Source organism: Candidatus Pantoea multigeneris, from assembly GCF_011752615.1.
Taxonomy (GTDB): domain Bacteria; phylum Pseudomonadota; class Gammaproteobacteria; order Enterobacterales; family Enterobacteriaceae; genus Pantoea; species Pantoea multigeneris.
Genome location: NZ_VWXF01000001.1, coordinates 341,181 through 456,523, shown reverse-complemented (window position 1 = coordinate 456,523; position 115,343 = coordinate 341,181). Strand labels below are relative to the sequence as shown.

Annotated in this window: 92 protein-coding genes and 2 tRNA genes (2 of these 94 cut by a window edge); 64 read left to right on the top strand and 30 right to left on the bottom strand. The window is 53.4% G+C overall.

Annotated features, from left to right (window positions below; genetic code table 11):
* The 9 genes from F3J40_RS02125 to F3J40_RS02085 all read left to right on the top strand — a co-directional run.
* A protein-coding gene (locus F3J40_RS02125; protein ID WP_167012396.1) for an L-serine ammonia-lyase crosses the window boundary here: on the top strand, positions 1 to 1,176 show its 3' portion. Its footprint begins 201 nt before the window's first position; the window shows 1,176 of its 1,377 coding nt (coding positions 202-1,377); the start codon falls outside the window, past its left edge; its stop codon occupies positions 1,174 to 1,176.
* A 34-nt stretch (positions 1,177 to 1,210) separates the two neighbouring features.
* Positions 1,211 to 2,296, top strand: a complete 1,086-nt coding sequence (locus F3J40_RS02120; protein ID WP_202813421.1) for a GlxA family transcriptional regulator — start codon at positions 1,211 to 1,213, stop codon at positions 2,294 to 2,296.
* A gap of 357 nt (positions 2,297 to 2,653) precedes the next feature.
* Positions 2,654 to 3,955 carry a serine hydroxymethyltransferase gene (gene glyA, locus F3J40_RS02115; protein WP_167012395.1) on the top strand — a complete coding sequence of 434 codons (1,302 nt, stop codon included), beginning with the start codon at positions 2,654 to 2,656 and terminating at the stop codon, positions 3,953 to 3,955.
* Positions 3,956 to 3,980: 25 nt separating this feature from the next.
* A complete protein-coding gene (locus F3J40_RS02110) occupies positions 3,981 to 5,231 on the top strand; it encodes a sarcosine oxidase subunit beta family protein (protein ID WP_017348142.1) in 1,251 nt (416 codons plus the stop codon).
* A gap of 64 nt (positions 5,232 to 5,295) precedes the next feature.
* On the top strand, positions 5,296 to 5,664 hold the full coding sequence (locus F3J40_RS02105) for a sarcosine oxidase subunit delta (protein WP_167012394.1): 369 nt from the start codon (positions 5,296 to 5,298) through the stop codon (positions 5,662 to 5,664).
* Positions 5,661 to 8,687 (top strand): sarcosine oxidase subunit alpha family protein, encoded by a 3,027-nt coding sequence (locus F3J40_RS02100; protein ID WP_167012393.1) that lies wholly within the window; start codon positions 5,661 to 5,663, stop codon positions 8,685 to 8,687. Before F3J40_RS02105 ends, F3J40_RS02100 begins: the two co-directional genes overlap by 4 nt.
* 136 nt (positions 8,688 to 8,823) lie before the next feature.
* Complete coding sequence (locus F3J40_RS02095) at positions 8,824 to 9,324, top strand: sarcosine oxidase subunit gamma (protein ID WP_017348145.1); 501 nt, start codon at positions 8,824 to 8,826, stop codon at positions 9,322 to 9,324.
* Positions 9,325 to 9,369: 45 nt separating this feature from the next.
* Positions 9,370 to 10,236 (top strand): formyltetrahydrofolate deformylase, encoded by an 867-nt coding sequence (gene purU / locus F3J40_RS02090; protein WP_167012392.1) that lies wholly within the window; start codon positions 9,370 to 9,372, stop codon positions 10,234 to 10,236.
* Complete coding sequence (locus F3J40_RS02085) at positions 10,205 to 11,227, top strand: GlxA family transcriptional regulator (protein WP_167012391.1); 1,023 nt, start codon at positions 10,205 to 10,207, stop codon at positions 11,225 to 11,227. Before purU ends, F3J40_RS02085 begins: the two co-directional genes overlap by 32 nt.
* Before the next feature lie 107 nt (positions 11,228 to 11,334).
* Here F3J40_RS02085 and F3J40_RS02080 read toward each other — a convergent pair whose 3' ends face one another.
* Positions 11,335 to 11,622, bottom strand: coding sequence for a hypothetical protein (locus F3J40_RS02080; RefSeq protein ID WP_017348148.1), 288 nt, complete (start codon positions 11,620 to 11,622; stop codon positions 11,335 to 11,337).
* A 402-nt stretch (positions 11,623 to 12,024) separates the two neighbouring features.
* On the opposite strand from F3J40_RS02080, the gene F3J40_RS02075 reads away from it, so the two are divergent.
* Entirely contained in the window at positions 12,025 to 12,867 is an 843-nt protein-coding gene (locus F3J40_RS02075) for an MBL fold metallo-hydrolase (protein WP_167012390.1), read from the top strand.
* A gap of 112 nt (positions 12,868 to 12,979) precedes the next feature.
* Here F3J40_RS02075 and F3J40_RS02070 read toward each other — a convergent pair.
* Positions 12,980 to 13,055, bottom strand: a tRNA-Asn gene (locus tag F3J40_RS02070).
* Between the two features lie 343 nt (positions 13,056 to 13,398).
* On the opposite strand from F3J40_RS02070, the gene F3J40_RS02065 reads away from it, so the two are divergent.
* Complete coding sequence (locus tag F3J40_RS02065; protein ID WP_167012389.1) at positions 13,399 to 14,520, top strand: Gfo/Idh/MocA family protein; 1,122 nt, start codon at positions 13,399 to 13,401, stop codon at positions 14,518 to 14,520.
* A 537-nt stretch (positions 14,521 to 15,057) separates the two neighbouring features.
* On the opposite strand, the gene F3J40_RS02060 is transcribed toward F3J40_RS02065, so the two are convergent.
* The 3 genes from F3J40_RS02060 to F3J40_RS02050 form a co-directional block, all read right to left on the bottom strand.
* Complete coding sequence (locus F3J40_RS02060) at positions 15,058 to 15,891, bottom strand: glycosyltransferase family 8 protein (RefSeq protein WP_167012388.1); 834 nt, start codon at positions 15,889 to 15,891, stop codon at positions 15,058 to 15,060.
* Between the two features lie 17 nt (positions 15,892 to 15,908).
* On the bottom strand, positions 15,909 to 17,288 hold the full coding sequence (locus F3J40_RS02055; protein ID WP_167012387.1) for a D-arabinono-1,4-lactone oxidase: 1,380 nt from the start codon (positions 17,286 to 17,288) through the stop codon (positions 15,909 to 15,911).
* A gap of 86 nt (positions 17,289 to 17,374) precedes the next feature.
* On the bottom strand, positions 17,375 to 18,013 hold the full coding sequence (locus F3J40_RS02050; RefSeq protein ID WP_017345905.1) for a TetR/AcrR family transcriptional regulator: 639 nt from the start codon (positions 18,011 to 18,013) through the stop codon (positions 17,375 to 17,377).
* A gap of 168 nt (positions 18,014 to 18,181) precedes the next feature.
* On the opposite strand from F3J40_RS02050, the gene F3J40_RS02045 reads away from it, so the two are divergent.
* The 7 genes from F3J40_RS02045 to F3J40_RS02015 all read left to right on the top strand — a co-directional run bounded on the left by F3J40_RS02045 (position 18,182) and on the right by F3J40_RS02015 (position 30,483).
* Positions 18,182 to 19,456 (top strand): nitrate regulatory protein, encoded by a 1,275-nt coding sequence (locus tag F3J40_RS02045; protein ID WP_167012386.1) that lies wholly within the window; start codon positions 18,182 to 18,184, stop codon positions 19,454 to 19,456.
* A gap of 280 nt (positions 19,457 to 19,736) precedes the next feature.
* The gene (locus tag F3J40_RS02040) at positions 19,737 to 20,996 is read left to right on the top strand and encodes a CmpA/NrtA family ABC transporter substrate-binding protein (RefSeq protein ID WP_167012385.1); all 1,260 of its coding nucleotides are present in this window, start codon (positions 19,737 to 19,739) and stop codon (positions 20,994 to 20,996) included.
* 11 nt (positions 20,997 to 21,007) lie between these two features.
* Entirely contained in the window at positions 21,008 to 21,886 is an 879-nt protein-coding gene (gene ntrB / locus F3J40_RS02035) for a nitrate ABC transporter permease (protein WP_167012384.1), read from the top strand.
* A 10-nt stretch (positions 21,887 to 21,896) separates the two neighbouring features.
* Positions 21,897 to 22,691, top strand: a complete 795-nt coding sequence (locus F3J40_RS02030) for an ABC transporter ATP-binding protein (protein WP_167012919.1) — start codon at positions 21,897 to 21,899, stop codon at positions 22,689 to 22,691.
* 11 nt (positions 22,692 to 22,702) lie between these two features.
* A complete protein-coding gene (gene nirB / locus F3J40_RS02025) occupies positions 22,703 to 25,612 on the top strand; it encodes a nitrite reductase large subunit NirB (protein WP_167012383.1) in 2,910 nt (969 codons plus the stop codon).
* A 15-nt stretch (positions 25,613 to 25,627) separates the two neighbouring features.
* A complete protein-coding gene (gene cobA / locus F3J40_RS02020) occupies positions 25,628 to 26,449 on the top strand; it encodes a uroporphyrinogen-III C-methyltransferase (RefSeq protein WP_167012382.1) in 822 nt (273 codons plus the stop codon).
* Between the two features lie 11 nt (positions 26,450 to 26,460).
* Positions 26,461 to 30,483 (top strand): bifunctional nitrate reductase/sulfite reductase flavoprotein subunit alpha, encoded by a 4,023-nt coding sequence (locus F3J40_RS02015; RefSeq protein WP_205297164.1) that lies wholly within the window; start codon positions 26,461 to 26,463, stop codon positions 30,481 to 30,483.
* Between the two features lie 17 nt (positions 30,484 to 30,500).
* Here the strand turns inward: F3J40_RS02015 and F3J40_RS02010 are convergent, their stop codons facing one another.
* Positions 30,501 to 31,127 carry a response regulator gene (locus F3J40_RS02010; RefSeq protein ID WP_167012381.1) on the bottom strand — a complete coding sequence of 209 codons (627 nt, stop codon included), beginning with the start codon at positions 31,125 to 31,127 and terminating at the stop codon, positions 30,501 to 30,503.
* Between the two features lie 617 nt (positions 31,128 to 31,744).
* Here F3J40_RS02010 and F3J40_RS02005 point away from each other — a divergent pair.
* From F3J40_RS02005 to F3J40_RS01980, 6 genes are all read left to right on the top strand, one after another.
* On the top strand, positions 31,745 to 32,269 hold the full coding sequence (locus F3J40_RS02005) for a fimbrial protein (RefSeq protein WP_240155265.1): 525 nt from the start codon (positions 31,745 to 31,747) through the stop codon (positions 32,267 to 32,269).
* Positions 32,270 to 32,389: 120 nt separating this feature from the next.
* Positions 32,390 to 33,076 (top strand): fimbrial biogenesis chaperone, encoded by a 687-nt coding sequence (locus F3J40_RS02000; RefSeq protein WP_167012380.1) that lies wholly within the window; start codon positions 32,390 to 32,392, stop codon positions 33,074 to 33,076.
* 101 nt (positions 33,077 to 33,177) lie between these two features.
* Entirely contained in the window at positions 33,178 to 35,724 is a 2,547-nt protein-coding gene (locus tag F3J40_RS01995; RefSeq protein WP_167012379.1) for a fimbria/pilus outer membrane usher protein, read from the top strand.
* Positions 35,725 to 35,736: 12 nt separating this feature from the next.
* The gene (locus F3J40_RS25030) at positions 35,737 to 36,681 is read left to right on the top strand and encodes a fimbrial protein (protein ID WP_167012378.1); all 945 of its coding nucleotides are present in this window, start codon (positions 35,737 to 35,739) and stop codon (positions 36,679 to 36,681) included.
* A 106-nt stretch (positions 36,682 to 36,787) separates the two neighbouring features.
* Positions 36,788 to 37,732, top strand: a complete 945-nt coding sequence (locus F3J40_RS01985; protein ID WP_167012377.1) for a fimbrial protein — start codon at positions 36,788 to 36,790, stop codon at positions 37,730 to 37,732.
* A 379-nt stretch (positions 37,733 to 38,111) separates the two neighbouring features.
* On the top strand, positions 38,112 to 38,462 hold the full coding sequence (locus F3J40_RS01980) for a hypothetical protein (RefSeq protein ID WP_167012376.1): 351 nt from the start codon (positions 38,112 to 38,114) through the stop codon (positions 38,460 to 38,462).
* 72 nt (positions 38,463 to 38,534) lie between these two features.
* On the opposite strand, the gene F3J40_RS01975 is transcribed toward F3J40_RS01980, so the two are convergent.
* Positions 38,535 to 39,140 (bottom strand): pentapeptide repeat-containing protein, encoded by a 606-nt coding sequence (locus tag F3J40_RS01975; RefSeq protein WP_167012375.1) that lies wholly within the window; start codon positions 39,138 to 39,140, stop codon positions 38,535 to 38,537.
* A 583-nt stretch (positions 39,141 to 39,723) separates the two neighbouring features.
* Between F3J40_RS01975 and F3J40_RS01970 the strand changes: the two genes are divergently transcribed.
* Entirely contained in the window at positions 39,724 to 41,055 is a 1,332-nt protein-coding gene (locus F3J40_RS01970; protein ID WP_167012373.1) for an MFS transporter, read from the top strand.
* A 109-nt stretch (positions 41,056 to 41,164) separates the two neighbouring features.
* Here F3J40_RS01970 and F3J40_RS01965 read toward each other — a convergent pair whose 3' ends face one another.
* On the bottom strand, positions 41,165 to 42,367 hold the full coding sequence (locus F3J40_RS01965; RefSeq protein ID WP_167012372.1) for an NAD(P)/FAD-dependent oxidoreductase: 1,203 nt from the start codon (positions 42,365 to 42,367) through the stop codon (positions 41,165 to 41,167).
* 335 nt (positions 42,368 to 42,702) lie between these two features.
* Between F3J40_RS01965 and F3J40_RS01960 the strand changes: the two genes are divergently transcribed.
* Positions 42,703 to 43,266 (top strand): RrF2 family transcriptional regulator, encoded by a 564-nt coding sequence (locus tag F3J40_RS01960; protein ID WP_167012370.1) that lies wholly within the window; start codon positions 42,703 to 42,705, stop codon positions 43,264 to 43,266.
* Positions 43,267 to 43,511: 245 nt separating this feature from the next.
* On the opposite strand, the gene F3J40_RS01955 is transcribed toward F3J40_RS01960, so the two are convergent.
* Positions 43,512 to 43,587: transfer RNA gene (locus F3J40_RS01955), tRNA-Asn, on the bottom strand.
* A 505-nt stretch (positions 43,588 to 44,092) separates the two neighbouring features.
* On the opposite strand from F3J40_RS01955, the gene F3J40_RS01950 reads away from it, so the two are divergent.
* From F3J40_RS01950 to nac, 4 genes are all read left to right on the top strand, one after another.
* Positions 44,093 to 45,016: a sugar ABC transporter substrate-binding protein gene (locus tag F3J40_RS01950; RefSeq protein ID WP_167012369.1), complete on the top strand. Its 924-nt coding sequence runs from the start codon at positions 44,093 to 44,095 to the stop codon at positions 45,014 to 45,016.
* A 32-nt stretch (positions 45,017 to 45,048) separates the two neighbouring features.
* Positions 45,049 to 46,533, top strand: coding sequence for a sugar ABC transporter ATP-binding protein (locus F3J40_RS01945; RefSeq protein WP_167012367.1), 1,485 nt, complete (start codon positions 45,049 to 45,051; stop codon positions 46,531 to 46,533).
* Positions 46,534 to 46,552: 19 nt separating this feature from the next.
* Complete coding sequence (locus F3J40_RS01940; RefSeq protein WP_026042516.1) at positions 46,553 to 47,578, top strand: ABC transporter permease; 1,026 nt, start codon at positions 46,553 to 46,555, stop codon at positions 47,576 to 47,578.
* A gap of 426 nt (positions 47,579 to 48,004) precedes the next feature.
* A complete protein-coding gene (nac, locus tag F3J40_RS01935) occupies positions 48,005 to 48,922 on the top strand; it encodes a nitrogen assimilation transcriptional regulator NAC (protein ID WP_017347061.1) in 918 nt (305 codons plus the stop codon).
* Positions 48,923 to 48,980: 58 nt separating this feature from the next.
* Here nac and amyA read toward each other — a convergent pair whose 3' ends face one another.
* From amyA to fliD, 4 genes are all read right to left on the bottom strand, one after another.
* The gene (gene amyA / locus F3J40_RS01930; RefSeq protein ID WP_167012366.1) at positions 48,981 to 50,462 is read right to left on the bottom strand and encodes an alpha-amylase; all 1,482 of its coding nucleotides are present in this window, start codon (positions 50,460 to 50,462) and stop codon (positions 48,981 to 48,983) included.
* A gap of 96 nt (positions 50,463 to 50,558) precedes the next feature.
* Positions 50,559 to 50,879, bottom strand: coding sequence for a flagellar protein FliT (fliT, locus tag F3J40_RS01925; protein WP_167012364.1), 321 nt, complete (start codon positions 50,877 to 50,879; stop codon positions 50,559 to 50,561).
* A complete protein-coding gene (gene fliS, locus F3J40_RS01920) occupies positions 50,879 to 51,286 on the bottom strand; it encodes a flagellar export chaperone FliS (protein WP_167012362.1) in 408 nt (135 codons plus the stop codon). Before fliS ends, fliT begins: the two co-directional genes overlap by 1 nt.
* A 12-nt stretch (positions 51,287 to 51,298) precedes the next feature.
* On the bottom strand, positions 51,299 to 52,726 hold the full coding sequence (gene fliD / locus F3J40_RS01915) for a flagellar filament capping protein FliD (protein WP_167012360.1): 1,428 nt from the start codon (positions 52,724 to 52,726) through the stop codon (positions 51,299 to 51,301).
* A 264-nt stretch (positions 52,727 to 52,990) separates the two neighbouring features.
* On the opposite strand from fliD, the gene F3J40_RS01910 reads away from it, so the two are divergent.
* The 18 genes from F3J40_RS01910 (at position 52,991) to F3J40_RS01825 (ending at position 75,095) form a co-directional block, all read left to right on the top strand.
* Entirely contained in the window at positions 52,991 to 54,280 is a 1,290-nt protein-coding gene (locus tag F3J40_RS01910) for a FliC/FljB family flagellin (RefSeq protein ID WP_167012358.1), read from the top strand.
* Between the two features lie 512 nt (positions 54,281 to 54,792).
* Positions 54,793 to 55,041, top strand: a complete 249-nt coding sequence (locus tag F3J40_RS01905; RefSeq protein ID WP_167012356.1) for a hypothetical protein — start codon at positions 54,793 to 54,795, stop codon at positions 55,039 to 55,041.
* Between the two features lie 33 nt (positions 55,042 to 55,074).
* On the top strand, positions 55,075 to 55,998 hold the full coding sequence (locus tag F3J40_RS01900; protein ID WP_167012354.1) for an ABC transporter ATP-binding protein: 924 nt from the start codon (positions 55,075 to 55,077) through the stop codon (positions 55,996 to 55,998).
* A 2-nt stretch (positions 55,999 to 56,000) separates the two neighbouring features.
* Positions 56,001 to 57,056 (top strand): ABC transporter permease, encoded by a 1,056-nt coding sequence (locus F3J40_RS01895; protein WP_167012352.1) that lies wholly within the window; start codon positions 56,001 to 56,003, stop codon positions 57,054 to 57,056.
* A gap of 21 nt (positions 57,057 to 57,077) precedes the next feature.
* On the top strand, positions 57,078 to 57,986 hold the full coding sequence (locus F3J40_RS01890) for a thiopeptide-type bacteriocin biosynthesis protein (protein ID WP_167012350.1): 909 nt from the start codon (positions 57,078 to 57,080) through the stop codon (positions 57,984 to 57,986).
* Positions 57,973 to 59,334: a YcaO-like family protein gene (locus F3J40_RS01885; protein WP_167012348.1), complete on the top strand. Its 1,362-nt coding sequence runs from the start codon at positions 57,973 to 57,975 to the stop codon at positions 59,332 to 59,334. Before F3J40_RS01890 ends, F3J40_RS01885 begins: the two co-directional genes overlap by 14 nt.
* A 7-nt stretch (positions 59,335 to 59,341) precedes the next feature.
* The gene (locus tag F3J40_RS01880; protein ID WP_167012346.1) at positions 59,342 to 59,968 is read left to right on the top strand and encodes a hypothetical protein; all 627 of its coding nucleotides are present in this window, start codon (positions 59,342 to 59,344) and stop codon (positions 59,966 to 59,968) included.
* Positions 59,961 to 62,435 (top strand): nitroreductase family protein, encoded by a 2,475-nt coding sequence (locus F3J40_RS01875; protein ID WP_167012344.1) that lies wholly within the window; start codon positions 59,961 to 59,963, stop codon positions 62,433 to 62,435. The genes F3J40_RS01880 and F3J40_RS01875 overlap by 8 nt, the downstream gene beginning before the upstream one ends.
* Positions 62,422 to 63,477: a zinc metalloprotease gene (locus F3J40_RS01870; RefSeq protein WP_167012342.1), complete on the top strand. Its 1,056-nt coding sequence runs from the start codon at positions 62,422 to 62,424 to the stop codon at positions 63,475 to 63,477. Before F3J40_RS01875 ends, F3J40_RS01870 begins: the two co-directional genes overlap by 14 nt.
* A complete protein-coding gene (locus tag F3J40_RS01865; protein ID WP_167012340.1) occupies positions 63,474 to 66,050 on the top strand; it encodes a lantibiotic dehydratase in 2,577 nt (858 codons plus the stop codon). The genes F3J40_RS01870 and F3J40_RS01865 overlap by 4 nt, the downstream gene beginning before the upstream one ends.
* Complete coding sequence (locus F3J40_RS01860; protein ID WP_167012338.1) at positions 66,043 to 67,134, top strand: efflux RND transporter periplasmic adaptor subunit; 1,092 nt, start codon at positions 66,043 to 66,045, stop codon at positions 67,132 to 67,134. The genes F3J40_RS01865 and F3J40_RS01860 overlap by 8 nt, the downstream gene beginning before the upstream one ends.
* Positions 67,124 to 67,855, top strand: coding sequence for an ABC transporter ATP-binding protein (locus F3J40_RS01855; RefSeq protein ID WP_167012336.1), 732 nt, complete (start codon positions 67,124 to 67,126; stop codon positions 67,853 to 67,855). The genes F3J40_RS01860 and F3J40_RS01855 overlap by 11 nt, the downstream gene beginning before the upstream one ends.
* Positions 67,848 to 68,996 carry an FtsX-like permease family protein gene (locus tag F3J40_RS01850; RefSeq protein ID WP_167012334.1) on the top strand — a complete coding sequence of 383 codons (1,149 nt, stop codon included), beginning with the start codon at positions 67,848 to 67,850 and terminating at the stop codon, positions 68,994 to 68,996. The genes F3J40_RS01855 and F3J40_RS01850 overlap by 8 nt, the downstream gene beginning before the upstream one ends.
* A 176-nt stretch (positions 68,997 to 69,172) precedes the next feature.
* The gene (locus tag F3J40_RS01845) at positions 69,173 to 70,192 is read left to right on the top strand and encodes an ABC transporter permease family protein (protein ID WP_167012332.1); all 1,020 of its coding nucleotides are present in this window, start codon (positions 69,173 to 69,175) and stop codon (positions 70,190 to 70,192) included.
* Between the two features lie 45 nt (positions 70,193 to 70,237).
* Entirely contained in the window at positions 70,238 to 72,145 is a 1,908-nt protein-coding gene (locus F3J40_RS01840; protein WP_167012330.1) for an alpha/beta hydrolase family protein, read from the top strand.
* Positions 72,135 to 72,932 (top strand): TauD/TfdA family dioxygenase, encoded by a 798-nt coding sequence (locus F3J40_RS01835; protein WP_167012328.1) that lies wholly within the window; start codon positions 72,135 to 72,137, stop codon positions 72,930 to 72,932. The genes F3J40_RS01840 and F3J40_RS01835 overlap by 11 nt, the downstream gene beginning before the upstream one ends.
* The gene (locus F3J40_RS01830) at positions 72,932 to 73,345 is read left to right on the top strand and encodes a hypothetical protein (protein ID WP_167012326.1); all 414 of its coding nucleotides are present in this window, start codon (positions 72,932 to 72,934) and stop codon (positions 73,343 to 73,345) included. Before F3J40_RS01835 ends, F3J40_RS01830 begins: the two co-directional genes overlap by 1 nt.
* Positions 73,338 to 75,095 (top strand): hypothetical protein, encoded by a 1,758-nt coding sequence (locus F3J40_RS01825; protein ID WP_167012324.1) that lies wholly within the window; start codon positions 73,338 to 73,340, stop codon positions 75,093 to 75,095. The genes F3J40_RS01830 and F3J40_RS01825 overlap by 8 nt, the downstream gene beginning before the upstream one ends.
* A gap of 184 nt (positions 75,096 to 75,279) precedes the next feature.
* Here F3J40_RS01825 and F3J40_RS01820 read toward each other — a convergent pair whose 3' ends face one another.
* The 4 genes from F3J40_RS01820 to F3J40_RS01805 all read right to left on the bottom strand — a co-directional run bounded on the left by F3J40_RS01820 (position 75,280) and on the right by F3J40_RS01805 (position 80,072).
* Entirely contained in the window at positions 75,280 to 76,536 is a 1,257-nt protein-coding gene (locus tag F3J40_RS01820; protein WP_167012322.1) for a c-type cytochrome, read from the bottom strand.
* 8 nt (positions 76,537 to 76,544) lie between these two features.
* On the bottom strand, positions 76,545 to 78,314 hold the full coding sequence (locus F3J40_RS01815) for a GMC family oxidoreductase (protein ID WP_167012320.1): 1,770 nt from the start codon (positions 78,312 to 78,314) through the stop codon (positions 76,545 to 76,547).
* A gap of 16 nt (positions 78,315 to 78,330) precedes the next feature.
* A complete protein-coding gene (locus tag F3J40_RS01810; protein WP_167012318.1) occupies positions 78,331 to 79,053 on the bottom strand; it encodes a gluconate 2-dehydrogenase subunit 3 family protein in 723 nt (240 codons plus the stop codon).
* Between the two features lie 125 nt (positions 79,054 to 79,178).
* A complete protein-coding gene (locus tag F3J40_RS01805) occupies positions 79,179 to 80,072 on the bottom strand; it encodes a LysR family transcriptional regulator (RefSeq protein WP_167012316.1) in 894 nt (297 codons plus the stop codon).
* A gap of 700 nt (positions 80,073 to 80,772) precedes the next feature.
* Here F3J40_RS01805 and F3J40_RS01800 point away from each other — a divergent pair.
* Entirely contained in the window at positions 80,773 to 84,270 is a 3,498-nt protein-coding gene (locus F3J40_RS01800) for a glycosyltransferase (protein WP_167012314.1), read from the top strand.
* 34 nt (positions 84,271 to 84,304) lie between these two features.
* Here the strand turns inward: F3J40_RS01800 and F3J40_RS01795 are convergent, their stop codons facing one another.
* From F3J40_RS01795 to rfbA, 8 genes are all read right to left on the bottom strand, one after another.
* Positions 84,305 to 85,144 carry an NAD-dependent epimerase/dehydratase family protein gene (locus F3J40_RS01795; protein ID WP_167012312.1) on the bottom strand — a complete coding sequence of 280 codons (840 nt, stop codon included), beginning with the start codon at positions 85,142 to 85,144 and terminating at the stop codon, positions 84,305 to 84,307.
* Positions 85,141 to 85,686 carry a dTDP-4-dehydrorhamnose 3,5-epimerase gene (gene rfbC, locus F3J40_RS01790; RefSeq protein ID WP_167012310.1) on the bottom strand — a complete coding sequence of 182 codons (546 nt, stop codon included), beginning with the start codon at positions 85,684 to 85,686 and terminating at the stop codon, positions 85,141 to 85,143. The genes F3J40_RS01795 and rfbC (F3J40_RS01790) overlap by 4 nt, the downstream gene beginning before the upstream one ends.
* Positions 85,687 to 85,695: 9 nt before the next feature.
* Positions 85,696 to 86,772: a CDP-glucose 4,6-dehydratase gene (gene rfbG, locus F3J40_RS01785; RefSeq protein ID WP_167012308.1), complete on the bottom strand. Its 1,077-nt coding sequence runs from the start codon at positions 86,770 to 86,772 to the stop codon at positions 85,696 to 85,698.
* Positions 86,757 to 87,527 (bottom strand): glucose-1-phosphate cytidylyltransferase, encoded by a 771-nt coding sequence (gene rfbF / locus F3J40_RS01780; protein ID WP_017347079.1) that lies wholly within the window; start codon positions 87,525 to 87,527, stop codon positions 86,757 to 86,759. The genes rfbG and rfbF overlap by 16 nt, the downstream gene beginning before the upstream one ends.
* 24 nt (positions 87,528 to 87,551) lie before the next feature.
* Positions 87,552 to 87,983: a hypothetical protein gene (locus F3J40_RS24785; RefSeq protein ID WP_240155263.1), complete on the bottom strand. Its 432-nt coding sequence runs from the start codon at positions 87,981 to 87,983 to the stop codon at positions 87,552 to 87,554.
* Positions 87,984 to 87,989: 6 nt separating this feature from the next.
* Positions 87,990 to 88,358 carry a hypothetical protein gene (locus F3J40_RS24780; RefSeq protein ID WP_240155262.1) on the bottom strand — a complete coding sequence of 123 codons (369 nt, stop codon included), beginning with the start codon at positions 88,356 to 88,358 and terminating at the stop codon, positions 87,990 to 87,992.
* A gap of 87 nt (positions 88,359 to 88,445) precedes the next feature.
* A complete protein-coding gene (rfbC, locus tag F3J40_RS01770) occupies positions 88,446 to 89,003 on the bottom strand; it encodes a dTDP-4-dehydrorhamnose 3,5-epimerase (protein ID WP_167012306.1) in 558 nt (185 codons plus the stop codon).
* Positions 89,000 to 89,872 (bottom strand): glucose-1-phosphate thymidylyltransferase RfbA, encoded by an 873-nt coding sequence (gene rfbA / locus F3J40_RS01765; RefSeq protein WP_167012304.1) that lies wholly within the window; start codon positions 89,870 to 89,872, stop codon positions 89,000 to 89,002. The genes rfbC (F3J40_RS01770) and rfbA overlap by 4 nt, the downstream gene beginning before the upstream one ends.
* Before the next feature lie 260 nt (positions 89,873 to 90,132).
* Between rfbA and F3J40_RS01760 the strand changes: the two genes are divergently transcribed.
* The 6 genes from F3J40_RS01760 to tcyN all read left to right on the top strand — a co-directional run bounded on the left by F3J40_RS01760 (position 90,133) and on the right by tcyN (position 94,787).
* On the top strand, positions 90,133 to 90,855 hold the full coding sequence (locus tag F3J40_RS01760) for an RNA polymerase sigma factor FliA (RefSeq protein WP_017347084.1): 723 nt from the start codon (positions 90,133 to 90,135) through the stop codon (positions 90,853 to 90,855).
* A gap of 48 nt (positions 90,856 to 90,903) precedes the next feature.
* Positions 90,904 to 91,431 carry a flagella biosynthesis regulatory protein FliZ gene (fliZ, locus tag F3J40_RS01755; protein ID WP_026042520.1) on the top strand — a complete coding sequence of 176 codons (528 nt, stop codon included), beginning with the start codon at positions 90,904 to 90,906 and terminating at the stop codon, positions 91,429 to 91,431.
* Between the two features lie 106 nt (positions 91,432 to 91,537).
* Positions 91,538 to 92,524: a D-cysteine desulfhydrase gene (locus tag F3J40_RS01750; RefSeq protein WP_167012302.1), complete on the top strand. Its 987-nt coding sequence runs from the start codon at positions 91,538 to 91,540 to the stop codon at positions 92,522 to 92,524.
* A gap of 45 nt (positions 92,525 to 92,569) precedes the next feature.
* Entirely contained in the window at positions 92,570 to 93,370 is an 801-nt protein-coding gene (tcyJ, locus tag F3J40_RS01745) for a cystine ABC transporter substrate-binding protein (RefSeq protein ID WP_167012300.1), read from the top strand.
* On the top strand, positions 93,370 to 94,038 hold the full coding sequence (tcyL, locus tag F3J40_RS01740) for a cystine ABC transporter permease (protein WP_167012298.1): 669 nt from the start codon (positions 93,370 to 93,372) through the stop codon (positions 94,036 to 94,038). The genes tcyJ and tcyL overlap by 1 nt, the downstream gene beginning before the upstream one ends.
* On the top strand, positions 94,035 to 94,787 hold the full coding sequence (gene tcyN / locus F3J40_RS01735) for an L-cystine ABC transporter ATP-binding protein TcyN (RefSeq protein WP_017347089.1): 753 nt from the start codon (positions 94,035 to 94,037) through the stop codon (positions 94,785 to 94,787). Before tcyL ends, tcyN begins: the two co-directional genes overlap by 4 nt.
* A gap of 44 nt (positions 94,788 to 94,831) precedes the next feature.
* Here tcyN and mfd read toward each other — a convergent pair whose 3' ends face one another.
* Entirely contained in the window at positions 94,832 to 98,275 is a 3,444-nt protein-coding gene (gene mfd / locus F3J40_RS01730) for a transcription-repair coupling factor (RefSeq protein ID WP_167012296.1), read from the bottom strand.
* A 94-nt stretch (positions 98,276 to 98,369) separates the two neighbouring features.
* Positions 98,370 to 98,579: a hypothetical protein gene (locus F3J40_RS01725; RefSeq protein ID WP_167012294.1), complete on the bottom strand. Its 210-nt coding sequence runs from the start codon at positions 98,577 to 98,579 to the stop codon at positions 98,370 to 98,372.
* Positions 98,580 to 98,726: 147 nt separating this feature from the next.
* Here F3J40_RS01725 and lolC point away from each other — a divergent pair, with 147 nt between their 5' ends.
* From lolC to cobB, 4 genes are read left to right on the top strand one after another with little or no spacing between them, the layout of a single operon-like run.
* Positions 98,727 to 99,926: a lipoprotein-releasing ABC transporter permease subunit LolC gene (lolC, locus tag F3J40_RS01720; protein ID WP_167012293.1), complete on the top strand. Its 1,200-nt coding sequence runs from the start codon at positions 98,727 to 98,729 to the stop codon at positions 99,924 to 99,926.
* Complete coding sequence (gene lolD / locus F3J40_RS01715) at positions 99,919 to 100,623, top strand: lipoprotein-releasing ABC transporter ATP-binding protein LolD (RefSeq protein WP_017347093.1); 705 nt, start codon at positions 99,919 to 99,921, stop codon at positions 100,621 to 100,623. The genes lolC and lolD overlap by 8 nt, the downstream gene beginning before the upstream one ends.
* Entirely contained in the window at positions 100,623 to 101,867 is a 1,245-nt protein-coding gene (lolE, locus tag F3J40_RS01710; RefSeq protein WP_167012292.1) for a lipoprotein-releasing ABC transporter permease subunit LolE, read from the top strand. The genes lolD and lolE overlap by 1 nt, the downstream gene beginning before the upstream one ends.
* 13 nt (positions 101,868 to 101,880) lie before the next feature.
* Complete coding sequence (cobB, locus tag F3J40_RS01705) at positions 101,881 to 102,723, top strand: Sir2 family NAD+-dependent deacetylase (protein WP_167012291.1); 843 nt, start codon at positions 101,881 to 101,883, stop codon at positions 102,721 to 102,723.
* Here cobB and F3J40_RS01700 read toward each other — a convergent pair.
* Positions 102,711 to 106,451 (bottom strand): membrane-targeted effector domain-containing toxin, encoded by a 3,741-nt coding sequence (locus tag F3J40_RS01700; protein ID WP_167012289.1) that lies wholly within the window; start codon positions 106,449 to 106,451, stop codon positions 102,711 to 102,713. The genes cobB and F3J40_RS01700 overlap by 13 nt on opposite strands.
* A complete protein-coding gene (locus F3J40_RS01695; RefSeq protein WP_167012287.1) occupies positions 106,452 to 110,486 on the bottom strand; it encodes a membrane-targeted effector domain-containing toxin in 4,035 nt (1,344 codons plus the stop codon).
* A 262-nt stretch (positions 110,487 to 110,748) separates the two neighbouring features.
* Between F3J40_RS01695 and pepT the strand changes: the two genes are divergently transcribed.
* Positions 110,749 to 111,981, top strand: coding sequence for a peptidase T (gene pepT, locus F3J40_RS01690; protein ID WP_167012285.1), 1,233 nt, complete (start codon positions 110,749 to 110,751; stop codon positions 111,979 to 111,981).
* Between the two features lie 282 nt (positions 111,982 to 112,263).
* On the opposite strand, the gene F3J40_RS01685 is transcribed toward pepT, so the two are convergent.
* Positions 112,264 to 112,839 carry a hypothetical protein gene (locus tag F3J40_RS01685; RefSeq protein WP_167012283.1) on the bottom strand — a complete coding sequence of 192 codons (576 nt, stop codon included), beginning with the start codon at positions 112,837 to 112,839 and terminating at the stop codon, positions 112,264 to 112,266.
* Positions 112,840 to 113,209: 370 nt separating this feature from the next.
* Here F3J40_RS01685 and phnF point away from each other — a divergent pair, with 370 nt between their 5' ends.
* The 4 genes in view from phnF to F3J40_RS01665 are tightly spaced (each overlapping or abutting the next) and all read left to right on the top strand, a layout consistent with a single transcriptional unit that may run on beyond the window.
* Complete coding sequence (phnF, locus tag F3J40_RS01680) at positions 113,210 to 113,923, top strand: phosphonate metabolism transcriptional regulator PhnF (RefSeq protein WP_167012281.1); 714 nt, start codon at positions 113,210 to 113,212, stop codon at positions 113,921 to 113,923.
* Complete coding sequence (phnG, locus tag F3J40_RS01675; protein ID WP_167012279.1) at positions 113,923 to 114,369, top strand: phosphonate C-P lyase system protein PhnG; 447 nt, start codon at positions 113,923 to 113,925, stop codon at positions 114,367 to 114,369. Before phnF ends, phnG begins: the two co-directional genes overlap by 1 nt.
* Positions 114,369 to 114,944 carry a phosphonate C-P lyase system protein PhnH gene (phnH, locus tag F3J40_RS01670; protein WP_167012277.1) on the top strand — a complete coding sequence of 192 codons (576 nt, stop codon included), beginning with the start codon at positions 114,369 to 114,371 and terminating at the stop codon, positions 114,942 to 114,944. The genes phnG and phnH overlap by 1 nt, the downstream gene beginning before the upstream one ends.
* A protein-coding gene (locus F3J40_RS01665) for a carbon-phosphorus lyase complex subunit (RefSeq protein ID WP_167012275.1) crosses the window boundary here: on the top strand, positions 114,944 to 115,343 show its 5' end (the start). Its footprint extends 677 nt past the window's final position; 400 of the gene's 1,077 nt are visible here — the first part of the coding sequence; its start codon is at positions 114,944 to 114,946; its stop codon lies beyond the right edge, outside the window. Before phnH ends, F3J40_RS01665 begins: the two co-directional genes overlap by 1 nt.

Sequence of the window (115,343 nt, the reverse complement as noted above, 5' to 3'; positions counted from 1 at the left end):
GTGATTGGCTTAATGGGGTATTGGCCGGACCAGGTTGATCCGCAAGAAGCCTCGATGCAGGTGGATGAGGTCATTGCGCGGGAAAAAATCCTGCTGGCGGGCGAGCGGGAAGTCAGCTTTATCTGGCAGCGCGATATGCAGCTGCTCGACAGCTCGCTGCCTTATCACCCCAATGGTATGACCATCGTCGCGCAGCTGACCAGCGGTGAGATCGTCGAACAGACCTACTACTCGGTGGGCGGCGGATTTGTGCTGGACGCGGAGCAGGTCGCCAGCGGCGTGCTGGACAGCGACAACAGCGAGCTGCCGTATGATTTTTCCTCTGGCCGACAGTTGCTGGCGTTGTGCAAGCAGCATCAGCTGAGCATCTCGGACCTGATGTTGGCGAATGAACGCGTCTGGCGCAGTGAGCAGGAGATTGACCAACGCATTGCTTCAGTGTGGCAAGCCATGACCGACTGCATCCAGCGTGGATTATCACAGCCGGGCATTCTGCCAGGAGGACTGAACGTGCGCAGAAGGGCGTTTGCACTGCATCAGCAGCTGGTCACGCTGTCTAAATCTAACCTCATTACCCATACGCTCTCGGCGATGCAGTGGGTCAACTTATACGCCATGGCGGTTAACGAAGAGAATGCTGCCGGTGGCCGCATGGTAACCGCACCGACCAACGGGGCCGCAGGGATTATCCCGGCTGTGCTCTACTACTACATGCAGTTCTCACCGGGGGCGACCGCGCAGGATGTGCGCAAGTTTTTCCTCGCGGCAGCAGCAGTGGGCATTCTGTGTAAAAAGAACGCCTCTATTTCTGGCGCAGAAGTGGGCTGCCAGGGCGAAGTGGGATCTGCCTGTGCCATGGCGGCGGCCGGTCTGACAGAAGTGTTGGGTGGCACGCCGGAACAGGTAGAGAACGCCGCGGAGATCGGTCTGGAGCACAACCTCGGTCTGACTTGCGATCCGGTGGGTGGCCTGGTACAGATCCCGTGCATCGAGCGCAATGCGATTGCCGCAGTGAAAGCGATTAACGCCGCGCAAATGGCGCTGAGTGGCGACGGTGAACACTTTATCTCCCTCGACCGGGTGATCCGCACCATGCGTGACACTGGCGCAGATATGCACGAGAAGTACAAAGAGACCTCACGCGGTGGGCTGGCGGTTAACTATGTTGAATGCTAAGGGCAGTGGAGTAACAGGGGGAGAGTATGCTAGCGTGAGTCCCCCTGAAATAGATGAACGCGCCTGGCGAGAACACGCGATGACACTACCGGAAGCACAGCGCCCTTTATCGGTGGGCTTTGTGTTGCTTAACCGTTTTACCTTATTGCCTTTTGCCGCGTTTGTGGACTGCTTACGCCTGTCTGCGGATGAGGGCGATCGCAGCCGCCCGCTGCGCTGCAACTGGACCTTTATGACCAGCTCCGGTGAAAGTGCGGTTGCCAGCTGTGGTGCCATCATCTCACCTTGTAAAACGCTGCGCGATCCGCAGGCGTTTGATTATATCGTGGTGATTGGTGGGGTGCAGGAGGAGCGGGAAAAGGCCGATCAGCGCGCAGTAGAATATTTGCGCCAGGCGGCACAGCTCAATGTACCAATTATTGGTTTGTGTACCGGGGTGTTTACCCTGATTCATGCCGGGCTGATGGCCGGTAAGCGCTGTTGCGTCAGCTGGTATCACCACGGCGATTTAACCCGCCGCTTCCCGGATGTTACGCCGGTGGCCGATCGGCTGTTTGTCGACGAAGGACATTTAATCACCTGCGCAGGCGGTGTTGCGGCGGCGGATGTGGCGGCCTATTTGATTGAGCGCCATCTGGGTAAAGCCTGGGCGATGAAAAGCCTGCACATCATGCTGATTGATGAAGTACGGCGCGGTGAACATCCGCAGCCGCAGCCGGTGATTTTCGAACGCGTGGAGGATCGTCTGGTACGCCGTGCGATTGATATTATTTCGCAGCATCTGGGAGAAGTGATCTCGGTTGAGGAGTTGGCGAAGCGCATCGGCACTTCTCGGCGTAATATTGAACGCAAGTTCCAGGATGAGTTAGGCGTAGGGCCGCAGCGTTTCTCGCGCAATCTACGGCTGCGCTATGGCCTGTGGCTGTTGCACTATACCGATCGCAGTATCACTGCCATCAGCGAGCGCTGTGGCTTTGCGGACTCAGCGCACTTCTCCCGGCATTTCCGCGAAAACTTTGGCTATGCGCCCTCCAGCGTGCGCAAATCCGGCAGCCCGCTGGCGGAAAATCAGGTCGACCCCTTCTTTTTACATATTGATAGCCACGCCACAAAGTGGTGATAAGCCACTGTTCATTGCTGGCGTAATGGCTATGCTCAGACGGTAGCCAGTTTTTCTTCCCCCTGTTTCCCCTCTGCTGACAGCCCCATCAGGCTGTCTTCTGATAGCCCATCCAGCAATAACCTTTTCTTATCGATTAGCGCAAACAGACAAATAATCTCCCTTTCATTTTTTGACCAATCTCGCATTTTTACTGGTGTTGACGTGAAAATGGCTAAAATCTTGTCGCAAACGTTCAAGTCACAATAGAGGCGGATTGCTATGCTGCAATCACTGTAGACGCAGGAGGTAATCCGGATATCTTCCGGGCTTGCTGAGAGCTGTCGGGTCAACTAATCAATATTGAAGGGTAAACGGATGAGTGAGAACCAATTGCAGCATAATGATCCGCAGCTTAACGCGGCGATTGTCAGCGAAATGAAACGTCAGGAAGCCCACATTGAGCTGATTGCGTCAGAAAACTATGCCAGTAAAGCGGTGATGGCGGCGCAGGGTAGCCAACTGACCAACAAATATGCCGAAGGCTATCCGGGCAAGCGTTACTACGGTGGCTGTGAGCACGTAGACGTGGTGGAAAGCCTGGCCATTCAGCGCGCTTGCGAGCTGTTCGGTGCCGATTTCGCTAACGTACAACCCCACTCGGGTGCGCAGGCAAACACCGCAGTACTGATGGCGCTGGTTCAGCCGGGCGAAACCATTCTCGGGATGGCGCTGGCACACGGTGGCCACCTGACGCATGGCGCGGCACCTAATGTCTCTGGCAAACACTACAATGCGGTGCAATATGGTCTCAACCCGAAAACCGGCGAGATCGACTATGAAGAAGTTGCCCGCCTGGCGCAGGAATACCAGCCGAAGCTGATTATTGCCGGTTTCTCTGCCTATTCACGCATCGTCGACTGGAAACGCTTCCGCGAAATCGCTGACAGCGTAGGCGCATGGTTGATGGTGGACATGGCACACGTTGCTGGTCTGGTTGCGGCAAAAGCCTACCCAAGCCCACTGCCTTATGCGCACGTTGTGACCACAACCACCCACAAAACCTTGCGTGGCCCACGCGGCGGCCTGATCCTCTCCGCGCTGGGTGATGAAGCGCTGTACAAAAAATTAAACGGTGCGGTGTTCCCTGGTCAGCAGGGTGGCCCACTGATGCACGTGATTGCGGCCAAAGCTGTCGCCTTCCGTGAAGCGATGGAGCAGGACTTCGTTTACTACCAGGCGCAGGTGGTGGATAACGCCCGCACCATGGCGAATGTGTTCCTGAAACGTGGCTACGATGTGGTGTCTGGCGGGACCGATAACCACCTGTTCCTGGTGTCTCTGATTAATCAGGGCATTACCGGTAAAGCTGCGGATGCTGCACTGGGCCGTGCTCACATTACCGTGAACAAAAATGCGGTGCCTAACGACCCACAAAGTCCGTTTATCACTTCCGGTCTGCGTATTGGTACGCCAGCCGTCACCACCCGTGGTTTTGGTCAGGTGGAGTGCGAGAAGTTAGCTAACTGGATCTGCGACATTCTGGATGTGCTGGCGAAAAAAGAAGACAGCCAGGCGATTGAAGAGCAGGTACGTGCCCAGGTCGCTGAACTTTGCAGCGAATATCCGGTTTATGGCGATGCCGAGCAGGTAGCCGACCACCAGTTCGCTACGGCGTAAATACAGACACTCGCGGGAGAGCACTATGCAGCGTTATTCAGGATTTGGCCTGATTAAAAATGGCCTGACGTATCATGAGAACTGGCAGAAACTGTGGCACAACCCAACGCCAAAAAAATCCTACGATATTATTATTATCGGCGGTGGCGGACATGGTTTAGGCACGGCGTATTATCTGGCTAAAGAGTTTGGTATTCGCAATGTCGCCGTGATTGAAAAAGGCTGGCTGGGCGGCGGAAATACCGCGCGTAATACCACCATTGTTCGTTCAAACTATTTATGGGATGACTCAGCGAATTTATTTGAGCACTCGCTGAAATTATGGGAAGGGCTGTCGCAGGATCTGAACTATAACGTAATGTTCTCCCAGCGCGGGGTATTAAACCTCGGCCACACCCTCCAGGACATGCGTGATATTCAACGCCGTGTTAATGCCAACCGCCTGAACGGGATCGATGGTGAAGTGCTGGATGCACGTGCGGTGAAAGAGCTGGAACCGATGCTGGATTGTTCCGCCAATGCGCGCTATCCGATTATTGGCGCTTCATGGCAGCCGCGCGGTGGTGTTGCTCGTCATGATGCGGTGGCCTGGGGCTTCGCTCGTGGTGCGGACGCACACGGTGTCGATCTGATTCAACAGACCGAAGTCACAGGCTTGATGATCCGCGACGGTAAAATCTACGGCGTACACACCAACCGTGGTGATATCGAAGCGAAAACCGTGGGTTGTGTGGTTGCGGGTAACTCCAGCGTCATCGCCAACATGGCCGGTTTACAGCTGCCGCTGGAGTCACACCCGTTGCAGGCACTGGTTTCCGAGCCGCTGAAGCCGATTGTGAATACGGTAGTGATGTCGAACCACGTACACGGTTATGTCAGCCAGTCGGATAAAGGCGACCTGGTGATCGGTGCCGGTATTGATGGTTTTGTCGGCTACGGACAGCGCGGCAGTTATCCGGTGATCGAACATACCATTCAGGCCATTGTAGAAATGTTCCCGGCGTTCTCGCGCGTGCGTATGAATCGTCAGTGGGGCGGCATTGTGGATACCACCCCGGATGCCAGCCCGATTATCTCGAAAACCAGCGTTGAAGGGCTGTACTTCAACTGCGGCTGGGGAACCGGGGGCTTTAAAGCCACGCCAGGTTCCGCCCATGTGTTTGCCGCCAGCCTGGCGAAACGTGAAATGCATCCATTGGCAGCGCCGTTCTCCATTGACCGCTTCCATACCGGTGCGCTGGTAGATGAACATGGTGCCGCCGCAGTAGCGCACTAAATAACGCTGTAAACCATATTATGCGAGAGCTAACTCAGATTTTATTCTGAGTGACGGGAGGCCTATGTTTCATATCTATTGTCCTTGCTGCGGTGAATATCGCGAAGAAGAAGAGTTTCACGCTAAAGGACAGGCGCATATTGAGCGCCCTAAATCGCCAGAAAATTGTTCTGACGAAGAGTGGGGGAATTATTTATTCTTCCGCAAAAACCCGCGCGGTATTCATCACGAGCTGTGGGTGCATGCAGCCGGATGTCGCAAATATTTTAATATGACGCGCAATACCCAGACGTACGAAATTCTTGAAACTTATAAAATTGGTGAGCAACCGTCCCACACGCAACACTCTGATGTGGTGGAATTGCCGCGCCAAAAAGAGACGGCTGTAAAGCAGCCTGAGCAGGATAAAGCGCTGGTCGGAGGCAATGTATGAAACAGGTTCATCGTCTGGCACGCGGCGGGCGTATTAATCGTTCACGTCCGATCACGTTTAAATTTAATAACAAAGAGCTGGAAGGTTACGAAGGGGATACTTTAGCGTCAGCATTGCTGGCGAATGGTGTCAACATCGTTAACCGCAGCTTTAAATACTCCCGTCCACGCGGCATTGTCGCCGCAGGTGCAGAAGAGCCGAATGCGGTAGTCCAGCTGGGCGCGGCTGAATCTGAGCAGGTGCCAAACGTGCGTGCCACGCAGCAGGCACTGTATGCCGGGTTGGAAGCGCGCAGCACCAACGGTTGGCCGGGTGTCGAAATCGATTTGATGAGCATGGTAGGCAAAGTCGGTGGTCGCTTTATGCCACCGGGCTTCTACTACAAAACCTTTATGAAACCCGCCTCGATGTGGATGACGTATGAAAAGTACATCCGCAAAGGCGCAGGCCTTGGACGCAGCCCGCTGGAACGCGATGCAGACACCTACGACCATATGAACCGTCACTGTGACGTGCTGGTGATCGGTGCCGGACCTGCCGGACTGGCAGCCGCGCTGGCAGCCGGTAAAAGTGGCGTGCGGGTGATTGTCGCCGATGAACAGGAAGAGATGGGCGGAAGCCTGTTGGACAGCCGTGACACGTTAGGCGGGAAGAACAGCGTTCACTGGGTCGAAGAGACATTGCAGGCGCTGGCCGCCATGCCGAATGTGCTGTTATTACCGCGTACCACCGCAAACGGTTATCACGACCAGAACTTTGTGACCCTGGTGGAACGCCGTACTGAACATCTGGCAGCGACTTCGCCACGAGAAAATGGTGAGAAGCCAGTCAGAACGCGTATGCACCGTGTGCGTGCCGGACGTGTGGTGCTCGCCACGGGTGCCCATGAGCGCCCGCTGGTGTATGCCGGTAACGATATCCCAGGCAACTTCGTGGCTGGCGCTATCTCTAACTACATCCTGCGTTACGGCGTGGTGCCGGGCACCAAACTGGTGCTCTCTACCAGCAACGATCACGCCTATCGTGCCGCATTAGACTGGCATGACAGCGGCGCTAACGTGGTAGCGATTGTCGATGCGCGTACCGCACCAGAAGGCACTTTAGTCCGTGAAGCACGCGCCAAAGGCATTCGGGTGATTACCGGTAGTGCGGTGATTGAATCACAGGGATCGACCCGCGTACGTAAGGTGTTGGTTGACCGCATCAACCTGCACAACTTTACCACTCAAGGCCAGCCGATCACGCTGGAGTGCGATACCGTGGCCTCCTCTGGCGGTTACAGCCCGGTGATCCACCTGGCTTCCCATACCGGTGCTCGTCCGGTGTGGCGTGAAGATATTCTCGGTTTCGTTGCCGGCAAAGTGAAAGGGATGCTGATTGTGGGCGGCGCACGCGGTGCCTATGCGCTGGGCGATGTCTTGAGTGACGGCCTGGAAGCGGGTGAACGTGCGGCCAGTGATATGGGCGGCAATGTCGTGAAAGTGGATCTGCCGGTCAGCAACCAGCGCCATGAAGGCGAAACCCTGGCGCTGTATCAGGTGCCACACCCGAAACCGACATTGCGTGCACCGAAGCAGTTTGTTGATCTGCAAAATGACGTAACGGCGGCCTCTATCGAACTGGCTACGCGTGAAGGCTTTGAGTCAATTGAGCATATCAAGCGTTACACCGTGATGGGCTTTGGTACCGATCAGGGCAAGCTGGGTAACATCAACGGTATGGCGATTGCGGCACGTTGCCTTGGCCGCACGATTGCTGATACCGGTACCACTACATTCCGTCCGAACTATACGCCGGTCGCCTTCGGTGCGATTACCGGTCGTCACGCTGCGGAGCTGTTCGACCCGATACGTTACACCGCGTTGCAGCAGTGGCATCTGGATAACGGGGCGGAATTTGAGGATGTCGGGCAGTGGAAACGTCCGTGGTACTTCCCACGTAACGGTGAAAACATCCACCAGGCGGTGGCGCGTGAGTGCCGCGCGGTGCGCAGCGGTGTAGGGATTCTGGATGCGTCTACCCTAGGTAAGATTGACATTCAGGGACCTGGTGCGCGTGAGTTCCTGGAGCGTGTCTACACCAATAAGTGGGCCAAACTGCCGGTAGGACGCGTGCGCTATGGCTTGATGTGCCGTGATGACGGCATGGTCTTCGATGACGGTACCACCAGTTGCCTGAGTAAGAACCACTTCCTGATGACCACCAGTACCGGCAACGCAGCCCGCGTGCTGGAGTGGCTGGAACTGTGGCAGCAGACGGAATGGCCAGATCTGGAAGTGTACTTTAACTCCGTGACCGACCACTGGGCCACCATGTCGATCTCCGGGCCAAAAGCGCGTCAGTTGTTGGCAGAAGTGTGCGATATCGATCTCGACCGTGAGAAGTTCAAATTCATGGACTGGAAAGAGGGCAAAGTGGCGGGCGTACCGGCACGCGTGTTCCGTATCTCGTTCACCGGTGAACTCGCGTACGAAATTAACGTTCAGGCTAACTATGCCCTGCACGTCTGGAAAGCCCTGTTTGAGCATGGCGCGAAGTATCAGCTGACGCCGTACGGCACGGAAACCATGCACGTTCTGCGTGCAGAAAAGGGCTTTATCATTGCCGGTCAGGATACCGACGGCTCGATGACGCCGGAAGATTTAGGGATGCAGTGGTGTGTGGGCTATGACAAAGCCTTCTCGTGGATTGGTCAACGTGCTCTGACGCGTGAAGACACTAAGCAGAAAGGGCGTAAACAGTTGGTGGGCCTGCTGCCGAAAAATCCACAGGTGATCCCACAAGAAGGGGCACAGATCATCGCGACGGAACAGCGCACGCTGCCGGTCCCGATGCTGGGCCATGTGACATCCAGCTACTACAGCACCACCCTGAATCGCGGTTTTGCGCTGGCAGTGGTGAAAAATGGCCATGAGCGTATGGGTGAAACCATTTTCTTCACCGGTTCAGATGGCGAAATTCATCAGGCAGAAATTGTGAGTACGGTATTTATCGACCCTAAAGGAGAGCGCCAGAATGTCTGATTCAGCTAAAGCAAAAACGTTTGATACTCACCCTGACAACCCTGCTCTGGCTGAATCGCCGTTTGTCCTGTCGTATAAACACGTCGGGCGGCCAGAGTCCCGACTTCCAGCTGGGGTGACGCTTCATGAAAGACCTATGCTTGGTCATCTTGTGCTTCGCGGCGGTGCTATTGCTCTGGATGGGGCTCTCCGGAATGCAATAAACCTGTCGCTGCCGGGCGAACCCTTGACCATGACTCAGGACAGCAGCGGTAACTACAGCGCCCAGTGGCTCTCACCGGATGAGTGGCTGCTGATTGTGCCGCCGGGCGAAGAGTTCGCGGTGGAGAATAAGCTGCGTGAAGCGTTGGGCGATGCGCATTATGCCATCACCAACGTCAGCGGCGGGCAGACCCTGCTGGAACTGACCGGTAAAGATGTGCGCAACCTGCTGATGAAATCCGTGATCTACGATGTGGATGACAAAAGCTTCCCGGTGGGCAAAGGCGTGATTACCGTGTTTGCGAAAACCACGGTCAATATTCGCCGTCCTGCGGCGGACGTGTGGCAACTGGTGGTGCGCCGCAGTTTTGCCGACTACAGCTACCGCTGGTTGCTGGATGCCGGACGCGAGTATCACATCGCTGTAAACGTGTAATCTGTTAAGTGCCGCGCAAGCGGCACCTTTTTCTGGAGTCGTGCTATGGCCCGCAACAATGATACCTGGATTTTAACGGCGCAATGTCCCAGCCAGCTTGGCACAGTCGATGTGGTCACGGGCTTTTTAAAACAACAGCGGTGCTACATTACCGAGCAACACTCATTTGACGACAAACTGGCGAAGCAGTTTTTTATTCGCACCGAGTTTCAGCCGCAGGCCAGCGATTTTAATATCCTGGATTTTCAGGAAGTGTTTACCGCGCGTGCCGCTGAATTTGGCATGACGTTTAATTTGTCAGAAAAAGGCTATCGGATGCCGGTAGTGATCATGGTGTCGAAGACCGATCACTGTCTCAACGATCTGCTGTATCGCTACCGTGCCGGTAAGCTTTCCATCGAGATCAAAGCGGTTGTCTCCAACCACCCGGATCTGGAGCCGCTGGTGCGCTGGCACGATCTGCCGTACTACCACTTCCCGATTACCAAAGAGACCAAAGCGCAGCAGGAAGCACAGGTCTTGCAGGTGATTGAGGAGACCGGGGCTGAGCTGGTGATTCTGGCGCGCTATATGCAGGTGCTCTCAAGCGAGATGGCGCATACCCTGTCCGGCCGGGCGATTAATATTCATCACTCACTGTTACCCGGCTTTAAGGGAGCAAAACCCTATCATCAGGCCTATCAAAAAGGCGTTAAGCTGGTGGGTGCCACGGCACACTATATCAACGACGACTTAGACGAAGGCCCGATTATTACGCAAAAAGTTGAGGTGGTGAGTCATGCCAATTATCCCGACGACCTGGTTGATTTAGGGCGTGATATTGAACGACAAACCTTAGCCCATGCTATTTCCTGCCATGTGGAACGACGGATATTTTTATATGGACAGAAAACGATTGTTTTCTCCCGCTAAACCCCTGCAACCCGACATCAAAGTCGGGTTTATTTTACTGAATCACTTCACGCTTATTTCTGTGGCCGGACTGGTCGAATCTTTGCGCTTTGCAGCCGATGCGTCGTTCTCCAGCCAGCAGATCTTTTGCCAGTGGGAGCTGATGACGTGGAATAACCAGCCCGTTACCGCCAGTTGCGGGATGCGGATGACGCCAACCACGGATCTCGACCTCGACAGGCCGTGGGACTATGTCGTGTTAGCGGGCGGATTGCTGGAAGAGACGCGCAGCCCGCCTGCCGGATTGGTGCAACTGGTTCAGCAGCTTCATGCACGCGGCATTACGCTGATTACGCTGTGCAGTGGCGTGTTTGTCGCCGGTCATGCCGGGTTGCTCAACGGGGTGCGCTGTGCGATTCACTTCACCACCCGCGATGAGTTCAGGCAACGTTTTCCCGAGGCGATCCCGGTGATCGATCAAACCTATATTGCTGACGGCGGGATTATCTCCAGCCCGGGTGGAACCACCATCGATCTGGCGATTGACCTGATACGCCGCCATTGCGGCACGGCACGGGCGGATAAAGTCCGTCAGTATCTGCTCGCACCCGATGAGAAAACGAAAAAGCCCCGGGCGAAAAAAGTGTCTGTAGCGCCCGCGCCACCGGCCTATCAAAATGGCCTGGTGAGTGCCGCGGTGGAGTATATGCAGCAACATCTGGATTCCCCGGCACCGCTCAACGATATCACCGCTTTTCTCGCCGTGAGCCCCCGACAGCTTAATCAGGCCTTTATCAAGCATACCGGCGATACGGCAGTGGTCTACTGGCGTAATCTTCGTCTGGAGCAGGCGCGTAAGCTGATGGCGAACAGCGACCTCTCAGTGACGGAAATTGCCAATGCCTGTGGTTTTGCCGATGCGTCGCATCTGATTGCGTGGTTCAGAAAACAGTATGGAGAAACGCCCGCCAGTTTCCGCCGTCGGCGGCGTGAGACAGAGCGGTTGATGTGAAGCCGGGGAATAAAATAAAGCGTGCAGTGAATAACTGATATATTTTCCGCTGCCCGTGCTGACGGGGAAATAAATCTATATCAGTTATTCCTGCGAGATGCCGGGCATTATTTTCTTAAGAAGCTGTTGTAGCCCATCACACGGTCTGTGGTGCGAGCATCGTCGGTATAAGGGGTAACCTGCACAAAGTGGCAAGGGTTGCGTACCTGGCCATTACTGGCCTGTTTCTGCGGCGTATCTTCACGGCAGTCAATCAGCCCGTCACCGGCGGCACAAAACACAATGTTCTCATCGTCGCACGCATTTCCCGCTGGGGTGTTGGCGTAAAAATAGGGTTCACATAATTTATCCGCCAGCTGCGTAATCACTTTCAGCAATGATGTTGTTGTCGTCATAACGTCTCCTCATCCTGCATTTACGTTTTTCTTTGTTAATCAAAAGTTGCACTCAAAGTGGGGTGGTGTCAATTTTATGACGGTGGGGGTAATAGTATAAAATGGCCTGAAAGTAGCATATTTGCGAAAAGGATATTTATTAAGGTCAGATAAAACAGATAGTTATGTTTTTCCCACTGGGAGTATATGACTTTCTTATTATTAGAGGAGGATCAAAAAACACCGGTTGAGGATCGGTGTATCAATTCATGCGGGAACAGGAAAATGTCTTCACAGCCTGGCAGAGATTGTGAGCATAATTACCGGGTGAGTCAGCGGCGTAGCGATATTTCTGGCTGACAGGGAAATCCGGCGGCGCTTTGTGGCCAGATATTGATGAGCAGGAAGAGCAGAGGATCAATCATGGAAACGCATTTCTCTACCAGGGATCTGGGTAATACCACAGTAACCGCCGTTAGTGATGGTGCAATGCAGGTGGATTTTAGCCTGTTGTCCCCCATAGAGGCGGCCGAGTGTGAGCAAATTCAGCGGCACAAGCAGGTTCTGGAGCCGAGCGGTATTAATATCAATACGTTTTTAGTGCGCCATCAGGGCAAGCATATTCTGATTGATAGCGGTATTGGTGGCATTCGGGGGTTGGGTGGCAAGTTGAATATGCATCTGGCTGCATTGGGTGTCACGTCGGACGATATAGATACCGTGTTGTTAACCCATGCACACCCTGACCATATCGGCGGGTTGTTGACGGCTGAGGGTGAGGCGGTGTTCCAGAATGCTGAATTGGTCGTGAGTAGCAAAGAGTATCACTATCTTAATGACGACAGCCATTTCCGTGCAGCCAGCGAGCGTATTCAGGGCAACTTTACGCTGGCGCGTCGGGTGTTTGACCGCTATCAGCGTCATTTGCGGCTTGTTGATCAGGGAGAGGTGATTGCGGGTATTTTTGCGGTGCCGTTACCGGGCCATACGCCGGGGCATTTGGGCTACCGAATTGAAGGCAGTCAGGATCAGTTATTAATCTGGGGGGATATTGTGCATTTTCCCCATATTCAGTTACTCAAGCCCGAAGTCTCCATCGCTTTTGATTATGATGCTGTCTTAGCTGCAGAAACGCGCCGTCGTCTGCTTGATGAGGTGAGCGCTGATAATCTTTTGATTGGCGGAATGCATTTTGGGCCGGAGGGTTTTGGCCGAGTGGGTCGCTATCAGTCCGGCTACGAGATCATTTACTGCAACGAGGCGTAATCACGGGTTTCGGCACTGGCGGTCAGATCGTTGTCCTTGGTCTGGCCACCGGGAACATGCGTTTGAAAAGCAAAAAACCCGCTCAGGTTTCCCTGAGCGGGTTTTTCTAATTTGGCTCCTCTGACTGGACTCGAACCAGTGACATACGGATTAACAGTCCGCCGTTCTACCGACTGAACTACAGAGGAATCGTGTGAACGGGGCGCATAGTATCGACCCTGCTGGGTGTTGTCAAAACTCTTTTGCAGAAATGGGTTCGATTGCTGGTTTATTCAACACTTGCGTGTTTTGGTGCCATTTCAGTGACTGAAACAGGGTGTTCAATGGGATTGTCCGTACACTATTTCAACCGTTCACTGCTGTGTGAATCGTGATGTGTGTCACCTATTTTATGCAAACCATCATGTTGATTTGTCGTAAACCTCGAATTGATCGCATTAGTGATCACACATATTTCATTTGCCAATTGTGGATGGGGCAAAACGAAATATATATTCCGCAAAAACCTCCCCACACATCAGGATGCACGGTATGAACAAAGTCAGAATCGGTATGATCGGCAGTGGCTATATTGGACGTTGTCATGCGATTGCTTATGCGCAGGCCCCCACGGTTTTTGCCCTGAAAGGTGAGATTGTGCGTGAGATGCTGGCAGAGGTGACGCCAGAGTTGGCAGTAGAGAAAGCGGCGACCTTTGGGTTTACGCGTTCAACCGGGAACTGGCGTGAGTTGGTGAGCGATCCGCAGATTGATGTCGTGGATATTTGCGCGCCGAATTTCCTGCATAAGGAGATGGCGCTGGAGGCTATTCGCCACGGTAAGCACGTCTATTCTGAAAAGCCGTTGTCGTTGAGCGTGGCGGATGCTGAGGAGATGGTTCGTGCAGCACAGGCCGCAGGCGTGAAGACTTTGGTCGGTTTTAACTATATGAAGAACCCGACCAGTCAGTTGGCGAAGGAGATTATCAGCCGCGGTGAGATTGGCGAAGTGGTGCACTTTTACGGTACCCATAATGAAGATTATCTCGCCAACCCCAGTACCCCGCGTGACTGGCACTGCCAGCAGGCGCTGGCGGGCCTTGGCGCATTAGGCGATCTTGCGGCGCATATTGTGAATATGGCGCACTACCTGGTCGGGGATATCGATGAAGTCAGCGGCGATATGCTGACCGTGATTAAGCAGCGTCCCGATGCTAAGAATCCAGGGCAGATGTTACCGGTGGAGAATGAGGATCAGGCCAGTGCGCTGTTGCGGTTTAATAATGGCGCGCATGGGGTGATTGAGACTTCACGTATCGCCTGCGGCAGTAAGATGGGGCTGACTTATGTGGTGACCGGGACCAAAGGTACGCTGCGTTATACCCAGGAGCGCATGGCCGAGCTGGAGCTGTATCTGCATGACGATCCTGCTGGACGGCAGGGCTTTAAGACCATCCTGACTGGCCCGGCACATCCTGACTATGCCAATTTCTGCGTGTCCGCCGGTCATGGTATTGGTTTTAACGATCAGAAGACGGTGGAGATTCGCGATTTAATCAACGGGATTGCCGCAGGCGATCGCATGTGGCCCGATTTTGCCGAAGGGTTGCAGGTGCAGAAGGTGTTAGAGGCGATCGCCATTTCCGCCGTAGAACGCCAGTGGGTTAGGGTTTAAATTCCGTTTCAGTTTGGGGTGGTACGGGTAGTGTTTGTGCGTTTCAGTGGCAGGGTGCGGGTAGTGTTCGTGCGTTTCAGTTGGGTGGTGCGGGTAGTCTTCGTGCGTTCCAGTCGCAGATGGTGGGGAGTGCCGTAAAGACGCCGTGAATCCCTCCCTGGAGGCTCTGCCGCCGCATCCTTGCGGCGGAAGCTTTACTCTACTCCCCACCATCCCCGCCTTTATGTGGATAATGTGCAGAGCTTTTTCCGTGCGTTTCAGTTTGAGGTGGTGCGGTTGGTGTTCGTGCGTTCCAGTCGCAGATGGTGGGGAGTGCCGTAAAGACGCCGTGAATCCTTCCCTGGAGGCTCTGCCGCCGCATCCTTGCGGCGGAAGCTTTACTCTACTCCCCACCATCCCCGCCTTTATGTGGAAGATGTGCAGACCATTGCCCGTGCGATTTGTGGCTGCACAACGCCCATTGATTGCCGAGCGTGCTCCCTCTCCCGCTTGCGGGAGAGGGGTGGGGTGAGGGTAGAAGTGGCCCCTGAAACGCAGCTAAATCTCGCCGTTGTAATGATCCCACCAGCGTTTATCCAGCGCGTAGTAGCGGTCGCGCTCGGCCTCAGGCTGCTGTAAGTCCCGGACCCAGGGCTTGGCGAGAATAAAGTGCAAGTTCTTCACCTCCGGCTCGTGCCAGAGCTTAGGATGCTGGAAGGGTAACGTTTTCAACGCATTATAAATGTAGGGCAGAGGCAGCCAACGGCCAGCAAACGCTTCGTTCAACAGATCCTGCTCGGAAAAGGGGTAGGCGCGTAAATCATCGATCGCCGCAATACGTGCCGAAAGCTGCTTAAACACTTCCGGGTCAGGCTTCAGAACCAAAAAGCCGCCGTTGAGATACAAATCGACATTTTCCGGTGCCGGTTGCCCCCGTTCCTGCCAGGTATAGTGGCAATAATCAGGTTGCCAGCTGGCGGGGTAAGAGGCGATGCGGTTGGGATTACAGCGACAGGCATGGCAGGCGGCCAACAGGTTATCCCCGAGATCCAGGGTAAAAAGCTCATCCATATTCTGCAACACCAACATATCGGCATCGAGAAACACTACGCGCTCGCAATCCGGCAACTGCCAGACGCGCAGTTTGGTCCACACTTCACCAAACTGCGCCGAAGCATAGTGCTCACTCAAACCCGAAGGCGGTTGCAACGGGGCAACCGGATGGATCAGGCAGCCTTCCTCCTGTAACAGTTCACGGTCGGCATGGCTAATGGCGTCAGTCACCATCACCACTAACGGCCACTGCGTTTTGCTCTGACGCAGAGAACGCTGCAAGGCACGAACGCCAATCAGGTAATTCGGTTGTGTTAAAAGCGTAGCCCAGGCGTACACGGTGCTCTCCTTATCCCTTAATCAAACAGAGTGTTCACATAGTGATTGCTAAACCGACGAGCCGGATCGAGGCTGGCACGCAACGCGCGGAAATCATCCCAGTGGGGATAAACCTCACGCCATTGATAACGCGTGGGATCGTAATATTTCCCCCAATGTGGGCGGCCCCCTTCCGCAGCCAACAGCTTTTCTACCTCGGTCAGAAAATGCAGCCCTTCCTGAGAGAGCGAACCATCATCGGCGTAATACACCACAAACCCGAAAAAACAGGTGGCGCGATCGCTGGCCGGGCTTAGCCAGGCAGCAGAAGGGCCCGTGCAGCGCAAAATGATGGGATAATGCATATGTGGGCGGTTCTCGGCGTACCAGCGCTTGATCTTTCTGATAATGGCTGGCGTGCGATCCAGCGGAACACCGATCTCGACATTGATTTGCGGGACCGCAATACCACGGCACAGCAGTTGATACACATCGCCTGTGACGTCAGTAAAATCGCGAAAGCGTGTTACGGTGCGAAACTGTTTACCGCCTTTCCCTTCAACCTGGGTATCTCGGTGCATATGCGCCAGTGTCTGATCGATAGTGCGATTCAGGCGAGTATCTCCCTCATCCGCGTGCTCAATCACTGCCCGGCCCTGGGCATAATATTGCTCGCGCAATGACGCGCTGGCGGGATTAATATTCCAGACGTGCAGCACATCGTCGTCAACAAACCACCAGGCCTTGCTGAACTCATAGGTCTGGTTCCAGCGCAGCAGATCCTGCTCCAGCGTTGCCGCCGGAACGGCGTGCTTCTCACAGGTAAAAATGCGAAACGGCACGGTGCGCAACGTAATCGCCGTCACGACACCCAGCGTCCCCAGGCTTACCTGAACGGCAGCAAACTCAGGGTCTCCACGGTGAAATTCGCGGATGCTGCCATCGGCAAGCACCATACGAATCGCCAGGGCTTCGTCTGCCAGCGAACTTTGCTGCATACCTTGCCCGTGTGTCCCGGTGGCGATAGCACCCGCCAGCGTCTGCACGGCGATCACCCCCGGCGAACAGCCGAGCATACGATCCATGCGGGTGAGGTGATCAAACAGATCTTCCAGCCGGGTGCCTGCGGCCACGGTAATACTCTCCGCATCGTGATGCAGAATGCCCTGCAACGCACTGAGATCCAGCAGCAGATCATCCTCTGCCACATTCAACATGCGTCCCGGGGACAAGCGGCTGCCCACCAGTCGCACACTGCCGGAATGTTGGCGTAACAACTGCTGGACTTCAGCTTCAGATTGCGGGGTTTTTACCTGGAAGTGTTGGGCCAGACGCGCATTTTGCGCCCAGTTCCACAAGCTGCCATCGTCGGGATTGTCGCTATGGCGGAGCGGGTAGAGCAGAGAATCGTGATTCACGGTAGCGCTCCTCAACAAAAGTGTGATGGTCTCAATGTCTAATAAAGCGTAGACCATCACAGCTTGAGAGCGAGCGATACGGTAATCTAGTCGGTTTTTTGCACGTAGCGCAGTGTGGCAATGACCGCTAACTGGCGGTTACGGCGGATATTATCCGCTTCACTGTGGTCCGGGCTAAACAGGGTATTAAAGGTGTAACGGTTTGCTACATGGTGCACACAGATGCTGCTCAACAGCCGGTGAACATCAATGGTTTGCACCTCTTTCACAAACACGCCCTGTTGCTGACCGCGCGCGAGAATATCGTCCAGCAGATCTAACGCACTTTTATTCAAGGCTTTAATGCGGGCAGACTGGCTGATATAGCGGCCGCGCAGCAAGTTTTCGCTACAGACCAGGCGGATAAAATCTGGATGCGTGGCGTGATAGTCAAAGCTGGCTTCTACCAGCCGGGTCAGTGCCTCTTCTGGCGGCAGGGACGCGAGGTTCAGACTGGTTTCGTGTTCACGAATCGACTGATAAACCTGCTCCAGCACCTCAATATACAGCTGCTCTTTATTACCGAAATGATAGACCACCATGCGTTTGGTGGTTTCAGCGTATTCCGCAATTTGTTCGAGCCGCGCACCTTGCATACCGAACTCGGCAAAGGTTTTCAGTGCGCCTGCGATGATACGTTTTTTTAAGCCTTCGGGGTCGTTTTTGCGTTTTGTAGTCTCAGACATAACTCAGTTGAAAGTAATTAAGCCGGCGTCAGGGTAGCACAGCCCAGGTGTAAATTGTTTGTTAATAGGAAAAAAGCAGAACCTTTCGCCCTGTTTCGTACCGTTTACAGTTAGCCTGGCGCAGCGTTTGCATGGGATTACGTCATCATCTCTTCAGGAACGATCGCGATGAACGCTGATTCTGCTACCACAGTGCGATTTCTGCTGGCATCACGCCAGTGTGAACTCAACAGCCTGCGTTACCTGCTGCAAACCGGCGAACTGGTGGGGAAAATCAGCCAGATGGTGCATATGCTGCAACGTGAACGCGGCACCAGTAACCTCTATCTCTGTACTCAGGGCCGCCTGTGTGGCGAGCAACTGGCGCAACGCGCACAGGATGCTCTCACGGCGCAGGTTGCGTTGTTACACCACCTCGACCAACTTGAAACACTCACGGCGACTCTGCCTCAGGCCAGTCGTTTACTCAGCCGAGTCGCGAGTGTGGTCTACGCCCTGAGCCTGTTGCCCGCGCTGCGTCAGCAGGTGCGCCAGCTCACGGCACAGGATGCCATCGCCTTTTTCAATGACACCATTCGCCATCTGCTGGCGCTGGTTTTTGAACTTTCGGATGCCGCCGCAGAGCCCGCTATCTCGCGTGCGCTGATTGCCCAGTTCAGTTTTATGCAGGGCAAAGAGCTGGCGGGGCAGGAGCGTGCCGCGGGCGTGGCCGCCCTGGCCGCCGGGCAGTTTGATGAACATTCACAGCACACGCTGCTGGATTTGATTGAACGCCAGGATCGCTGCTTTGCGACCTTTGCTGAGTTCTGTGATGCGGCCCATCGCCAGCGCTGGCTGGATCTCACGCCGGACAGTGAATTTGAACGGCTGCGGCGTATTGCCTGCACCCGGCGCACCCGTCAGGCCGCAGATGAGGCGGAGAGCTTGCGCTGGTTCAGTGTCGCTACCCAACGCATCGATGGCATGAAACAACTGGAAGATGAGCTACAGACCAGCCTGATGGATCTGTGCCGCGCACGCATTGCGGTCCAGGAACAGGCTAACAATGAACAACGGGCTGATATCTCCAGTCTGATGGGGCAGCAAATCCAGGACGAGGGCGGCTATGCGGTATTTATGCCGCATGCAGGCCATGAACAAGGTGAATGGCTGGCCAATGATGAGGGGGTCACACCGCAGCTCAGCCGCTCTTTACTCAGCCTGGTGCAACAGCAGGCGCGGCGCTTACAGGCGCTGGACCATGAGCTCACTACCCTGCGTGTAACGCTCAACGAACGCAAAGCGATAGACCGGGCGAAAAGCCTGCTGATGCAGCACCGTGCGCTGTCAGAAGAAGAAGCCTATAAAACCCTGCGGCGGATGGCCATGAATCAGAACAAGAAGCTGGTAGAGATTGCCACGGCGATGCTGGCGGTAGCGGACATTTTGCAGGAAAGCCCCTAAGCAAGATATGCACACCAAAGGTGCGTGTATGTGCACTGGCGGTGCAAAGATGTGCTGGCGGGAAACCTCTCAGGGGGAGAAAAACGCCAGAATCACGCGTTTCACAAGGGGAGGTAAACCTGGCACAGCAGTTGCTTCATTAAACTCAACATAACTTACTCAGCCTGGCCAACGGCGGTCAGCGCAGAGTAACCGGATAACGGCGTCCATAAGCGTGCACTTTGCACGGGCTTATGGACGCCGTTTTTTTTTCGTCAGAATTAGCGTGAAGGTGTCGTGGATGAGTGATAACAGCACAATAAAAAACCAGATAAACCGCCGTCAGTTTCTGCTGGGCAGCGCCGCGCTAGGGGGCAGTTACTTACTGCCAGGGCTGATGAACAGCGTGTGGGCGGCAGGCTCCGATGCCCCCGAGAAAAAAGAGGTGCGGGTGGGGTTTATCCCGCTGACCGACTGCGCCTCAGTGGTGATGGCCGCAGTAAAAGGCTTCGATAAAAAGCATGGCATCTCCCTGGTGCCAAGCAAAGAAGCGAGCTGGGCAGCGGTGCGCGACAAACTCCTCTCCGGTGAACTGGACGCTTCACACATCCTTTATGGGCAGCTCTATGGCCTGCAAATGGGCCTCGCCGGACCGCAGAGCAACATGGCTTGCCTGATGACGCTGAACCAGAACGGCCAGGCGATCACCCTGGCGAATGCACTGCACGATGCCGGTGTCAGCGACCTCGCAGGCCTACAGAAAAAAGTCGCCGCCAACCCGGCTGGCACCTACACCTTTGCGCAAACCTTCCCCACGGGCACCCATGCCATGTGGCTCAACTACTGGCTGGCCAGCGCAGGCATTAATCCGCTCACTGACATCCGCAGCGTGGTGGTGCCGCCGCCGCAAATGGTGATGAACATGAAAATCGGCAACATGGTGGGTTACTGCGTGGGTGAGCCGTGGAACCAGCGCGCCATTAGCGACAACATCGGCTTTACCGCCGCCACCAGTCAGCAGATCTGGCCCGATCACCCGGAAAAAGTGCTGGGTACGCGTGAAGCCTGGGTCAACAGCAATCCGAATACCGCGCGGGCACTGACCGCAGCCGTGCTGGAAGCCGCCCGCTGGATCGATGCCTCAGAGGCGAACCGCCGGGAAACCGTGCAGGTGATTGCCGGACGCGCCTGGATCAACACCAAAGAAGAGACCATTGTCGGGCGGATGCTTGGCCAGTACCAAAACGGGATCGGCCAAAGCTGGCAGGACGATCACGCCATGCGCTTCTTCCATGATGGTGAAGTGAGCTTCCCGTGGCTCTCCGATGGCATGTGGTTTATGACGCAGCATAAGCGCTGGGGCTTGTTAAAGCAGGAGCCAGACTACCTTGCCGTGGCGCGTCAGGTTAACCGGATTGATATCTACAAACAGGCGGCGACCCAGGTAGGCAACATTGCGATTCCAGACAGCGAAATGCGCAGCAGCGTGCTGATCGATGGCAAGCGCTGGGATGGCAGCAACCCCGCTGCCTACGCCAACAGTTTCAGTGTTAAGCAATAAGCGAGGTAGCAATGAAAAATCAGGCTCAGATCATTCCGCTGACGGCAGAAAGTCACACCAGCGCCGAGATTGTCGCGCTGCCGAATTCCACGGCTGCACCGCGCGTGCGCCGTTCGTGGTTACGTCCGCTGCTGCAACGGGTTTTTCCCGCTGTACTGGGTATCGCACTGCTGCTGGGTGTCTGGCAGATTGCGGCCATTACCAGTAAAGGTTTTCCCACTCCCTGGTCCACCGCGCAGGCCGCCGTCAGCCTGTTCGCCGATCCGTTCTATATTGCCGGGCCAAACGATCAGGGGATTGGCTGGAACGTGCTGGCCTCGTTACAGCGTGTGGCGATGGGCTTTGGGCTGGCTGCGCTGGTGGGGATCCCAACCGGTTTCCTGATTGGCCGTTTTACCTTTGTGGCTCACATGCTTAACCCGATCATCTCGCTGCTACGCCCGGTCAGTCCGCTGGCGTGGTTACCGATTGGTTTACTGCTATTTCAACGTGCAGAACCGGCTTCCAGCTGGACCATCTTTATCTGTTCGATCTGGCCGATGATCCTCAACACCGCCGAAGGGGTGCGCCATATCCCACAGGACTACCTGAACGTGGCCCGTGTGTTGCGCCTGTCGGAATTTACCGTGATGCGCAAAATCCTGTTGCCTGCGGTACTGCCCAACATTTTGACCGGCATGCGTCTGTCGATTGGCATCGCCTGGCTGGTGATTGTGGCGGCCGAAATGCTGACCGGCGGCATGGGCATTGGCTTCTGGATCTGGAATGAGTGGAACAACCTCAATGTGGAACACATTCTCGTTGCCATCCTGGTGATTGGTGCCGTTGGCCTGTTACTCGAGCAGGGGCTGATGTGGATCGCCCGTCGTTTCAGCTATGACAACCGTTAAGGAGAGGATGATGCGTAATCAACCCGTTATTCGTGTGCAGCAGGTGAGCCAGCGTTTTAACACCGCCAGCGGTGAGTTCCTGGCCCTCGACAACGTCAGTTTTGATATCCACCAGGGGGAAACCCTGAGCCTGATTGGCCACTCCGGCTGTGGCAAATCGACGCTGCTCAACCTGATCGCCGGTCTGACCCTGCCGAGCAGCGGTGGGCTGCTGTGCAATAACCGCGAAATTGCCGGACCCGGTCCAGAACGCGCGGTGGTGTTTCAGAACCATTCTCTGCTGCCGTGGCTATCAACCTATGAAAACGTGGCGCTCGCGGTGCGGCAGGTGTTTCGTGGCGAGATGAACAAAAGCGAAATGCACGAGTGGATCATGCACAACCTGGAACTGGTACAGATGGCGCACGCCCACAACAAACGTCCTGGGGAGATCTCAGGCGGCATGAAACAGCGTGTCGGCATTGCCCGGGCGCTGGCCATGAAACCGGAAGTCCTGCTGATGGATGAGCCCTTTGGTGCGCTGGATGCTTTAACCCGTACCCATTTACAGGATGCGGTGATGGCAATTCAGCAGCGCCTCAACACCACCATTGTGTTGATCACCCACGATGTGGATGAGGCCGTGCTGCTCTCTGACCGGGTCTTGATGATGACCAATGGCCCGGCGGCCACCGTAGGCGAAATCATGCGGGTTGACTTACCGCGCCCACGTTCGCGCGTTGCGCTGGCGGATGACAGCCATTACCAGCAGTGTCGTCAGCAGGTGCTGCAGTTTCTGTATGAAAAACAGCCGAAAGCCGCATAAGGAGAGCCGAAATGCAAAAGCCCGTATTAGTGATGGTCGGACACGGCATGGTCGGCCACTATTTTCTCGAGCAGTTGGTAGAACGCCAGCTTCATCTGCACTACCAGGTGGTGGTGTTTGGTGAAGAGCGCCTGCCAGCTTATGACCGCGTACACCTGTCAGAGTACTTTGCTGGCCGCAGCGCGGAGTCGCTGTCGCTGGTGAAGCCCGATTTCTTCGCCAACAGTGGTATCACGCTGCGGACCTCTAGCCGTATCTGCGCGGTGGATGCTGAGCGTCAGTGCGTGATTGATGAGCACGGTGAAGAGACACACTATCAGCAGCTAGTGCTGGCGACCGGGTCTTATCCGTTTGTTCCCCCGATGCCCGGTCACGATCGTCCCGGCTGCCTGGTCTATCGCACCCTTGACGATCTGGATGCGATTGCGGCACAGGCCAAAACTGCGCGCAGCGGCGTCGTGATTGGCGGAGGCTTGCTGGGGTTAGAAGCGGCGAATGCACTGCGCCAGCTGGGGCTGGAAACTCACGTGGTGGAATTTGCCCCGCGCCTGATGGCGGTACAGCTGGATGAGGGCGGGGCGGAGATGCTGCGCCACAAAATCGAAGCGCTGGGCGTTCAGGTACACACCAGCAAAGAGACACGCGAAATTGTTGATGGAGAACAGGCGCAGCATCGTCTGTGCTTTGCGGATGGCTCCCATCTGGAAACCGATCTGCTGCTGTTCTCGGCGGGGATTCGCCCACGCGATAACCTCGCGGAGAGCGCCGGTCTGATCCGTGGCCCGCGCGGTGGCATCGAAATTAACGATCGCTGCCAGACGTCCGACGCTACCATTTTTGCCATTGGCGAATGTGCGCTGTGGGACGGGAAAATTTTTGGCCTGGTCGCACCGGGCTATCAAATGGCACGTTGCGTGGCCGATCACCTGCTCGACAAAGAGAACCTGTTTACCGGTGCCGATATGAGCACCAAACTCAAGCTGTTAGGCGTTGAAGTGGCCTCTATTGGCGATGCACATGGCCGCACGCCGGGCAGTCAGAGCTATCAATGGCGTGATGGACCCAATGAGATCTATAAAAAAATCGTGGTCTCAGCCGATGGCAAACTGCTGTTGGGCGCGGTGTTGATTGGTGACAGCAGTGACTACAGCACGCTGTTACAGATGATGCTCAACAGCATGCCGCTGCCCGCCCAGCCTGAAATGCTGATTCTGCCCCAACCTTCGGGCAGTGAACCCAAAGGGCTGGGCGTCGCAGCACTGCCGGCCAGCGCGCAGATCTGCTCGTGCCATAACGTCAGTAAAGCCGATATCTCCACGGCGGTGGTGGCGGGGTGCAGCGAAATGGGTAGCCTGAAAGCCTGCACCAAAGCCGGTACCGGCTGCGGTGGCTGTGTCCCGTTACTTAAACAGGTGCTGGAGCATGAGTTGACCCAGCTTGGGGTGGAGGTGAAAAAGGATGTGTGCGAGCACTTCGCCTTCTCACGCCAGGAGATCTACCATCTGATCCGCGTGCATCAGATCCGCAGCTTTAGCGCGCTGATCGCCCGTTTTGGCAAGGGTTCCGGTTGTGAAGTGTGTAAGCCGCTGGTGGGATCGCTGCTGGCATCCTGCTGGAATGATTACCTGCTGGAGCCACAGCACTTGCCGTTGCAGGACACCAACGATCGCTTCTTCGCTAACATGCAAAAAGACGGGACTTACTCGGTGGTACCGCGCATTCCTGCGGGTGAAATCACCCCTGAGGGGTTGATTGCCATTGGGCAGGTGGCTCAACGCTACCAGCTTTATACCAAAATCACCGGCGGACAGCGGGTCGATCTGTTTGGCGCACGGCAAGAACAACTCCCGGCGATCTGGCGTGAGCTGGTGGATGCCGGTTTCGAAACCGGGCATGCCTATGGCAAGTCGTTACGCACGGTGAAATCCTGCGTCGGTTCTACCTGGTGCCGCTACGGCGTGCAGGACTCCACCGGCCTGGCGCTGGCGCTGGAACAGCGCTACAAGGGGCTGCGTTCACCACACAAAATCAAAATGGCGGTGTCGGGTTGTACCCGCGAATGTGCCGAAGCGCAGAGTAAAGACATTGGGGTGATCGCCACGGATAAAGGCTGGAATCTCTATGTATGCGGCAACGGGGGCATGAAACCGCGCCATGCCGATCTGTTTGCCAGCGATCTCGATCGCGAGACCTTAATTGCCACCATTGATCGGCTGCTGATGTTCTACATTCGCACCGCCGATCGCCTGCAACGTACCAGCACCTGGCTGGATAATCTGGAAGGCGGCATCGACTACCTGCGTGAGGTGATCCTGCAAGACAGCCTCAACCTCGGCGCGGAGCTGGAAAGTGAAATGGCCCATGTGGTCGGCAGCTACCAGTGTGAGTGGCAGACCACGTTGGCCAGCCCAGAGCGACTGGCGCTGTTCCGCCCCTTCCTGAATGACGCAACGCCAGACGAAGCGGTGGTGATGGTGCCACAGCGCGGCCAGATCCGCCCGGCGCAGCCAGAGGAAAAAACCGTCTCCACGGCGCAAGTGATGGCAGAGGGTGAGTGGGTGCGGATTGCAGCACTGACTGACATTCCTGCCAACGTGGGGATGGCGGCACGCCTCGGCCAGCAGCAGATTGCGCTGTTCCATCTCCCCGACAGTGAGGCCCGGATCTACGCGCTGGATAATCTTGAGCCTGGCACCGGGGCCAATGTGTTATCACGCGGTTTGCTCGGTGATATTGCCGGTGAACCGGTGGTGTTCTCGCCACTGTATAAAAAGCGCTTCCGCCTGAGCGACGGGATTAGCCCGGATGACAACACCTTACGCGTCCGTGCCTGGCCGGTGAAGATCGAACAGGGTGACATTTGGGTTAACACTCTGGCGCTGGCACATCCGTTGGCCGTGCAGTTGGCAGAAGCGTTCTAAGGGGAGGAGTAGACGATGACGCTTGAGACGATGATCAAACAGGGTGAGCCGCTGCGGGCCGGTGAGGTCTGGCTGGTTGGCGCAGGCCCTGGTGACGTGGAGTTACTGACGCTAAAAGCGTTGCGCGCTATCCAGCAGGCGGATGTGGTGGTGTATGACCGGCTGGTTTCCAGTGCGATCATGGCATTAGTCCCGCCCACCGCACTGTGCATTGACGTGGGTAAGACGCGCGGTTGTCATCGTCTGGCACAGCCACAGATCAATCAGCTGCTGGTTGAGCTGGCGCAGTCCGGGCAGCGGGTGGTGCGGTTAAAAGGCGGCGATCCGTTTATCTTCGGACGCGGGGGAGAAGAACAGGCGTTTGCCCAGCAGGCGGGCATCATCTGCCACGTGGTGCCGGGCATCACGGCGGCCATCGGCTGTGCCGCCGCCGTCGGTTTGCCGCTGACCCATCGCGCCTGTGCGCAGTCGGTGCGTTTTATCACCGGCCACGGGCGTGAGGGAGAACCGCAACTCGACTGGCCAACGCTGGTGGATAGCCAGCAAACCCTGGTGTTCTACATGGGGCTGAGCCACAGCAGCGGGCTGTGTCAGCGCTTAATGGAACACGGCATGGCGGCCACTACCCCCGTGGCAATCATCGAACGCGGTACGCAGCCCGATCAGCGTTTGCTCACGGCGACGCTGGCGAGTTTGCCTGCGCTGCTGGCGCACTACCAGCCGCAATCTCCCAGCTTATTGATTGTGGGAGAAGTGGTGCGTTTTTGCCGCCATCCAGCACTGCGTATCGAAACTCCCCCTTTAGCCACGCAACTTGCGGACTCTGCCGCAGCCTGACGGGGGTACTGATGAAGCAGGTGAAAAGCGTTTGCCCTTACTGCGGTGTGGGCTGTGGCATTATGATGCAGGTAGAAGCTAACCGCGTGATTAAAATCAGCGGTGATAAGCAGCATCCGAGTAATTTTGGCCGTCTGTGTACCAAAGGCAACAGTTGCCACCAGCCGCTGGCGGACTCTGGGCGGCTGGAGCAGGCGTTTATGCGCAGCGACCGCAGCCAGGAGCCGGTACAGGTTGGCATTGAGGAGGCCATCGACACCAGTGCGATGCGGTTGCGCGCCATTATTGATGAACATGGCCCGGATGCTGTGGCGTTATATGTGTCTGGACAGATGTCGCTGGAGGCGCAATACCTCGCCAACAAACTCGCCAAAGGCTTTATCGGTACCAACAATATCGAGTCCAACTCGCGTCTCTGCATGGCCAGTGCCGGCAGTGGCTATAAGCAGTCTTTGGGTTCTGATGGTCCCCCTGGCTCGTATCAGGACTTTGATCACGCCTCGCTGTTTTTCGTCATTGGTTCCAATATGGCCGACTGCCACCCGATTCTGTTCTTACGCATGATGGATCGGGTGAAAGCCGGGGCGAAGCTGATTGTGGTTGATCCACGCCGCACCGCAACGGCAGAAAAAGCGTCGCTGTTTTTGCAGATCCGCCCTGGCAGCGATCTGGCCTTGCTCAATGGGCTGCTGGCGCTGCTGGTAAAAAACAACGCGCTGGATCATGACTTCATCAGGCGTTTCACCGAAGGCTGGCAGGCGATGCCCGAATTTCTGGCGGATTACCCCCCCGAGCAGGTTGCCGAACGCACCGGCCTGGCGGTAGCGGATATCCAGCAGGCGGCAACGTGGATCGGTGAGGCGTCGGAGTGGATGAGCTGCTGGACTATGGGCCTGAATCAGAGCACTCACGGCACCTGGAATACCAACGCACTGTGTAACTTGCACCTCGCGACGGGTGCAATTTGCCGGCGTGGCAGCGGACCCTTTTCGCTGACGGGGCAGCCGAATGCCATGGGCGGCCGCGAGATGGGATATATGGGAATGGGGCTTCCCGGCCAGCGCTCGGTGCTGGTGGCAGAGGACCGCCAGTTTGTTGAACAGCAGTGGGGAGTCCCTGCCGGTACGCTGCGCACCGATCTGGTGGGCGGAACGGTAGAGATGTTTCGTCAGATGGCGGCAGGCAGCATCAAAGCGTGCTGGGTAATCTGTACCAATCCGGTTGCCAGCGCCCCTAATCGTCAAACGGTGATTGATGCCTTACAGCAGGCCGAGCTGGTGATCACCCAGGACGCCTTCCTTGATACCGAAACCAATCGCTATGCCGATATTCTGTTACCGGCTGCGCTGTGGGCAGAAGCAGAAGGGGTGATGATTAACTCCGAACGCAATATCACCCTGATGCCACAGGCGATTACCCCACCCGGAGAAGCACTGGCGGACTGGCAGATCATTGCCCGCGTCGCCTGTGCGCTTGGCTATAGCGCGGACTTTAGCTACGCCTCGGCGGAGGCGGTGTTCGACGAGATCCGCGCGTTCGCCAATCCCCACACCGGCTACGATATACGCGGCGTGAGTTATGCACGCCTGCGTACCACGCCCGTCCAGTGGCCCAGCCCGCCCGGGGACAGGGATGACCGCCATCCCTTACGTTACCGTCAGGGGGATAACGACATTCGCTTTGCGACAGCCAGCGGTAAAGCGCAGTTTTTTGCCCGCCCCGATATGCCACCCGCCGAACTGCCGGACGATACGTTCCCGCTGGTACTCAATACGGGCCGGGTACAACATCAGTGGCATACCCTGACCAAGACCGGCAAAGTGGCGACCCTGAACAAGCTCAATCCCGGCCCGTTTGTGGAGATCAACCCGCAGGATGCACAGCGGCTGAACATCCAACCTCAGGATCAACTGGAGATTCGCTCACGACGCGGCAGTGCAAGACTGCCCGCGGTGATCACCGACCGGGTATTGCCAGGTAACTGTTTCGCCCCCTTTCACTGGAATGATGTGTTTGGTGAGCAGTTGGCGGTGAATGCCGTGACCAGTGATGCGGTTGATCCCGTTTCCCAACAACCAGAATTCAAGTTTTCTGCGGTGTCCGTGACCCGCATGACCCCTTCGCCAGTGAACCCCACCGCGCAGCGCGCTCAGGAGCCTTTAATGAAACCGATTGATGCATTTGCGGCTTTACTGGGCCTTGAGACCACGCCCGTGATGCAGTTGGAAGCGGATGAGAAGCACTATATGCAAGGGTTTCTTGCCGGATTAGGCAGTGAACATGTGCAGCAGGCGCTGGGGGTGCCGGTGTTACCTGCCAGCGCGCCGCTTTCTCATGATAAACGTCTGCGGGTGGACGGGATGCTAGCCGGGCTGTTTGCTCGCATTCCGCTGTCCGATTCTGTCGCGTTGCCGGTAGCGAGCGTACCGGTTACCGATCCGGTGCTGATCCTTTGGGCTTCTTCAACCGGTAATGCCGAAGGGCTGGCGGCACAGTGTGCGCAGCAGCTTAAGCAAGCGGGACAGACAGTCAAACTGGCGGCAATGGCGGACGTGACACCTGCCGATCTCACGGCGACCAAACGCCTTCTGCTCATTGCCAGTACCTTTGGCGATGGTGATGCACCCGATGCCGCCACGCCGTTCTGGCAGGCACTACAGCAGGACAATGCACCACGAATGGAAGGGGTTTCCTATGCGGTGCTGGCGCTGGGGGATGCGAACTACAATCGCTTCTGCGGCTTTGGCAAACAGCTAGATGCTCGCTTTGCTGCACTGGGTGCGCAGGCATTAGCGGCGCGGGTAGATTGCGATGCCGACTATCAAGCCAGCGCAGCGGCCTGGCTAGAGATGATCGCTGCCCGTCTTAAGGGCGAGGGTGCATCTGTAGAGGAGAAGGGGGTGGAAAAGCGGGTTGCCGAGGTGGGTTTCAGTCGCAACAACCCACTGGCGACGCATATCGTGATTAACCGTGTGCTGAATCAGCCCGGTTCGGCCAAAGAGACCCGGCAAATCGCCTTTGATTTACAGGGGCATGATTTTCCCTATCAGGCGGGAGATGCGCTCGGCGTATGGCCACGAAACTGCCCACAGCAGGTTGCTGCGCTCTTACAACGGCTGCCTGAATCCGCCGATCACCCGGTGATGTTGAAGGAGGGTGATGAGCTGCCGCTCAGTGTGGTGCTGGAACGCCACGTTGAGATTGGTCGTATTACGCCTGAACTCTTGCAAATGGTCGCTGAACGCAGCGGTGATGCAGAGTTGGCACAGCGGCTACGCCCGGAATCGCGCGATGCGCTCCAGCAATGGCTGTGGGGACGTAATGTCTGTGATGTTTTGCAGCAGTTCTCTTTGCCGATCGCCGCACAAGATTTAGTCAATGTGCTGCGCCGTATGCAGCCCCGGCTTTATTCGATCTCATCCAGCCCATTGGTCACTCCGCATCAGGTGCATATCACCCTCTCAACCGTGCGCTACGATAAGCAGCGCGGTGGGCTATGTTCAACCTATCTTGCTGATCGGGCGGGTGAGGAGGCGGTGGCGATATTCGTACACAAGTCAGCGCACTTCCACCCGCCAGCCAACCCGGATGCCCCGCTGATTATGGTGGGGCCTGGCACCGGCATTGCGCCGTTCCGCGCTTTCCTCCAGCAGCGCCAGGCCAGCGGTGCCAGCGGACGCAACTGGTTAATTTTCGGTGAACAGTGCGCCGCCACTGATTTTTATTATCAGGAAGAGCTGGAGACGTTCCAGAGCGAGGGCTATTTGCAGCGTTTGGATACCGCCTTCTCCCGTGACCAGAAAGAGAAAGTCTACGTTCAGCAGCGCATGAAGGAGCAGGGGGCTGAACTGTGGCGCTGGTTGCAGGACGGGGCCTATTTTTGTGTCTGTGGGGACGCCAGCCGTATGGCTAAAGATGTGGACGCGGCCCTGCGTCAGATTGCCCAGCAGCATGGCGGTATGAGCACCGCTGCCGCCGCTGAGTGGGTGACTCGCCTGGCGCAAGAGAAGCGCTATCTGCGGGATGTGTATTAATGAATGTTAATATTTTTTTAGCCCAAATTATTGCGTTGGGTGAAGTTATACAGCTCGACCATGCTTTCTAATTCAAGCTTTTGCATTAACCGCCGTTTATAGGTACTGACAGTTTTATCACTGATTTTCATCCTGACGCTTATATCGACCACTTTAATCCCTCGCGCCAGGCAGTGCAGCACTTGCAATTCTTTAGTGGAAAGTAAAGCTATTCTGTCTTTGTCATTCAGGGGGATGGGAAGAGCCATGTCCCGACGGGCACGTTTTAAGGGAAAGTATCCATACCCTCCCTTGATGGCACTTATGGCGTTATGCAACTCAGTCAGATTGTTTCGCTTGCTGATAAAACCATCCGCACCCACACTGGCACATCGTCGGACATAATGCTCATCGTCCTTACCTGTCAGGACCAGAATCCCTCCGGTATAACCATTGCCACGCAGGCGATGTATCACTTCGATACCGTTGAGCGAAGGAATATCGATATCAACAATGATCAATTCGGGCACCAGTTGCCAGGTCAGATGAACGGCCTCAAGGCCATCTTCGGTTTCTCCAATAACGGTCAACTGGACCTGTTCCAGTAAGATTTTGATAGCCATCCTGGTTACCGGGTAATCATCCACAATTAATACTTTTTTCACTCTGGCCTCCATTGATGAGGTAAAACTGAATCATTATTTTATATTCTGGTTATTAATTTTAATAAAACTACATGGTTTATTAAAGTTAATGTTCTTGTCATATTTCCCTTACGTAATAAACATCCAGAACCTACAGAAAAATCATCTTCCTATGATATCTTTTTTATTCGTTAATCAGCACAATGGGTCCGTCGTATGATTCATGGTGATTTATGGTAATTTAAGGTTCACAGGGATGGATGTAGGATGGGTCTTTTTATTGGATGGAAATTATTAGCCGAAATGATGAGTGGTACTAATCCTATCCATATCGCCTAAACCTATAAATATTTCGGTTTTCATCACCAATCGCTATAAGCGTCATGGAATGAGTTCTATTAGCAGTGCGTGAAATCTTTCACTAAAAGACATTTTTTGATTTGTTAGGTTTTGATTTTTATTTTTTATTAAGAAGTAAAAATAAAGCCCAATGTTTTTTCGGCGGGTTTTTGTTTGGTTGTTGTTAGCTTTTATTACAAGGTTGACTGAGCCGGAAATATCGTCAGGGATACCCCTCTACCATTATGAAAAGGTGGGGTTCTGGCGACCTTTAACTACCACAGGATCTAAGTGAAAATATGACGATGAAAAAAACACTCATTGCAATGGCTATTCTGGGAAGCACTGCATTCATTTCTTCTGTGCAGGCAGCAGACGGTACTATAAATTTCACCGGTAATATAACTGAGGACGCTTGTACCATTACGGCAAGCACCGTCAAGCAAACCATAGCACTGGGAACGATTTCTAATAAAGCGTTTTCTGCCACTGGCTCCTCTAGCCCAACCAGGTTTGGTATCACTTTGAGCGCCTGTCCTGCTTCCATGACGACCGCAAAGGTCAAATTCGGTGGTAATGGGGACAAAGATGAACCCAAGCTGTTGGCGATCACTACTGGCCAAGATGCTGCGACGGGCGTCGCCATCGGCTTCTACGAAGAAAGCGGTAAATTTCTTCCGATTAATGCTGAATCTGCTTCCAAAGCCTTGTCAGACAGTGCCGACACGACTTTTAATTTTGTTACTAAATATGTCGCCACCACAAAAACGATGACCGCTGGTGAGGCGAATGCCGTCGCCAACTTCACTATCGTATACAACTAATTTTTCCTAAGCGTTGATGCTATCCAGGCTGCGGTAATACGTAGATATCGCTGCTTTTTAATTCCGGCGTCATTATGGCGCCGTCGTTCAGCCTCGCCGGAAATACAGGAGGAAAATGGCATGTTTCCATGGAGTAAAATTTTCTGTCTCAGCACGTTACTACTCAGTATGACTCAATCGGCCTGGGCCGGGGTCGTGGTAGGGGGAACCCGGGTTATTTATGACAGTGCTAAACGGGAAGCGTCGATCTCAGTCAGTAACCCGGAAAAAATAAACCCCTTCCTGATTCAGTCCTGGGTGGAAAACGAACAGGAGAGCGATACGCGAAAGACACCTTTTATTATTACGCCTCCGCTGTTTCGTCTTGATCCAGGCCAGGAAAATGTGCTGCGTATTGTACACACCGGTAGCCCGCTGCCGAGCGATAAAGAATCGCTGTACTGGCTGAATATCAAGTCTATTCCGTCGACCACGAAGACAGATCAAAATCAACTACAAATTTCTGTGAAAACGCAGATCAAACTGATTTATCGTCCTTCGGCCCTGAATAGCAAGGCTGCGGAAGCTTACAAACAGCTAACCTTTACCCGTCAAGGTAATCAACTGCAGGTGACAAACCCCACGCCTTATTACATCGCGTTTTTTAGCGTAAAAGTAGGGGATATGGAAGTGAAGGATGCTGGCACGGTCGAACCGATGAGTTCGTTAAGCTGGGCGCTACCTGCTGGTGCCGGAAGTTCCGTTAGTTGGTCAGCCATCAATGATTACGGCGGCATTACCAGTATCGCCAGGCAGGTTTCGTTTTAGCGCATCCCGCAACCCTTCGTTGACACTCATTATAAGGTCATTATCCAGGATAGTGCCTGATTCAAGTTACCAGATCATTTTCTGGCGGAGAATTTTTTGTTATGGAAAATCACCCCCATCATCCGGCTCCTTTTGCGTTATTACCGCCAAAAAAAATAACCAGCTCAAACTCACTGATGCCATCACTGCTGGCGCTGGGTATTACCCTCGCTATCTTCCCGGCGATGGCGCAGGACTATTTTAACCCAGCGGCGCTGGAATTAACTGCCGAGGCGTCGTCCATGCTGGAGCTGGAGCGGTTTTCCGTTAGTGGTGGACAGATGCCAGGCACCTACCGGGTCGATATTTACCTCAATGACGACCTGGTCGAGACAAGGGACGTCACATTTGTGGAAAGCGACGGTAAGTTGTTACCTCAACTGACCCCAGGCCAGTTGGGTGACATGGGCGTAAAGCTTGATGCATTCCCTGCTTTGCAACAATTGCCCGCAGACGCGACGCTAACCAATCTGGGGAGGTATATCCACAATGCCGACAGCCAGTTTAATTTCAGCCAGCAGCAATTAAAGCTGAGTATTCCACAGGCCGCCTTGAGCGCTGAGGCTAGAGGATATGTCGATCCGGCATTATGGGATCAGGGGGTACCCGCAGCCTTACTCAACTACAGCTTTAGCGGTGCCAATACCAGGCGCAACAATCGCCCTGGCACGGATGATAGCTATTACCTCAATCTGCGCAGCGGGGCTAACCTGGGCGCCTGGCGGTTACGAAACTATTCAACCTACAGCAGCAGTAATGGTCACCAACGCTGGGATAACGTCAACACTTATCTGCAGCGTGATGTTCAGGAACTGAAAGCCCAGTTGACGCTGGGGGACAGCACCTCACCAGGTGATGTTTTTGACAGCATACAGTATCGCGGAATACAGCTGGCGTCGGACGACAACATGTATCCAGATAGTTTGAGAGGATTTGCGCCGGTGGTGCGTGGTATAGCACACAGTAATGCCCAGGTGACAGTACGACAGAATGGTCACATTATTTACCAGACCTACGTACCACCCGGTGCGTTTGCCATTACCGATCTCTACCCGACCGCATCCAGTGGAGACCTGGAGATCATCATTACGGAAGCCAGCGGTGCTGAACGACGTTTTGTGCAGCCCTTTTCGGCTGCTCCTCTGATGCTGCGTGAAGGCCGTCTGAAATATGCCGTCACTGCCGGGGAATATCGATCCACCAATGACAGTGCACAGACCCCTGCCTTTGGCCTGGGTTCACTGATTTACGGCTTGCCTGTAGGTTCAACGGTGTACAGCAGCTTGCTAGTGTCCAGTCATTATCATGCTCAGGCACTGGGACTTGGGCACGGTTTTGGCAATTTCGGATCCCTGTCAGCGGACGTGACCCTGGCGCAAACACAGTTGCATGATGACAGCGTGCATCGCGGTCAGTCATATCGTTTTCAGTACGCCAAAAATGTGGCACCGACCAATACCACCTTTAGGCTGGCAGGATACCGTTACTCAACCAGAGGTTTTTATGATTTCCAGGAAGCGAATGAATCGGGGGCTTACAGGAATGCCGGGCGCCTGAACTATAACAAACGTAGTAAGGCTCATATCGACGTCAACCAGTCACTGCAAGAGTATGGCAACTTCCATGTATCGGCTTATCAGCAGGATTACTGGGGGCAAACGGGCATTGAGCGCAACCTGAGCGCCGGTTACAACCTGAGTTACAACGCTATCAGCTACGGGGTCAACTACACCTTTAGCCAGCGGTCGGGCAATAACGCCAACGACCAACAGTTTGCCTTTAACGTGCAGGTACCGCTGAGTAAATGGCTGCCTGGCAGTTGGGCCAGTTACAGCATGAATACCAACAAACGCGGCAATACCAGCCAGCAGGCGGGGCTGAGCGGGACGGCACTGGCGAATAATAATCTGAGCTACAACGTGCAGCAAAGCTACGCCAACCGTGGAGCCAGTGGCAGCGGCAACGCTAATGCCAGCTATAAGGGCACCTATGGGGAGCTGCTGGGGGGGTACAATTACGCTAAAGGCATGCAGCAGTTGAACTACGGTCTGCAGGGCGGTGTGGTGGGGCACCCTTATGGCATAACGTTCTCGCAGCAGCAGGGGGATACGCTGGCATTGGTGCGGGCTCCGGGGGCGACAGAGGCGGTGGTGCAGAATAATACCGGGGTGAAGACCGACTGGCGCGGTTACGCCGTGGTGCCGTATGTCAGCCCTTATCGCCGGAACCGTATCGCCCTGGATACCGGGACACTGGCTGAGAATGTGGACATCGACACCAACACCCAGACGGTTATTCCGACCAAAGGCGCGCTGGTGCTGGCCGATTTTAAAACGCGGGTAGGCAGTCGCGTGTTGATGACGCTGAATTATCAGGGCAAGCCAGTGCCGTTTGGCGCGATAGCATCACTGGTGCAGGACGACAGTGCATTAGAAAACAGCGGGATAGTGGGTCCTGATGGGCAGCTGTATCTGAGTGGAGTGCCGGAGAGAGGCAAACTGCAGGTCAAATGGGGCAATGCTGTGAGTCAGCAGTGTAATGTGACATTTATCTTGCCATCGACAAATATGCGATCCTCTGTGACCGCTATTGATAGTATTTGTCGATAACGGGAGCAATTAATGAGAAATATCAACGCACTCATTCCTGTGCTTGTGGGGATGCTGGCTCTGTTTTCAGAGGGGGTACAGGCTGCATGTACCTTCAACGGAACGGGTAAAACCACAGAAGTTAATTTTAACTTCGGTAACATAACGGTTCAGCGAGATGCTCCGGTGGGGACCGAACTGGCCAACAGGTTGTATGTGACTCCCACTTATGGCGTAACATGTACTACCACATGGGATAATAACGCGATACTAGGCCAATTCACCACCCTCAGCGCTTACGGGAATCATGCCTACGACACGAATATTGATGGGATCGGTATAACTTTGTATTTTGGGGCGGGAGTACGACGCTATTTTCCGTATTTACTTCAAAATAGGAGTCCAGGCACAGGGGCAGTGGGTGGGTCGGTCATCGTAAGATTGATAAAAACCAAATCCGGCGCGGTTGGAAGTGGCCCCCTTAGTACGGGGAGAATAGGGAGGGTATTTTGGGATAAACTTAATATTTATAATGTTAACCTGACAGGCGTTAGCACGATAACACCCGTCGCCTGCTCGGTGACACAAACTGCCATCAGCGTTCCCATGGGGGATGTGCTTCGCAGAGAATTTACCGGGGTGGGGAGTGTGGCGACCAGTCAATCCTTCAGTATTCCATTGAACTGTGATGAAAACACCCGCGTTAAAATAACCCTGGATGCGACAGCCGACAGCTCCGGTCGTCCTGGGGTGATAGCCCTGAATCCGTCGACGTCAGACAAGGTCGCCAGCGGCGTGGGGGTGCAGGTACTGCGCAACACTACTCCAGTGACCCTCGGCTCCGCCCTTCAGGTCGGTACTGTGGCGACCGCAGGGGTATACACTATCCCCCTGACAGCGCGTTATTATCAGACCCAGGCCCGTGTTACCGCAGGCCAGGCAAATGCTACCGCAACCTTCACGATGACCTATAACTGATGCGTTTAATTTCACGCGATGTAGTGTGTCATTCATCCTGCCATCAACAAATAAACAATCCTCTGTGACCACTATTGATAGTGTTTGTCGATAACGGGAGCAATTAATGAGAAATATCAATGCACTTATTCCCGTGCTTGTGGGGATGTTCGCTCTGCTTTCAGAGGGGGCACAGGCTGCATGTACCTACGTCGGAACGGGGAAAAACACAGAAGTGAATTTTAACTTCGGTAACATAACGGTTCAGCGAGATGCACCGGTGGGGACCGAACTGGCCAAAAGGTCGTATTTGACTCCCGGTTATGGCGTAACATGTACTACCAGATGGCATTATAACAATACATTAACTCGGTTCACCACCCTCAGCGCTTACGGGAATCATACCTACGACACGAATATTGATGGGATCGGTCTAACTTTGTATTTTGGGGCAGGGCTACAAAGATATTTTCCGTATAAAAGTCAGGATCTTAATCCAGTCACAGCGGCCACGGGTGGGACGGTCATCGCAACATTGGTAAAAACCGCAGCCGGTGCTGTAGGCAGTGGTAGGATTAGTACGGGGCGAGTAGCAAACCATTCATACGATAAATTGTCTGTATTCAATGTTAACCTGACAGGCGTTAACACGATAACGCCCGTCGCCTGCTCGGTGACACAAACTGCCATCAGCGTTCCCATGGGGGATGTGCTTCGCAGTGAGTTTACCGGGGTGGGGAGTGTGGCGACAAGTAAGGCCTTCAGTATTCCATTGAACTGTGATGAAAACACCCGCGTTAAAATAACCCTGGATGCAACAGCCGACAGCTCTGGTATTCCTGGGGTGATAGCCCTGAATCCGTCGACGTCAGACAAGGTGGCCAGCGGCGTGGGGGTGCAGGTACTGCGCAACAGTACTCCGGTGACCCTCGGCTCCGCCCTTCAGGTCGGTACTGTGGCGACCTCAGGGGTATACACTATCCCCCTGGCAGCGCGTTATTATCAGACCCAGGCCCGTGTTACCGCAGGCCAGGCAAATGCTACCGCAACCTTCACGATGACCTATAACTGATGCGTTTTATTTCACGCGATTTTGTCGTGGCTTAATAGATTCGGACATGCTCAGAGGTTATCACTTCACTGATATGACGGCGGTGAGTCGAGTAAAGTTTCCGCCACAGGGATGCGGCGGCAAAGCCTCCAGGGAGGATTCACGGCGTCTTTACGGCACTCCCCACCATCTGAGACTGACACACGGACACCAACCTCACTTTCCCAAACTGAAACGCACAATCATCCATTGCCCCCCAATACTTGCGCGCAGGAACACCCAGCGCTGAGTGTGATCTGCTGGCTTCAGCATAGCGTTGCGTCTAGTATTGATGTCCGCTATCGGACGAGAGCGCCAAACGTCATGATTGATCACACAGGGATAGAGGGAGAGTACGTTAATGAACAAGCTGAGCACAGCGCTGTTACTTCTGGCATTAACGCCAGTATTTGCTAATGCAAAAACAGTCAAAAATGATTGCCATTCATGGCCAATGAGCATGGCGGAAGTCTGGATGAAAAATGCAGGAATCATTAATATTCCAGACCTGGATGAATCGAAAACCGAAGTCACCCTCCTTGCCTCCCAGAAAAATCATCATCATATCTACACCAACATCTTCAGGTTTGTTTTTCACGCGAAAGACGGCAGGAAATTTGAGGTGATCACGCAGAATCTGGCATCCGATGATGAATGCTCAATCAGCCAAGTAAATAGTTATCTCGTCTCTAAAAGCGCAATAAATTATTGATGTGAGTTGTCGGTCTTGACTGGGTGACAACCATGACCAGCACCCAGTCTCGTCCCCTGCTACTGACAACATCTATTCATCGATGATCTCTATCCCGAGGCCAGTCAGTAACGTAGCGGCTTCGGGCAGGGTAAAGCGTGCGTTTTTCACTTCATTGTTCAACACGTTGATATTGTAGCCGTGCGCCCAGGCGAAATTAGCACCGGTCAGCCGGGTATGATGAAAGGTGGCGTGGGTTAAATCGCTACCGCTGAAATCTGCTTCTTCACACTGTGCTTCGCTGAAATCTACCGCCTGTAATTTGCATTCAATCAAACTGCACTGCGCCAGGTACAGACCAAAAAACACCGAATCATTCAGTACAGAGTGATGAAAATTCAGTGCTGCCGGGAAGTTGAGCGTGGACCACGCGGCACGGGTCCAATCGATACCCACCAGCTTGCATTCGTGAAACGTCACGTCTCTGAACGAACTGTACGAGACATTTAACAGGCTGAGATTGCATTTGTTGAACTCGCACTCGAAGAAACTGCACTTGCGAAAGGTCGATTCAGTGAAATTACAGTGGGTAAAAGTACAGTTATCAAAGCGAGTATTAACTATCTCATCCTCGTTCTGTTTAATGTCTTTGAAATCTTCATCACTATATTCCTGGTTAGAAATAAGGAGGTTAGTCATCGCTAATTGCCTGCTGCCGTTAACTTTTTAATAAAATATCAGGTGGTGGGTGAGGTGTAAATGTGATGCACCTAATCAACGTCAATCCTGTCCGGTGTTTACTCTCGCAATAACAGAGTCTGGCGGCATCTGAACGCGCATTTTACCCTGGCGAGCCGTGTTGCCTGGCAGTGCTCAATGACGCAAAAGCATCGAAGTCAGGAGGCGAACCCCGGCTAAGATCGAACTATAGAGATTTTGTATGAATACGCAAAGTATACAAAGCAAATACTAAAAAATAGAATAAATTTTCAGGGTGTTTTTTATTTTATGATTAAAATCAATTAGTTATTTTAGTGGTGGCAAATGGTAAATTTCTATTTTGTGATCGGATAGTGATCACAATGTTGTGATTTCACCCCGCTGAGGGTATTTACACTCCGCTGTGGGAGGTATAGCTTTGCCTATGACTACCGCTGTTGCTAGCGTAATTGAGAGCGTTGTTGACCACATTCAGAGCTGCCTAACTTTTTTTGAATCCTGCACATGATTCGAAAGGGGAATGCTGTATCCAAAAAAATAATTACCCAGGAGATACTCACTGATGAATAACAATAAAATTTCGATTGAAGATGTCCCTTTAAATAACTTTCACCAGTTAATGACATTACGTGCCGGCGGTGGCTGGATACTTGATGGCTATGTCCTGAGTATTATTGGCGTGGCTATCGTTCAGTTCTCTGGCTATTTGCACCTGACCTCATTTTGGCAAGGGCTGATTGCCGCTTCCTCGATGTTCGGTACTTTCTTTAGCGGTTTTCTCGGCGGGCTATTAACCGATAAATTTGGTCGCCAGCGGCTGTTTTTCGTTGGGCCGATTCTGTTTATCATCGGTTCCATCGGATCTTTCTGGACTGAATCTGCCGCGATGCTGTTCTTCCTGCGCTTCCTGGTCGGTGTCGGGGTTGGTCTGGAATACCCGGTGGCTGGTTCGTTACTCACCGAGTTCTTACCGCAGAAAAACCGTGGCCCACGTCTTGCCGCATTAACCATCCTGTGGTTTGCCGGTGCGGCATTGGCATATATCGTCGGTAATGCCATCCTGGCTCAGGCGGGTGACAACGCCTGGCGTTACGTGCTGGCAAGCCCGGCGGTATTGGGTGCGCTGCTGTTCCTGATTCGTCTCGGTACACCTGAATCACCACGCTGGTTAGTGAGCAAAGGCCGCCTGGCGGAAGCCGATAAAATCATCAAGAAGGTATATGGTCCTTCTTTCTCGCTGGCGAATATGCCAAAAGAGAATGAAGAGGCGAAAGTTTCACTGCGCGACCTGATGGCTTCTGGTTACGGCAAACGCATGCTGTTTGTGGCGGTGTTCTGGAGTGCGGCGGTGGTGCCGATGTTCGCGGTTTACTCATTCGCGCCAATTGTCTTGCAGGCGCTGAATTTAACCGGTGAGTGGGCCTCATTAGGTTCAGTGGCGATTACCGTTCTGTTTGTGATTGGCTGCATCATCGCAACACGTCTGATTGACACTCTGGGCCGTCGCCGCCTGATTATTCACAGCTTCCTGTGGTCAAGCCTGGCGTTACTCGGCTTAGGCGCTTTCTCCCACGGTTCGCCTATGCTGGTGCTGGTGCTGTTCGGTGCTTATGCAGTCTTCATCGGTGGTGCGCAGGTGCTGGAATTGGTTTACCCGAATGAGCTGTTCCCGACTGAAGTACGTGCGTTCGCGGTGGGTATGGGCTCTTCATTGTCCCGTATCGGATCTGCGGCAGGCACCTGGTTAGTGCCATTCTCACTCGCAAGCCTGGGCATTGGTAACACCATGTATGCCGCAGCGATAGTTTCACTGATTGGCCTGCTGGCATCCCTGTGGCTGGCACCAGAAACCAAAGGCATGACGCTGGAACAGGCCGCTTCACTCCAGCGTTAATCGGTTCCGTAACATGTTACAACAAGGCCGCCGGATCACTGGCGGCCTTGTTGTATAAAGCCTTTACACGTCACAACCCCCCATTTTTTGACAGGGTAATTCTTAAGCGTCAGGCAATGGGAATTAAAGGATCTGCCGCTGCCCATGCAGCTTCACGATTCGCCGCCGGAGGATAGATCCAGACGGTGTTGATTTGCGTCTTGAGGGATTTCCCTTCTTGACGGGTCAATTTGACCTCACGGTTCCACCCTTCGGTATACACCGCGCCCCATTGACCCAGGTCCAGGCAGGTAACGTATTTTGGCTGGCGATAGGCAACAGGCTCAATGCCCAAAATTTCTGCGGCCACATTATTTCCGGCATGACGCCCCATGACGATGGCATGTTGGCAGGTCATCAGCGCATGATTACCGATATCATCGGTGGCAGCGTAGGCAACATCGCCAGTGGCATAAATATCACGTTGACCAATAACCGCCAGGTTTGAATCTACGTGCAAACGTCCCAGCGCATCCTGTTTACCTGGAATCTGTGACGTTAGCGAGTCTGCCCGAACGCCTGTGGTCCAGACCACGGTTTTGGCTTCAATCCGGTGGCCATCATCCAGTACTACGCCATTCTCATCGACAGCAACGACCGATGATTTTAAGCGCCATTTTACGCCCAGCTCTTCGCACGCCTCAGCAATTGAACGGCTGATTTCAGCGCCCATTGAAGCACCAATTTCCGTGCTCCGGTCAACGATAATCACCTCGATATTGGCCTGCTCACCAAGGATTTTCCGAAGACGCGCGGGCATCTCAGTCGCCGTTTCGATACCCGTAAAGCCGCCGCCCGCCACCACGACAGTATTACGCCCTTTACTTTCTGCAAGGCTGGCCAGGGATGTCAGGTGCTGCTCTAAACGAACAGCCTGCTCTAACTGATCGACGTCAAACGCATGTTCTGCAACGCCCTGGATTGACGGTGTTGCCAGGGAACTTCCGCTAGCTAAGACCAGTTTGTCGTAGCCGACTCTCTGTTCCATTCCCGATGCATCTCTGTAATCCACAGATTTTTCTTCAACGTTAATGGAATATGCCGTTCCTTGAATAAATTTAATATCCAGTGCATCGAAAAGTGCATCGATAGGGGCTACCAGCGTGTGCGCATCAGGCTCGTAAAAACGTGGGCGGATACGCAATTCTGCCTGAGGAGCCAGAACCGTCACTTCAACATCCTGATAGCCATGAATATTGAACAGGCGCGTTGCACTCACCGCTGCCCACATGCCGCCGAAGCCAGCGCCGATAATCATAATCTTATGTTTCATTTTCGCCTTGGTGTGAATTTATATTGTTGATAATTAAGAGGTAATTTTTTGGATTAACGGGCATCACCCCTTACTGCTGGCGGCAACTGTTGTCCACCGAATAACTGCGACTATATTGGTGGTAGTTTGTTTGCGCAAGCGCTATTCTGGCGTATGAAGCGTTCAGGCGGCAAAAAAACAACAGTAGTACCCATGCAAGTAATTGATATTAATCAAATTAAATTTTAATGGCGTTGACGGGAAGAAATTTTATTCCTTGATAAAAGCAGGGCTTTAGCATTGTCTCGATTGACTGCTTTCGATACCCTATGCGAACAATCCAGTCGGAGATAAGCATGTCCCTTTACAGCGCAGGTGTTGAATACGGTATTCACTGCCTTATTTTTTTGGTGGGCGAAGGTGGGGAAAGTCGTGACGCCAGCGTGCGCGATCTTGCCGAACTACAAGGCGTTCCCGCAGATTACCTTGCCAAGATTTTCACTAAACTTGCCAAAAGCGCATTAGTGGTCGCCACAGAGGGGGTGAAGGGAGGATTCAAGTTAGCAAGGCCTGCCGACGAAATAAGCCTGCTGGATATTGTTAATGCCATTGATGGACGAAAACTCATTTTTGACTGCCGGGAAATTCGCAGCCGTTGCGCCCTGTTCGACGGAACGCCGCCCGAATGGGCCATGGACGGATACTGCTCAGTACATGCAGCCATGATGACAGCGCAGAAACGTATGGAAGACGCCCTTGCTCAACAAACTGTGCTCGATCTCGCGAGAAAAGTCGGACGCAAATCACCGGCTGAATTTACCCATCAGGTTGATACATGGATTAAAAACCGTCGGGAAAAGAAAAGCAGCGTGAAGGCTTCTGATGAACAGCAGATTCACATCATCGATATTACGGACTAAATGCCGAAAAGAAGAAGTGCGCCCTGTGGTCAGGATCTGTCAGTGACAGTGGCTTATCAGGGGGCTGGAATTTCCTGAACGCTTTCAGCCGCTTTTACAGCCCTGTCAGCTTTACCCGTATTTTTACCCGCAAAGGGTGTCGCTTCGCGTGTTTTAACCGATGAGTGAAGACATCAGGAAGGGAATGACCGATTGATAAAAAGCAAAAAGCCCGCTCAGGTTTCCCTGAGCGGGCTTTTCTAATTTGGCTCCTCTGACTGGACTCGAACCAGTGACATACGGATTAACAGTCCGCCGTTCTACCGACTGAACTACAGAGGAATCGTGTGAACGGGGCGCATAGTATCGACCTCCCCCGGTTGTGTCAAAGCTAAATTTTACTGTTAGCGTTCAAGTGCCGTTTAAACCAGCAATCTGATGACTTTTCAACAGAATCGGTGGCTTTTCAAACTGCTGCCAGGATCTCACTTTTCTCTGATTTCTGCGCAGATGTTAGAGGCGTGTCAAATTTTTGTTATTCGGTGATTCTAAAACAATCATTTCAGTGCTTTTATGATGAAAATTTCAAAATATCACTTGGTGAAATAAATGAACTGCTAACTATCACCGACGTGAACAACCCCACCGAACAGGAAAGGATATCAGGATAAAATGATTTAATTACAGACAGATAGGGTGATTTTCTCGCAAAGGAAAGCCGTGGCATTGATAGATTGTTTCTTTACCTACAGATGAAAAACACCAGCAGCGTTGCATGAATGAAAGTTTTTTTTCATTCGCGGTGGCAGCCACCCTGGGCAAGTTAACGAACAATAAAGGGTCATTTATGAACATCAAAAAAACCATCGTTGCTTCACTGTTAGTTTGCATGCTGCCTGCCGCCGCAATGGCGAAAGATCTTCAGGTAGGCGTCTCTATGGCGCTGTTCGACGATAACTTCCTGACCATCTTACGCACGGCGATGCAAAAAGAGATGACCAAAGACAACGTCAAAGGTCAGGTCGAAGATGCCAAGGGTGATGTCTCACAGCAGTTGCAGCAGGTCCAGAACTTCATTGGTCAGGGTGTTGACGCCATCATCGTTAACCCGGTGGATACCAACGCGGTAAAACCTATCGTCGATGCGGCGAAAAAAGCCAATATTCCGCTGGTGTTCGTCAACCGTAAGCCCGCCGGTGAACTGGGCGACAAAATGGCCTATGTCGGTTCGGATTCTGAGTTAGCGGGGCGCTTACAAATGGAAGCGCTGGCAAAAGCAATGAACGGTAAAGGCAACGTAGCGATCTTAATGGGGGATCTGGCTAACGAATCGACCCGTGACCGTACCAAAGGCGTAGAGGCGGTCGCGGCGAAATATCCGGACATTAAAGTGGTGCAGAAACAAACCGCGAAATTTATGCGCAATGACGCAGTAGATGTGGTGAGTAACTGGTTAACTGCGGGAGATGATATTCAGGCAATTGCGTCAAATAACGATGAGATGGCGATTGGCGCACTCCAGGCATTGGGTAAAAACCCGAATCACATCCTGATTGCAGGTGTGGACGGCACGCCAGATGCCTTGCAGATGCTGAAAAACGGCAAAATGGTGGCCACCGTATTCCAGGACGCAAAAGGGCAGGGTGAAGGTGCAGTAGACGCTGCGGTGAAACTGGCAAACGGCGAGAAGGTCGACAAAGTGATCAACATCCCTTACCAGTTGATTACCAAAGACAATATGGCCGAGTTCGAAAATAAAAACCTGAAATAACCAATCCCGGTTGCGAAGTACGGAGGTGAATCATGAATGCTTTTGCGCTTGAAGCCGAAGGTATCAGTAAGTTCTTCCCTGGAGTCAAAGCACTGGATAATGTCTCACTGCGTGTGCGTCCAGGAACAGTACATGCCTTAATGGGCGAAAACGGCGCGGGCAAATCGACTTTAATGAAATGCCTGATCGGGATGTATACCCCCGATCAGGGCACCATCCGAATTAAAGGCGAGCAGGTACAGTTCCACGATACGATGGATGCGTTACGTTCCGGGATCTCAATGATCCACCAGGAGTTAAACCTGGTGCCGTATATGACGGTCGCTGAGAATATCTGGCTGGGCCGTGAGCCGATGAAATATGGGTTTGTCGACCACGCCACCCTGAATACGCAGACCCAGGCACTGCTCAACCGCCTGAATATTCGGCTTAAAGCGGACCGTCTGGTGGGCGAACTCAGCATTGCCGCTCAGCAGATGGTGGAAATTGCCAAGGCAGTATCCTGGAACTCAGACATTGTGATCATGGACGAACCCACCTCTGCTTTAACCGAGAGTGAAGTCGCCCATCTGTTCACCATCATTCGTGACCTGCGCGAGCAGGGTAAAGCCATCATCTATATCAGCCATAAAATGGATGAGATCTTTGCCATCACCGATGAGATCAGCGTGTTCCGTGACGGCACCTGGATCGGCAGCAAAAACACCACTGAGTTTACGCGTCAGTCACTGATTACCCAGATGGTAGGACGCGAACTGACCCAACTGTTTCCTAAATTCAACAACGCCATCGGCGAAGATGTCCTCACAGTGCGCAATCTGTGCAGTAAAGATCGCTTCCATGATGTCAGCTTTAGCGTGCGCCGGGGCGAGATCCTCGGGGTGGCCGGGCTAGTGGGGGCCGGCCGTAGTGAGGTGATGGAAAGCCTGTTTGGGATGGAAAGTTTCGATAGCGGCGAAGTCTTGATCGACGGCGTCCCCGTCAAGATCGATGCACCTTCTACGGCTATCGAAAAAGGCATGGCGTTTTTAACCGAAGATCGTAAGAAATCGGGGCTGTTCCTTGTGCTGTCAGTATTAGAAAACATGAGCATCGTCAATATGCCGGAATATATCGGCAAGGCCGGGTTTGTCAGCCATGTCAAAATGGCGCAGGACTGTATGGAACAGATACGGCGCCTGAATATTAAAACCCCGACCATGGATCAGATTATTAATAACCTCAGCGGGGGGAATCAGCAAAAAGTGTTGATTGCGCGCTGGTTACTGGCACAGCCAAAAATATTAATCCTTGATGAACCTACGCGCGGTATCGACGTTGGCGCGAAGGCTGAAATCTATCGTTTGATCAGTGAACTGGCGAACCGTGGGGTCGCCATCATTATGGTCTCTTCTGAATTACCAGAAATTCTCGGTATGAGTGACCGCGTCATGGTCATGCATGAAGGGCGAATTACCGGCATCCTCGATAAAGAAGAAGCCGACCAGGAAACCATCTTGTCGTTGGCATCCGACTGAGGCGCACACCATGAGCAATATGAAAATTACAGCAACACCTACGAATAGTGAGCAGCGTTCTTTCTTCAGTAACCTGCGGCATAAACTGCCTAAAGACACCGGTATCTTTATCGTGATGATTGGCATTGCGCTGGTGTTCGAAATTGCCGGTTGGTATGTGCGCGATCAGTCATTCCTGATGAACACCAACCGTCTGGTGTTAATCGTGCTTCAGGTCGCGATTATCGGCATTATCGCGGTGGGGGTGACTCAGGTCATTATTACCACGGGGATCGACCTCTCCTCCGGCTCGGTGATTGCTTTAACCGCCGTAGTGGCTGCCAGCCTGGCGCAAACCTCCGACAGCCTGTCGCCGATGTTCCCTTCACTGGTGAACCTGCCTGCGGTCATCCCAATTGTTGCGGGGATTGGGGTCGGCTTGCTCTGCGGCTTGTGCAACGGTTTCCTGATCACCCGTACTGGCATTCCTCCGTTTATTGCCACCCTCGGCATGATGGTGTCAGCACGCGGTTTGGCACAGTACTACACTCAGGGCAATCCGATCAGCTTCCTGTCTGATGGCTTTACGTCTATCGGCCAGGGCGCGATGCCGGTGATTATTTTCCTCGTGGTGGCGGCGCTGTTCCATGTGGCGCTCAAACACACCCGCTACGGCAAATATGTGTATGCCATTGGCGGTAACATGACCTCGGCCAAAGTCTCTGGCATCAAGGTGAATAAGTACCTGATCATCGTTTATACCATTGCCGGTGCGCTGTCTGGCCTGGCAGGGGTGGTGCTGGCCGCAAGGGTGAGCAGCGGGCAGTCAAGCATGGGTATGGCCTATGAGCTGGATGCCATCGCCGCTGCGGTAATCGGTGGTAGCAGCCTGATGGGCGGCGTGGGTCGCATTACCGGTACGCTGATTGGTGCGGTGATCCTTGGCCTGATCAAAAGCGGATTCACCTTCGTCGGGGTTGATGCTTACGTGCAGGACATCATTAAGGGCATCATCATCGTCGCGGCCGTGACAATCGATATGCGTCGCAACCGCAAAAAACGTTAAGTTCTCCAGGCCTCTTCATCGGCGCTGCATCGGGTGAAGAGGCTTTCTCGCACAATAAGTTTTCCTACTGACGCCCCCCGCAGATTGATGACTATTCCACCGTTTTGCGTCAACTTTTGCCCGATTATGTGATCCCATGCACCAGAATGGCTCCTGAGCCATCACTTTTATGCACGCCTGACAGGCATTTTTTGCACCAGCAACGTGCAGCAGCGACCCGCTCGCATCAGGTAATCTCGGTTAGCGGGATTAATCCCGCCGCAGAAATAATCAGAAAGGCTTATTTTCCGCCCAATTAGCCCGGCTCATGACAAAAATTTACACCCGCGCCAATTTCTGGCCTGCATATTGCAATCTCTTATTCATCAAGCTGCACAGCGGCACATAACACTCACAAAGTTTTTTGCGACAGGTGATGGAGGCAATATGAACTTAAGACGGCTGAAGTATTTTGTAAAAATCGTCGATATCGGCAGCCTGACTCAGGCGGCGGAAGTGCTGCATATTGCGCAACCTGCGCTGAGCCAGCAGGTGGCGACGCTGGAAAGCGAACTCGATCAACAACTGCTGATCCGCACGAAACGTGGCGTAACCCCCACCGAAGCCGGGAAGATCCTCTATTCCCATGCTCGTACCATTCTGCGTCAGTGCGAACAGGCGCAAACGGCCGTGATTAATGCCGGCCAGACACTGAATGGTCAGGTCTCGATTGGCCTGGCACCGGGCACGGCGGCGTCATCACTGACCATGCCATTGCTGCAAAAAGTCCGTGAACAGTATCCAGAGATTGTGGTGTATCTGCATGAAAACAGCGGCAATACGCTGAATGAGAAAGTGGCTAACGGGCAACTGGATATGGCTATCCTGTATGACCGCACCGTGATTGCCGGTCTCAACAGCACCACGTTATTAAAGGAAGATCTCTATCTGGTTGGTGCGACGGACTGCCCAGGCAGCTCGGTGGACCTGGCCGATGTGGCGCAGATGAACCTCTTCCTGCCGCGAGATTACAGTGCGGTACGCCAGCGTGTAGATGAAGCTTTCTCGCTGCGCCGTTTGAGCGCCCGCATTGTCGGTGAGATTGAGTCGATTGCCACCCTGACGGCGGCAGTATCCAGTGGCATGGGTGTCACACTGTTGCCGGAGTCAGCCGCGCGTGCGCTGGTGGCATCAACCCAGGCATGGATGGCCCGCATTACGACGCCTTCGCTGAATCTGCCATTAACGCTGAATGTCTCATCGCGTCTGCCCATGTCGGCTTCCGCGCAGGCGGTGCAGGATGTGTTGATGTCACTGCTTAGCGCACCCGCGGAAGCAGAACGTGAGTTGATGCTGGTCGGTTAATCGCTGGCTGTTAATGATGATGGCTGGCCCTCTTAAGTGGTTTAAGAGGGCCAGGCGTTTATTCGCTTAATACCCAAACGCTAACGCTACCCGCATTGCAATAGAATGCCGCCACACCGGCCTCATCCAGGGTAACCGTCTCTTCCCGGTGGCCCAGATAATCTCGCCATTGCTTGCCTGCAAACCCTTCGCCCAGCGTGATGGTTTTCTCTCCCGCTTCGCCGTTCGACATCACCACCACGCAACCCGGATGCTCTTCGGTGCCGCTGCGACTGAAGGCAACGCAGTTGGGGTGGTCAAAGTAGTCGGTCTGCGCGCCCCAGGCGAACTGCTGACGTGCCTGCATCAACGCTTGCAGCTCAGGGATAACGGGCATATCGATAGCATAAATTTCACCGTCGCCGCCTTCATCTTCGTAATGCGCCCCGAACAGGTCCGGATAGAACACGGTGGGTAATCCCTGCTCACGCAATAAGATCAGCGCGTAAGCCAGGGGTTTAAACCAGGGTTCCACCGGGGCTTCGAGTGATTGCAGTGGCTGGGTGTCGTGGTTGGCGACAATGGTTACCGCGTGCCACGGATCCGCCTGCACCAGGGTGCCATCGAAAATGGTGCTCAGATCAAAATCGCTACCGGCGGTAGAGGCGTGGTGGAAGTTCATGTGCAGCGGGGCATCAAACAGCATGGTTTTGCCCTCGACCTGGTGAATATATTCCTGCAACTTGTCGATTTCAAACGACCAGTATTCCGCCACGATAAACATCGGCTGTTCGGCCGCCTCCTGAATGTGATCAATCCAGGTTTTATAGAACCAGGCCGGAATATGTTTGACTGCGTCGAGGCGGAAGCCGGTGCAGGGGACTTGCTGCATCACCCAGCGCGCCCAGTATTTCAACTCTTCACTGACGGCGTTGTTACGGAAGTCGATATTGGCGCCCATCAGGTAGTCAAAATTTCCCAGCTCATCATCCACCTGATCGTTCCAGCCTTCTGCGGTGTAGTCGTTAACGATTTTAAATACCCCGTTCTCATCGGGGTTTTCAATGTGGTCGACGCCGCTGAAGCATTTATAGTCCCAGATAAACTGCGAATACTGCCCGCCGCGCGCGGGGAAGGTGAAACGTGTCCAGGCCTCGGCCTCAATCACCTCTTCGCTGATCTCTTCGCGGTTGTCTGGATTGACGCGATTGATCTGCACGCGCTCTTTTTCATCGGCCCCCATTTTGTGGTTTAGCACTACATCCATCAACACGCCGACGTTATGGCTGCGCAGGCTGTCTACGGCTGCCAGTAATTGCGCTTTATCGCCATATTTGGTGGCAACACTGCCTTTTTGATCAAACTCCCCCAGGTCAAACAGATCGTAGGTGTCATAACCTACCGAAAACCCTCCTGATTCGCCTTTGTAAGCCGGCGGTAGCCATACCATTGTGATACCCACTTCACTTAGCCAGGCCGCTTTCTCCGCCACTTCAGGCCAGAGTTTGCCGCCGTCTGGGTAGTACCAGTGGAAAAACTGCAATAATGTTGGGTTAGACATCGTTCATGCACTCCACAGAGAGGGAATACTGAGTATGGATGAAGTGCAAAAAAAAACGCCCCAATGATGAAAAAAGGGCGTTTATCGTGGGGGGAATTAGCCGTTATCGCGCGGGAGCAGCATCTGTCCGCCCTGTTTACCGTAGGCGTTCATCACGGATTTTTGATTAGAGGACTGTCCAATCAGGGTGGTCAGTTCGTTCATCCGGTTTGCCATCAACTGTTTAAGCTGTTGATCGTTATCACGGATTTGTGTGAACAGCAGTTGCTCTCGTGTATCAAGGGCGGTGAGCGGCAGTGCCTGCACGGCCTCGCTGTAGGCCGGGCGCAATGCGATCAATGAATCCCACTCGCCAATGGAGGCAAGCTGTAACAGCGTATTGCTCTGCTGTAGCACCTGTTGCCATGTCGTGTTCATTACACCGCATCCTGTAGTTGGCCAGGCATCGCAACTTCACGCCAGGCATCAGCGATATTTCGCAGCAGGCCTTCCACTTCTTCTACTGCCGCCACTTCATTGCGCAGGTTTGCCTGCAACAGACGGCGCACCATATAGGCGTAGAGTGCCACCAGATTGGTGGTCAGCTCATCGCCGCTCTGTTCATCCAGACCCTGTTTTAGGCCATTTTCGATGATATTGATTGCTTTCGAGAGCGCATTGCCTTTGCCTTGCAGGTTACCTTCCTGCATGAACAGACGCGCGCGAATCAACGCACTTAATGCGCCATCAAACAACATTGTGACTAACTGCTGCTGGCTGGCGCTCATTACCGCACTCTCTACGCCAATCTTTGCGTAGGCCTGGGTGCCTGTCGCACTGTACATAGTCACTCCTTATCAGGATGAGCTACTGGAGCTGGAAGAGGTGGTCGAGAACTGCTGTGACAGATAAGTACTGGTACTGGTCAGCTTACTCATCGTCACATCCAGCGCGGTGAACTGGGTTTTATAACGCGCGATCAGGTCATCGATGCGATCGCTCATATTGTTGTACTGCTCAGTCAGGTTGTTGAGCGTCTTGCTCACGCCATCGGTCGCAGCCTGAACAATACCGGTGCTGGAGAGCCAGGTGGTCAGGCTGCTGGCCACGGTGGTTGCAATACCAGTGGTTTTACCATCACCAATGATCATCGCTTTCACGCCATCGGAGTCATCGCTCAGTGCCGTTTCCAGCTTGTCGGTATCCAGTTCCAGTTCACCGCTGGTCGGGTCGGTGGTGACCCCGATTTGCGCCAGTGTTTTAAAGCTGGAGGTACTGGAGGAGTTGGTCAGCAGGCTCTTCAACTGGGTCTGAATGGTACGCAGGGTACTGTCACCCACCAGTGCGCCGTTGCTGGAGTCCTGTGAGTCGGATCCGGCATCCACCGCCGTGTACTTGGTCAGTGAACTGAACTGGTCCAGCAGCGTATTGTAGGCATCGACAAAGCCTTTAACTGCGTTTTCGGCTTTGCTGGTGTCCTTGGTGATGGTCAGCGTCTGGTTGCCGGTGGTGACATCATTCAGGTTCAGCGTAATGCCTTCCAGCGCATCGTCGATGGTGTTGCTGCTGTTCTCAATGGCAACATTATTCACCGTCAGCTTGGCATTCTGCGCCGTAACGCTTTCTGTCATCGGGTTGCTGCTGGCCGTTGCGTCATAGCCGATGATGTTTTGCAGCGTATCGTCACCCGTCACGGTCAGTGAAGAGACCGCGTTATCGGTGCCGGTTTCACTGGAGGTTAATGACAGGCGATAGCTGCCATCAGCCACTTTAATGATACTGGCACTGACGCCCGCATCGGCACCGTTGATCGCATCACGCATACCGGTCAGCGACGTTTGCGCAGTGGTCAGGGAGATGCTTTTGCTGGTGCCATCGGCCAGGGTGATCGCCAGACTGCGGCTGGTGGCCGAGCTGTCGCCCAGGGCGGTGGAGTTGCTGGATTGCACCGCTGTGGTCAGCGTCTGCGCCTGCGCCAGCTGGGAAACGCTGATGGTATAGCGTCCGGCAACGGTGGTGCCAGACGTGGTCGCGCTCACGGAAGAGGTGCTGCTGGTGGCCGAGGTGGCGGTGAACAGGTCCGCATTATTCAGCGTGGTGTTCGCGGTCTGGAACGTGGTCAGCGCACTTTTCAGCGTGGCATACGCGGAAAGTTTAGCGGTGTAAGAGGTCTGCTGGGTAGAAATGGGGGTCAGAGAGGCTTTCTCAGCGGTTTCCAGGCTGTCCAGAATATCGCTTAAGTTGAGGCCAGAACCGACTCCCAGGTTCGTTATCGTTGCTGCCATAGTAGATCCTTATCTTGTCGACACGGAAAGGGAATAGCGGGGTTATCGGCCATTCTGAAAAAAAGTTTACGGTGCAGGGCAGGGAGATAATGTCGGGAACAGCTGCAATAAAGAGGGGTATTTCGGCGGGTCAGGTTTTTTGCGGCGACAGGAAAAAAAATCTAAAGGTTCCTGGGGGACAGACGATAACAACTTTGACGGCGATGAAGCCGACGGGTTGAACCCACAACGTAACCGTAGACTTGAATAACAGGAACTGAAACCATGGCACAGGTCATTAATACTAACAGCCTCTCGCTGATCACACAAAACAACATCAACAAAAACCAGTCTGCACTGTCTACCTCGATTGAGCGTCTGTCATCAGGTCTGCGTATCAACAGCGCAAAAGACGATGCGGCTGGCGAAGCAATTGCTAACCGTTTCACTTCAAGCATCAACGGCCTGACTCAGGCTGCACGTAACGCTAACGACGGTATCTCAGCTGCGCAGACCACTGAAGGCGCACTGTCAGAAATCAACAACAACTTACAGCGTATCCGTGAACTGACTGTACAGTCTCAGAACGGCACCAACTCCGATTCTGACCAGACTTCAATCCAGGACGAAATCAAATCTCGTCTGGACGAAATTGACCGCGTATCAGGTCAGACCCAGTTCAACGGCGTGAACGTGCTGGCGAAAAACGGTTCAATGAAAATTCAGGTAGGTTCTAACGATGGCGAAACCATCTCTATCGACCTGCAGAAAATCGACTCCTCTTCTCTGGGCCTGAAAGGCTTCTCAGTAGACAGCAACTCGCTGAAACTGAGCGACGATATCACCACCATCGGCGATGCTTCTTCTTCTGGCACCGCAATGAAAGATGTGGACCTGAGCTCAGTAGCAACTGCACTGAAAACCGATGCCAGCAACCTGTCTCTGCACAGCGTACTGGACAGCAACGGCGACGCGACTTCTACCTATGTCGTGAGCAACGGTACTGATAACTACTCTGTATCTGTTGGTTCAGGCGGCGCAGTTAAACTGAACACCACCGAAGTGGATTACGAAGATACTGCAAACGGCGTATCTTCAGGCGTAATGTCTGGTCAGCCAATCAAAGTCGGCGCAGACGCCAGCGGCGGCGCAGTGGGCTTCGTGTCTGTACAGGGCAAAGACTACTCTGTAGCAGCTTCTGCAATCGTGAACGGCGGCGCAACCGCGACCACCGGTAAGAGCGACATCGACGACATCGCAGATGCAGACAACTCTAACCTGTACACCGGTGTGGCCACCAGCGATCCACTGGCGCTGCTGGACAAAGCGATTTCTCAGGTTGATACCTTCCGTTCAAGCCTGGGTGCGGTACAGAACCGTCTGGACTCTGCTATCACCAACCTGAACAACACCACCACCAACCTGTCTGAAGCGCAGTCGCGTATTCAGGATGCGGACTACGCGACCGAAGTGTCGAACATGTCGAAAGCGCAGATCATCCAGCAGGCAGGTAACTCCGTGTTGGCGAAAGCGAACCAGGTTCCACAGCAGGTTCTGTCACTGCTGCAGGGCTAATCGGTCCCGTAATCCCGTCTGGCTCTGAGTTATTTCAGGTAACAGGCGGGAAATAAAAACAGGCACAGTGTGATGTGATCATTGAAGAGTACTTTTATTCAATGAGAAACCCGCTGTGCCTGCATATTACACCCATCATAACGCCTTCTTTGATGCGCTCTCTATGAGAATTACCGTTGATTAAAAAGAGGCATCCCTCTCTGAAATCCCCTGATCTTTGTTTGAGACCGATCTCAGCGCATACCAGCACCACCGGACAGACTTTGTCTTCTAGCCAGCGCGCAAAAATGACAAAAAAATCCCCATCCTCACGCACGAATTTCGTCACGAATCAGTAGTAACGCTCATCTGTGTGCGACATATAGAGTCGCGATTTCTCAACCGAACGTATTTTATGCTTATTGCATTGGCTGACACAGTATCTGGTTGTCGTCGTGTAAGTTTTGTGTAATGATTCTCATTAGTTTGTGATTGTTTAATGTTTTTTCTGTAAATGCGCTAAAGGAGCCAGCATGTTTTCGATTGTTTCAGCAGGAAAAGCTTCACATCGTCTTGATTTAACTCTTCAAAAAGATTTTCCTGACCATCAGGCGTTGGATCTTGGCATTGAAGAAATCACCGAAACATTACATTACTTAAGCGATTGCGCTTCTTCAGCCTTAAGCCTGAGCACTTCAGGTGGTTGCCTGGGGGGATGTACATCGTCTGCCGCAACAGCAGGTTCAATGGGTAGCGTTGCGAGTACAGGCTCAAGCTCCTGATCTCAGACCTTATATGGCAAAGGGAGTTTGCGGGTGAGTGAAAGCATTGTTGATGCCGATAAAGTCAGAAAATCTTTTAAAGATATTCTGGCCGTAGACAATTTCTCCCTTAAGGTGTGCAAAGGGGAAATTGTTGGGCTTGTCGGCCCCAACGGCGCAGGTAAAACGACCTCTCTGGAGTGCTTGCAGGGATTAATAAAGTTCGATCTGGGCTCGGTTTCGCTGTTTGGGGAAGATGTTTGCCGCGGGCTCTCTTTTTCGGCTCGCCAGCGCATTGGCATTGCTCCGCAATTCTTTGCACTTCCTCCACTGCTCACCGTGCGGGAAATGGTTACTCTGTACCACGCTCTGTACTATCGTGCTATGGCTGTCGATGAAGTCATCAGTCGGGTTGGCCTTGAGCAACAAAGCAGGACCAGATTCTCCAGGCTTTCGGGAGGTCAGCAGCGACGGCTGGCACTGGCTGTAGCGTTAGTTGGCAGACCCGAACTATTATTCCTTGATGAACCCACAGGTGATCTCGATCCTCAGAGCCGTCGCTACATCTGGTCGCTGTTGCTTGAAAAACAGGTGCGAGAAGAGCGTGCTGTGGTAATGAGCACCCACCAGATGGATGAAGTTGAGGCGCTTTGCACCCGCGTCGTGATTATGGATAACGGTAAAATCCTTGATAACGATACGCCGCAAAATCTCATTAGCCGGTACTGCCCAGAACATCTCATCCGCTTTACTGTAGATGATGTTCATAAAGATAAATTACGGGCTGCTTTTAGTCCTGAACAACTGAGCATACAAGGTTCAGATATTCGACTGGAAGTGACGGATATTAGTCAAACGATGCATCAGCTGCAGCAACTCGAAAAAATGCATCATCTGAAGATGAATAGTCTTCAGGTCTCTCAAAGCAGCCTGGAAGATGTATTTATTAAACTTACGGGAAAAACACTCAGGGAATAACTGTGGCATATCACTGGTCAGTTTTCTGCGCAATGTTCCGGGCTAATCTCAAAGAGTATACTCGTGACATACTGCCTTTTCTATTTTCATTCATCATGCCGGTTTTTTTTATTGTGGCTTATGGCATGTCTAAAAATGAGCAAGATGTAGATAAAGCGTTCACGGCAAATGTGGCTATTGTCGGCACTTCGGCAGGTGCCAATGTGGTAGAAAACAGGCTAAAAGAGATTAGTTTATTTAACACGACCAGGCTTGATGGAGATGAGTCTGTAAATACGCTTATTAGTAGCGGGAAGTTTCAGGTGGTTGTCAGTGTTTCTGATAATTCCCCGCCAATGGTCGCTTCTTCAAGTGAGTACCTTAACCTGACGACATTGATTAAAACGACTTTACAACATGATAGTGCGATAAAAAACAGCAGGCCAGATATTGCTACGCGAATTGTTTCTAATAACCGCCACACCGGGCTGGATTATTCATTCGCCGCTATTTTATGTTTGTCTTTACTTCAGGTCGCTTTATTTGGTACAGCTTCACCCGTGGTGATGGCCAAAGAAAAAGGCCTGTATCGGCTCTATCAAGTCATTCCCGTGCCGCGTTTAAGCTTACTGAGCTCACAGATAGCGGTACGTTTTCTGATTTCTGTCTTGCAACTGTTGATACTTACCAGTATTGCTGTGTTTATATTCAAAGTACCGGTTAAACACCCCATATTATTTATTGGAGTAGTGTGCAGTGCAGCACTGACGCTTGTCAGCTATGGCTATGCAATCGCGGGGTTTTTTAGTCGAATGTCGGTGGCTTCTGCGTTTCTGATTGTCCTGAATTTTTATTGTATCTTTTTTGGTCAGATGTTTAGTGATATTAACGGTTCACCATGGGAAGTCTTAGTCTTTACTACGCCTGTAGGCTTCATCAGTGAAGCTCTGCATTATGTTACCACGGGTTATTCCTCCATGTTCACCATCGCAGAATCGATGACGGGCATCTTTGTTTATCTGGTACTGTCGGGTTTAATCGGCATCAGACTTTTTAATTTCGAACCTAAAAAAAACTAATTGTATCAGGGAGAGTATCAAATGTTGAATTCAAGGGAGTGGGTTTATTACAAGCTTTATGTCGGTCAGCGTCATGATGTACTTGATTATGTCATTGTGGACATTCTGAATAAAATAGACTCGCTGCTCCTGAATCATCCCTGGTTCTATCTGCGCTATATTGATGAAAACGGCACCCATTTACGGCTGCGTATTCAATTACCTGTAGGGCAGAAATCGCTCGATACCGAGATTTTCTCGCTGTTACATGACGGAATGACTGAAGTTGATACTGCGCCCTATAATACCTATGAACCGCTAATTTCAATTACCGGGCATTCAGAGCCACTGCACACAGGGCCGCAGTTTTCTGCATTCTGTATTAAAGATGATTACGTGCCAGAGTATGATAAATACGGTGGTGAGGAGGGCATCGCCATTGCGGAAAGAGTCTTCAGCCAATCCAGCATACTGGCAAGAAAGATTATTAAGCATGAACGGCAAGGCGATCTGAATCGTAAGGACCTGGTATTACCGCTTTTCCTCACTGGCCTCCAGGTATTTATTAAACCCGAAAACAGGCAGGTTTTTTTAACCCGCTATGCCACGTTCTGGCTTTCCGGTAATCCGGCCATCGGTTCGCTCAAAATGGCTTTTGCCGAACAGGCATACAACCTGCTGGATGCCGGGGAAGAGCTGGTGCCGGGCTTATCATCATTGAGTGTTACTGAGCAGCACCTCATCCAGACATGGCGGGAGCATTTAGCTCAGGGCCGTGATGATTATATTAAAAAAGCAGGTCAGTTTCCGAAGGACATATTGGAATTAATTGCATTCCATTTTATTCATCTGATGAACAACCGCCTTGGCTTTAACACGCTGGAAGAGGCTTACATTGCCACGTTGCTTGCCACTGCAGAAGAGTCAGGTTATCACTATGAACTTGCATAATTTGATGCTCTCACCTGAGCGTCTGCAGCGATACCCGTTTCTTTCTTTGGTTTCTCCTCTTGGTGGGGTTGTCAAAAGTGCTACAGCTTTACGTAGCCGGGAACTGCATATCCCGCGTTTCCATTCCGTTATCGCAGGTACAGGTTTAATCTCTTTAGCCTATCCACATATTGCCGACCTTGCTGGTGCAACCAAAGGCCAGGTCGAACTGACAGGTTGTGGAGCAGATGAGTCGCTGGATCTGGCATTGGTTCGTTCGGTAGCAGAAGCTGCCGAACGCTACGCCACCTGTGTTTATGATAAGCGTGATATTAAAGTCGCCTCATTCAATGAAATGGCTAATGAAGGCATACAGGCTGAGGATATCCCACGCTGTTCCGCTGAAGAATATGCGAACCCGCGCTGTTTTATTCGACCAATCGATCCGCAGGCACCTCTGCGCTGGGTAGCAGGCTATTCGCTAACACAGCAAAGAACCTGCTGGGTCCCTCTTATGATGACGCATTTATTTGCGCGCGCCTGGCCGGGTGAACACTTCTGGCTACCTATCTCAACCGGGGTTGCCGCGCATGTTGATCTTGCTCAGGCCGCAGTCTCTGCCATTTGTGAAGTGATTGAGCGCGACGCGATAGCGCTTACCTGGCTGTTGAAAATGGAGCATCCGGGTGTTCTCACTGGAGACTCTGTTCCGGAAGAGCATGCTGAAAAGGTCAGACGTTTACGCAATAGTTGTCTTGAACACCGGGTATTCAATGTCACGCTGGATACGGGTGTACCCACACTCTACAGCGTTCAGCTCAGAGCTGGCAGCAAGCATGCCGCGCAATTTGTAAACTGCTCGACGCATTTTGACCCCTGGACTTCATACACCAAATTAATTCGCGAAAGCGCGGTAGGCCGCACCATTCTTGAGCATAATTTGCCCATACCCGATGATATTCAGGACTTTATCGAACTTGAACACGGTGCGATTTATATGGGAAGGCGTGAGCAACGTCCAGCTTTCGATTTCCTGTTGCATCCTCAGAGGCAGTCCATCGGTGAGGCAGTGACGCTGGATCAGCTTAGTTCAGGGATGCCAGCAGACCCGGAAAACCAGCTACGTTACCTCACCCGCCATTTTTCTGCACTGGGAATGGATATCGTTATGGTGGATTTAACCACCGATGAGCTGCGAGATGTAGGGTTGCATGTAGTACGCGCAGTGATCCCAGGCCTGATGCCCATGTCCGCTTGCCATACTGCTCGCTATCTTGGGCACAGTCGTCTTCAGAATGTCAGAAATAGATTAGAACAGCGTGATGGACGTCAACGGACCATCAATCCTTATCCCCAGCCATTTGCCTGAGACACTGATGATCATTGTTTACGAAAGGGAATTTGATGCGATAACCGCTCGGGCACTGCAGCAGCGGGTTTCTTCAGCCACACTTATGCGGTTTGATGAAGCCCGTGCACACCCATGGGAGGTAACTCAACCTTCTTTTGTTGTCATGATATTATCTGGCCGCCACCCGGCATCGCTTCCGGCGCTCACTCAACAGCTGCATTTGGCTGCAATTCCGCATTCTGCCGTCATCTTAAGCGATGATGCTCTCACCTGCGGCCCCTTAGTCATTCCAGGCAAGTCGGTCTGTTTTGGTTGTGCGTCCAAACGCAGTGCCAGTATGGTCGAGAAGCCGCGCACGGCTAAACAGGACCGGGATTTCCACGCCTATCTTGAAGCCACTCCTCGCGCTGAGTTACGGGGATACATGCCTGCACTTATTGAAATGGCAGTCATTAAAATGTTGCAACATTTACGTTGCCAGTTGAAAGATGCCGGAGTCATGTCGGTTTTTAGCCTGGCAGATGGGCACGCGATTGAAAGCCGGATACTTGCATTACATGGCTGTGACTGTCGGCAACTGCAGTTTTCCTCGACGGAACAACGCTGGACTCAGGCATTGCGCCGCGGGCTGGAGGGCATTTTGCATGAGTGAAGAGAACCCAAAAAGGGGGCTGCCTGAGAACCTGGTCAGCACTGCCATGTCTGCCAACCAGTTTAACCAGAATGAAGATTTACAGGTTGGCCTGCCACAGAAACCGCGTTTGATACCCGAACTCATTTGGGTGCCGGTTTCGCCTACCAGTCTGACGCTCTACGGTTCACAGATTCCAAGGACGCTGCATTGCGCCCAGGGTATTCCTGTCCTCAAAAAACTGCTGAGCCTGCTGGACGGTAGCAAAACGCTTGATCAGCTTGAGAGGCTAACAGGCGATGCAGTCGCAGGGGGCGCAATAGGTTTCATCTCATTGCTATTCCGCTATGGTCTACTGGAAGAGAGTGACAGCACGTTATCAGAATTTAACGGAAACCAAACCATCGCTGCGTGGTATGGCCGGTTTATTGGTAACACCCGCAAGTACAGCAACCGGGCGAATGTGGTTGGGGCGATGCAGCGGATTGTGCCATTGGTCATTGCGCCGGCTGCATTGTGCGACGCCCTGGATCGTGCCCTCGACAATGTCCCGTTTGCCGATGCGCATGTGATAGCGTTGGAGGCGTTGTCAGCTTTCCCAACCAATGCCACGCACGCCTTGTTTATTTGCACCGGCGAAAAACAGGTTGAGTCAGTCGAGATATTCATGGATGCCTGGCTGGCAGCGGGACTTCCTTACTTCTGTGTCAGAATCGGCCTTGAAGAGGTGCAGCAAGGACCCTATGTGGTTCCTGGCTACAGCGCCACCCACCGTTGCGCTTCACGCCAGCTTGTAGCGCCTGGCGATCAAAATGACGAGTTGGTTGCAGCGTGGTGGGCGGTGTTAGCGCTACATGAATTTACTCAACTTTTGTCGGGGCTGACACGTGAGCTTTATATTAATACGCTGCGTCTGCATGACTTAAGTGGTAAGGGGGGGTACATCCATCGTGTGCGCATCGCACGATTGTGGGGGACCTGCTGGGAAAATAATGTGATTTCACCCTCCACTGAGGGTGCATATATCAGTTGGCTACACCATGTCAGCACTCGGCCTCCGCCGCATGAATATCTTGCTCCTACCCTGTTTCAGACGCATTTTGCACTGAAAAATATCAAGCTATATGCTGAATCGGGCCATGCACTATTACCCGCCTCTGAGGGTGATTCATATCCTGCGCCGACGGAAGACAATACCTTGTCTCTCCGCCAGCAGAGTGCTGATATTACGCCAGCGCAATTATTCAATCTGCTGCAGTTTTCAGGTGGCCAGCAAAAGCTGGCTGACGGGTCTTTACGACGTATTGCCCCCTCAGCAGGCAGCCTGCAATCAGTCTCCTTCTATGTTGTTATCAACGCAGTGGAGGGAATGAATCCGGGCATATATTACTACAACGGTGAAAACCATCAGCTCGAGCGTATTACCATCGCACAATATAGCGCTCTGTTACGCCAGTTATATGGGCCTCTGGGTGTGCAGGAGCCTGATACACCAGCCGCTACGATTCTGATAAGCAGTTACCTCGCCAGGCTGCGCGATAAATATGATGATTTTGGTCTTAACCTTGCTTTCCTGGATAGCGGAGTCGCGGCCAGCTATCTCAACGTTTCTGCTGCGGCAATGGGCTGGCATATCTGTGAAGCGACCGTAAATGATTACGATCGCATGACGGACGCGCTATTTCAGGCTGAAGGTGGACACGAACATATTGTTGCCTCTGTTTTTCATCTGTTTTCTTCGGACATACCCGCTAGTGCTATAGCCGTTAATCCCCTGCTGACGAGGAAGGTCAGCAGCAGTGAGCTGTTATTGAGTTATCAGGGGTATTGTGGTGTTGGCCAGTCGCAGGAATTACGTACCAGTACCTTTAATTGGCAACAATCACTGTTAAAACAGTTATTGCAGTCTGATGTCACGCTGGAATCTCTGATGCTAAACCGTCGTGCTCAATATGGGTTCGGAACACAATCCGTTCCGGCTGATGTCGTGATAAGGCTGGTGGCCCTCATGCTGGCGGAGAAGGAGAGACATTCGTTACAAATCTCCGATGCTGTTGACTGGCAGCCGTGGGTGATTTTGCCCGGTGAAGGTGAATCGGGATGCGCAGGCGTGTTTGCCTGTACAGGCGCTGAAAGGGCGCAATGGGTCTACAAAGGAAGCCTCAATGCCCGTCAACTGACTGCCTGTGTCAACCAGACGAGTTTTGCCCGTTCTGGCGTTATTTTACTGGTAGTGGCACCTCTGGCTTCGATACTCACTTCAAGAGGTAAGCAAGGCTATTTAGACCTGCAGCGTCAGGCTGGCGCGGCGGTAGCGCTTGCCTGGCTTGGGGCAACGGATGCAGGATTGATTGGCGCACCGTGCGGCGGTTTTCTGGAGCATGGGCTCAGACAGCTGGATATTGACGGATTTCATAACAGCGTGATGTTTTCTCTGGTTCTCGGTCAGCCGGGCAGTACTGCTGGAGAGACAGATGCTCACCCCTGAACAGAGTAGCAACCGTTGGGCACTGCGGCAGGATGTTGTCAGCAGCGAAATTGATAGCTACACCCTGGTGATCGCTGGCGGTCAGTTTGAACGGGCACTAAAGCTAACCGGGCTGGGCAGGCTAATGGCAACGCAACTCTCTAAGCCGCAGTGCTACGCCCACCTGCTACAACAGTTGCAGGATCACTACCCGCGTCATTCAGAAAGTGAACTGGCGCTGGCGCTACGTACACTTTTAGCAAAGTTTAATGATGCCGGATTTATTCAGGCCGACCGTGATGCATTAAGCAGTTTAAAATTGTCTCAACCTTCGCGGCCGCAAAGCTGGCGAGTAGAGCGCTGGAAATTACCTAATCCAGACAAACTGGCATTGAACGTGGCTCAGCTTATCAGACTTAGCCCGGCAATTTTTCGCCATCTGTTACTGGATTTTATGGTGGCTTTGTCACTCTTTAGTCTGAGCCAGTCTGCCACTAAGTATGCGCCGCTTGATCATGTCTTTGCGCTAACACCGGGTACCTGCGTTGCTGTCGTGAGTCTCTGGCTTATTTGGATAGTTACGCATGAAATGGCTCATGCGACCGTATGCCGCTTCTATGGTTTTCCAGTGGCTGGGGCAGGGTTAATGTTTCGCGGGTTCTTTGTTCCCTCGGTGTATGTTAATACCAGCACAGTCCAGCTCTCCCCAGAACGTAATTTGCATTTTCAGGTCGCATTAGCGGGTCCGCTAGTGGATCTCATCTTCGCCGGCTGCTGTGCGGCAATCATGTTGACAGCTAGCCCAGTAACGCCACTGTACCTGACGGGAGAATATGCTTCTCTGGGGATGATGATGGGACTGTTTTTTAACCTGACGCCATTCAGGGCATCAGATGGTAGCAGTATGTATTATTCCCTGTTCTCTCCAGCAAAACAGTTTGGCTCTGCCAGCGGGAAGGTTTTAGGTGTTACCGTTGCTCGTCTGGTTTTCAACCTGTGGATGGCAATATACATCTTACTGGTGCTGGCACTGCTGGCGCGCATTACGGGGAGCATCTTGTGACCACCTCACATGCTGGCATCTTCGATACCCAACGCATTAATGTTCAGTTTGCTGATTTTAGTTTCCTGCGGCTCGCGGGTCTCTCTGTGGACCACGCCAGCGCGTTAAACGGTAACCAGTGCAGCGAAATTCACGCCAGCTTACGTCAGCACCAGCGTGAGGGTGCACAGTTGGCGCAAATGTGTACCGATAAACTCTATGATGTGATTGCCTCTGTTCAAATCATTTCTGTACGTCAGAATCTGCTCAATCTTCGACGGGCCATTTATAATCAACGCGAGGTAGATCTTGCTAATGAATCCCTGTGCTATCTGAGGCAATATGCCCCCGACATGCTGAGACTTTTAGAAAAGTATGCCGCGATTAAGGCTAAAATTCAGAATTTGCAGCAGCGGTTTTGTCAGGCTGTTGAAGAGGATATTGAAGTGACCAGCGGCCTGTTACGACAGGTAGCAACACAACCTGATTTTCGGCAAGCATTGGCGCTGGCGGCACCTTCACTGGTGACCAGTCTGAACGCGCGTGACTGGAACGCAATGTCACGTAAAAAGCGCCATGCTCTGGAAAAAAGCCTGTTCAGCTTTTTTATCCGAGCCACAATGAAAACCAGCCCTTTCAGCAGTTTTGGCATTACGGCGGCAATCAATGTGGCGGGCAACACGCCATGCGATGTTAATTCCGCCTTACGGACCGAGCTCACCCGACACAGCGTGTTGAATCGCAGCATTGTGGTGAGCTTACGTGAAGCGCTATATCAGTCGGTTGCTCTGTTTGAACGTAACTTGCCACTGGTGATCAGTCCTGGTTTACTGCATGAGTCTCACGCAAGGGGCCGTGCGCGACAGTATCAGTTGCGGCAGGGCATGCTGTGGGCCGAAGAGTTAACGGTCAGCCGTGTGCCAGTCCGAATGCTTAAGCCGGTATTGGTTGAGCTGGACACCATTTTCTCACCAGCCGACTTATTAGCACGGCTGGAAGCTCACGGTTACACGGTTGATGATGCTAAGCGCCTGATTCGCCAGATGCTACGGCAGGATGCTATTCGCCCGGCTATTCAGTGGAACGCGCATGATCCTGCGCCAGCAACAACTCTGGCCAATGCGTTAAAACAGCTGATACCTGAGTTACCTCCGATACTGCCCTGGCATGAGATCACCAGGGGCATAGCTTTGCTGGAACAGCAAGGAAGACAATTTAGCGCCTGCCCAGCCGATGACCGCCCCGCCTGTTTACAGAGTATTCAGCAGCAATGGCAACAGTTGCATCGCATGTTAGATACCCGCTCGCGCCCAGCAATCCGGACGCTGGTTTTTGAAGATGTAAAATCTACCGAGTCGGTCATGACACTATCCGCTGAGTTTATTGAGAAAACAGGTAAACGGATTGCGCGTGTTCTGGCATCTTGTGCACATTTTTCAATGGATTACCTTTGGTTGCATCAGCGATTTATACAGCGTTTTGGGATCGGGGGTGAATGCCACAATGTGGCTGACTTTATTGATTCAGCCTGGCAAGAATTTATCCAGTTCAGTATGGGATATAACCCAGAGACCTGGCAGGCGCTGCACGCAATGTCGCAGGATATCGCAGTCGTAAATGCCGCGCTGCCTCTGACGGTGTACTGCCAGACAGATGCAAGAGATTACAAAGAAGTGATGGAGGGGACTCCGCGTGTCGTCGTTAACCTGGCCTATAGCCGGTCTGGGTGGCAGTCAGCTCGCAGCACTTCTGGAGGTGACGAAGTGTCGTTGGCAAGAGGATTAAATAACTGGTTAAAACAGGTCTCGGGGGAAAAACATCCCGTTGTCCTTTCCGTCAGCGGAGAGTCAAGCAACTTACAGGCCCATGCACGACTCAGTGAAAGGGCTCTGTGTCTTGATGAAACGGCGCAGAGTGAAGCAGACTTGTGCCTGAGTAAACTTCGTATTCGCCATAATCCCGTAAACGGCCTGCTTGAGTTGACGGATCACCAAAACCTACCGTTGCACCTGCATTATATCGGCGGGAGTACGCCGATGGCTGCCTGGGGGCCGAAATATCTGCTTATTGCGCTGTCAGAGCCGGTCCAGATTGGACGCCCTGGCGCGGATATGATCATCGCCTCTGACAATCCAGAAACGGTGAATCAACATCTTCGCCACCAGCCAAGACTGGAAATTGATAACTGTGTGCTTATCAGGGAAACCTGGTGGATACGCGCCTCGTGGCTAAAAAAGCGCTATCCGGCAAAAAACGCAGCAGAGCGGGTTGCGGCTTTACTTGATCTCTTTGAAGAATGCGCAATTCCCCAGGAAATTTACGTACATGGTCAGCATAGCGATTTTTTCAGCTGGGAGGCGTTAGCTGCTACCAGTATGCGTAAACCCATGTGGTGTCGGGTCAGTGTCGCCAGCTGTGCCAGCTATCTGTTTGATTTGGCTCGTGATGCCGAATGGTTGGTGTTGCGCGAGGCCTTACCTTCACCGTCATCACCCTCCTGGTGTCAGCAGGATAACCGCACTTATGTCAGCGAATTTATGCTGGAAATGAATATCACGAGACAGAGCGCAACGGACGGGGCCCAGGATGAATGATAGCCGTGGTTCTAGCCAGGAATCGTCGCAGCGAGAGGCGGCGCTTAAAGTGATCACTGGCGCAATAGAAGGCCAGTCTGTTGCCTCGCAGAAAGCGCAACGTCTCAATAAATATCCTGTTCTTTGGGTGGTCACAGGCCTGGTGCTGTTCTGTTGCGCCTGGGAAGGGGGAGCCTGGTGGGCAACGGCTCCGTTAAAAAACGCTGTGGATACGGCGAAGGTGCCGACGGCAGCATCGGAGATTCAGCCCCCTTTAGTTGCAAAAAAAGAGCCCGGCTCCATTCAGGAAAAAGGCCTCTCAGCTGCAGGGCTCATTAAAGCCCAGCAAATCTCCACGGTATCTGCAGAGGTAACCGGAACGATTGCAAAAATTTACGTCAAGCGTGGCCAGCTGATTAAACGGGGAGACCAGGTGGCGGAACTGGACACCACTTACCAGCAAAATGCCGTTGATGAGGCGATAATCCAACTGCATTCCGCGCAAAATGCCATGCAATATCAGCAAGCACTGCTGCCTTTAATGAAGGCGCGATACGAACGGCAAATGAAGTTATCTGCGACCCATCTGACATCCACTCAGGACGTTGATAATGCCCGAGTTGACTGGCTGAAAACGGATTCAGCGTTGCGTAACGCCACGCTTCAGGTCAGGGATGCGGAGAATGTGCTGGAGCGTAACCAGATTAATCTAAGTAAAGCAATTATTCGCGCCCCGTTCGATGGCAGGGTGGTGTCACTCGATGCGGCATTGGGTGAAATCGTTTCGCCGGTGTCCTCAGCAGACAGCTACGCGCGTACCGGTATTGCGACCATCGTGTCGACATCCCCTTTCCATGCTGATGTCTGGGTGCCGGAATCCTTCCTTGCGCGAATAAAATATGGGCAAGCTGTGAAGGTGATGCCAGACGCACTCCGTAATGTTACGTTGCCTGGCTCCGTCAGTTTTATTTCACCTGTCGTAGATGAGAGCCGTGCAGCGGTACTGGTTCAGATTGAGCTGCATAACAGTCCGGCGGTTCTTAAACACAATATGACCGTGCACGTAGATTTTCAGCACAACCAGGAGGCGAATAATGCAGGTTGAAGGAACAGCTAATAGCATCGTTATTGCTCTGACAAAGGTCAAAAAAACCTATTCGCGTAATCGGGAACATATTCAGGTGCTGGAAAATCTGGATATGCAAGTCCACAGGGGAGAGATGGTCAGTATTATGGGGCCATCAGGCGCGGGTAAATCGACGCTGCTGGATATCATTTCGGGTGTCAGCCGTGCTGACAGCGGCGAGGTGCTGTTGGCGGATAATAATTTCACTCTAATGAGTGAGAGGCAAAGAACTGCGCTGCGTGGGCGGCATATTGGTTTTATTTTTCAGTTTTACTGTCTGATTCCGGTTTTAAGTGCCAGCCAGAATATTGAGCTACCGCTTGGATTGTGGCAGTTGTCTAAAAAAGAGCGACAGCATCGTATTGATGCTGCACTTAATATGGTTGAGATGGGGCACCGACGTCAGCACCTTCCGGCAGAACTCTCAGGCGGCGAGCAGCAGCGCATTGCTATTGCTCGCGCCATTGTGGGCAATCCTGACATTATTCTCTGTGATGAGCCAACGGGTGACTTAAACCGTGAGATGGGCAAAAAGATCATGGATTTATTGCGCCAGCTTTGTGATGAATACGGTAAAACCATTGTAGTCGTGACGCACGATCCTGAAGTCGCATTATATGCCGATCGGCATTATCGACTTGATAACGGCGGTTTGAAGGAAGAGAACCCCGTTAAAGCGCAGGGCGGTAAAGATGATTAGGTGGGTTTATATCGTCAAGAGCGTCTGCCAGCATCGTGTGCGGTTGTTTTTAATCTCGGTATTCGTCATTGCCGGGTTTGCGACCTTGCAGGTGTCACTTGGGCTGTCTCACGCCCTAAGCCCGGACAGGGATCAGGATGCCGATAAACAGCTACTGGTTCTTAATGGCATCAACTCGCAGATGCCTTTGCCGGAATATTATCAGGCAAAAATCGCCGTGGTGCCGGGGGTCAACAAAGTGAGTTTTGCTGCCTGGACCGGTGCCTATTTTCGTCATCCAGCCTGGACCGTACCGGCCCTTGCGGTCGATGAGCAAAACTTCTTTTCTATGAACCCTGAGTTGCATGTCTCTGCCCAGGCACTCAGTACCTGGCATCAGCAGAAGAACGGGGTGTTAGTGGATAAGCGTTTTGCCGAACGTTATGATCTGCAGGTTGGCGGCCGTCTACCGTTGCAGTCTGCTATCTGGCCTGTTCGCGATAGCGGAATCTTTGATCTTGTTATTAGCGGTCTGGTCAGTAACAGTGACAGTAATGCTTTTCCGGGGCTCTATTTTCACTATGACTATTTTCAGGACCGGCTCAGCAGCAACAGTAAAGGGCTGGTCAGTTATTTCATGGTCACACCCAACGCCAACACCCACGCTTCTGAGTTGGCAAAAACGATAGATGCGTTGTTTGATAGTAATCTTTATCAGGGTATTACCCAGACGGCGACGAAGAATATTCATATGCAGCAATTGCTGAAAAGAATGTTTGATATCCGTCGCGCCATCTCCTTTATCAACATTAGCGTCTTTATTTTGCTGGCTATATTGCTGATAGCAAACCTTATTGTCATCTTGCAAAAGAATGCCGAAGAGTATGGATTACTGTATCTGTCTGGCTATCAGAAACAATGGATTATGGTCACCGCTGTTTTACAACAATGTGCTTTCATTCTGCCTGGGAGCATCGTGGGTAGCCTTATTGGTTTGGCCCTGGTGATCGCCGGTAAATTCTGGGGACCCCTGGCATTAACCGGATTGCGGCTGACACCAGTGGATTTTGGGCTGACCTTCGCGGTGGCTACTGGGTTGATTGTATTGGCTTTACCCGCTCCCATCTTGCGCGTCATGGCGCTTAAGGGGAGGAGTGTATGACGACACCGGTGGCACATTCCTCGTCCTCATTTATGCATCAGACAGTGATGCTTACCCGAGTTTCTCTGCAACATTACCTGCGGCGGCCACTCTACCTTGTCGCAATTATTCTGGCATTTGTTGTTATTGCTGGCGTTTCGATACTGACATTCGCGGTAAGAGGTGGCCTGAGTAGCGTGATTGAGGCTAACCAGCAATCCGGTCTCTATTTCTTAATGAACGGTAAGGGAAATACTGAGCTGACCAGCCTGTTAAACCCCGGCCAGCAACGCTATCCGGCAATGATGTCGGGTGTCGCGCAGCAGCAGGGGAATACACCGTTTTCAGCCGAACTGGTCTTGTTGACGCGCCAGACTTTCGCTGAGAATCAGACGGATTTGATTATACGGGGGGTAACCCCGGCAGCCTTCGCAATGACTAATCCCCGAAATGGCCAGCATTATATCTCGATCATCCGGGGAAAAATGTTTACTGCTGGTCGGCGGGAAATTCTGATCGGGGCAGAACTGCTGCGCCGCTACCCTCAATTGCAACCCGGCCACGCGCTTAAAATTCATGGTGCACAATGGCAAATCACAGGGGTATTTACTTCTGGGGGGTCTGTTCGTGAATCGGAAATACTTGCCGATCGGGACATGCTGCGTAATGACTTTGGTCTCGGTAACATTGTCAATGTCGTGGTGTTTTATGGCACAGCAGATGCCACATTGACCCAACTCAATGATGAACTTCAGGGCATTGAGCAAGGCACACTCTCCATTTCAGACAGCCGGGCGCATTACGCCAGCCATGGGCAGGATCTGCTAAAACTGTCTGGAATATTCGCGGGGGCATTTGCCGCGACGGGGGGGATCATGGTCCTGAGTGGTGTTGCCGTACTCATTGAGTCACTGCTGGTGAATGTGTCGACTGATATCCGAGCTCTAAGGTTAATGGGATTCGGGCGTCCGCTGTTTTTAGCTTTTTCAGTCCCGATCATGCTTTGTAGCTTAGCGGGAACAATCATCGGCGTGGTGCTTTATCGCGTGTTTGCCAACAAACTCACCTTCTCAACGCTTGCTGGTCCGGCAGAAATGGTTTTCCACGCCAGTCTGACCTTTACTATTGTGCTCTCTGCTTTGGCCTATTGCCTATTTATCGCCTTGCTGGGATGCGTGATGAATTATCGCCGTGTGCTGATGACACCCAGGGCGTGAAAGGATGAATAATTTAGCAATATGTATCGGTCAAGGAGAGCACTAATGTCAGGAATCTCACAGAGCCCTGCGCTGATCCCGCGTGATGTTCTGTTTAGCGACCCGGAACGGTCCTCAGTTAGCTTGAATCCTGAAGGGACACACCTTGCCTGGCTCACTCCCGGCGAAACAGGGATGGCGCTATGGACCGCGCCAGTATGGGACACTCTACGTGCGGTGCCGGTCTCTGATGTTACCGGGAATATTCGCAGCTGCCTGTGGACGTTTCTGCCAGGACTCATGGTGTGCATGATTGACGATACAGGTGACGAGAATTACGTCCTGTACCTTGTTGATACCCGAAATGGCAGCATGACTGCGCTGACACCTTTACACCATGTCAGGGCACAGTTACTCCGGCAGAGCAGAACGCAGCCAGATGAAATTCTCGTGCTAATGAATCAAAGAACGCCTTATTGCTTTGATCTTTATCGTATTAATCTGGTTAGCGGCGAAGCCGTAATGATTGAGGAGAATCAGTCTGGTGCGATAGGGTACGTCACGGATGAAGATTTCAATGTTCGCTATGCGCTTCGCTATGAAGTGGATGCGGCACTGACACTGTTGCAAAAAGACAGCCATGGTCACTGGAAAATTTTTGACAGTATTTCGGCTCTGGATGCGAGCTGGTTTTACCTTGTAGGTATCGTCCCTGAAAGTCAGAAATTGATTGCACTGGACAGCAGAACGCGCGACACCACGGCGCTGGTTCTCATTGACCCGACAAATGCTCAGCGTGAAGTGATAGCCACAGCGGAGACTGACATCACAGGGGTGCTAACTGATGTGAGCGGCAGCGAAATTGTGGCGTGGGTGACGGAAAAAAATCATCGTACCTATCATACACATTCCCTCGCATGGGCTGAGGACATTGGTGCTCTTAACGATCGCTTTGCGGGTAACTGGTCGCTGGTAAGTCGCACTGAGAAAGACGATCTCTGGTTGATCGCACATGATAGCGATACCTCCGCAGGCCAGTTTTTCCTCTGGGATCGTATTAAGCAGCAAGCCTGTAAACTCTTCGACATGTTGCCACGTTTAGCCGATTACACGCTTGCCAGCATGGAGGCCATTACCGTTATTTCACGCGATGGTTTCCCTTTAACCAGCTATCTGACCCGCACTTATGCGGATTGTGCGCCGTTGGTACTACTGGTACACGGTGGTCCCTGGGCCAGAGACAGCTTCGGCTTTCGTCCATTGCACCAGTGGTTATCCAATCGCGGTTACCACTGCTTGAGTGTCAATTTTCGTGGTTCTACTGGATTTGGTAAGGCGTTCATCAATGCTGCGGATGGAGAGTGGGGAGGGCGCATGGACGACGATCTCAGCGATGCCGTGCGCTGGGCTATTTCTGCTGGTATTACCTCCCCAGATAAGATAGCCATTATGGGGGCCAGCTACGGTGGATTTGCGGTGTTGTCCGGTATGACTCGCTTCCCGCAGCAATATGCCTGCGGGATTGATATCTGTGGGCCTTCCAGCCTGTTGACGCTGATGAATGCTTTACCTGCCTGGTGGAGCACGGTCAGGGCAAAGTTTATCCGGGCGATTGGCGATCCCGATACCGAGCAGGGACTGGCATTGCTCAAAGCCCGCTCTCCCTTATACCGTGCAGAATCCCTGGTTAACCCACTCATGATTGTGCAAGGGGCCACTGACCCGCGAGTCAGCCAAAGTGAGAGTGAGCAAATCTTTAATGCCCTGCAACAAGCAGGCAAACAGGTTAGCTACCTGCTGTTTCCGGATGAAGGGCATGAAATTTATCAGCAATCAAACCGGTTAGTGTTATTTGCACAAGCCGAGCAATTTCTTGCCGGTGTTCTCAAGGGGCGTTATCAGCCACTAGAGGCAGATGAGCGCGACGCTTCGCTCATGCGTTTTTACGGAGAGACTCAGCAGCATGACGCCTGATAATTCTGCATTTGGTCAGTTTCTGGCGGCTGATGAGATACAGCATCAGTCAGTTAAGACAATAAAAGCATGGTTGGATCACTGTGGATTTATCGTTGTACATGATATTGCCTTTACCCGTGAAGCATTTGCGCGGTTTTTTTCCCGCTTTGGCGATGTGATTCGCTTTATCTCCGATCCGCATGCTCCTGGCTACGAAACCAGCGATGTGACATTGCTGCAAGGGAATCCGGATGATGTGGTTGCAGGATGTGGTCAGCTGCCTTTACATGCTGATGGTGGTACAGAAAGCTTTATTGTTGATCATCTGTTTTTATATGCATCTGAAGTCAGTGGCATGGCTCAGGGCGGAGCAACCTGTCTGACCAACCATCGGCTGGCTAATCAGGAACTGCCAGAGCATCTGCGGGAAATATTGTTTGGCCGTCGGCACTACATGCGCATTATTACACCCGATGCGAAACATACATGGCAAACAATCCCTGTTTTCAGCGGCGTAGGGCGTTCACAACGGATGATGATCTATTTTCCTTTTGAAGCTGGGCAGCGTTCAAGCTGGGAGTGTTCTGTCGAGGGACTGAGCCCGGAAGAGTGCCATGAATATTACCGCGCACTACAGGCTTTCTATCGACAGCCTCGTTATTACTATCGACATCAATGGAAACAAGGCCAATTGTTAATTTGTGATAACCGGGTGCTGTTACATGAACGGGAGCCTTATGGCACAACGGATCAGAGAAGAGTTCTGATGCGGGGTATCACGCATGAGACTGACAGAGAGGGATAATGGACGAAACTGCTCTTCATGCTCGTATAGGTAAAATCCATTTAATGCGCATGGTAGCTGGCCTTGATAGTTCCTTAATAGTGCAAAAATGGGCCTATTTTAGTGCATCAGCCGACAAAGTGAGCTTCCTGCAAACCCCGCAGGGAGCAACCGTGGGTTATGTGTTATGGGCTTCGGTCAATCGGGATACCTGGCGACAGTTAAAAAATACCGGGAGATTACCCGTTTACCGCCATGAATGGTCTGAGGGTAAACTCAGCTTAATTTTGGATGTCGTCGTTATCCCTGAATGGCGGGGATCGCTGAATCTCCAGCTTCTCAGGCTGCGACGAGATCATGCAGCGATCTATGGGCTACACCGGGATCGCCTGTTTCGCTATCATCGGCCAAAAGGGAAAATGGACGATGTCTAAAGTCTCCTGCCATCTCGATAATCAGCAGTTTTTACCCCTTTATGTTCCGTTTAGCGTGTTGCCATTCGCTGAGGCGAAAAGTGTATGGCGGAATCCGGCATGTCCACCGCCTTGGCCTGATGACAGTATTGAGAATGACAGGGTGATGGATGAGAAAATGGCGGTTTACTGGGGGATCGCCACGCCAGATGAGGCGATATTCCAGCGTCATGCCTTTAAAGAGGTTGAGGGTGAAGTTGCCTGGGCTGAGGCCTATGGTGGCAGCCTGATTGGAGCCAACGGAGGAGGTGGACGCGTCGGTATTTTCCGAGGGGTCCAGATAAAAGGGATTGGTAAAACGCCAATGGTGGGTAAAGACACCAATATTCAGCACTCCTATGGCGCTTTACTTCTCGAACAGGCTTTGACGGAAGCGTTATATTCAAACCTTGTTCAGCAAATACTTCCCTATGGTTGTGCGCAGGTCCACGGCGTTATTGCTACCGGAGTCCGCATCAGATTTAACGATCCGGTGATGCGTAACTGGAGAGAAAATGCGGATGCCGCTTTACTATTGCGTCAGCCTTGCCTGCGCCCGGCACATTTTCTCCGAGCCGAGTTTTATATTCCCTGGAAGCATCAGCCTGAACTCATGGATGATACACAGCGGATTCGCCAACTCTATCAGGAGCTGTCGAGCTTATCGCGCGGGCATTTAGCCTTTGAGCAGATGCTGTTTAATTTTCTGGCACGCTGTGCTTCTCAATTTGCCGTAGCGCGCAGCAGTCGTTTAATTCACGGTACGCTTTCTCCCTCCAACCTCACTATGGATGGTCGTTGGTTGGATTTGATGAGTACATCAATACTGCCAACCGGCGCAAATTTTAAGCCAGCTCCTGATTCTCCTGCATTTTTCGCGGAATATCAGATGCCTCTTGAGATAGCACTGGAGATGGTTTATCTCTACAACAAAATTAATGACAGCAAGGTTGATGCCGGGCAGTTTATGACCTTCTACGAGCATCAGTGGAAACAGCAAAAGTTGGCCGCCAGCCTTGAAATGCTAGGACTTACACCAGGGGTATTAAGGCAGTATAAAAGCCATTTCGCGAGCTTATATACAATAGCTGCTGCGACTGAACGGGTGCTAACGTTAGATAAAAAAATCCGCAGTGGATGGGCTGAAGTCGATACCCGGGATAATAATGATTGCGAATATGCCAACCCTGATAATGATAGACTGTGGCAGTTATTATGCGGTTTATATGGCGTGATATCGCACTCCTTAAGTGGGGAATTTAATCAGTTATTAACTGCTGAATGGGATGAGTGCCAGAAACTGGCGCAAGGCACATCCGATTACTCGTATAGCGCCATGAAAATTTCGCGATTTTTACGGGCAGGAAAGCGTTTATTATTCAGCCCCTGTTTCTATCGAACGCGAATTGATAATCAGGCTCGCCATTATGCAGAAGCTGATTTATCCGAGGCGAAATTGTGGCTGGATGAGCAACTACACACCATTAATACAATCTATGAAAAGAATGCAGAAACCGTCACGCTTGTGGCATTACCCACACTTCGACTCATCTACCAGTTAAAGGATGAATGGTATCAACTTTATCTCGATAACAAATTTATCCGTACCGACAACACCGAAGATCTCGTGAAAGTATTAATACAAGCCTGTCCGGATGGACTCGTTCAGCACGGTTATGATTTTTTGCCAGGGTGCCTCGCATTGCTCAGGGCGGCTGGCAGGATAAGTTGAACTCTTCTGTTAAAGCTGAACAGTTCAACACGAAGTATCCCCCGACAGGGCCCCGATTCTTACGTAACCAGCAAGAATTTGTGGAAGATGCTTAAATGGCTAAGCAAACCCAAATACTGGACATGATTATTGAACGGGTGCCACCGATGTCTAAACACCAAGTGGCCCCCTGAATCAACCTGACTTACTCTTTATCGCGAACTTTTTTAACCTGATCCGTGGTGACTGCGGGAGCATTGTTACTCCAGCCGCCACGAATAAAGGTAGCCAGTTCGGCGACCTGTTCGTCTGTCAGGCGTGATGCAAAGCCTGGCATGAACAGCACAGAGGGAGACCTTGAGGTTGAAGGTGTCTGTGCCCCTTTCAGAATCGTGCCAATTAGGGCATTGGGATTATCAGCCCGAACAAGATCTGACCCATTCAGATGCGGGAAAATACCTTTTGCACCATTACCATCAGTCCAGTGACAGGCTTCGCAGTTGTTGAGGTAAAGCAACTGTCCTGAACTGAGGTTTTTACCTTCGGTCAGGATTTTAGTTGTTTCACTCGAAGCCTGGACGGCATCAGGCTTTTTATTGCCGACAGGCTTATCGTCCGGTAACGATTTGAGATAGTGCGCAATCGCCATCAGATCTGCATCAGACATATATTGCATACTATGCTGCACAACGCTGGTCATTTCACCGCCTACGGCAGCGAAATCGTTGCGACCAGCGCCCAGATAATCAGCAATATCTTTATCTTTCCAGCCGTCCATATGACGAAGGGAAGGAACAGGCCAGCCATTAAGATCCCCGCCAGCGAGGAATGTGCTATCGCTATCGTTCAGGCTTTTCTCCTGCATTGCGATACCGCGAGGCGTGTGGCAACTGCCACAGTGACCTAATGTTTCTACCAGATATTTTCCACGATTAATCTCTTCGTTGGCCGGGGAGGCAGCCTGAAAATTTTTGTCATCGGTGAAGACATAGTTCCAGAAACGCATTCCCCAGCGCTGACTAAATGGAAAACTTAAATCAGTTGCGGGTGCCGCACTATCAACCGGGGCAACGCCCTGCATGAAGTAGGTATAGAGCGCATGAATATCTGCATCCGTTATGCCTCTGTAATCGGGATATGGCATCGCTGGGTAGAGATAAGCACCATCGGCACGTATACCTTTTCTCACTGCATCCGCGAACTGTTTTTCTGAATAGTTACCAATACCCGCGGTTTTGGATGGAGTAATATTCGTAGAGAAAATAGTTCCTAGCCCACTGACAATTTTATATCCACCAGCAAAAGGTTTACCGCCACTGGCAGTATGGCAAGCAGTGCAGTCACCAGCACGGGCCAGATAAGCGCCTTTTGCGATTAAATCCTGCGGGTTCTGATCTGCATTTGCCATTGCCGCCCAGGATAACGGGAGTGTTAATAATAAAATTTTCGTAATATGCTTCATTATTTCACCTATACCTGTACCAATGGACCCGGCTGGCCAATATATTGTTCTTTGATAGCCTTTGCTGACCAGTAGGCCAAAGCACCCACCAGTGCTGTTGGGTTTGCCTGGAAGTTTTGTGGGAAGGCGCAGGCTCCTTGCACAAACACATTGTGAACATCCCAGCTTTGCAGATAACGATTGACCACCGATGTTTTAGGATCGTCGCCCATTACCGCGCCACCCGTATTATGGGTTGAGCTATAGGCCGGTGAAATATTAAAATGGCTGTCAAAGTTCGCGATGCTTTCTGTATAACTATCCGGATTGAGATGTTTAACGATATCCATCATTTTATCACGGAGGTAGCGCATTAATTTGATATCGTTATGCACAAAATCATACGTCATACGCAATAATGGCAGTCCATACTGGTCGGTATAATTCGGATCGAGATCAAGGAAATTACCGCGCGTTGACATGTTTGATACCGTCATCTTCATGCCCATTGAATGGCCGTAACTTTCTTTAATGCCTTTTTTCCAGCCTGCACCCCACTTATCCGTGCCGCCTTTCAAAGCACTGGCCATCGGTGTTCCTGTGGCCTGAGAGCTGTGCATTTTAGCACCGCCAATAAAGCCCAGTTGTGAGGCATCAAAATTACCTGGCCCGAAGTCATTGAACATGACTCCGGTGGGTCCGGCCGTTGCGAAAGGATTGAAGTCTAACTTGTCATAAAAGAGGGTAAAGCCACCACCATATTGATAAGCATAATTTCGACCGACAACACCTTCTTCGGTGATGGGGTTATAAGGCTTACCGATTTTAGAATTAAGCAGCAAGCGTACGTTGTTCAGCGCAAAGGAGGCCAGAATAACAATTTTAGCCGGCTGGAAAACCTCATTTCCTTCTGCATCTATATAGGTTACGCCCGTCGCTGTTTTACCATCAGCGTGTTTTTCGACGCGGATAACATGAGCATGGGTTTTATAATCAAAATTTGGATACAAATTGAGTGCATCCAGAATAGTGGTTTGCGGTGAGGCTTTAGAATAATTGATACAAGAATAGAACTGGCAAAAGCCACAATAGTTACAAGGCGCAATTTGCTGACGGTACGGATTGGTCCATGCTTCTGAAACCGCGGCAGAAGGGTTAGAGAAGGGGTGATAGCCTAATTCAGTCGCTGCTTTTCTGAACATCGAACTCTGCAGGCTATCCTCTAATGCTTTTGTCGGGAAGGGATTCGAGCGTGGGCCTTCGAAGGGGTCGCCGCCAGGCAAAATCTTGCCATTGAGATTACCCGTCGTCCCTGAGGTGCCGCAGACTTTATCAAAGAAGTCGAAATGGGGTTCAATTTCATCCCAGGTGAACGGGAAGTCCATGATCCGTAACTCTTCGTCCAGCTGGCCTTTAGCATAGTGCGTATCCGCAAAGGTTTTCAGTTTCAGGTCGTTTGGCGTGGGTCGGATGAGCATTGCTGTCCAGTGCAACCCAGCACCGCCGACACCATCTCCCAGGCGAAAAGCACCTAACTCACGCATAGGTAAAGCCGTTTCACCGGCATTGTGCCTGACCGTAAAAGCATCCTGAGACGGTTTCTGCATCAGGACATGGCGTTTGGTATTGGCCAGCTCATCGGCGGGGTTTGGGTATCCCCATTCAGAAGCGGGACGATCGGCTCCGCGTTCCAGTGCCCGAACTTTAAGACCTGCTTTCGCTAACTCAATACTCATAATTGCGCCGGTCCATCCCAGTCCGACGACTACGACATCTACTGCATCATTAATTTTTTTCATATTTTATTTCCAGGCCTTAAGCCTGATCGCCCTTAACAGAAACCGGACCTAATGGATATTTAATGTTATGCATGCGAATCCACTGCGGGAAACTTGCACGTGCACCGGGGAAACCGATCATTTTCCAGGCTGCCATATCTTTATTACCCCCATATTGGGGATCGGACAGATAACCTTCCTTGACATTCTCGAGGACGCGCGTAAGGAAGAAAGATGAATTAAGATCATTCTCCCCTAATTGTTTGAAGTCTACGTTACCCTTCTCAAGTGCGGATATAACGTCATTTCGCTGCTGGTTACTGAGCGCAGCAAATGATTTACTGTACTTTTCATGGGTAAACTTATTGGTCAGTTCAATGCCCTTACGATAAAGCACTTGTAAGTTAAACGGCATCTGATATCCGAAAAGGTGACTGGCCTGGCTATTAAATGGACCTTTCATATACCAGTCGTGGCCGAGGCCGTACGAGGTAAGTAATTGCTTATCAAGGAAAACAGGAACGTGCGTTTCAAGTGCGCCTGGCCCATTTTCATCAGAAGGAATAAGGCGGTCACATAATGACAGAATGAACTTCCATTCATCAGCAGTAAAAAAGTTTGGTTGATAACTTGCCAAATCCTGTAAAGGCGCAGATACGGCTGCAAATACATTTGATGTTCCATATTTTACAGAAAGTGCGCCGATCGCGACAAAGGTTCCACTCAGGAAACGCCTTCGGGTCAAACCATAGTTGCTCATTTTCCCTCACATTTAAAAAAGATAAACGACATGTTTACGATTATTAATAATCATAAAAATAAAGCAGGGGATTACCCCCCGTATGAAATAACGAGATTTAAAACAGCGGTGAATGCTCTGGTTTTTTATTCTGATTTTAACGACAGAATAAAATCTCTCATGGTTCTTTCGGCAGCAGTCTGTTGATCGTTACGCCAGGACAACCACACTTCAGAATGGCGTGAAGAGGGCCATAATGGACGAAAACAAACATTGGAAAATCCGATGTTTTTTGCAGAGGTAGGCACCAGGGCGATACCCATACCCGCATTCACCAGCGCCAGAATACTGTGTGTTTGCCCAAGGTATTGAATGAATTTTGGTGGTGGATTGATATCCGCCAACAGATCTAATGTTAATTCGTAAAAATACCTTCCATCATCAGGAGAGTAACTGATAAATGACTGATGGCGTAAATCCGACAGTGTAATTTTTTCGCACGCACTCAATGCATGATCCCGGGGCATGGCAAGTACCACCGGTTCCCGATGAAAACGACGATGGGACAGATAGCTCTTTGACATTATCGTCGGACGCATCAGCGCCAGAGAGATAGTCCCGGCACTCAACTCTGCAACCTGTTTGGCTGAAATCATCTCTTTAAGCGTGATTTCAATATCAGGCAGGTGAATGTTGGCCTGATTAATAATATGAGGCAGAAGGCTATAACCAGACACCGCAGTAAATCCGAGGGTTACATGGCCAGCACAACCACTTTGGATTTTCTGTGCTTTTTTTACTGACTGTTCAGCCATCGCCAGCATATTTATCGCAGATGCAAGAAAATCCTCACCGGCTTCTGTCAGGCGTACCATTCGACTGTTACGTTCGAACAACCGCACGCCCAGCGCTTCTTCCAGCAGTTGTATTTGCCGACTTAACGGTGGTTGAGTCATAAAAAGACGCGCAGCCGCTCGCCCAAAGTGCAGCTCTTCAGCTAACGTGATAAAACAACGTAACTGATTAAAATCACCAATCATTTACTACATCACCCAGAGATATTTCGCCTGGTAATATAGTGGATATACCGGCGCGATAGCAAAACCAATTTTTTACAAAAATCCCTCTTTGCCGTAACTTTTGCTGACAATGCGGGGGATATCCTGGCGTAAGGCATTGTCAGTACTGGATCATGACGATTTGTGAATCGAACGATTCATTTTAAGTATCATGTGAATATTGGCAGATCAGGTTATGGCCCACGGGAAAAATCAATGCTGAAAATGAGCAGACACTACGTCCGGATTGCAGCATGCAGGTGTGCTACTTTTAACACTGCTTTGATATAAATGGCAGAATGTTTCAGTTAAATTATGAGGGTAAAGTTAAAATAAAGTGATAAATAACGCAATGTTACTGCTTTGTGTGCGCTATACATCACCGTCAGTGTAATATTTTAATTTTTGACTGATTTTTTAATTTCGTTTCAGGGAATGGTTTATCTATTATTAATAGACAACGGTATTTTCATTGCTGCTATTCAATATCGGTTGCCCTCGTGGCTACCGCTGCTGGACAGGCTATCTTTTAATCCTTTCGCAGTCGGTGGTTTCCCCCAACATTCATCCCCCGGTATAACCCCGATTGCCCCCTGACTTTGGCCGATTGGCCTGCATCAAGACGCTTAAAATGGTGTTTTCCCTCTGTTATGTGGTTTAACACCAGGAGCAATGATTTCTCATGTCACAGCCCCCCCTTGTTTCCCTGATTATCCTCTGTTCTCATCCCCACTGGCTCGATCAAGCCCTGGCGTGCGTGCGGGCGCAAAGCTACCCAAATTGCGAAATCGTGGTGGTGGATAGCAGCGAAAAAACCTTTGTCCGTGAGGTGGTCGAGCCGTTTTTGACCCAGCCGGGACACGCGATGCGCTATTACGCTTATCGGGAGGCGGCGGACAAGGTCTATGATTTTGCGCTGCGTCAGAGCGAAGGCGACTATGTTAAATTTCTTGCCAGTGCGGACCTGCTGTTGCCCGAAGCGATTGCGCAAAGCGTGCAGGCACTGGAGCAACATCCTGACTGCAACGTCTTGATCTCACGCCGCCAGCGTATCGATCCTACCGGTGCGCCGTTAGCGGATATCCTCTCTAACTCACCGGTGGTGGATGAAGACAGCCTGATTGCAGGGGCCGATCTGCTAGCGTTCCAGTCAACGCTGCACTTTAACCTGCTGGGGGAGTTGAGTGCTTCGGTGATCCGCCGTACCGCGCTGCAACCGCTACAGCCGGACCTGTTTACCCTCGAAGAAGCACCGCTGTTTGAAGTGAGTGCGCTGGCGCTGTATGCGCGTCTGGCGGATGCTTCACCGTTTATCTGGCTGCAAGCGCCGCTTTGCCAGATTCGTGTGTCAGATGTGTGGCAACAGCCAGGCCAGCGCGAAGGCATCGGGGAAGTCCGGGCCGAGCGGGCCGTCGTGCATAGCTGGTTGCGTCAGCGTGCCACAGGGGAAAAACCGCATCTGCATCTGGTACAGGTTGCCGCGCTGGCGCAGCCTACGCACTGGCGCGAGCAAAACCTCAGCATGCAGCACTTCGCGAACTATAACCTCAGCCAGCGCGATCGCTGGCTGGCACAGCGTACCCTCGCACCCTATCAACACGCCTGGCTACAGCAGCAGCAGCGGGAGGAGATCAGCGTCGCGGTGATAATCACCACGCCAGAGGGCAGTGAAGCCGCTCTCCAGCAGACGCTGGCCTCCATTCAGCAGTCGGCGCAAACCGGCTGCTGTTTTGTCCCCTTGACGCTGGGTTGTGTGACGCAGTCTGGGGTTGAACACATCGAGACAGACGTAGAGCAGCGTATTGCCACGCTGAACGCGATCCTGCCCACGCGTGAAGAAGCCTGGTTTATCTTCCTTCAGGCGGGGGATCGTTTTCTCTCTTCCGGCGTGGTGGCGTTGAGTAACGTATTGCCACAGGCTGAGTCTTGCTATGCGCTGTATGCGGATGGTTTCTTCCCGCTGGGGGGCAAACCGCTGGGGATGGCGTTCCGCCCGGACTTTAACCTTGATCTGATCCTCAGCGCGCCCCGGACGATGGCCAGCCACTGGCTGTTCCGGCGTGAGCTGCTGGCCGCCGCTGGAGGGTTAGACCCCGCTTATCCGCAGGCCGCCGAGTACGATCTGATCCTGAAACTCATTGCCACCCAGGGCGGTAGCGGTATCGGGCACCTTGCTGAACCGTTGCTGGAAGCGCCACTGCCTCCGCGTAACAGCGAGCAGGACCAGCAGGTACTGCGTAACCATTTGCAGCAGCGCGGCTATCCTGATGCGCAAATCAGCGGCGATCGCTATCAAAACCACTGCATCAATTACCAGCACGGCCAGCAGCCGAAAGTCAGCCTGATTATCCTCGCCAACTGGCACTTGGCGTCGCTGATCACCTGCGTCACCTCGCTGCTGGAAAAAACCGATTATCTGCATTACGAAATGCTGGTGGTTGCCGATAACCAGTCCTCACCTGAGCGCAGTCAGTGGCTGGCGGATCTGGCGACCATTGATCCACAACGTATCCGTATCCTGTATGCCGAAGGTGAGTTCCAGCGCAGTGCTATGGCGAACCTCGCGGCACAGCAGGCGCAGGGTGAGTATCTGGCGTTTATCCACAGTGAACTGGCGATGATCGAGGGGGACTGGCTGGCGCAGCTGCTCAATCATGCGCAGCGTCCGGAAGTGGGTATTGTGGGCGGCAAACAGTTGGCAGCGGGCAATAAGATCCGCCATGCGGGCTATATTCTTGGGGTAAATGGCGCGGCAACCGAGGCGTTCCGTGGGCAAAATGATGGCGAAGCCAGCTTTATGGGGCGTCATCAGCAGGATCAAAACCTCAGTGCGGTTTCTGCCGACTTTATGCTGGTGCGGCGGGAACTGTTTGCCTCTTTAGGCGGATTTGACACCGGGATCGCACAGTTTGATGACGTCGACTTCTGCCTACGCAGTCGCGAGGCTGGATATTTAACCGTATGGACCCCGCGCAGTCGCGCCTACCGTCCGGCAGCGCGCCATAATCCTTATGCCAGCCAGTCGCTGATGTCGGCCAAACAGCAGAAGCAGGAGCACGACGCGGTGATGTACCGGCGTTGGGCATCACAGATCATCCACGATCCGGCGTTTAACGCGAACCTCTCGGTGCGCAGCCGTCAGTTTGAAATGAGCAGCGACAGCGCCCTGAACTGGGACCCGCTTAATCGTCCGGGATTGCCGAAGTTTATGGTGAGTCCGGGGGACCGCTTTGGGTGTGGTTACTACCGCATGATTACGCCACTGGAAGCGATGCAGGAGGAGGGGCGCGGTGAAGGGAAACTGATCGAACGTTTGCCAACCCACGTTGAACTGGCGCGCTATCAGCCCGATACTCTGATCGTCCAGCGTCGTTACGGCGAGTCGTTCCAGGAGTGGATGGGCCAGGTGCGGGCCATTTCGCAAACCTATCGCGTGTTCGAGTTAGATGACTATCTCATCAATCTGCCGCTGAAAAACCATCACCGCAAAGATTTCGCCGCTGATACCAACCGGCTATTACGTAAGACGCTGCGCTTCTTTGATCGCTTTGTGGTTTCCACCTCGCCGTTAGCCGAGGCGCTGGCCAACATGCACAGCAACATTCGGGTGGTGAATAACCGCCTGCCGGTGGCGTGGTGGGGATCGTTACACAGCCTGCGTAACCAGGGGCGCAAGCCACGCATCGGTTGGGCAGGGGGTTCCAGCCACACTGGCGATCTGGAGATGATTGCCGATGTGGTGAAAGCCTTTGCCGGTGAAGTCGAGTGGGTGTTTCTCGGCATGTGTCCGCCTAAATTGCGGCCTTACGTGCATGAGCTGCACGCAGCGGTAGATATTCGCCTCTATCCGCAGAAACTGGCTTCGCTCAATCTCGATCTGGCGCTGGCACCGGTGGAAGACAACCTGTTCAACGCCTGTAAGAGTAACCTGCGCCTGATGGAGTATGGAGCCTGTGCGATTCCGGTGGTGTGCAGTGATGTGGCTTGCTATCAGGGTGATTTGCCAGTAACGCGCGTGAAAAACCGCTTCAGTGACTGGCGCAATGCGATTCGCATGCACCTTGATGACAGCGCGGCCAGTGAGAAAATGGGTCTGGCCCTACAGCAGGCGATTCATCAGCACTGGATGTTAACCGGCAACAATGTGGTGGAATGGGCGCAAGCCTGGACGCCGGAGTAGTGAAACAGGGGCAGCCTGCGGGCTGCCCAAAGGGTTAAAGCGGAAGGTTACACACGCCGTACAGTGCCGGAGGCAGTGCGGCTTTGTTATCCGGTGAGCCCAGCAGTAACAGATGCTCGGCGTTATAGCCAGCGGCCACCCCCAACGCCAGATCGCGCAGGGCAATTGGCTGACCGGAACAGACATTAAACGCACCGGTGGCCTGCTGCATCAGCGCATTCACGATCATGCCCGCAGCCTGTTTGACGTCCAGATAGTCGCGCTGGATATCGGGGTAATCAATCGTGGCCGTCTCTCCCCTGGCAAACCGCTCATGCAGGTAGCTGACCAGGCGCCCGGACTTTTCGTTTTCCCCAAACAGGTAGAACAGACGATACCAGGCAAAGCGGGTCTCACTGCGCGAGAACAGCTGTTGCAACAACGAATAGGTGGCGGCTTTGCTGGTGCCATACAGTGAGTTGGCGCGCAGTGGCGAGTCAACGGTCAGCGGTGAGCTGTCATGGCTGTATTCAAAGCAGGTGCCAATCCCGGCAAAGTGCTGCACCCCTTCCGCGATACAGGCCTGCGCCAGATTGAGCGTGCCCTGCATACACTCCAGATTCGCCGGGGTGTTGAGATAGTCTTTAGGATCGACGTACCAGGCCGCGTGCAGCACAGTATCAATGCCTTGCAACTGCGTGCGCCACCACGCAACCGACTTATCAAACAGCGAGTCGGTCACCAGGGTCTGCACAATTTTAGCCTCTCCGGCCAGCGCGAGCGGCGTCGGGCGACGCACCACCAGCGTAAGTTTCACATCCTGTTGCAGCAACTGTTGCACCAGCGCCTGGCCAACAAACCCGTTCGCGCCGGTGAGCAGAATATGTCGGGTCATGAGAGTGCCTCGCGCTGCGCAAGAAACGGCTGTGACCGATCCTTGTCGCTGATCACCGTGGGTGCGATCGGCCATTCAATCCCAAAGGCCGGATCGTTCCAGGCGTAGCACTCTTCAAACTGCGGGGCATAGCCTTGTGAAACCTGGTAGAACAGGGTGGCATTATCGGTCAGCGTGATCAGGCCGTGCAGGCAGCCAGCGGGGATATAAAACGCATTTTGCTGCTCACTACACAGCGTGACGCCATACCATTGCAGGTAGCTGGGCGAATCGGGGCGCATATCCACCGCAACATCAAACACTTGCCCATGCAGTGCCCGTACCACTTTGACTTCACCGTGGGGATCGCGCTGGCGATGCAGGCCGCGTAGCGTGCCGCGCTGAGGGTTCTGTAACAGGTTGCTCTGCGGGAAATCGCCATGCAGACCGGCAGCGGTAAAATCCTGCTGGCAGAACAGGCGGGTGTATGCCCCGCGCTGATCGCGGAAAGCGCGGGATTGCAGGACAAAAGCGCCGGCAATCGGGGTGGGGATCAGTTCCATCAGGTTATCTCACTGGTCAGACGTAAGTTGTTGGTAGAATTCAAGTTGTTGCAGGCTAAACGCGTGCATATCCCGCTGTTGGCAGGCTTGTTGATACCACGCATGGGTCAGACGCAGGGTGTCACCGATCGACAGCGCAGAGCGCCAGCCGAGCGTGCGGTCAGCCAGCGTGGAGTCGAGATAAAGATGAGGCGATTCATGATAGTGAGCCGCCACGGTCTCCACCGCCTGTGGTGTCTCCGCCGCCAGCCGATTCAGCGCCGCGATCAGGTCGTGGGTGGTGAGCTGGTCACTCTCACGCGGGCCAAAGTTAAGTGCCACGGGGTAATCAACCGGATGGTGGTGCAGATATTCCGCATACAGCAGGTAACCGCGCACCGATTCCAGCACGTGCTGCCATGGCCGCACCGCCTGCGGATAGCGCAATGCCAGCGGCTGGTTCTGTTGGCGGGCACGATAATAGTCAGGAATCAGCCGCTCTTCGGCCCAGTCCCCCCCGCCAATCACATTACCTGCGCGCGCGGTAGCGAGGGCAACGCCGCTGTGGCGAAAGTAGCTGTCGCGGTAGGACGCGCACAGCAGTTCGGTCATGGCTTTGGAGGCGCTGTAAGGATCGTGCCCCCCCAGTGCATCCTGCTCGGTAAACGCCACCACTTTATCTTTCTCATGGCGATACACTTTATCCGTGGTGATCACCACCACGGTTTTTACGCTGGGGAGCTGGCGCAGCGCCTCCAGCACATTGGCGCTGCCGCTGACGTTGCACTGCCAGGTGTAGTTGGGATCGCGATAGGCGTGGTTAACCAGCGGTTGTGCCGCGAGGTGAAACACAATCTCTGCTTCGCTCTCAAGGATGCGCGCAGTTAATGCCTGAGCATCACGAATATCGCAGTGATGCTGTGTCAGGCCCGTCATGGCCACCCGGTGGAAGTGCGCATCCGGGTGTGGGTTTTCCAGCGAGATGCCGTAAACCTGCGCCCCCATCGAGGTCAGCCACAGCGTGAGCCACGAGCCTTTAAAGCCGTTGTGCCCGGTGACCAGCACGCGTTTGTTGTGCCAGAAAGCGCGGTCTACCATAGCTTCCATGGTGCTTTTCCTCCCTGCCACAGCTCTTCGAGATAGACTTTTTCCCGCAGCGTGTCCATCGGTTGCCAGAAGCCGTTATGCATATAGCCTGCGAGTTGGCCACTGTTCGCCAGGGTTTCTAACGGCCCGGTTTCCCACACGGTGCTGTCATCTTCAATCAAATCGATGACGGAAGGGTCGAGAATAAAGAAACCGCCGTTGATGCGTGCGGAGGGATCGCGCGGTTTTTCCGAGAAGTTGGTGACCCGGAAGCCGTCGGAATGCAGCGTGCCAAAGCGAGCCGGTGGGATCACGGTACACATGGTGGCTTTCAGGCCGTGAGACAGGTGGAAATCCAGCTCTTCACGCAGGTTGATATCACCTACGCCGTCGCCATAGGTCAGCATAAATGGCTCGTCTGGCGGCAAATAAGATTTTATGCGTTTGATTCTGCCGCCGGTCATGGCCCCGATGCCGGTATCGACAATCGTCACTTTCCAGTCAGGCGCAGCGCAGTGGTGGTACTCCACCGTGTGTTTCGCCAGATCAACGGTAATATCGTTGTGATGCAGCACGATATTGGCGAAATACTCTTTGATCTGATAGCCCTTATAGCCCACGCACACGATAAATTCGTTAAAGCCGTGATGGGAGTAAATATTCATGATGTGCCACAGAATTGGCTTATCCCCAATTTCGACCAGCGGTTTGGGGCGAATAACGGTCTCTTCTGAGAGGCGGGAGCCTAACCCGCCCGCGAGGATAACGACTTTCATAAAAATAACCCTGAGTAAGAGAAGTTAAACACCACGCTGATAAACGCCGGATGACGTTACGCTATGCACCGTGCCAAAAAGAGTTTTGGGAATATTGTTGTTGCAGGTGGCCGTCACGTCGCGCAGTAACAGGAAGCTGCCAAGACGCTCCTGGCAAAACGCCAGCGCCCGCTTTTGATAAGGGTCAGTTGGATTCACCGGTTGATGCTGAGCGATAAAGGCAGTGGCGACTTTTTCCAGCGCGCTGAACGTCTCTTGCCACCAGCTCAGGGGATAGGTTCCCAGCTCAATACCGCCAATCACCAGCCACGGGCACTGTAAAAAGGTGTGGCTTTCGGCTGCCGTCAGTACGCCCAGATCCACCGCCAGCGCGGTGTAACGCAGCAGGTCAGCAATGTGGTGACACTCGACATATTGCTGATAAATGGAACCGACCTGTAATAAAGAGGAGAACAACAGGCTCTACCCTGGTTCTGGATCTGCCGACAGCGCAAGGGATGCGGCCTCAGCCACCGAGAGCTCATGAGTGCCGCCATAGACGTTTGAAGGGCGACCATAGCGTTCGCGCGTGACGAACTTGCGGTATTGCCACAGGGCCACGCATTCATCACTTTGCGTGGTTGTCTGTAACAAGTGATTGATCACCATGGGGCCAAAACCGCCAGAGAGTTTCTGATGTAACGTCGGACCTTCCGGGATCAGGTCGTAGCCGTAATGGATCTTTCTCCCGTCGGGATTCACGGGAGGAGTGGCATTCAGCCAGATAATTTCTGCCTCAGCAGGCAGGGGAAAGCAGGGTAATTCCTGATGGCATATGACGTAAATGGGCATTAGCTGCGTCCGCGCACACGAGATTAAGTGAAAAAGCTCAAAGGGCGGTTGGCGTTTCAATACGCCAATAAACCGCCTTTTTAGCGGCTATTTGGTGGGATATTGCGAAGAGGCCAACAGCGCCTGGAGCGAAAGCCCGGCGCGGTCTTTGTCTGACAGCTGTGGCGTGCTGACGGGCCAGGCGATACCCACATCAGCATCCGCCCAGTGCAGACAGGCTTCATCTTGCGGGCAGTAGTAGTCGGTGCACTTGTATTCGAAATCCGCCAGCTCGCTCAGCACCACAAAGCCGTGGGCAAAGCCCGGCGGGATCCACAGCTGCGCCCGGTTCTCGGCGGAGAGCACCGCACCGGCCCATTGGCCCAGCGTGGCAGATTCAGGGCGGACATCCACCGCCACATCAAATACCGCGCCGTGAACCACGCGCACCAACTTGCCCTGTGGGCGGGTGCGCTGGAAGTGCATGCCGCGCAGCACGTGCCGGTGGGATCGGGAGAAGTTATCCTGCACAAAACACAGGTCTGTTTCGAGCAACTGCTGGTAGCGCTGCTGTTCAAAGGTTTCGAGGAAGAATCCGCGATCGTCGCTAAAGACCCGAGGTTCGATCAGCTTAATCTCGGGCAAATCCAGGGCGCTGACCTTCATGAGGCCTCCTCTGGCAGCAGTTGCAGGTACTCGCCGTACTGGGTTTTGCTGAACAGGCGGGCGCGCTGGAGTAAGTCTTCGGCGCTGATCCAGCCTTTGCGCCAGGCGATCTCTTCCAGACAGGCGACCTTAAAGCCCTGGCGTTTTTCAATGGTATGGATGAAATGCGAGGCTTCCAACAGGCTGTCATGGGTGCCGGTATCCAGCCAGGCAAAACCGCGCCCAAGCAGCTCCACGTTGAGCAATCCCTGCGCCAGATACATCTGATTCAGTGTGGTGATCTCCAGCTCGCCGCGTGGGGAGGGCTGCACCTGTTTTGCCATCTCACAGACGTGTTCATCATAGAAATAGAGGCCGGTAACAGCATAACGAGACTGCGGATTCTGTGGTTTCTCTTCAATGGAGATGGCGCGTTTGTGCTGGTCAAAGGCCACCACGCCAAAGCGCTCGGGGTCCATCACCTGGTAGCCGAACACGGTTGCGCCTTCACGGCGCTTACTGACCTCTTCCAGCTTTTTGCCGAAGCTTTGGCCGAAGAAGATGTTGTCACCCAGCACCAGCGCCGCGCGGTCGCCCGCCAAAAACTGCTCGCCAATGATAAATGCCTGAGCCAGACCTTCGGGTTTGGGCTGCACGGCATACTGCAAATGCAGGCCAAATGCACTGCCGTCCCCCAGCAGACGCTGGAAGGAGGGCAGATCTTCCGGTGTGGCAATCAGCAAAATATCGCGGATGCCTGCCAGCATCAGCACGGAAAGTGGGTAGTAAATCATCGGTTTGTCATAGACCGGGAGCAGTTGTTTCGAGACGCCGCAGGTAATGGGGTAGAGGCGCGAACCGCTGCCACCCGCCAGGATAATGCCCTTCATGGCTTGCCTTAATATCAGAGACGCTGCTGGCGCAGCACAATGCCGACAGAATACGCAGAGCAGGGCCAGGGCAAAGCCGGGAATAAGCATACAAAAGGGCTTTTTTGCGAAATTACGCCGCGCTTATCCCCGCAGATTTATCTGTCGTGTCAGCACACAATCCTGAAATAACCTCTGTTTTTCCTGTCTATTCCGTCAATTAAACACCCTACAGGACGGGATAATCTTGCCGATAACTTAATTAACGCAGGGTAGTCAACGTGAACGATCTCTATACCGCCGAAGGCGTGATGGATAAGCATTCGCTCTGGCAGCGTTACGTTCCGCTGGTGCGTCATGAAGCATTGCGCATGCAGGTTCGTTTACCTGCCAGCGTTGAGCTTGACGATCTGCTGCAGGCTGGGGGTATTGGACTTCTCAATGCCGTAGAGCGCTTCGATGCCTTGCAAGGCACAGCCTTTACCACCTATGCCGTGCAGCGCATTCGTGGGGCGATGTTGGATGAGCTACGCAGCCGTGACTGGGCACCGCGCAGTGTGCGACGTAATGCACGCGAGGTGGCTGGCGCACTGCACCAGGTGGAACAGACGTTGGGGCGTGCTGCCACCGAACTGGAAGTAGCGCAGCAACTACAGCTTTCGCTGGAGGAGTATCGGCAGATTCTGCTCGATACCAATAACAGCCAGCTCTTTTCCTACGATGAGTATCGGGAAGAACACGGCGACAGTGCGGAACTGGTGACGGAAGGGCACGAAGAGGCCAATCCGCTTCATCAGTTAATGGAAGGGAATCTGCGTGAGCGCGTAATTGAAGCGATTGAGGCACTGCCTGAACGTGAAAAATTGGTGCTGACACTGTACTACCAGGAGGAGCTGAACCTGAAAGAGATTGGCGCAGTGCTGGATGTCGGTGAATCCCGCGTCAGCCAACTGCACAGTCAGGCGATCAAACGCCTGCGCGGCCGCTTAACCGGCGCGCGCTGACAGACTCTACTTCTGGCGGCCTAAAAATAATAATCCGGGGACTCAGCAATGGGAGCCAAATCCAAAGCCAGACCGTTAAGTCGTTATCTTAAAGACTATAAGCACAGCCAGACGAACTGCTCACATTGTGGCAAGGTACTTGATCGCATGGCGTTGGTGTTTCGTGGCCAGATCATTAATAAAGAAGCCATTGCCAGAATGGATCAGATGATTGATGAGCAACTCTGGTTCAAGCTGCAACCTGAACTGACCGCGTTGTGTCGCTTCTGTAGCGATATCTTCTGCAACAGCCAGCCTGACTACTTCGATATTATGGCGTTTAAACAGTACCTGTTTGAGCAAACCGATATGAACCACAGTACGGTGCGTGAATACGTGGTGCGGTTACGCCGCCTGGACGATGCCTTAAAGGCGCAACACTTCCCGGCGGAGAGGCTAAAAGGGGATGTCTGGTCAGAGTGTCTGGAAAGCCATCTGCCTGATGCGGGGACCAATAACTACCGCATTGCGCTGCGCAAATATGATCAGTTTCTCGGCTGGCGTCGCCATGCGCTACCAGAGCCACGCGTTGCCTGATTTTTCTGGGCTGGATCACACCTTCTATCAACGGTTTGAGCGTGATCCTTAGGCCAACTTCTGCAACACTGTAAGGATGACTGAATGACGCCTGATGGAGGCTCCGTTGTCCTTACACTTACTGCACCAATTTCCTCGCATTGAACTGCTCGGCGCGCCGACGCCGCTGGAGCATCTTCCACGTCTTTCCGGCTATGTCGGACGCGATATTTTTATCAAGCGTGACGATGTTACGCCGGTGGCACTGGGCGGTAATAAACTGCGTAAGCTGGAATTCCTTGCGGCAGATGCGCTGCGTGAAGGCGCTGATGTGCTGATCACTGCCGGGGCGATTCAGTCGAACCATGTACGCCAGACGGCGGCGGTTGCGGCCAGACTGGGCCTAAAGTGCCTGGCGCTGTTGGAGAACCCCATTGGCACCGACGCGGAAAACTACCTCACCAACGGCAACCGGCTGATGCTGGATCTGTTTAATGTTGAAGTGGTGATGGTGGATACGCTGGATAATCCGGCGGCGCAGTTGGCTGAGCAGGCGCTGTTGCTGGAAGCGCAAGGTTTCCGCCCCTATGTGGTGCCGGTTGGCGGCTCGAATCTGCTGGGTGCGCTGGGCTATGTCGAGTGCGCGCAAGAAATTGCTCACCAGAGTGAAGGCGTGGTCGACTTTGCGGCGGTGGTTGTCGCTTCGGGCAGCGCAGGAACCCATGCTGGCTTAGCCGTGGGGCTGGAGCATCTGATGCCAGAGACTGAACTGGTCGGCGTAACGGTTTCGCGTAAAGTAGCCGATCAGCTGCCGGTGGTGGAGCGTTTGCGTCAGCCACTGGCCAGCCAGTTAGAGCTCACCGCGAATGCGCCTGTGACGCTCTGGGATGACTATTTTGCGCCACGTTACGGCGAACCCAATGAAGAAGGTATGGAGGCGGTGAAATTGTTAGCCCGTCTGGAAGGGATTCTGTTGGACCCGGTTTATACCGGAAAAGCCATGGCTGGCCTGCTTGATGGTATTACGCAGAACCGTTTCCGCCGTGAAGGACCGCTGCTGTTCGTCCACACCGGCGGTGCTCCGGCGCTGTTTGCTTACCATCCGTTAGTGTAATGCTGGTTTGACCCAAAACAACATCTCTCACAAACTGGAGTTAACATGACTTTTTCACAACTGCGTCGCCAACTGGTGACGGGCATGATGGCAGTCGCGCTGGTGGCCGGTCTCAGCGCGCCAGCGTTTGCGGCAGAAGATTTGCTAAAGGCAGTTAAAGATCGCGGTACGCTGCGCGTCGGCCTGGAAGGGACTTATCCCCCATTCAGTTTTCAGGATGAAAGCGGCAAGCTCACTGGCTTTGAGGTGGAGTTTGCTCAGCAGTTAGCTCAGCATCTTGGCGTGAAGGCGGATCTCAAACCAACCAAATGGGATGGGATGTTAGCCGCGCTGGACTCAAAGCGTATTGATGTGGTGATCAATCAGGTGACCATCTCCCCGGAACGTGCGAAAAAATATGACTTCTCAACGCCATATACCGTTTCAGGCGTGCAGGCACTGACCCTGAAAAAGAATGCGGCCAGCATCACGAAGCCAGAAGATTTGGCCGGTAAAAAAGTCGGCGTGGGTCTGGGGACAAACTACGAACAGTGGCTGCGTGCCAATGTGAAAGGTGTGGATATTCGTACCTATGATGATGACCCGACCAAATATCAGGACCTGCGCTCAGGCCGTATTGATGCCATTCTGGTAGACCGTTTAGCCGCGCTGGATCTGGTGAAAAAAACCGGTGATACCATGGCCGTTGCCGGCCCAGCGTTCTCTAAACTGGAGTCAGGCGTTGCGCTGCGCAAAGGCAATCAGGACCTGCTGGATGCCATCAACAAAGCCATTGCTGAGATGCAGCAAGATGGCTCTCTGAAAAAAATCTCTGAAAAATGGTTTGATGCGGACGTTACTAAATAATGCATGACAGCCTGCAACTGGTGCTGAATTCAGCACCATTTTTACTGAAAGGGGCGCTGTTCACGCTACAGCTGAGTATCGGCGGGATGTTTTTTGGCCTGGTACTCGGCTTTGCGCTGGCATTGATGCGCCTGTCGCACTTCTGGCCGTTGAGCTGGCTGGCGCGTATCTACGTGTCGATCTTTCGTGGTACACCGCTGATCGCGCAGCTGTTTATGATCTACTACGGCCTGCCACAGTTCGGCATTGAACTCGATCCTATCCCTTCGGCCATGATTGGCCTGTCGTTGAATACGGCGGCTTATGCGTCTGAATCGTTGCGCGGTGCCATTGCCGCAATCGAGCGTGGTCAATGGGAAGCGGCGGCCAGTATTGGCATGACGCGCTGGCAAACGCTGCGCCGCGTCATCCTGCCACAGGCGGCACGTACCGCGCTGCCCCCGCTGGGGAACAGTTTTATCAGCCTGGTGAAAGACACCTCGCTGGCGGCGACCATTCAGGTGCCAGAACTGTTCCGTCAGGCGCAGTTGATCACCTCGCGCACGTTCGAAGTGTTCACCATGTATCTGGCCGCCTCGGCGATTTACTGGGTAATGGCGACTCTGCTGTCTGCGTTGCAAAACCGCCTGGAGCGTCATGTGAACCGCCAGGATGAGGAGGGGAAATGAGCGCCATTGAAGTACGTCGCCTGGTTAAGCAGTTTAACGGGCAAACGGTGCTGCATGGCATCGATTTGGATGTGGCACCCGGTGAAGTGGTGGCCATTATCGGCCCCAGCGGATCGGGTAAAACCACCTTGCTGCGCAGCATTAACCTGCTGGAAACCCCGGAGAGTGGCACGGTGAAGGTCGGTGAGATCACTATTGATACCGCTCAGCCGCTGGCGCGCCAGAAAGAGCAGGTGCGTCAACTGCGTCAGCAGGTCGGCTTTGTGTTTCAGAACTTCAATCTGTTCCCGCACCGCTCGGTGCTGGAGAACATCATTGAAGGGCCGGTGATCGTGAAGGGGGAGCCAAAGGCAGAGGCGGTAGCCCGTGCGCGCACCTTACTGGAGAAAGTGGGATTACAGGGCAAAGAAGCGAGTTTCCCGCGCCGTCTGTCTGGCGGGCAACAGCAGCGTGTGGCGATTGCTCGCGCGTTAGCCATGCAACCCCAGGTCATTTTGTTTGATGAACCCACTTCAGCACTCGATCCGGAGCTGGTGGGGGAAGTGTTGAACACCATTCGCGCGTTAGCTGAAGAGAAGCGCACCATGGTAATTGTGACCCATGAAATGAGCTTTGCCCGCGATGTCGCGGACCGGGCCATCTTCATGGATCAGGGACGTATCGTGGAGCAGGGGCCGGCCAAAATGCTATTTAGCCAGCCGCAGCAGGCGCGTACCCGCCAGTTCCTCGATAAGTTTCTGAATGCCTGAAACGTTGCGCTGCCAGGGTTGCTGGCAGCGCACACCGGACACCGTTAGACGCGGTGGTCCGCCATCTGACGCACAAACTCCTGTACCCACTGCATCCGCACTTTACGGTCCGGCAGATCGCGCGTGAAGCGTAAACGGGTTGGCCCATCCAGCTTCCACTGTTTGTGATCTTTTTGCAGCAGGCCAATCAGCCACACCGGGTCGACCTGATTTTGCGGGGCGAAATCGAAGAAACCGCCTTTCTCGCTGGCTTCAATCTTTCTCACGCCCAACTCGCGCGCCTGTAAACGCAGGGCGGCGACGTCCAGCAGATTACGTGCGGCATCCGGTAGCAGACCGAAACGATCGATCATCTCTACCTTGAGCTCTTGCAGTTCATCTTCATGGCTGGCGCTGGCGATGCGCTTGTAGAGCGACAACCGGGTATTCACATCCGGGATAAAATCATCCGGCAGCAGAGCAGGCATTCGCAGCTCTATCTCGGTTTGATTACTGGTCAGGTCTTCCAGTGAAGGCTCGCGTCCGGCTTTCAGCGCGTCTACCGCATTCTCCAGCAGCTCCATATACAGCGAGAAGCCGAGGGTCTCCATCTGCCCGCTCTGTTCGTCGCCTAACAGCTCACCGGCACCACGGATCTCCAGGTCATGGGTCGCTAACGCAAAACCCGCACCCAAATCTTCCAGTGAGGCAATGGCTTCGAGGCGTTTTTGCGCATCAGTGGTCATCGCTTTGGGATGCGGCGTTAACAGCCATGCGTAAGCCTGATGATGCGAACGGCCTACGCGGCCACGCAACTGATGGAGCTGCGCCAGGCCGAAATGATCAGCACGCTCAATGATGATGGTGTTGGCGGTGGGAATATCGATCCCGGTTTCGATGATGGTGGTACACACCAGCACGTTGAAACGCTGGTGGTGGAAATCATTCATCACCCGTTCCAGTTCACGTTCGCGCATCTGGCCGTGACCAATCGCCACGCGCGCCTCGGGCACCAGTTCGGCCAGCCTTTGTGCGGTTTTTTCGATATTTTCCACGTCATTGAACAGGTAATACACCTGACCACCGCGCAGAATTTCACGCAGAATCGCCTCACGCACCACCAGTTTGTCGTATTCGCGCACGAAGGTCTTCACCGCCAGACGGCGTGCAGGTGGCGTAGCAATAATCGACAGATCGCGCATTCCGCTCATGGCCATGTTCAGGGTACGCGGGATGGGCGTGGCGGTGAGCGTCAGAATATCGACGTCGGCACGCATCGCTTTGATGCGCTCTTTGTGACGCACGCCGAAACGGTGCTCTTCATCAACAATCAGCAGCCCCAAATCGCGCCATTTCAGGTCGCTCATCAGCAGCTTGTGCGTCCCGATGAGAATATCCACTTTACCTTCGCTGGCGTCCTGCAATACCTGAGCCTGCTCTTTGGCGGTACGGAAGCGGGAGAGCATCTCAATGCGAACGGGCCAGTTAGCGAAACGATCGCGGAAGTTATCGTAGTGCTGCTGCGCCAGCAGCGTGGTTGGCACCAGCACCGCCACCTGTTTGTGGTTTTCCACGGCGAGGAAAGCGGCTCGCATCGCCACTTCGGTTTTACCGAAGCCCACATCACCACATACCAGACGATCCATCGCCAGCGGTTGGCACATGTCGCTCAGCACCGCGTTAATGGCCTGGGCCTGATCGACGGTGGTTTCAAACGGGAAACTTTCACAAAACAGCTGATACTGGTCACGGTCGTGCTTAAACGCAAAACCGGTTTTGGCCGCGCGCTGGGCGTAGATGTCCAACAGCTCGGCGGCCACATCACGCACTTTTTCGGCCGCTTTCTGCCGTGCGCGTGACCAGGCATCGGTGCCTAATTTATGCAGCGGCGCGTTTTCATCGGCCCCGCCGGCATAGCGGCTGATCAGATGCAGTGAGGAAACCGGGACATACAGCTTGGCATCACCCGCATAGGAGAGCATCAGGTATTCGGCGGTGATGCCACCGGTTTCCAGCGTGGTCAGCCCAATGTAGCGGCCTACGCCGTGCTCAAGGTGTACCACGGGCTGGCCGGGATGCAGCTCTGCCAGGTTGCGGATCAGGACATCAGGATTGATGGTGCGGCGGCTATCCTGGCGGCGGCGACTGACGCGCGCCCCGAGCAGATCGCTTTCGCAAATCAGTGCCCAGCCGCGCTGGCTATCGATAAATCCGCGTTCGCTGGCCCCGACCATCAGCGCGACACGCTGTTGACGTGCCTGCTCCAGTCGCTGTTCGGCCTGCGGTTTAATTTTCAGGCGGTTCAGCAGCTCCTGCAAACTCTCACGGCGTCCTTCACTTTCCACCGAGAACACCACCGAACCGGCAAAGCCTTCCAGGAACTGACGCAGCAGGTCCAACGGAGACTTGGCTTGTGCCTGCACGGTCAGTTCTGGCAACGGTTGATAGCCAAGATTGCGGTTGGCAGCCCGGTCGGGCAGCGTTTCGCTGCTAAGCTGCACGCGCGGCCACTGTTTCAATTCGCCAAACAGCGCATCCGGGCGCAGCCAGAGTTGCACCGGCTCCAGCAGGGGGCGCATGGGATCGATACGACGGTTCTCATAGCGCGCTTCGACGTCTTGCCAGAAACGCTGTGCGCCCGCTTCCAGGTCGCCGCTGCTCAGCAGTAAAGCATTGTCAGGCAGATAGCTAAACAGCGGTTCCAGCGGCTGATCAAAGAACAGCGGCAGCCAGTACTCAATCCCGGCAGGGAAGGTGTTTTTACTCACCTGTTGATAGATATGCTCCGGCTCGCGGCGCACATCGAAATATTCACGCCAGCGGGTGCGAAAACGCTCGATTGCGGCTTTATCACTCGGGAATTCGTGCGCGGGCAGCAGATTAATTTCCGCCACCTCTTCCAGGGTGCGCTGGGTATCGGTATCGAACAGGCGCAGGGTATCGATTTCATCATCGAAGAAATCAATGCGATACGGCTGCTCACTGCCCATCGGGTAGAGATCGAGCAGTGCGCCGCGCGTGGCATATTCGCCGTGTTCCATCACCTGGTCCACGTGGCGATAGCCCGCTTGCTCTAGCCGGTCACGCAGGCGGTCGCGGGAGAGTTTTTCACCGCGTTTCATCACCAGCGCATGACCGTGCAGGAAGGTATGTGGGCAGACGCGCTGCATCAGCGTATTCACCGGCAGAATCAACAGGCCACGCTTCAGCGTCGGGAGCTGATAAAGAATCGACAGGCGGGCAGAGATAATATCCTGATGGGGAGAAAAACTGTCATAGGGCAGGGTTTCCCAGTCCGGCAAATGGTTCACTGGAAAGTCAGTAAACTGCCGAATCTCATCCTGCAACCGCAGCGCCGTTTGCATATCCGGGGTGATTAATACCACCGGGCCGGTGTGACGTTCAGTGATGCTGGCGCACTCTACCGCGTGTGCGGCACCAATCAGTTCTCCGAGCTGGCGGTGATCGCCAGGTTTGACGGGCAGGTCGTAGCGGGTTGGTTCGGACATGGGATCTCGTGCTGTTCTCCATTTTTACCAGGGCGTCATGATTCCACATTCCGCCCTGGGGGTCATCACTTAGTACGGATTTTTCCGCATTGCGCTATCCCTGGCGAGGTTCGCGATAGTACATTCGCGGTCGATCGATGTTGGCCCAGCTCAGCTCTTTCTCCAGGTGATAGCTGTGATTGCCATCATCCCATTTGACGTAATAGGCCGCCGGGGCATCGCCTTGATCGAACACATTGAGAATTTCACCCTTTACTTCACCGGTTTTATGTTTCACCAGACTGCCTTTGGGAAATTTTGTCATACTCCCTCCTTCAGTAACTGGACATACAGTAAGTATAGCTGCCTGACTGCACAAACAGCGCTCAGCAATCGGTTGATTGAGGTTTCCTAAACAGGGCGGCTCCTTTATCATCCCGGTACTTATTGAGGAAAGCTTAAGACGGACGCTATGCATCAACCTGTTGCGCTTTATATTGGTCTTCGCTACATGCGCGGACGAGCATCGGACCGTTTTGGTCGCTTTGTTTCCTGGTTATCCACTATTGGTATTACGCTTGGCGTTCTGGCACTGGTGACGGTGCTCTCCGTAATGAACGGCTTCGAAAAAGAGCTGGAGGGCAACATTCTCGGCTTAATGCCGCAGGCGCTGGTGACCAGCGACAAAGGCAGCATCAATCCGCAACAACAACCCTATCAAAATATGGGGCTGCAAGGTGCGAGCCGTGTCGCGCCGTTAACAACGTCTGACGTGGTACTGCAAAGTGCGCACAACGTCTCTGTCGGGGTGATGTTAGGCATCAACCCGGACGAACAAGACCCGCTCACCCCCTATCTGGTGAATACGCCGCAATCGGTACTGCAACCTAACGGCTGGAACGTGATTCTGGGCGAAGAGTTGGCAAGCCAACTGGGTGTGAAGAAAGGGGACCAGGTGCGCCTGATGGTGCCTTCGGTGAGCCAGTTCACGCCGGTAGGGCGTGTGCCAAGCCAGCGCCTGTTCACCGTGGCGGGCACCTATGCCGCCAACAGTGAAGTGGATAGCTATCAGATTTTGGTCAATCTCCAGGACGCTTCGCGCGTCATGCGCTACCCGCTGGGGAATATCACCGGCTGGCGTCTGTGGCTGCAAAAACCGCTGGACGTTGACAGCCTCAGCCAGCAGAAATTGCCCGCAGGCCTGCAATGGAAGGACTGGCGCGAGCGCAAAGGCGACCTGTTCCAGGCGGTGGGCATGGAGAAAAATATGATGGGGCTGCTGCTGAGCCTGATCGTTGCAGTGGCCGCATTTAACATTATTACGTCGCTGGGTCTGTTGATCATGGAAAAACAGGGCGAGGTGGCGATCCTGCAAACGCTGGGGCTGACACGCCGTCAGATCCTGCTGCTGTTTATGGTTCAGGGTGCGGGTGCCGGTATTATCGGCGCCTTACTGGGGACTGGGCTGGGTGTGCTGCTGGCCAGCCAGTTAAATAACCTGATGCCAGTGATTGGCCTGTTCCTGGATGGTGCCGCACTGCCGGTGGATATCAACGTCTGGCAGGTGGTCACTATTGCGCTGGCGGCGATGGCCGTTGCGCTGCTTTCTACGCTCTATCCTTCATGGCGCGCTGCCGCCATTCAACCCGCTGAGGCTCTACGTTATGAGTAATACCCCCTTGTTGCAGTGTCGCGACCTGTGCAAAAGCTATCAGGAAGGAAGCGTACAGACCGATGTGCTGCGCAGCGTGGCCTTTTCGGTGCAGCCTGGTGAAATGATGGCGATTGTCGGGAGCTCCGGCTCCGGTAAAAGTACCTTATTGCATCTGTTAGGCGGACTGGATACCCCCACCTCCGGTGATGTGGTGTTTGATGGTCAGTCGATGAATGCGCTTTCTTCTTCAGCTAAGGCCGATCTGCGTAACCGTGAACTGGGCTTTATCTATCAGTTCCACCATCTGTTACCGGATTTTAGCGCGCTGGAAAACGTCGCGATGCCGTTGATGATTGGCAGAAAGAGCAAAACCGAAGCGCAACAGCGGGCGCGTGAAATGCTGGCCGCCGTTGGGTTGGAACACCGTGGGCATCACCGTCCTTCTGAACTTTCCGGCGGTGAACGTCAGCGCGTGGCAATTGCCCGTGCGCTGGTCAATCGTCCGCGTCTGGTGATGGCCGATGAACCCACCGGTAACCTTGATGCGCGTAACGCCGATGCCATTTTCTCGCTGCTGGGCGATCTCAACCAGCGTGAAGGCACCGCATTCTTGGTGGTGACTCACGACCTCCATCTGGCACAGCGCATGTCGCGTCAGATGGAGATGCGTGACGGGCAGCTCAGCGCTGAGTCAACCCTGACGGGAGTGCGCTAATGGGGTCTTCTCTCTCCCTGCTGCTGGGGTTGCGCTTCAGTCGTGGGCGCAAACGGGGTGGCATGGTTTCCCTGATTTCGGTGATCTCCACCGTGGGTATTGCGCTGGGTGTGGCGGTGTTAATTATTGGCCTGAGTGCGATGAATGGCTTCGAACGTGAGCTAAACAGTCGCATTCTGGCGGTGGTACCGCACGGTGAAATCAGCGCGGTTGAACAGCCGTTTCGCCACTGGCAGCCACTGATTGCGCCGGTTGAGAAAGTACCGGGTATTGCGGCGGCAGCACCCTACATCACCTTTACTGGTCTGATCGACAGCGGCAGTAAATTACAGGCGCTACAGGTGCGCGGTGTGGATGTGGCTCAGGAGCCGCGTTTAAGTGCGCTGCCGCAGTTTGTGCAGGGCAACGCCTGGTCACAGTTCAGCGCCGGTAAGCAGCAGATCATTCTCGGTGGTGGTATCGCCAAGGCCCTTAACGTCAAACAGGGTGACTGGATAACCATCCTGATCCCGAACAATGACGGCGCGAATAAGCTGCTGCAACCCAAGCGGATTCGTTTGCAGGTGGAAGGGATATTGCAGCTCAGCGGCATGCTCGATCACAGCCTGGCGCTGGTCCCCCTTGAGGATGCGCAAAGCTACCTCGATATGGGGGATGCGGTCAGCGGTATTGCGTTGAAAATGAGCGATCCGTTCCAGGCGCAAAAGCTGGTCCGCGCGGCGGGTGAAGCCACCGGGTCCTATGTCTATATTCGCAGTTGGATCGGCACCTACGGCTACATGTACCGCGATATTCAAATGATTCGCGCCATCATGTATCTGGCGATGGTACTGGTGATTGGCGTGGCCTGCTTCAACATTGTTTCCACACTGGTGATGGCTGTGAAGGATAAAAGCAGTGATATCGCGGTGTTGCGTACCCTGGGAGCCAAAGACAGACTTATCCGTGCCATCTTTATCTGGTACGGTTTGCTAGCCGGTCTACTGGGTAGCGTAAGCGGGGTCGTGGTGGGGGTGTTAGTGTCGCTGAATCTTACGCATCTGGTGCAGGGCATTGAACATCTGACCGGGCGGCATTTACTGGCGGGCGATATCTACTTTATCGATTTCCTCCCTACCGAGTTGCACTGGCTGGATGTGGTGATTGTGCTAGCCACCTCGATTGTGCTGAGCCTGCTGGCCAGTTGGTATCCGGCGCGACGCGCCAGTCGGATTGATCCGGCGCGCGTACTAAGCGGACAGTAATACAGGAGTTGATATGCGAACACCCAGACGTCGCTTGCGCCTTGCGCGCTACAAGAAAAACCGACGTAAGGTACAACAGCGCTTTCGCCAGCGTATTTTCGAACGCGACCGTGAAGCAGATTTAGCAGAAAATCCACTGCCTAATGTGGTGGTATTAACCGGCGCGGGAATCTCTGCCGAATCGGGTATTCGCACTTTCCGTGCCGATGACGGCCTGTGGGAAGAGCATCGGGTTGAAGACGTCGCCACGCCGGAAGGGTTCCGGCGCGATCCAATGCTGGTACAGGCGTTTTATAACGCACGCCGCCGCCAGTTGCAGCAGCCCGAAGTCCAGCCGAATGCGGCGCATCTGGCGCTGGCAGAGCTGGAGCAAGTGCTGGGCGATCACTTCTTGCTGGTGACGCAGAACATCGACAACCTGCATGAGCGTGCCGGGAGCCAGCGAGTGCTGCACATGCACGGTGAGTTGCTGAAACTGCGCTGTGTATCCAGTGGTCAGGTGGTGGAGTGGACCGAAGATGTCACGCCGGAACATCGCTGCACCTGCTGCCAGTTCCCGTCGGTATTGCGCCCGCACGTCGTGTGGTTTGGCGAAATGCCACTGGGTATGGAAGAGATCTATCAGGCGCTGAATGAGGCGGATATTTTTATCGCTATCGGTACGTCGGGTCATGTCTATCCGGCGGCAGGCTTCGTCCATGAAGCCAAAGTACAGGGTGCACATACCGTCGAGCTCAACCTTGAGCCGAGTCAGGTGGGCAATGAGTTTGCTGAGCGCCATTACGGGCTGGCAAGTGAAGTCGTCCCTGACTTTGTGCGCAAGCTTCAGCGCTATCAGGCGGGTCAGCTATTTTGATTCGTGCCTGACGCTGTTGGGTGGTGTGGGGCGTAAACGGTGGCAGGGTCTTTGATGATGACAAAGTTGCTCTGCGTCAGTTTACTCCCGGTGAGTTCTGCCAGCGGCGTCTGCTGCTGGTAGTCCACCACTACCCGTGGTAGCGATTCCGGTGTGGTTTCCAGTAACGTAACGCTGGTCGCCTGGGTAGTAGGGGCGATGCCTGTGACCGCGAAGGGCGTTCCGTCTGCCATGTTGTCCCAGTAATTATCCACATGGTAATAACCCACCAGCGCCATAAACTTCTCGCCGCTTTGCGTCACACCCGCCACGTTGTTAATCTGCCTTGTGGCGACATAGTTGAAATTCTCGGTCCGTTCCGCCCCTTCGCGCCAGATGCTGGCACTTAAAGAGCCTAATCCATGCAGCTTGATGCCGTATTTACGTGCTTCACGCAGCAAATTTTCCGTATTGTACTGGCGAGCCTCTGCGGTCATTGGCGGGTTGAATTGCGTGCTTTGGGTCGCGCTATCCACATGATTTTGCAGCTGCGAGGTCAATGCGCCTCGCTGGTTAAACACGATGATATCGCGATGATAAATCTCGGGATGCAGATCTTCCAGAAACAGGTGACGTACTCCAGACGCATAGAGTAATGCCATATTATCTATCATGAACTGGAGTGCGGCACGTTGATGATGGCTCTCACCAATGATTAGCCCCCGGCTATGCTGGAGGGCAGTGCGAATAACCTGTTGTTCATTGGTGACAGTGCTGGCAAAGGCGGCATAGTTTAGCCGTTGCGCACTGGCTTTCCAGACAGCGGAGTGCTGACGATAATCTTCACCGGATCTTTCGGATTGTGCCAGCATTGCCTGCTTCAGCGCCTGCTGTTGCTCAGGGGTATTGATGCCATAGTGGTTATGAATGCACTGGATGACGGCCTGAAGAAATTCGCTGGACTTCCCCCGATACTGGTTGTGCAAACGATGTATCCAGGCGCTTTCCGCACTTTTGCGCATGATCAGCCCCGCATGCGCATCGCTGATGTAAAGTGGCTGAAGGTTGGTCGGTACATCAGACATCGGACGAAAATCCTCCTGCAAGCGCGACAGCCTCCTTTCCAACAGGCGTAGGCGTTTTTTTGCCACCTGCTGCTGACTGCGCAGCACATAATCAAGGATTTCAGCATCCCCCAAATGGCCCTGTTTGCTGGAGAGAAAACGTAAGATATCCGCATCAGCAGGGTGATGAACCCGAATTTTTTGCATCATGACGCGAAACTCTTCGTCATCAAGCCCAAAGCTGGCTTTGATAAATACCAGACGATAGTCGTTCTCTGGCGCGCCGCCTGGCAGCCCTTGCGGCAGCACAATCCAGCGCCGCGCTTGCAGTATTACGTTTTTTTGATCGCCGCGATTGCGCGGAGAATAAATCATGCGCTGACCGGCTTCGATGGCCGTTTTAAACCAACGCCCCTCACTCTCGAGGTATTGCTGGCCCTGGCTATCCTGCCAGATGGCGGGTTCACGACCTCGAGCCAACACCAGTCCTTGAGGTTTTCGTTGGCTAACGGCAAGGCGCGCTAAGCTGGGATCGGGCAATGGTGTACGGGGTACACGCAAAGCGGCATTTTTACTGCCGCCCGTCATGCCGTCTGCCACGGCGGATAGCGCATCGACCAGCGCGAAAACCCCTTCTTCCGTTCGGCCATGTTGAAACGCCTCTCCCGCAATTGCGCTGTGCGCGGCGACCCGGCTGATGGTCAGACTGAGCACCGCGGCAGAAGGCAGTAAAGGCGTAATCAACGACAGCAGGGAAGAGACGATATTTTGTCCCAGTTGCGCACTGGACAGTCGATCGGCTAAGGCGGTGGTCCGTGCAAAAGCAGCCACTTCCGCCTGGGCGATGGCGAGTCGGGTGCTCCACAGGTGTTGATACAAATCCGTACGGATAATCTCGGGATCAAAACCGCGTCGGTCATGCGTATGGCCCAGCATTTTTTGTCGATCGTGAATGCCCTGTGGCATGCGATCGGCCAGATGCTGCCGCATCCCAGGAACGGCAAGTAACTCTTGCAGCAGCGCCTGCACGGTTTTCTCGCTACCGCGGGCACCACGAAAAATTTTTCCATCTGGCGCATTCGGAATAAACATCACCGGGTCATGCAGATCGGGCTGGGCAAAGAGCAGCACTTCCGCCACCGGCGTTCGCCCCAGTTTAAACTGCCACACATCCACCACCTGGCCCTGCAGTTTTGGCCGCGTAGCAGGATCGGGATGCTCAAGCACGGTGAGCACCTTTTCCAGTGCATCAGGCTGTAAGGCGCGGGGGGAATCAGTGAGACCCTGGTTGATATAGCAGGTCAACGCCATCGCCTTTAACCCCGTGGCAATCAACGCCAGGGTTTCTGGCTGCCACTGACGGAACAACGACAGGCTAAAATGTTTGGCGACATCGGCACGCCTGATCAGGTTGATGAGCTGGTCAGGCGTTAAGCCGCCAGCGTTCCAGGCTCTGCGACTGTGGCCTCTCTCCAGCCAGCCGATATTTTGCAGTGACCATTCAGTCAGCGTCAGCGTCTCTGTCTGGCTGATGGCTTTGCTGATGCTGCCCAAAACGCTGGTGCCAGCGGTGACAGTGGTAATGCTTAATGTGGCATTGGAGGCGGATAACGTGACGTTATGTTGTTCCGCCGCAAGCTGTTCTAATCGGTTACGGGCAAATGTCTCAATCGCGGTGGCGCTAACGCGAGCAGGCAGCGACGCGAGCGTTTCACGCGCCGGTATGCCGTGTAGTTGCTTTAGGCTGTGCAGCCAGGCTTTACGGCGAGGTGCCTCTGCGGCGCGATTAAACCAGTTGTACAGCGCCAGTTCATCGCGCTGCTGAGTGTAATGGGCGATGATCTCACCCAGATCAAGCCGTGCAACGGTCGGCTTAGCGGCCTCATCAAGCCGGGTGATATGTTCGCTCAGGGTCAGATTCGCATTGGCCGGTTGCATGGCTGTACTGATGGCGTACTGCAATTGTGTGATGTGCTGTTCGGCGAAATCTCTCACCAGTTGCTGTGCCGGTGGTGATGAGCAAGGTTGCAGCGTCATTCCCCACATCACTTCGCCTTGTTCGCTCAAGGCCTGCTGTAATTCAGCGGATGAGGCGTAATAGCCCAGTGGCGAGCCGGGCTGCCAGAGCAACAGTTTTCCCCCCTGTTGATCAGTGAGGGCGATTTTCCCCGGCAGGGGGTGGGAAGGGCGGGCAGTGCCGTGTTCGGGGACGATCTGAAACGCCTGAGATGTGGTGGTACAGAGATGATTAAGCCGTGCCAGCCATGATGTATTCAGTTTTCCCAGCTTCACCAGCATACGCATTTCTACTGCCATCACATCCAGCAGACTTTGAACCAGCGCAGCGCTGGTGGCTTGCTGGGGATGAAAAAAGGCGCGAGTCTGTTCAGCAAAATGCGAAATAAAGTCCCGCTTTCCCAGGGTGAGAAAATCAACCGGGACGGGCGAGGATGAGAGATTAGCGAGAGCCGTTCCCGGCAGTGGTAGCGGGTTGATCAGGGACTGGCGTAACGTTTGCGCCTGCTTTAGCTGCAGTAGCAGGGCATTGACGTGCGGGTTTGTGGCCTGAACAGCGGCGCAAGTCGGGGGTGTGGCTGTTTCAGCCCTCGGGACCGGTGTGGCCGTTTTAACAGGGAATGTTGCCGCAGGCGGCGTCAGATGCGTCAGGGGGAGGGTAGTCGACATTTAGGCTCCGGAGGTTACAGGACGAGAAGTCAGGCCAGGCTCGGCTTTTACCAGCAGGAAATTGCACTGGTTTAATGAAAGGTCAGCCTGTTCAGGGCGTGCCGTGCTGCGTTGGTAATCGACAATCAATCTGCTCTGGTTTCCTGAGCGCGCAGCGATAACAGCAACACTGGTTGCCTGGGTGCCCGGTGCCAGCCCGGTGACGCTAAATTCTTCTTCATCGGTGTTGGTGTGCCACGAATCGATATGCGCAAGACCCACTAGCGCCACGAACTTTTCCCCCGGTGCGACGACCTGGTTAATCTGCTGTGCGGCAATAAAATTAAACCGATTACAGCGTGCTGCGCTGCTGTGGTAGGAAGCTATCGCCAGTAACCCTAACCCATGTAGCTTTATTCCCTGCTGGTGAGCACTCAGCATGACCTGTTGCTCATCATTCTGGCTCTCCTGGAGACGATTATTCAGCCAATAGCGACGATGGATCATCAGGTAATCCAGCAGTTTTTGGTCTAACCGACCTTGCTGATTAAATTGCTGCAATTCAGCACCCCAGATTTCGGGGATCAGTTGTGCCATGAAGAGATGTTTTACCCCTTGTGACTTCAATTGCGGCATCGCGTGGATGAGCAAGGCCAGCGCGCTATTTTCCTCCTGCCGCTGGCCGAAAACGATGCCCCGACTCCGCTGTAACGCCATATCAATCATCTGTTTTTCGCTGGGAGGATGGAAAAACAGAGGCCCAAACGGCTGCCGCTCAGCGCTGGCGTGCCATGCCTGCGACTGCTGCCGATAGCGCTGCTCCAGCAAGTCGTTACGTTGCTTTTGCGCGCGTTGTATCTGGCGCATTTTTGCCGGGGTGGATATCGCGTAGTGGTTTTTCACTTCGGCTATCAGTTTTGCCAGTGAGGCGGGCTGCGTATCGGGATACTGTACCTTGAGCCTTGTGATGTCATTTTGCTGGCGGAATTTACTTAACAGCAAACCGGTGTTTTTCACCTGGTGAATAGCGCTAAACGGGGAGGGGGTAACGGCGGGTACAGCGCCGGGTATTGCGGAGGAAAAGCGCTGTTGTAATCGCTGGATTCGTTGTTGCAACCGGCTTTTCTGACTTTCCGCGACCATGCTGAGTATTTCTACATCACCGTAGTTGCCCTGTCGGCTTTGCAGAAATCTATTGCGCCCCGCAGCGGTAGGATAGCGTTGGTTGAGGAGGGCGATAAAGTCGGAGAATTCATCTTCATCCAGTGCGTGGCTATCCTTAATAAACAGCAGCCTGGGGTCGAGTTTTCCATCTTCACTGACTACCCACTCATGCCCGACATAATAAACCGGGTACATATCGCCCCGATTACGCGGATGGTAAATCATCCTCCCATTGAAGCTGACTTTGCTTTTGAACCATAAACCGGTGATGTTGAGGTATTGTTGCCCCTGTTGGTTCTGCCACACTGGTCCTTCGCTCGCCGCCGTGGCGACCAGTCCGGGGGGAGCAGAGCCTCCTATTGTTAATGGCACTAACGAGGGATTGGGCGCGCGCGACATTTTGCGCGGCGACAGGCGGTTTTTTAATACGCCAGGTGCGCCATCAGCCACAGCGGTCAGTGCATCTACCAATGAAAAGATGCCTTCCTCAGTGCGACCACGGCTGAAGTCCTCAATGGCGAAGTGGGTATGCAAGACAACACGCGCCAGTGTTAAAGAAATAATGGCGGATGTCGGGAGTAGAGGTGTCACCAGTGAGGCGACTAACATAGAGATTTGTTTCGCCAGTTGGATGGATGAAGTCCGGTCAGCCTCAGATGTGGAACGGGCAAAGGCCGGAATTTCAGCCTGAATGGTCGCGATGCGGGTGTCCCACAGGTGCTGATAGAAATCACCCGATACTTTTTGTACCTCAAACTGCTGTGGCCTAAAGTAGCTCCTTTCTATTTCCGCGCGATCATCGGTGCCGACGGCCATGCGCTTACTCAAATGATCCCGCATGCCTTTTACTGCCATGACGGTATGCAGTAAGCGAGTCAGGCTTCTGTGTTTCCCACCCGCGGTGCGACAGACAATGCCATCAGGCGATCTTGGAATATAAATCACCGGTTCTACAAACCCTGGGTGGCAGAAAATCAGGGTTTCAGAGATCGGCGTATTACCGACTTTCAGCTGCCAGATCTCGACTTCCTTCTGGTTCGTGCGGGGTCGAGTTGCGGGATCAGGGAAGTCAATGGCGGTGATGATTTTATCCAGCGCGCGTTCGTCCATGGTCCGGTTGGCGGCGGGCAGCATACTTTGGCGAATATAATCGGTATACGCCATGGAGCGAAAGCCTGCGGCGACTAACGGTACCACCTCGGGTTGCAACTCGCGTGTAATGTGTTGCTTATAATGTTTCGCCACATCGGCTGTACGAATCAATGCAATCACCTGAAGCGGTGTGAGTTCGCCGCAGTGCCAGACTTTGCGTGAGTGTCCCCGATCAAGCCAGCCAATATTCTGTAGCGACCACTCGATCAGTGACATCTCCTGGGTCTGGATGATGGGACGGCCAGAGTGGCCTAACACACTGGTGCTGGCTACGACTGTGCTAATCCGTAACTCTGCTTTGTTGGCATCCAGTGAAGTATTGAAGAGTCGCAACGCGGTTTCCTCAACCCGTTTTTTGGCAAACAGCCTGATTCCTTCCGCACTGACGCGGCCTTGCACACGTGGCAGAGCATGGCGAGAAGGGATCGCATGCAGCTGTTGTAATGTTTTTAACCAGTTTTTGCGCCGTTCTCCGCCATCCGGTGCATTGAACCAGCGGCGAAGCGAATACTCAGCAGAAATTTCTGTTAACGCGGTGGTAAGGCGGCTCAGATCGAGCCAAATATAGGCGGGTCTTGCGGCTGCATTGAGTTGTGCGATTTTCTTTTTCAGTGCCAATTGTGCCTGGTCGGGATGAATCAGTCGTGATAGCGTCTCACGCAACCGATCGACGTGTAACAGGATTAAATCTTCGACGAGCGCCAACGCCGGATGTTGTTCAATGGCCTGCAATCTGAATCCCCAGGGGGCAAGATCATGCTGATCCAAATAGCGCAAGAGTTGGCGAGAATGATTGAAAAACTGTGTTGCTTCACCGGGATGCCACAGCATCATGCGGCCTGGGTGTGACAATGAGGGGCGCTCCGCCAGTGCGAGGTATCCGTTTAAAACAGCACTCTGTTCAGCCTGTTCCTGATGCGCCACAAGGCGATAAACGCCAGGCCAACAGGGTTGATCCGTACCAGGTTTCAGCGGGGGCAAGCGGTTAATGATCTTGCTGTAACGCAGGTAAGAGATATCGATTTTTTCCCGCAGCATGACCTCGCTTTGCAATGCCATTAATAAGCTCTCTGCCAGTTTCCAGCCGGCCTGCCCTGGGCGTTTGCTCAACAGCGACCTGAGCTCAACGGCATAATGCTGGACAAATTGCGTCGCTGAAGTCTGTTCATACAGCGCAGCGAGCTGTGCTCTGGACGCGGGGGAAGTAAAGTCGTGCAGGATGTCCCCTGCATTCTCTGCTTTACGCTGGTAAAAAACACACTCTCGCGCGTAAACACCAGGAAACGCTTCCCCTAGCAAGCGCCTGGTTATCAGCTCTGTCAGCAGCATGTAGCGTGATGCTGTGCCATTATGCGCAGGTAAATGTATGCCAACAGCAAGTGGGGCAACATCCGCAGGTAAGGGGGGAAAATGCCGCACAATGGCTTGTTCAACCCACTGGTTAATCACGGCCGCAGGCACCGGTAACAGTGCGGCAAGTTGCATTCTGTCGTGCTGTTCCTGCTGTAAACGGTTAAGAATATCCCCCGGACGGATAACGCTGACATTGTGGCTGCGCAGCTGTGTTGCGGCGAAATCAAGGCGCGGTTTCGCGAGCAGAGTGTTGCGCCTGATGCTCTTTGACCCTGTGGCAGGTGAGCGGTGGGACAGGGTGTTATTTTTGTGTGGTGTCCTGGTGGCGTCAGACCAGGTTGGGAGAGAAAACCTGGCCGTATGGCCTGGATTCGCGAGGATTGGCATTGCATCTCCTGGTAAAGAGGGGAAAAGTGAAACATTGAAAGTGGGCACTCCGGTGCCGACGGGAGTTGTGTTTCATCACCTTTGCAGAAGTTCTGTGATCTGTTCTGCTTAAAACGTCTCCCTGATGCGGTGACAGACGGGTTATTTGCCGTTAATCGTTTTTTTGCAGTTAAACCGGCGTGATAAAAGGTGTATTTTCAAACGGATGCTCTGAAAACTTACGATCAACGGCCTGTTGATCGGCGCGGAACAAGGAACCTGCATGAAACAGTTACTCGATCGATTTCTTAGTTATGTTGCGGTAGAAACGCAGTCTGATCCGCACTCAAAGCAGGCACCCAGCAGCGATAATCAGTGGGTGCTGGCGCGTCAGTTGCAGAAAGAACTGGAGGAAATAGGGTGTGTTGATGTGACGCTCAGCGAGCACTGTGTGGTGATGGGCACGTTGCCGGCGAACGTTGACTGGCCAACGCCAGTGGTGGGCTTCATCTCGCATATGGATACCTCACCGGATTTCACTGCGGTAAATGTTAAACCGCAAATCATTGAGAATTACCAGGGTGGCGACATTGCACTCGGCACCAGCGGTGAAATTCTCTCGCCCGCTGTGTTCCCGGTGCTGAACCGGCTGCATGGACACCGTTTGATCACCACCGATGGCACCACGCTGCTCGGTGCGGATGATAAAGCCGGGGTAGCGGAAATTATGACCGCGCTGGCCACGCTGGCGCAGAGTGATATTCCACACGGTGCTATTCGCGTTGCTTTTACCCCGGATGAAGAGATTGGCCGTGGCGCAGCGAACTTTGACGTCGAAGCGTTTGCCGCCGACTGGGCCTACACCATGGATGGCAGCGACCTCGGTGAATTTGAATATGAAAACTTCAACGCCGCTTCCGCTAAAGTGCATATCACCGGTAACAATGTGCACCCTGGCACCGCGAAAGGGGTGATGGTCAATGCGCTGGATCTTGCTACGCGTTTTCATGCAGCAGTCCCTGCGCAGGAAAAGCCGCAGTTTACTGACGGTTATGAAGGCTTCTACCATCTCAATAGCCTGAGCGGCAGCGTTGAGCACGCCGAACTCTTTTACATCATCCGTGATTTTGACCGTGACGGCTTTGCGGCGCGCAAAGCCAAATTCCAGCAAATCACTGACCAACTGAATACCGGCCTACCGGCGGGGTGTTCGGTGGTGCTGAAGCTCAGCGACAGCTATTTCAACATGCGTGAGAAAGTGGAACCCTATCCTCACATTATTGAGCTTGCGCTTCAGGCGATGCGTGATTGCGGCATTGAGCCGAAAGTGAAACCGATTCGTGGCGGCACTGATGGCTCACTGCTGTCCTGGAAAGGATTGCCGTGCCCGAATATCTTCACCGGCGGCTATAACTACCATGGAAAACACGAGTTCGCTTCACTGGATGTGATGGAGCAGAGCGTGAAGGTGATTCTGCGTCTGGCTGAGCTGGCTGCGCAGAAGAAGAGCCACTGAGAATACGTTTTGCGTCGTACCGTCAAGTACGGCGCAAAACCACGCCTGGGGATTATCACGGAATCCCCCCCTACGCGCATCATTGTTTGCTTCAACAAATCAGGAAGTCACATTTTCCCGTGGTTCTGATTTGCTCCTGAGCCTCCTGATAAATAATGTCCAACAGGCGTAATATCTCCGGGCTTAACGGCTCTGGGGCGGGTGAGCAGCCTTCGGCAATTAACTTTCTCATTTTCCTGCGATAACGTTTAGGGCTGATCGGACTTCGGGTGTCAATATTCTTCATAATTTACCTGACTTTAATATTAACGTTACATCACCGTTCATAGCGTAAACGGACGACATATGCGGAGCAAGCGGGATTTTCTTTCGTTCACAATAATTCATCATTCGAAAAAACAGTTCGTCAAAACGTGGTGTAATCAATTTTAAAAACTCTAACGTGTCATTGTATAACTGGCTGGCGTAAAGAGAATTTGAAAAGTAGAGGTATTTTCCTGCTACGACTCGCGGTTTATGAAACACTACGCAAACTGGCCCCTCATTCATCACGATAACATTCGGTGCAGGGGTGGCCCTAAAGGCGAACGTCGCCAGGATAAAGGCAGCAGCACTGGCTACGTAGCCTTTAAAAACCAGTATGACCTGACGATGTGGATGACAGCGTTTAATTGCTTCTGTCAGACGGAGCGTGGTTTCAATTGCACCGCCAGCATTATGATAAAAGCGAATGATAACCTTGCTATGCGCAGTGTTTTCACTGAGAGAAGCAATAGCATTATCTACACGCGCATCATTAATACCAATGTTACCTTCGATCAAATGTTGTTGCGTTGTGCTCTGATTCTTTAACCCCATCTGTTTTTCCTGTGAGATTGTGTTAGCTGTTCTCTTAATTAAAAACTGCGTTTATTTGACGGTTTCAGAATTTTTAATTAGCTGTTTTCTTAATTTAAAATTTATTGCGTTTTTATCGGCTGTGGTTTTTTTACCACGAGAATGGGTTAACTTCACTTACCACTCTCTCGCTTTGCGATCCCTCTCGAAACCCTTGCGGTTGCGGCCGCATTTTGTTGGCTTATTCGGGCAAACTCCCCGCTCAGGTAGATTCACTAAGCCGTCACTGGTCAGTCACGGTTCTGTCATTTCACTGCTGCAAGCTAACCGCCATTACGCAGCATCCCGTGTTGCATTACTCCACCCGAAAACCGATGGAGATTTGTCAGTGATGGAGATATCCAGACATCCGACCACTGTGTATCAGGCTGTTGCAGCGCAACTGGAACAGACGCTGCACGACCGTTATCGCAGCGGTGACTATTTACCTTCTGAGCAACAACTGGCCGATCACTATGAAGTTAACCGACACACGCTGCGCCGTGCAGTCGATGAGCTGGTGAAAAAAGGCCTGCTCCAGCGCCGCCACGGCGTCGGGATTTTGGTACTGATGCGGCCCTTTGATTATCCACTGCACGCTCAGGCGCGCTTCAGCCAGAACCTGCTGGAGCAGGGCAGTTGCCCAACCAGTGAACGCCTGCTGGCTGTGTTGCGCCCCGCCAGTAGCGATATTGCCAGCGCGTTAGGGGTAACCGAGGGCAATGAGATCATCCATTTGCGTACGCTGCGCCGGGTCAACGGCATTCCGGTCAGCGTGATCAATCACTACCTCGGCAATCTCGATCACTGGGAAACACTCCAGCGTTTTCAGCATGGCTCGCTGCACGACTTCCTGCGCGAACAGTTGGATCTGCCACTCCAGCGCAGCCAGACCCGCATCAGTACCCGCCGCGCACAGGCCAAAGAGTGCCAGCAGCTAGAGATTGCCCTGCATGCGCCACTGCTTTGTGTACGCACCCTGAATAAAAACGCGCGCGGCTTGCCGGTGGAGTACTCCATCAGCCTGACGCGCGGTGACATGATTGAACTCACTCTGGAGCATTAATGGAACAGCAAACCGCCCGCCAGCATTGGCTCTCTGTACTGTCACACAGTACGGCAGAGCAGTTGGATGCCCATTGGCAAACGCTGGAACTGAAACCTGATTTCACCCTGGTACGCCCGGCTGAAATTGGCCTGACTCGCCTTCAGGCACGCGCCGGTGCCACCGGTCAGCGTTTTATTATGGGCGATGCCACGTTGACGCGTGCCGTCGTGGTGCTGGCAGACGGCACCCTGGGCTACAGCTACATTTTAGGCCGTGATAAAGCCCATGCAGAGCGCTGTGCGCTGCTGGATGCGCTGCTACAGCAGGTGGAAACCCGCGCGCTGCTGATGGAAAAAATTGTTACGCCGCTGGCGGCACTTCAGGCGGAGCAGCGTCAGCTACGCGCTCGCGAAGTGGCTAGCAGCAAAGTGGATTTCTTTACCCTGGTTCGTGGAGATAATTAATGACATTACTGGCAAGTTTTAACCATCCGGTGGCTGATGCCCAACGTGCTTTTCGTCGTATTCTCAAAGCGATGAGCGAACCCGGAGTGATGGTCTCTTTGCCGCTCCAGCAGGGATGGGGCGCATTGTCCCCGGCCGCCACGGCGGTCCTGCTAACGCTGGTGGATCAGGAAAGCTCGTTATGGATCGACCCGGCGGTAGACAACGATCAGCTGCGTGATAACGTCCGTTTTCATACCGGCGCGCCGATCACCGACAGCACCGATGCTCTGTTTGCGCTCAGCCATCATCAGGCTGCGCCCACCCCGACGCGCTTTGCCGCAGGTGACAACCTCTCTCCGGAAAAAAGCACTACGCTTATCGTCGAAGTCCCCTCACTGAATGGCGGGCTGACCCTGCGCCTGAGTGGTCCTGGCCTGCGTGAAGTCAGAGCCATTGCCCCACAGTTACCCGAAAGCGTGATTGAGTACCTGCGCAACCGTCCCCATCCGTTCCCGCAGGGGGTTGACCTGATCTTCACCTGTGGTGAAGCGATGATGGCATTGCCACGGACCACTGACGTGGAGGTGTGCTGATGTATGTTGCGGTCAAGGGGGGCGAAAAGGCGATAGCCAACGCCCACCAGTTGCAGGCAGATTTACGGCGCGGTGAACGCCAGGTGGATGAACTGGGTTGTGACCAAATTGAACAGCAATTAGGGCTGGCGGTCGATCGCGTGATGACCGAAGGCGGCATTTTCGATCCACAACTGGCCGCGCTGGCGATCAAACAAGCCAGCGGCGATCTGGTGGAGGCGATATTCCTGCTGCGCGCCTACCGCACTACGCTGCCACGCCTGGCAGACAGTTTGCCGCTGCCAACCGGTGAGATGCGCATTGAGCGACGCATCTCGGCCATCTATAAAGATCTGCCCGGTGGGCAAGTGCTGGGACCCACCTACGATTACAGCCACCGCCTGCTGGATTTCACGCTGC

What these genes read in the sequence shown, in the direction of transcription:
- glyA (WP_167012395.1), top strand. Translation starts at nt 2,654, where the DNA reads ATGAGTGAGAACCAATTGCAGCATAATGATCCGCAGCTTAACGCGGCG.
- F3J40_RS02110 (WP_017348142.1), top strand. Translation starts at nt 3,981, where the DNA reads ATGCAGCGTTATTCAGGATTTGGCCTGATTAAAAATGGCCTGACGTAT.
- F3J40_RS02105 (WP_167012394.1), top strand. Translation starts at nt 5,296, where the DNA reads ATGTTTCATATCTATTGTCCTTGCTGCGGTGAATATCGCGAAGAAGAA.
- F3J40_RS02100 (WP_167012393.1), top strand. Translation starts at nt 5,661, where the DNA reads ATGAAACAGGTTCATCGTCTGGCACGCGGCGGGCGTATTAATCGTTCA.
- F3J40_RS02095 (WP_017348145.1), top strand. Translation starts at nt 8,824, where the DNA reads ATGCTTGGTCATCTTGTGCTTCGCGGCGGTGCTATTGCTCTGGATGGG.
- purU (WP_167012392.1), top strand. Translation starts at nt 9,370, where the DNA reads ATGGCCCGCAACAATGATACCTGGATTTTAACGGCGCAATGTCCCAGC.
- F3J40_RS02085 (WP_167012391.1), top strand. Translation starts at nt 10,205, where the DNA reads ATGGACAGAAAACGATTGTTTTCTCCCGCTAAACCCCTGCAACCCGAC.
- F3J40_RS02080 (WP_017348148.1), bottom strand. Translation starts at nt 11,622, where the DNA reads ATGACGACAACAACATCATTGCTGAAAGTGATTACGCAGCTGGCGGAT.
- F3J40_RS02075 (WP_167012390.1), top strand. Translation starts at nt 12,025, where the DNA reads ATGGAAACGCATTTCTCTACCAGGGATCTGGGTAATACCACAGTAACC.
- F3J40_RS02065 (WP_167012389.1), top strand. Translation starts at nt 13,399, where the DNA reads ATGAACAAAGTCAGAATCGGTATGATCGGCAGTGGCTATATTGGACGT.
- F3J40_RS02050 (WP_017345905.1), bottom strand. Translation starts at nt 18,013, where the DNA reads ATGTCTGAGACTACAAAACGCAAAAACGACCCCGAAGGCTTAAAAAAA.
- F3J40_RS02045 (WP_167012386.1), top strand. Translation starts at nt 18,182, where the DNA reads ATGAACGCTGATTCTGCTACCACAGTGCGATTTCTGCTGGCATCACGC.
- F3J40_RS02040 (WP_167012385.1), top strand. Translation starts at nt 19,737, where the DNA reads ATGAGTGATAACAGCACAATAAAAAACCAGATAAACCGCCGTCAGTTT.
- ntrB (WP_167012384.1), top strand. Translation starts at nt 21,008, where the DNA reads ATGAAAAATCAGGCTCAGATCATTCCGCTGACGGCAGAAAGTCACACC.
- F3J40_RS02030 (WP_167012919.1), top strand. Translation starts at nt 21,897, where the DNA reads ATGCGTAATCAACCCGTTATTCGTGTGCAGCAGGTGAGCCAGCGTTTT.
- nirB (WP_167012383.1), top strand. Translation starts at nt 22,703, where the DNA reads ATGCAAAAGCCCGTATTAGTGATGGTCGGACACGGCATGGTCGGCCAC.
- cobA (WP_167012382.1), top strand. Translation starts at nt 25,628, where the DNA reads ATGACGCTTGAGACGATGATCAAACAGGGTGAGCCGCTGCGGGCCGGT.
- F3J40_RS02015 (WP_205297164.1), top strand. Translation starts at nt 26,461, where the DNA reads ATGAAGCAGGTGAAAAGCGTTTGCCCTTACTGCGGTGTGGGCTGTGGC.
- F3J40_RS02005 (WP_240155265.1), top strand. Translation starts at nt 31,745, where the DNA reads ATGACGATGAAAAAAACACTCATTGCAATGGCTATTCTGGGAAGCACT.
- F3J40_RS02000 (WP_167012380.1), top strand. Translation starts at nt 32,390, where the DNA reads ATGTTTCCATGGAGTAAAATTTTCTGTCTCAGCACGTTACTACTCAGT.
- F3J40_RS01995 (WP_167012379.1), top strand. Translation starts at nt 33,178, where the DNA reads ATGGAAAATCACCCCCATCATCCGGCTCCTTTTGCGTTATTACCGCCA.
- F3J40_RS25030 (WP_167012378.1), top strand. Translation starts at nt 35,737, where the DNA reads ATGAGAAATATCAACGCACTCATTCCTGTGCTTGTGGGGATGCTGGCT.
- F3J40_RS01985 (WP_167012377.1), top strand. Translation starts at nt 36,788, where the DNA reads ATGAGAAATATCAATGCACTTATTCCCGTGCTTGTGGGGATGTTCGCT.
- F3J40_RS01980 (WP_167012376.1), top strand. Translation starts at nt 38,112, where the DNA reads ATGAACAAGCTGAGCACAGCGCTGTTACTTCTGGCATTAACGCCAGTA.
- F3J40_RS01975 (WP_167012375.1), bottom strand. Translation starts at nt 39,140, where the DNA reads ATGACTAACCTCCTTATTTCTAACCAGGAATATAGTGATGAAGATTTC.
- F3J40_RS01970 (WP_167012373.1), top strand. Translation starts at nt 39,724, where the DNA reads ATGAATAACAATAAAATTTCGATTGAAGATGTCCCTTTAAATAACTTT.
- F3J40_RS01965 (WP_167012372.1), bottom strand. Translation starts at nt 42,367, where the DNA reads ATGAAACATAAGATTATGATTATCGGCGCTGGCTTCGGCGGCATGTGG.
- F3J40_RS01960 (WP_167012370.1), top strand. Translation starts at nt 42,703, where the DNA reads ATGTCCCTTTACAGCGCAGGTGTTGAATACGGTATTCACTGCCTTATT.
- F3J40_RS01950 (WP_167012369.1), top strand. Translation starts at nt 44,093, where the DNA reads ATGAACATCAAAAAAACCATCGTTGCTTCACTGTTAGTTTGCATGCTG.
- F3J40_RS01945 (WP_167012367.1), top strand. Translation starts at nt 45,049, where the DNA reads ATGAATGCTTTTGCGCTTGAAGCCGAAGGTATCAGTAAGTTCTTCCCT.
- F3J40_RS01940 (WP_026042516.1), top strand. Translation starts at nt 46,553, where the DNA reads ATGAAAATTACAGCAACACCTACGAATAGTGAGCAGCGTTCTTTCTTC.
- nac (WP_017347061.1), top strand. Translation starts at nt 48,005, where the DNA reads ATGAACTTAAGACGGCTGAAGTATTTTGTAAAAATCGTCGATATCGGC.
- amyA (WP_167012366.1), bottom strand. Translation starts at nt 50,462, where the DNA reads ATGTCTAACCCAACATTATTGCAGTTTTTCCACTGGTACTACCCAGAC.
- fliT (WP_167012364.1), bottom strand. Translation starts at nt 50,879, where the DNA reads ATGAACACGACATGGCAACAGGTGCTACAGCAGAGCAATACGCTGTTA.
- fliS (WP_167012362.1), bottom strand. Translation starts at nt 51,286, where the DNA reads ATGTACAGTGCGACAGGCACCCAGGCCTACGCAAAGATTGGCGTAGAG.
- fliD (WP_167012360.1), bottom strand. Translation starts at nt 52,726, where the DNA reads ATGGCAGCAACGATAACGAACCTGGGAGTCGGTTCTGGCCTCAACTTA.
- F3J40_RS01910 (WP_167012358.1), top strand. Translation starts at nt 52,991, where the DNA reads ATGGCACAGGTCATTAATACTAACAGCCTCTCGCTGATCACACAAAAC.
- F3J40_RS01905 (WP_167012356.1), top strand. Translation starts at nt 54,793, where the DNA reads ATGTTTTCGATTGTTTCAGCAGGAAAAGCTTCACATCGTCTTGATTTA.
- F3J40_RS01890 (WP_167012350.1), top strand. Translation starts at nt 57,078, where the DNA reads ATGTTGAATTCAAGGGAGTGGGTTTATTACAAGCTTTATGTCGGTCAG.
- F3J40_RS01885 (WP_167012348.1), top strand. Translation starts at nt 57,973, where the DNA reads ATGAACTTGCATAATTTGATGCTCTCACCTGAGCGTCTGCAGCGATAC.
- F3J40_RS01880 (WP_167012346.1), top strand. Translation starts at nt 59,342, where the DNA reads ATGATCATTGTTTACGAAAGGGAATTTGATGCGATAACCGCTCGGGCA.
- F3J40_RS01875 (WP_167012344.1), top strand. Translation starts at nt 59,961, where the DNA reads ATGAGTGAAGAGAACCCAAAAAGGGGGCTGCCTGAGAACCTGGTCAGC.
- F3J40_RS01870 (WP_167012342.1), top strand. Translation starts at nt 62,422, where the DNA reads ATGCTCACCCCTGAACAGAGTAGCAACCGTTGGGCACTGCGGCAGGAT.
- F3J40_RS01860 (WP_167012338.1), top strand. Translation starts at nt 66,043, where the DNA reads ATGAATGATAGCCGTGGTTCTAGCCAGGAATCGTCGCAGCGAGAGGCG.
- F3J40_RS01855 (WP_167012336.1), top strand. Translation starts at nt 67,124, where the DNA reads ATGCAGGTTGAAGGAACAGCTAATAGCATCGTTATTGCTCTGACAAAG.
- F3J40_RS01850 (WP_167012334.1), top strand. Translation starts at nt 67,848, where the DNA reads ATGATTAGGTGGGTTTATATCGTCAAGAGCGTCTGCCAGCATCGTGTG.
- F3J40_RS01840 (WP_167012330.1), top strand. Translation starts at nt 70,238, where the DNA reads ATGTCAGGAATCTCACAGAGCCCTGCGCTGATCCCGCGTGATGTTCTG.
- F3J40_RS01835 (WP_167012328.1), top strand. Translation starts at nt 72,135, where the DNA reads ATGACGCCTGATAATTCTGCATTTGGTCAGTTTCTGGCGGCTGATGAG.
- F3J40_RS01830 (WP_167012326.1), top strand. Translation starts at nt 72,932, where the DNA reads ATGGACGAAACTGCTCTTCATGCTCGTATAGGTAAAATCCATTTAATG.
- F3J40_RS01825 (WP_167012324.1), top strand. Translation starts at nt 73,338, where the DNA reads ATGTCTAAAGTCTCCTGCCATCTCGATAATCAGCAGTTTTTACCCCTT.
- F3J40_RS01820 (WP_167012322.1), bottom strand. Translation starts at nt 76,536, where the DNA reads ATGAAGCATATTACGAAAATTTTATTATTAACACTCCCGTTATCCTGG.
- F3J40_RS01815 (WP_167012320.1), bottom strand. Translation starts at nt 78,314, where the DNA reads ATGAAAAAAATTAATGATGCAGTAGATGTCGTAGTCGTCGGACTGGGA.
- F3J40_RS01810 (WP_167012318.1), bottom strand. Translation starts at nt 79,053, where the DNA reads ATGAGCAACTATGGTTTGACCCGAAGGCGTTTCCTGAGTGGAACCTTT.
- F3J40_RS01805 (WP_167012316.1), bottom strand. Translation starts at nt 80,072, where the DNA reads ATGATTGGTGATTTTAATCAGTTACGTTGTTTTATCACGTTAGCTGAA.
- F3J40_RS01800 (WP_167012314.1), top strand. Translation starts at nt 80,773, where the DNA reads ATGTCACAGCCCCCCCTTGTTTCCCTGATTATCCTCTGTTCTCATCCC.
- F3J40_RS01795 (WP_167012312.1), bottom strand. Translation starts at nt 85,144, where the DNA reads ATGACCCGACATATTCTGCTCACCGGCGCGAACGGGTTTGTTGGCCAG.
- rfbC (WP_167012310.1), bottom strand. Translation starts at nt 85,686, where the DNA reads ATGGAACTGATCCCCACCCCGATTGCCGGCGCTTTTGTCCTGCAATCC.
- rfbG (WP_167012308.1), bottom strand. Translation starts at nt 86,772, where the DNA reads ATGGAAGCTATGGTAGACCGCGCTTTCTGGCACAACAAACGCGTGCTG.
- rfbF (WP_017347079.1), bottom strand. Translation starts at nt 87,527, where the DNA reads ATGAAAGTCGTTATCCTCGCGGGCGGGTTAGGCTCCCGCCTCTCAGAA.
- F3J40_RS24780 (WP_240155262.1), bottom strand. Translation starts at nt 88,358, where the DNA reads ATGCCCATTTACGTCATATGCCATCAGGAATTACCCTGCTTTCCCCTG.
- rfbC (WP_167012306.1), bottom strand. Translation starts at nt 89,003, where the DNA reads ATGAAGGTCAGCGCCCTGGATTTGCCCGAGATTAAGCTGATCGAACCT.
- rfbA (WP_167012304.1), bottom strand. Translation starts at nt 89,872, where the DNA reads ATGAAGGGCATTATCCTGGCGGGTGGCAGCGGTTCGCGCCTCTACCCC.
- fliZ (WP_026042520.1), top strand. Translation starts at nt 90,904, where the DNA reads ATGGGAGCCAAATCCAAAGCCAGACCGTTAAGTCGTTATCTTAAAGAC.
- tcyJ (WP_167012300.1), top strand. Translation starts at nt 92,570, where the DNA reads ATGACTTTTTCACAACTGCGTCGCCAACTGGTGACGGGCATGATGGCA.
- tcyL (WP_167012298.1), top strand. Translation starts at nt 93,370, where the DNA reads ATGCATGACAGCCTGCAACTGGTGCTGAATTCAGCACCATTTTTACTG.
- tcyN (WP_017347089.1), top strand. Translation starts at nt 94,035, where the DNA reads ATGAGCGCCATTGAAGTACGTCGCCTGGTTAAGCAGTTTAACGGGCAA.
- mfd (WP_167012296.1), bottom strand. Translation starts at nt 98,275, where the DNA reads ATGTCCGAACCAACCCGCTACGACCTGCCCGTCAAACCTGGCGATCAC.
- F3J40_RS01725 (WP_167012294.1), bottom strand. Translation starts at nt 98,579, where the DNA reads ATGACAAAATTTCCCAAAGGCAGTCTGGTGAAACATAAAACCGGTGAA.
- lolC (WP_167012293.1), top strand. Translation starts at nt 98,727, where the DNA reads ATGCATCAACCTGTTGCGCTTTATATTGGTCTTCGCTACATGCGCGGA.
- lolD (WP_017347093.1), top strand. Translation starts at nt 99,919, where the DNA reads ATGAGTAATACCCCCTTGTTGCAGTGTCGCGACCTGTGCAAAAGCTAT.
- lolE (WP_167012292.1), top strand. Translation starts at nt 100,623, where the DNA reads ATGGGGTCTTCTCTCTCCCTGCTGCTGGGGTTGCGCTTCAGTCGTGGG.
- cobB (WP_167012291.1), top strand. Translation starts at nt 101,881, where the DNA reads ATGCGAACACCCAGACGTCGCTTGCGCCTTGCGCGCTACAAGAAAAAC.
- F3J40_RS01700 (WP_167012289.1), bottom strand. Translation starts at nt 106,451, where the DNA reads ATGTCGACTACCCTCCCCCTGACGCATCTGACGCCGCCTGCGGCAACA.
- F3J40_RS01695 (WP_167012287.1), bottom strand. Translation starts at nt 110,486, where the DNA reads ATGCCAATCCTCGCGAATCCAGGCCATACGGCCAGGTTTTCTCTCCCA.
- pepT (WP_167012285.1), top strand. Translation starts at nt 110,749, where the DNA reads ATGAAACAGTTACTCGATCGATTTCTTAGTTATGTTGCGGTAGAAACG.
- F3J40_RS01685 (WP_167012283.1), bottom strand. Translation starts at nt 112,839, where the DNA reads ATGGGGTTAAAGAATCAGAGCACAACGCAACAACATTTGATCGAAGGT.
- phnF (WP_167012281.1), top strand. Translation starts at nt 113,210, where the DNA reads ATGGAGATATCCAGACATCCGACCACTGTGTATCAGGCTGTTGCAGCG.
- phnG (WP_167012279.1), top strand. Translation starts at nt 113,923, where the DNA reads ATGGAACAGCAAACCGCCCGCCAGCATTGGCTCTCTGTACTGTCACAC.
- phnH (WP_167012277.1), top strand. Translation starts at nt 114,369, where the DNA reads ATGACATTACTGGCAAGTTTTAACCATCCGGTGGCTGATGCCCAACGT.